Source organism: Buchnera aphidicola (Periphyllus testudinaceus) (assembly GCF_964059035.1).
Classification (GTDB): domain Bacteria; phylum Pseudomonadota; class Gammaproteobacteria; order Enterobacterales; family Enterobacteriaceae; genus Buchnera_J; species Buchnera_J aphidicola_BN.
The window spans coordinates 57672-173014 of record NZ_OZ060380.1 but is presented as its reverse complement, the minus strand read 5'-3'; the positions used below and the strand labels follow the sequence as shown (position 1 = coordinate 173014).

At 19.3% G+C, this 115343-nt stretch carries 97 protein-coding genes, 1 tRNA gene and 2 other RNA genes (2 of these 100 cut by a window edge); 38 read left to right on the top strand and 62 right to left on the bottom strand.

All coding sequences use genetic code 11. The features are described from left to right. The 3 genes from aceE to truA all read right to left on the bottom strand — a co-directional run. Positions 1–1227, bottom strand: the start of a protein-coding gene (gene aceE, locus AB4W45_RS00780) for a pyruvate dehydrogenase (acetyl-transferring), homodimeric type (protein WP_367671440.1). The gene continues 1437 nt to the left of window position 1, outside the view; the window shows 1227 of its 2664 coding nt (coding positions 1–1227); it begins with the start codon at positions 1225–1227; the stop codon falls past the left edge of the window. A 219-nt stretch (positions 1228–1446) separates the two neighbouring features. Continuing rightward, a complete protein-coding gene (gene secA / locus AB4W45_RS00775; RefSeq protein ID WP_367671439.1) occupies positions 1447–4161 on the bottom strand; it encodes a preprotein translocase subunit SecA in 2715 nt (904 codons plus the stop codon). A gap of 72 nt (positions 4162–4233) precedes the next feature. Beyond that, on the bottom strand, positions 4234–5013 hold the full coding sequence (gene truA / locus AB4W45_RS00770; RefSeq protein ID WP_367671437.1) for a tRNA pseudouridine(38-40) synthase TruA: 780 nt from the start codon (positions 5011–5013) through the stop codon (positions 4234–4236). Between the two features lie 273 nt (positions 5014–5286). Here truA and dksA point away from each other — a divergent pair, with 273 nt between their 5' ends. Together dksA and pcnB are read left to right on the top strand one after the other, a co-directional pair. Beyond that, positions 5287–5739, top strand: a complete 453-nt coding sequence (gene dksA / locus AB4W45_RS00765; RefSeq protein ID WP_367671436.1) for an RNA polymerase-binding protein DksA — start codon at positions 5287–5289, stop codon at positions 5737–5739. A 168-nt stretch (positions 5740–5907) separates the two neighbouring features. After that, positions 5908–7131 carry a polynucleotide adenylyltransferase PcnB gene (gene pcnB / locus AB4W45_RS00760; protein WP_367671434.1) on the top strand — a complete coding sequence of 408 codons (1224 nt, stop codon included), beginning with the start codon at positions 5908–5910 and terminating at the stop codon, positions 7129–7131. 384 nt (positions 7132–7515) lie between these two features. Here the strand turns inward: pcnB and hpt are convergent, their stop codons facing one another. Beyond that, the gene (gene hpt / locus AB4W45_RS00755) at positions 7516–8052 is read right to left on the bottom strand and encodes a hypoxanthine phosphoribosyltransferase (protein WP_367671433.1); all 537 of its coding nucleotides are present in this window, start codon (positions 8050–8052) and stop codon (positions 7516–7518) included. A gap of 345 nt (positions 8053–8397) precedes the next feature. Here hpt and thrA point away from each other — a divergent pair, with 345 nt between their 5' ends. The 3 genes from thrA to thrC are packed head-to-tail and all read left to right on the top strand — an operon-like array spanning position 8398 to position 13125. Continuing rightward, positions 8398–10863 carry a bifunctional aspartate kinase/homoserine dehydrogenase I gene (gene thrA / locus AB4W45_RS00750; RefSeq protein ID WP_367671432.1) on the top strand — a complete coding sequence of 822 codons (2466 nt, stop codon included), beginning with the start codon at positions 8398–8400 and terminating at the stop codon, positions 10861–10863. A gap of 25 nt (positions 10864–10888) precedes the next feature. Beyond that, positions 10889–11830 (top strand): homoserine kinase, encoded by a 942-nt coding sequence (gene thrB / locus AB4W45_RS00745; RefSeq protein WP_367671431.1) that lies wholly within the window; start codon positions 10889–10891, stop codon positions 11828–11830. Continuing rightward, entirely contained in the window at positions 11830–13125 is a 1296-nt protein-coding gene (thrC, locus tag AB4W45_RS00740) for a threonine synthase (protein WP_367671429.1), read from the top strand. The genes thrB and thrC overlap by 1 nt, the downstream gene beginning before the upstream one ends. Positions 13126–13199: 74 nt before the next feature. On the opposite strand, the gene ychF is transcribed toward thrC, so the two are convergent. The 3 genes from ychF to AB4W45_RS00725 form a co-directional block, all read right to left on the bottom strand. After that, complete coding sequence (gene ychF / locus AB4W45_RS00735) at positions 13200–14249, bottom strand: redox-regulated ATPase YchF (RefSeq protein ID WP_367671427.1); 1050 nt, start codon at positions 14247–14249, stop codon at positions 13200–13202. Between the two features lie 55 nt (positions 14250–14304). Further along, positions 14305–14856, bottom strand: a complete 552-nt coding sequence (gene pth / locus AB4W45_RS00730) for an aminoacyl-tRNA hydrolase (protein WP_367671425.1) — start codon at positions 14854–14856, stop codon at positions 14305–14307. Between the two features lie 123 nt (positions 14857–14979). Continuing rightward, the gene (locus AB4W45_RS00725; protein ID WP_367671423.1) at positions 14980–15606 is read right to left on the bottom strand and encodes a Fe-Mn family superoxide dismutase; all 627 of its coding nucleotides are present in this window, start codon (positions 15604–15606) and stop codon (positions 14980–14982) included. A 223-nt stretch (positions 15607–15829) separates the two neighbouring features. On the opposite strand from AB4W45_RS00725, the gene rnt reads away from it, so the two are divergent. After that, on the top strand, positions 15830–16480 hold the full coding sequence (rnt, locus tag AB4W45_RS00720; protein ID WP_367671422.1) for a ribonuclease T: 651 nt from the start codon (positions 15830–15832) through the stop codon (positions 16478–16480). A gap of 163 nt (positions 16481–16643) precedes the next feature. Here rnt and grxD read toward each other — a convergent pair whose 3' ends face one another. Beyond that, on the bottom strand, positions 16644–16973 hold the full coding sequence (grxD, locus tag AB4W45_RS00715; RefSeq protein WP_367671421.1) for a Grx4 family monothiol glutaredoxin: 330 nt from the start codon (positions 16971–16973) through the stop codon (positions 16644–16646). A 175-nt stretch (positions 16974–17148) separates the two neighbouring features. On the opposite strand from grxD, the gene ssrA reads away from it, so the two are divergent. The 3 genes from ssrA (at position 17149) to AB4W45_RS00700 (ending at position 19567) form a co-directional block, all read left to right on the top strand. After that, positions 17149–17538, top strand: a transfer-messenger RNA (tmRNA) gene (ssrA, locus tag AB4W45_RS00710). A gap of 136 nt (positions 17539–17674) precedes the next feature. Then, a complete protein-coding gene (gene grpE, locus AB4W45_RS00705; protein ID WP_367671420.1) occupies positions 17675–18097 on the top strand; it encodes a nucleotide exchange factor GrpE in 423 nt (140 codons plus the stop codon). An 867-nt stretch (positions 18098–18964) separates the two neighbouring features. Beyond that, a complete protein-coding gene (locus AB4W45_RS00700; RefSeq protein ID WP_367671419.1) occupies positions 18965–19567 on the top strand; it encodes a peroxiredoxin C in 603 nt (200 codons plus the stop codon). Positions 19568–19728: 161 nt separating this feature from the next. Here the strand turns inward: AB4W45_RS00700 and AB4W45_RS00695 are convergent, their stop codons facing one another. Then, positions 19729–20532, bottom strand: a complete 804-nt coding sequence (locus tag AB4W45_RS00695) for a DUF2076 domain-containing protein (protein WP_367671418.1) — start codon at positions 20530–20532, stop codon at positions 19729–19731. A 279-nt stretch (positions 20533–20811) separates the two neighbouring features. Here AB4W45_RS00695 and gyrA point away from each other — a divergent pair, with 279 nt between their 5' ends. From gyrA to yfaE, 4 genes are all read left to right on the top strand, one after another. Further along, positions 20812–23322, top strand: coding sequence for a DNA gyrase subunit A (gene gyrA, locus AB4W45_RS00690; protein WP_367671417.1), 2511 nt, complete (start codon positions 20812–20814; stop codon positions 23320–23322). A gap of 117 nt (positions 23323–23439) precedes the next feature. After that, positions 23440–25725, top strand: coding sequence for a class 1a ribonucleoside-diphosphate reductase subunit alpha (nrdA, locus tag AB4W45_RS00685; protein WP_367671416.1), 2286 nt, complete (start codon positions 23440–23442; stop codon positions 25723–25725). A gap of 19 nt (positions 25726–25744) precedes the next feature. Then, positions 25745–26872 carry a class Ia ribonucleoside-diphosphate reductase subunit beta gene (gene nrdB / locus AB4W45_RS00680; RefSeq protein WP_367671504.1) on the top strand — a complete coding sequence of 376 codons (1128 nt, stop codon included), beginning with the start codon at positions 25745–25747 and terminating at the stop codon, positions 26870–26872. Further along, complete coding sequence (gene yfaE, locus AB4W45_RS00675) at positions 26873–27133, top strand: class I ribonucleotide reductase maintenance protein YfaE (protein WP_367671415.1); 261 nt, start codon at positions 26873–26875, stop codon at positions 27131–27133. A gap of 37 nt (positions 27134–27170) precedes the next feature. On the opposite strand, the gene pta is transcribed toward yfaE, so the two are convergent. The 5 genes from pta to prfA all read right to left on the bottom strand — a co-directional run bounded on the left by pta (position 27171) and on the right by prfA (position 33470). Beyond that, on the bottom strand, positions 27171–29297 hold the full coding sequence (gene pta, locus AB4W45_RS00670; protein ID WP_367671414.1) for a phosphate acetyltransferase: 2127 nt from the start codon (positions 29295–29297) through the stop codon (positions 27171–27173). 42 nt (positions 29298–29339) lie between these two features. Continuing rightward, on the bottom strand, positions 29340–30551 hold the full coding sequence (locus AB4W45_RS00665; protein ID WP_367671412.1) for an acetate/propionate family kinase: 1212 nt from the start codon (positions 30549–30551) through the stop codon (positions 29340–29342). 105 nt (positions 30552–30656) lie between these two features. Beyond that, the gene (locus tag AB4W45_RS00660; RefSeq protein ID WP_367671410.1) at positions 30657–31466 is read right to left on the bottom strand and encodes a tetratricopeptide repeat protein; all 810 of its coding nucleotides are present in this window, start codon (positions 31464–31466) and stop codon (positions 30657–30659) included. 85 nt (positions 31467–31551) lie between these two features. Beyond that, complete coding sequence (prmC, locus tag AB4W45_RS00655) at positions 31552–32388, bottom strand: peptide chain release factor N(5)-glutamine methyltransferase (RefSeq protein ID WP_367671409.1); 837 nt, start codon at positions 32386–32388, stop codon at positions 31552–31554. After that, the gene (gene prfA, locus AB4W45_RS00650; protein WP_367671408.1) at positions 32385–33470 is read right to left on the bottom strand and encodes a peptide chain release factor 1; all 1086 of its coding nucleotides are present in this window, start codon (positions 33468–33470) and stop codon (positions 32385–32387) included. Before prfA ends, prmC begins: the two co-directional genes overlap by 4 nt. A 405-nt stretch (positions 33471–33875) precedes the next feature. On the opposite strand from prfA, the gene AB4W45_RS00645 reads away from it, so the two are divergent. Beyond that, positions 33876–34823: a ribose-phosphate pyrophosphokinase gene (locus AB4W45_RS00645; protein ID WP_367671406.1), complete on the top strand. Its 948-nt coding sequence runs from the start codon at positions 33876–33878 to the stop codon at positions 34821–34823. 46 nt (positions 34824–34869) lie between these two features. Here the strand turns inward: AB4W45_RS00645 and AB4W45_RS00640 are convergent, their stop codons facing one another. From AB4W45_RS00640 to ndhC, 15 genes are all read right to left on the bottom strand, one after another. Continuing rightward, positions 34870–35358: a TIGR00645 family protein gene (locus AB4W45_RS00640; protein WP_367671405.1), complete on the bottom strand. Its 489-nt coding sequence runs from the start codon at positions 35356–35358 to the stop codon at positions 34870–34872. Between the two features lie 75 nt (positions 35359–35433). Continuing rightward, positions 35434–35910 (bottom strand): CvpA family protein, encoded by a 477-nt coding sequence (locus AB4W45_RS00635; RefSeq protein ID WP_367671403.1) that lies wholly within the window; start codon positions 35908–35910, stop codon positions 35434–35436. Between the two features lie 641 nt (positions 35911–36551). After that, positions 36552–38003 (bottom strand): NADH-quinone oxidoreductase subunit N, encoded by a 1452-nt coding sequence (locus AB4W45_RS00630; RefSeq protein ID WP_367671401.1) that lies wholly within the window; start codon positions 38001–38003, stop codon positions 36552–36554. Between the two features lie 13 nt (positions 38004–38016). Continuing rightward, entirely contained in the window at positions 38017–39522 is a 1506-nt protein-coding gene (locus AB4W45_RS00625) for a NuoM family protein (protein ID WP_367671399.1), read from the bottom strand. A 70-nt stretch (positions 39523–39592) separates the two neighbouring features. Next, positions 39593–41425: an NADH-quinone oxidoreductase subunit L gene (locus tag AB4W45_RS00620; RefSeq protein ID WP_367671398.1), complete on the bottom strand. Its 1833-nt coding sequence runs from the start codon at positions 41423–41425 to the stop codon at positions 39593–39595. Then, complete coding sequence (gene nuoK, locus AB4W45_RS00615; RefSeq protein ID WP_367671396.1) at positions 41422–41724, bottom strand: NADH-quinone oxidoreductase subunit NuoK; 303 nt, start codon at positions 41722–41724, stop codon at positions 41422–41424. The genes AB4W45_RS00620 and nuoK overlap by 4 nt, the downstream gene beginning before the upstream one ends. Positions 41725–41743: 19 nt before the next feature. Continuing rightward, positions 41744–42250 carry an NADH-quinone oxidoreductase subunit J gene (locus tag AB4W45_RS00610; RefSeq protein WP_367671394.1) on the bottom strand — a complete coding sequence of 169 codons (507 nt, stop codon included), beginning with the start codon at positions 42248–42250 and terminating at the stop codon, positions 41744–41746. A gap of 9 nt (positions 42251–42259) precedes the next feature. Continuing rightward, positions 42260–42802, bottom strand: a complete 543-nt coding sequence (nuoI, locus tag AB4W45_RS00605; protein WP_367671392.1) for an NADH-quinone oxidoreductase subunit NuoI — start codon at positions 42800–42802, stop codon at positions 42260–42262. Positions 42803–42815: 13 nt separating this feature from the next. Beyond that, positions 42816–43793, bottom strand: coding sequence for an NADH-quinone oxidoreductase subunit NuoH (gene nuoH / locus AB4W45_RS00600; protein ID WP_367671390.1), 978 nt, complete (start codon positions 43791–43793; stop codon positions 42816–42818). A 1-nt stretch (position 43794) separates the two neighbouring features. Then, entirely contained in the window at positions 43795–46515 is a 2721-nt protein-coding gene (gene nuoG / locus AB4W45_RS00595) for an NADH-quinone oxidoreductase subunit NuoG (RefSeq protein WP_367671389.1), read from the bottom strand. A 120-nt stretch (positions 46516–46635) separates the two neighbouring features. Then, positions 46636–47949: an NADH-quinone oxidoreductase subunit NuoF gene (gene nuoF, locus AB4W45_RS00590; protein WP_367671387.1), complete on the bottom strand. Its 1314-nt coding sequence runs from the start codon at positions 47947–47949 to the stop codon at positions 46636–46638. Then, positions 47946–48440 carry an NADH-quinone oxidoreductase subunit NuoE gene (gene nuoE / locus AB4W45_RS00585; RefSeq protein WP_367671386.1) on the bottom strand — a complete coding sequence of 165 codons (495 nt, stop codon included), beginning with the start codon at positions 48438–48440 and terminating at the stop codon, positions 47946–47948. Before nuoE ends, nuoF begins: the two co-directional genes overlap by 4 nt. Positions 48441–48446: 6 nt before the next feature. Further along, the gene (gene nuoC, locus AB4W45_RS00580) at positions 48447–50246 is read right to left on the bottom strand and encodes an NADH-quinone oxidoreductase subunit C/D (protein ID WP_367671384.1); all 1800 of its coding nucleotides are present in this window, start codon (positions 50244–50246) and stop codon (positions 48447–48449) included. A gap of 83 nt (positions 50247–50329) precedes the next feature. Beyond that, on the bottom strand, positions 50330–51004 hold the full coding sequence (locus tag AB4W45_RS00575; protein WP_367671382.1) for an NADH-quinone oxidoreductase subunit B: 675 nt from the start codon (positions 51002–51004) through the stop codon (positions 50330–50332). A gap of 50 nt (positions 51005–51054) precedes the next feature. Further along, entirely contained in the window at positions 51055–51432 is a 378-nt protein-coding gene (gene ndhC, locus AB4W45_RS00570) for an NADH-quinone oxidoreductase subunit A (protein WP_367671381.1), read from the bottom strand. A 301-nt stretch (positions 51433–51733) separates the two neighbouring features. Here ndhC and dnaK point away from each other — a divergent pair, with 301 nt between their 5' ends. Continuing rightward, positions 51734–53650, top strand: a complete 1917-nt coding sequence (gene dnaK / locus AB4W45_RS00565) for a molecular chaperone DnaK (protein WP_367671380.1) — start codon at positions 51734–51736, stop codon at positions 53648–53650. Positions 53651–53747: 97 nt separating this feature from the next. After that, the gene (dnaJ, locus tag AB4W45_RS00560) at positions 53748–54881 is read left to right on the top strand and encodes a molecular chaperone DnaJ (RefSeq protein WP_367671379.1); all 1134 of its coding nucleotides are present in this window, start codon (positions 53748–53750) and stop codon (positions 54879–54881) included. Between the two features lie 85 nt (positions 54882–54966). Here the strand turns inward: dnaJ and rpsT are convergent, their stop codons facing one another. After that, a complete protein-coding gene (gene rpsT, locus AB4W45_RS00555) occupies positions 54967–55248 on the bottom strand; it encodes a 30S ribosomal protein S20 (protein ID WP_367671378.1) in 282 nt (93 codons plus the stop codon). A gap of 180 nt (positions 55249–55428) precedes the next feature. Between rpsT and ileS the strand changes: the two genes are divergently transcribed. The 5 genes from ileS (at position 55429) to carB (ending at position 64181) form a co-directional block, all read left to right on the top strand. Further along, positions 55429–58260: an isoleucine--tRNA ligase gene (ileS, locus tag AB4W45_RS00550; RefSeq protein ID WP_367671377.1), complete on the top strand. Its 2832-nt coding sequence runs from the start codon at positions 55429–55431 to the stop codon at positions 58258–58260. Then, on the top strand, positions 58261–58719 hold the full coding sequence (lspA, locus tag AB4W45_RS00545) for a signal peptidase II (protein ID WP_367671375.1): 459 nt from the start codon (positions 58261–58263) through the stop codon (positions 58717–58719). Positions 58720–58834: 115 nt separating this feature from the next. After that, a complete protein-coding gene (gene dapB / locus AB4W45_RS00540) occupies positions 58835–59641 on the top strand; it encodes a 4-hydroxy-tetrahydrodipicolinate reductase (RefSeq protein WP_367671374.1) in 807 nt (268 codons plus the stop codon). Between the two features lie 147 nt (positions 59642–59788). Beyond that, positions 59789–60928 (top strand): glutamine-hydrolyzing carbamoyl-phosphate synthase small subunit, encoded by a 1140-nt coding sequence (carA, locus tag AB4W45_RS00535; protein ID WP_367671372.1) that lies wholly within the window; start codon positions 59789–59791, stop codon positions 60926–60928. 22 nt (positions 60929–60950) lie between these two features. After that, positions 60951–64181, top strand: a complete 3231-nt coding sequence (gene carB / locus AB4W45_RS00530; protein WP_367671371.1) for a carbamoyl-phosphate synthase large subunit — start codon at positions 60951–60953, stop codon at positions 64179–64181. Positions 64182–64255: 74 nt separating this feature from the next. Here carB and AB4W45_RS00525 read toward each other — a convergent pair whose 3' ends face one another. Then, on the bottom strand, positions 64256–65074 hold the full coding sequence (locus AB4W45_RS00525) for a symmetrical bis(5'-nucleosyl)-tetraphosphatase (RefSeq protein ID WP_367671370.1): 819 nt from the start codon (positions 65072–65074) through the stop codon (positions 64256–64258). A gap of 91 nt (positions 65075–65165) precedes the next feature. Continuing rightward, complete coding sequence (rsmA, locus tag AB4W45_RS00520) at positions 65166–65978, bottom strand: 16S rRNA (adenine(1518)-N(6)/adenine(1519)-N(6))-dimethyltransferase RsmA (protein WP_367671368.1); 813 nt, start codon at positions 65976–65978, stop codon at positions 65166–65168. 795 nt (positions 65979–66773) lie between these two features. Here rsmA and AB4W45_RS00515 point away from each other — a divergent pair. After that, positions 66774–67535: a DedA family protein gene (locus AB4W45_RS00515; protein ID WP_367671366.1), complete on the top strand. Its 762-nt coding sequence runs from the start codon at positions 66774–66776 to the stop codon at positions 67533–67535. A 111-nt stretch (positions 67536–67646) separates the two neighbouring features. Here AB4W45_RS00515 and rplY read toward each other — a convergent pair whose 3' ends face one another. Beyond that, complete coding sequence (rplY, locus tag AB4W45_RS00510) at positions 67647–67928, bottom strand: 50S ribosomal protein L25 (RefSeq protein ID WP_367671365.1); 282 nt, start codon at positions 67926–67928, stop codon at positions 67647–67649. Between the two features lie 54 nt (positions 67929–67982). Beyond that, positions 67983–68825, bottom strand: a complete 843-nt coding sequence (nfo, locus tag AB4W45_RS00505) for a deoxyribonuclease IV (RefSeq protein ID WP_367671364.1) — start codon at positions 68823–68825, stop codon at positions 67983–67985. 213 nt (positions 68826–69038) lie between these two features. On the opposite strand from nfo, the gene glyQ reads away from it, so the two are divergent. Continuing rightward, positions 69039–69968, top strand: a complete 930-nt coding sequence (gene glyQ / locus AB4W45_RS00500) for a glycine--tRNA ligase subunit alpha (RefSeq protein ID WP_367671362.1) — start codon at positions 69039–69041, stop codon at positions 69966–69968. Beyond that, the gene (glyS, locus tag AB4W45_RS00495; RefSeq protein WP_367671361.1) at positions 69916–71982 is read left to right on the top strand and encodes a glycine--tRNA ligase subunit beta; all 2067 of its coding nucleotides are present in this window, start codon (positions 69916–69918) and stop codon (positions 71980–71982) included. The genes glyQ and glyS overlap by 53 nt, the downstream gene beginning before the upstream one ends. Before the next feature lie 92 nt (positions 71983–72074). On the opposite strand, the gene yajC is transcribed toward glyS, so the two are convergent. The 9 genes from yajC to ydiK all read right to left on the bottom strand — a co-directional run bounded on the left by yajC (position 72075) and on the right by ydiK (position 81765). Further along, positions 72075–72407, bottom strand: coding sequence for a preprotein translocase subunit YajC (gene yajC, locus AB4W45_RS00490; protein ID WP_367671360.1), 333 nt, complete (start codon positions 72405–72407; stop codon positions 72075–72077). Between the two features lie 190 nt (positions 72408–72597). Further along, entirely contained in the window at positions 72598–74985 is a 2388-nt protein-coding gene (gene pheT, locus AB4W45_RS00485) for a phenylalanine--tRNA ligase subunit beta (protein WP_367671359.1), read from the bottom strand. A 12-nt stretch (positions 74986–74997) separates the two neighbouring features. After that, the gene (gene pheS, locus AB4W45_RS00480) at positions 74998–75984 is read right to left on the bottom strand and encodes a phenylalanine--tRNA ligase subunit alpha (RefSeq protein ID WP_367671358.1); all 987 of its coding nucleotides are present in this window, start codon (positions 75982–75984) and stop codon (positions 74998–75000) included. Positions 75985–76141: 157 nt separating this feature from the next. Further along, the gene (gene rplT, locus AB4W45_RS00475) at positions 76142–76501 is read right to left on the bottom strand and encodes a 50S ribosomal protein L20 (protein WP_367671357.1); all 360 of its coding nucleotides are present in this window, start codon (positions 76499–76501) and stop codon (positions 76142–76144) included. 44 nt (positions 76502–76545) lie between these two features. After that, positions 76546–76743 (bottom strand): 50S ribosomal protein L35, encoded by a 198-nt coding sequence (gene rpmI / locus AB4W45_RS00470; RefSeq protein ID WP_367671355.1) that lies wholly within the window; start codon positions 76741–76743, stop codon positions 76546–76548. A gap of 52 nt (positions 76744–76795) precedes the next feature. Continuing rightward, positions 76796–77335, bottom strand: a complete 540-nt coding sequence (gene infC / locus AB4W45_RS00465; RefSeq protein ID WP_367671503.1) for a translation initiation factor IF-3 — start codon at positions 77333–77335, stop codon at positions 76796–76798. 36 nt (positions 77336–77371) lie between these two features. Next, positions 77372–79264, bottom strand: a complete 1893-nt coding sequence (gene thrS, locus AB4W45_RS00460) for a threonine--tRNA ligase (RefSeq protein WP_367671353.1) — start codon at positions 79262–79264, stop codon at positions 77372–77374. 98 nt (positions 79265–79362) lie between these two features. Next, positions 79363–80409 carry a 3-deoxy-7-phosphoheptulonate synthase gene (locus tag AB4W45_RS00455; protein WP_367671352.1) on the bottom strand — a complete coding sequence of 349 codons (1047 nt, stop codon included), beginning with the start codon at positions 80407–80409 and terminating at the stop codon, positions 79363–79365. Positions 80410–80661: 252 nt separating this feature from the next. Next, a complete protein-coding gene (gene ydiK / locus AB4W45_RS00450; RefSeq protein WP_367671351.1) occupies positions 80662–81765 on the bottom strand; it encodes an AI-2E family transporter YdiK in 1104 nt (367 codons plus the stop codon). A gap of 201 nt (positions 81766–81966) precedes the next feature. Here ydiK and AB4W45_RS00445 point away from each other — a divergent pair, with 201 nt between their 5' ends. Continuing rightward, positions 81967–82338: a HesB/IscA family protein gene (locus tag AB4W45_RS00445; RefSeq protein ID WP_367671349.1), complete on the top strand. Its 372-nt coding sequence runs from the start codon at positions 81967–81969 to the stop codon at positions 82336–82338. Between the two features lie 28 nt (positions 82339–82366). Here AB4W45_RS00445 and tyrS read toward each other — a convergent pair whose 3' ends face one another. The 3 genes from tyrS to AB4W45_RS00430 form a co-directional block, all read right to left on the bottom strand. After that, positions 82367–83644: a tyrosine--tRNA ligase gene (gene tyrS / locus AB4W45_RS00440; RefSeq protein ID WP_367671348.1), complete on the bottom strand. Its 1278-nt coding sequence runs from the start codon at positions 83642–83644 to the stop codon at positions 82367–82369. Positions 83645–83703: 59 nt separating this feature from the next. After that, complete coding sequence (nth, locus tag AB4W45_RS00435; protein ID WP_367671347.1) at positions 83704–84342, bottom strand: endonuclease III; 639 nt, start codon at positions 84340–84342, stop codon at positions 83704–83706. Between the two features lie 68 nt (positions 84343–84410). Continuing rightward, positions 84411–85043 carry a riboflavin synthase subunit alpha gene (locus AB4W45_RS00430; protein WP_367671345.1) on the bottom strand — a complete coding sequence of 211 codons (633 nt, stop codon included), beginning with the start codon at positions 85041–85043 and terminating at the stop codon, positions 84411–84413. Between the two features lie 127 nt (positions 85044–85170). Between AB4W45_RS00430 and AB4W45_RS00425 the strand changes: the two genes are divergently transcribed. Together AB4W45_RS00425 and tilS are read left to right on the top strand one after the other, a co-directional pair. Further along, a tRNA-Val gene (locus tag AB4W45_RS00425) sits at positions 85171–85243 on the top strand. A gap of 68 nt (positions 85244–85311) precedes the next feature. Further along, a complete protein-coding gene (gene tilS / locus AB4W45_RS00420; protein WP_367671343.1) occupies positions 85312–86607 on the top strand; it encodes a tRNA lysidine(34) synthetase TilS in 1296 nt (431 codons plus the stop codon). A 16-nt stretch (positions 86608–86623) separates the two neighbouring features. Here the strand turns inward: tilS and metG are convergent, their stop codons facing one another. Together metG and dcd are read right to left on the bottom strand one after the other, a co-directional pair. Beyond that, entirely contained in the window at positions 86624–88246 is a 1623-nt protein-coding gene (metG, locus tag AB4W45_RS00415) for a methionine--tRNA ligase (RefSeq protein ID WP_367671341.1), read from the bottom strand. 93 nt (positions 88247–88339) lie between these two features. After that, a complete protein-coding gene (gene dcd / locus AB4W45_RS00410; RefSeq protein WP_367671339.1) occupies positions 88340–88933 on the bottom strand; it encodes a dCTP deaminase in 594 nt (197 codons plus the stop codon). Positions 88934–89175: 242 nt separating this feature from the next. On the opposite strand from dcd, the gene leuB reads away from it, so the two are divergent. The 4 genes from leuB to leuA all read left to right on the top strand — a co-directional run bounded on the left by leuB (position 89176) and on the right by leuA (position 93952). After that, positions 89176–90267 (top strand): 3-isopropylmalate dehydrogenase, encoded by a 1092-nt coding sequence (leuB, locus tag AB4W45_RS00405; RefSeq protein ID WP_367671502.1) that lies wholly within the window; start codon positions 89176–89178, stop codon positions 90265–90267. A 3-nt stretch (positions 90268–90270) separates the two neighbouring features. After that, positions 90271–91686: a 3-isopropylmalate dehydratase large subunit gene (leuC, locus tag AB4W45_RS00400; protein ID WP_367671338.1), complete on the top strand. Its 1416-nt coding sequence runs from the start codon at positions 90271–90273 to the stop codon at positions 91684–91686. Beyond that, complete coding sequence (leuD, locus tag AB4W45_RS00395) at positions 91683–92306, top strand: 3-isopropylmalate dehydratase small subunit (protein ID WP_367671336.1); 624 nt, start codon at positions 91683–91685, stop codon at positions 92304–92306. Before leuC ends, leuD begins: the two co-directional genes overlap by 4 nt. Before the next feature lie 107 nt (positions 92307–92413). Further along, complete coding sequence (leuA, locus tag AB4W45_RS00390; RefSeq protein WP_367671334.1) at positions 92414–93952, top strand: 2-isopropylmalate synthase; 1539 nt, start codon at positions 92414–92416, stop codon at positions 93950–93952. Between the two features lie 111 nt (positions 93953–94063). Here the strand turns inward: leuA and gndA are convergent, their stop codons facing one another. From gndA to smrB, 4 genes are all read right to left on the bottom strand, one after another. After that, positions 94064–95476, bottom strand: coding sequence for an NADP-dependent phosphogluconate dehydrogenase (gndA, locus tag AB4W45_RS00385; protein WP_367671332.1), 1413 nt, complete (start codon positions 95474–95476; stop codon positions 94064–94066). 452 nt (positions 95477–95928) lie between these two features. Next, the gene (gene hisF / locus AB4W45_RS00380) at positions 95929–96705 is read right to left on the bottom strand and encodes an imidazole glycerol phosphate synthase subunit HisF (RefSeq protein WP_367671331.1); all 777 of its coding nucleotides are present in this window, start codon (positions 96703–96705) and stop codon (positions 95929–95931) included. A gap of 554 nt (positions 96706–97259) precedes the next feature. Then, on the bottom strand, positions 97260–97853 hold the full coding sequence (gene hisH, locus AB4W45_RS00375) for an imidazole glycerol phosphate synthase subunit HisH (RefSeq protein WP_367671330.1): 594 nt from the start codon (positions 97851–97853) through the stop codon (positions 97260–97262). 577 nt (positions 97854–98430) lie between these two features. Further along, positions 98431–98955, bottom strand: coding sequence for an endonuclease SmrB (smrB, locus tag AB4W45_RS00370; protein ID WP_367671329.1), 525 nt, complete (start codon positions 98953–98955; stop codon positions 98431–98433). A gap of 252 nt (positions 98956–99207) precedes the next feature. Between smrB and aroC the strand changes: the two genes are divergently transcribed. Continuing rightward, complete coding sequence (gene aroC / locus AB4W45_RS00365) at positions 99208–100272, top strand: chorismate synthase (protein ID WP_367671328.1); 1065 nt, start codon at positions 99208–99210, stop codon at positions 100270–100272. A 254-nt stretch (positions 100273–100526) separates the two neighbouring features. Next, positions 100527–101441 (top strand): 4-hydroxy-tetrahydrodipicolinate synthase, encoded by a 915-nt coding sequence (gene dapA, locus AB4W45_RS00360; RefSeq protein ID WP_367671327.1) that lies wholly within the window; start codon positions 100527–100529, stop codon positions 101439–101441. A gap of 133 nt (positions 101442–101574) precedes the next feature. On the opposite strand, the gene dapE is transcribed toward dapA, so the two are convergent. From dapE to AB4W45_RS00340, 4 genes are all read right to left on the bottom strand, one after another. Continuing rightward, entirely contained in the window at positions 101575–102705 is a 1131-nt protein-coding gene (dapE, locus tag AB4W45_RS00355) for a succinyl-diaminopimelate desuccinylase (protein WP_367671325.1), read from the bottom strand. A gap of 134 nt (positions 102706–102839) precedes the next feature. Then, positions 102840–104837: a transketolase gene (gene tkt, locus AB4W45_RS00350; RefSeq protein WP_367671324.1), complete on the bottom strand. Its 1998-nt coding sequence runs from the start codon at positions 104835–104837 to the stop codon at positions 102840–102842. Between the two features lie 53 nt (positions 104838–104890). After that, entirely contained in the window at positions 104891–105847 is a 957-nt protein-coding gene (tal, locus tag AB4W45_RS00345) for a transaldolase (RefSeq protein ID WP_367671322.1), read from the bottom strand. A gap of 82 nt (positions 105848–105929) precedes the next feature. Next, positions 105930–107168: a beta-ketoacyl synthase N-terminal-like domain-containing protein gene (locus tag AB4W45_RS00340; protein WP_367671321.1), complete on the bottom strand. Its 1239-nt coding sequence runs from the start codon at positions 107166–107168 to the stop codon at positions 105930–105932. A gap of 93 nt (positions 107169–107261) precedes the next feature. On the opposite strand from AB4W45_RS00340, the gene rsmI reads away from it, so the two are divergent. Further along, a complete protein-coding gene (gene rsmI, locus AB4W45_RS00335) occupies positions 107262–108116 on the top strand; it encodes a 16S rRNA (cytidine(1402)-2'-O)-methyltransferase (protein WP_367671320.1) in 855 nt (284 codons plus the stop codon). Positions 108117–108138: 22 nt separating this feature from the next. Continuing rightward, positions 108139–108506, top strand: an RNA gene (gene rnpB / locus AB4W45_RS00330) — RNase P RNA component class A. Between the two features lie 67 nt (positions 108507–108573). On the opposite strand, the gene pmbA is transcribed toward rnpB, so the two are convergent. Beyond that, entirely contained in the window at positions 108574–109923 is a 1350-nt protein-coding gene (pmbA, locus tag AB4W45_RS00325) for a metalloprotease PmbA (protein ID WP_367671319.1), read from the bottom strand. A 181-nt stretch (positions 109924–110104) separates the two neighbouring features. Here pmbA and ppa point away from each other — a divergent pair, with 181 nt between their 5' ends. The 3 genes from ppa to rpmG all read left to right on the top strand — a co-directional run bounded on the left by ppa (position 110105) and on the right by rpmG (position 111166). Next, positions 110105–110644, top strand: a complete 540-nt coding sequence (ppa, locus tag AB4W45_RS00320; RefSeq protein WP_367671317.1) for an inorganic diphosphatase — start codon at positions 110105–110107, stop codon at positions 110642–110644. 114 nt (positions 110645–110758) lie between these two features. Then, on the top strand, positions 110759–110989 hold the full coding sequence (gene rpmB, locus AB4W45_RS00315; RefSeq protein WP_367671315.1) for a 50S ribosomal protein L28: 231 nt from the start codon (positions 110759–110761) through the stop codon (positions 110987–110989). 9 nt (positions 110990–110998) lie between these two features. After that, positions 110999–111166, top strand: coding sequence for a 50S ribosomal protein L33 (gene rpmG, locus AB4W45_RS00310; RefSeq protein ID WP_367671313.1), 168 nt, complete (start codon positions 110999–111001; stop codon positions 111164–111166). 95 nt (positions 111167–111261) lie between these two features. On the opposite strand, the gene AB4W45_RS00305 is transcribed toward rpmG, so the two are convergent. The 5 genes from AB4W45_RS00305 to fliF all read right to left on the bottom strand — a co-directional run. After that, the gene (locus AB4W45_RS00305; protein WP_367671312.1) at positions 111262–112038 is read right to left on the bottom strand and encodes a flagellar biosynthetic protein FliR; all 777 of its coding nucleotides are present in this window, start codon (positions 112036–112038) and stop codon (positions 111262–111264) included. 10 nt (positions 112039–112048) lie between these two features. Beyond that, a complete protein-coding gene (fliQ, locus tag AB4W45_RS00300; protein ID WP_367671311.1) occupies positions 112049–112324 on the bottom strand; it encodes a flagellar biosynthesis protein FliQ in 276 nt (91 codons plus the stop codon). Between the two features lie 63 nt (positions 112325–112387). Further along, positions 112388–113125, bottom strand: a complete 738-nt coding sequence (gene fliP / locus AB4W45_RS00295) for a flagellar type III secretion system pore protein FliP (protein ID WP_367671310.1) — start codon at positions 113123–113125, stop codon at positions 112388–112390. A 61-nt stretch (positions 113126–113186) separates the two neighbouring features. Further along, complete coding sequence (locus AB4W45_RS00290) at positions 113187–113486, bottom strand: flagellar biosynthetic protein FliO (protein WP_367671308.1); 300 nt, start codon at positions 113484–113486, stop codon at positions 113187–113189. Between the two features lie 239 nt (positions 113487–113725). Continuing rightward, positions 113726–115343, bottom strand: partial view of a flagellar basal-body MS-ring/collar protein FliF gene (gene fliF, locus AB4W45_RS00285; protein WP_367671307.1) — the 3' portion only. The gene runs 50 nt beyond the window's last position; the window shows 1618 of its 1668 coding nt (coding positions 51–1668); its start codon lies beyond the right edge, outside the window; the stop codon is at positions 113726–113728.

Here is a 115343-nt window from a genome sequence, read left to right as displayed (position 1 = left end):
ATGAGCAATATTATTTCCTTCAATTTTGCTCCCCATTCCATAACCTTTAATTGTATGAAAAAATATTACTACAGGTCGCAATTTAATACTTTTTGCTTTTTTAAATGCAGCATAAACTTTTTTAAAATCATGACCTCCTCTATTTAAATCCCATATCTCATCATCTGTCATATTTTTTACTAAATTTAAAGTTTCTTGATATTTTCCAAAAAAATATTTTCTAACATAAGCCCCATTTTTTGATTTAAAAGTTTGATAATCTCCATCAACTGTTTCATTCATTAATTGAATTAATTTTCCAGTTTTATCTTTTTTTAATAATCTATCCCATTTATCTCCCCAAATAACTTTTATTGTTTTCCATCCAGCTCCATTAAAGAAACTTTCTAATTCATTAATAATTTTTCCATTTCCTACAACTGGACCATCTAATCTTTGTAAATTACAATTAATAATAAAAATTAAATTATCAAGTTTTTCACGAGCAGCAATATTTATAGCTCCTTTAGATTCCGGTTCATCCATTTCTCCATCACCTAAAAAAACATATACAGTTTTTTTTGAAGTATCTTTTAAATTTCTATTTTTTAAATACTTTAAAAATTTTGCTTGATAAATAGCACAAATTGGCCCAAGACCCATTGAAACTGTTGGAAATTGCCAAAAATTAGGCATTAATTTAGGATGCGGATAAGAAGATAAACCATTTCCATTTATTTCTTGTCTAAAATTATTAATTTGTTTTTTTGTAATCCTTCCTTCTAAATAAGCTCTAGAATAAATTCCAGGAGAAATATGACCTTGAAAATAAATTACATCACCAAGATCAAAATTATTATTTGCATGAAAAAAATGATTAAAACAAACTTCATAAATAACAGCTGAAGATTGAAAAGAAGATAAATGTCCTCCAAGATCTAATTTTTTTTGAGATGCCTTTAAAACCATCATTATTGCATTCCAACGAACTGCTGAACAAATTTTTTTTTCTAATTCTATATTTCCAGGATAAATTGGTTCATTTTTAACAGAAATTGTATTTATATAATCAGAAATATTTTTTTTAGTTTTAAAAATATTAATTTTTTTATATTTTTTTAATATTTTATTTATTAAAAAAATTCCTCTTTTATAGCCATCTTTCTGTATTATAGATTTCATTGAATCTAACCAATCTTTTGTTTCTATAGGATCTATATCAATGTCTGTATAATAATCTTTAGACATAGAGTGCTCCTTAATTTTTCATTTTAAAAAAATTTATAATATATTTTATAAAAAATTAACATATATATAAAATTTTTATTTAAAATAGATTAAATTTGAAATTATTATATATTTATCAAATTAAAAAAAATAAAATTAAAAAATTTTAATATTTTTATAAAAATAAAATTTTTATAAAATTTTAAAAAATTTTAAAAATTATATTTATTAAAAATTTTTTTATTTTACAGAACCATGACAATGTTTATATTTTTTTCCAGATTTACAAGAACATAATGAATTTCGAGAAAGTATAGTTGTACCAATATCTTCATCATCATATTTTCTAAATTCAATATTTGTGTTTTTTTTTAAAAAATTTCTAATTTGTTTAAAACGATCTGGGTGAATAGAAAACTTATAATTTATTTCTTTACTTCCATATGGATCAAAATGAGAAAGACAAATACCACTTAATTCTAATATTACTTCATATTTTAAAGACTCTAACATATTTGAAAAAATAATAAAAGATTCACGTTTATATTCTATTTTAGGGTCTTTTTGAGCATATCCCCTTAAATGTATTCCTTGTTTTAAATATTCCATTTCAGATAAATGCTCTTGCCAAAAAAAATCTAATTTTTTTAACATGACAGATTTTTCTATATTTCTCATGTTTTTTCGACCTATCAAATTTTCTTTAATCAAATAATTTATCTTAAATTTTTGTAATGTTTGATCTAAAATAAAATTTTTAAGATCTATATTTTTTATTTTTGAATAACCAAAAAAAGATATTTTCATATTAAATTTTTTAAAAAAATAACTCTCCAATTTTAATAAACTTTTTTTTATTTTAATAGAATTTTTTAAATTTAAAAAATTATTAATTACTTTTAAAAAAACATCTTTAGAAATACTTTTTATAATATTTTTAATTTCTTCTTTATTAATTAAAGCATTCCTTTGTTTATAAACAACTTTTCTTTGTTCATTAATAATATTATCATATTCTAAAAGTTGTTTACGAATATCAAAATTCATATTTTCTACTTTTTTTTGAGCATTAGAAATAGCTCTATTTACCCAATTATTTTCAATTGAATCTCCATATTTCATTCCTAAATTTCTCATTATATTAATTACTTTATCTGAAGTAAAAATCCTCATTAAAGAATCTTCCATAGATAAATAAAATCTAGAAGATCCAATATCTCCTTGACGACCTGATCGACCTCGTAACTGATTATCTATTCTTCGAGATTCATGCCTTTCAGTTCCAATAACATGCAATCCACCTACAGATAATACTAATTTATGATTTTTTTTCCAATTTTTATCTTTAAAATAAACATTTTTATGTTTTTTTTTAATTTTTTTAATATGTTTATCTTCAAAATATCCGCCTAAAATAATGTCTGTTCCTCGTCCAGCCATATTAGTAGCAATAGTTACTGCTCCTAATTTACCTGCTTGAGAAATAATTTCAGCTTCTTGTTTATTAAACTTTGCATTTAAAACATTATGTTTTATTTGAAATTTTTTCAAATAATTAGAAATTATTTCCGATTTTTCTATAGATACTGTTCCAACTAAAACAGGCTGTTTTTTTAAATAACATTTTTGAATATCTTTTATTATAGATTCAATTTTTTCTTTTTCTGTTAAATAAACTAAATCTGAATAATCTTTTCGTATCATTGGTTTATTAGTAGGTATTACAACAGTATCTAAATTATAAATTGAACGAAATTCAAAAGCTTCTGTATACGCAGTTCCAGTCATTCCTGACAATTTTTTATATAATCTAAAATAATTTTGAAAAGTAATAGAAGCTAATGTTTTATTTTCATTTTTAATTAATACATGCTCTTTAGCTTCAATTGCTTGATGTAAACCATCTGACCAGCGTCTACCTTTCATTATTCGACCAGTATGCTCATCTACTATAACAACTTCTTTATTCTTTACTAAATAATCAACATCTTTAGTAAATAATCGATGAGCTTTTAAAGAAGTAGTAACATGATGTAACAATTTAATATTTTTTGAAGAATATAAAGATTCTTTTTTTTTTATAATATTTTTTTTTACTAATATTTTTTCTATTTTAATTAAACCCCTTTCAGTTAAATAAACTTGTTTTGATTTTTCATCTAAAAAAAAATCTCCTGAACCAGTAAAAGATTCTGTATCTTCTTTATCTTGCTGATGTAAACAAGATACAATTGTATTAATATGAGCATATAACTTAGAACAATCATCTTCTTCTCCTGAAATTATTAAAGGAGTTCTAGCTTCATCAATTAAAATTGAATCTACTTCATCTATTAATACATAATTTAACTTTCTTTGTACTTGATTATTTTTAGACATAACCATATTATCTCTTAAATAATCAAATCCAAATTCATTATTTGTTCCATAAGTAATATCAGAATTATAAGCTTCTTTTTTTGAAGAAACAGATAATTCAGGTAAATTTAAACCAACTGTTAAACCTAAAAATTCAAATAAAAATTTATTTTTATTAGCATCTCTTTTAGATAAATAATCATTCATAGTAACAATATGAACTCCATCTCCTGTAAGCGCATTTAAATATGCAGGTAAAGTTGATGTTAATGTTTTTCCTTCACCAGTTTTCATTTCTGCAACGCATTGATTATTTAAAACTATTCCTCCTAATATTTGAGAATCAAAATGACGTAATCCAAAAACACGCTTACTTGCTTCTCTCACAATAGCATAAGATTCAATTAATAAATTATCTAACAATTCTTTTTTTTTAAGACGTTTTTTAAAAATTTTAGTTTGATTTTTTAATTTTTGATCAGTAAAATTTTTATAAAAATTTTCTAAATCATTAATTTGTTCAACTATTAAATTAAGTTTAATTAATATTTTATCATTTCTACTTCCAAAAATTTTTTTTAAAAAATTTAAAAACATATATTTTCTCTTTAATTAAAATGTAATATTATATAAATTAAAAAATTTTTTAATTTTTTAAAAAAATACATATTAAATAAAATTACAATTATTTTGAAATATTTCAAAACGCTTTGGATAATTTACAGACGATAAATATAATCCATTTGCCAAAGCTGTTGGCCCTGCAAAAATTCTATTTTTTAAATTAAGAACATTTAACAACCACAATATACTTTTTTTTTTTCGACCAATTTCAATTAAACATCCCACAATATTTCGAACCATTTTATATAAAAAAGAATTCGCAGTAATATCAATTATTATAAAAAAATTATTTTTTTTATATACTTTAATTTTTAATATATTTCTCCAAGAACTATAAGATTGACATCGAGCAGCACGAAAAGAAGAAAAATCATGCTCTCCAAGTAAAAATTTACTAGCTTTATTCATTTTACAAACATCTAAATTAAAAAAAATATTATTTACTCTATTTCTTAAAATAGAAGATCTAACAAAATTGTTGTAGATAATATATCGATAACTACGAGAAACAGCAGAATAGCGTGCATGAAAATCTTGTAAAACATTTTTCACCCATATTACAGAAATGTCTTTTGGTAAAAAACTATTTACTCCAATCATCCATGAAATCTTTTTTCTATAAGAAAAAGTTTTAAAATGAATAACTTGATTATACGCATGAACGCCAGAATCTGTTCTTCCTGCACAAAATATACATATTTTATGATTAGCTATTTTTGATATTGCATATTCTAATTTTTCTTTAATTGAATAACCTTCTATCTGACTTTCCCATCCATAATATAAACTTCCATCATATTCTATACCAAAAGCCAATTTAAACATTTTAATCTAACCTTTACTTAAAATAAATTTAAAAAAATTTGTATTAAAAATTGTTAAATATTAAAATTTTAATATATTATAAATCAAAAATATTTTTACTATAAAAATTAGTATTAATTTTATTTATTAAAAAATTTTAAAAAATATATATTTCTAAAAAATATTTAATTTCATATTATAAATATCTCATGTATATTATAAAATCTATATATTGTTATAGTGTTTTTTTTATTTTTTTTTTTTAAAAATAAAATTATATTAAGGAAAAATTTTATGAGAAATAATAAAAATTCAAAAAAAACTTCATTAAGTATTCTTACTATTGCTGGAGTATGTTCATATAAAAAAAAAAAAAATGAAAAATATATGAATATTAATCAAATTAATCATTTTAAAAAAATACTTGAAACTTGGAAAATGCAACTAAATAAAGAAAAAAAAGATTTATGTTATATATCAAAAAAATCTTCTAATTTTCCCGATCCAATTGATAGAGCAGTTCAAGAAGAAGAATTTAGTTTAGAATTAAGAAAACGAGATAGAGAAAATACATTAATAATAAAAATAAACAATACTTTAAAAAAAATACAAAATAAAGATTTCGGATACTGCTCTACATGTAATGTAGAAATAGGAATTAAAAGATTAGAAGCAAGACCAACTGCTCACTTATGCATTGACTGTCAAACATTAGAAGAAATTAGAAATAAGCAAATGCTAGGTTAAAAAATAATAGATAGTGAAAAAAGATTAATTCTATTTCACTATCTTAATAAAAAATATTTTTAAATAAAATATTAATATTAACAATTATTTATAATATTAAAAAAAAAAAAAAAAAAAAATATGAACATCTTTTTAATAACACAAATACTTTTACTATAAATGAATCATATGATAATAATTCCTAAAAGAAAACATAATATATCTCGAAATAAAATCAGCAAAAATGCTATTAAAATTTTATTTAGACTACATAAATCTGGTTATGAAGCATATCTTGTAGGAGGAGGAGTTAGAGATCTTATTCTTGGAAATAAACCAAAAGATTTTGATTTAACCACTAATGCTACTCCATCTGAAATACAAAAATTATTTAAAAATTGCAGATTAATTGGAAGAAGATTTCAAATTGCTCATATAATGTTTAAAAAAGAAACTATCGAAGTATCCACTTTTAGAGGTCATAATAATAAAAAAAATTCTCAAAAAATATTTAAAAAAAAAAAAAATTTAGGTATACTTTTGAGAGATAATATATTTGGTAAAATCGAAGAAGATGCCGAAAGAAGAGATCTTACTATTAATACTTTATATTTTAATATTATTGATTTAAGTATTAGAGATTATGTAGGAGGAATAAAAGATATAAAAAAAAAAATTATTCGATTAATTGGAGACCCTGAAACAAGATATAGAGAAGACCCAGTAAGAATATTAAGAGTTATTAGATTCTCAGCACAATTAAAGATGAAAATAGAAAAATATACAGCATTAGCTATTCCAAAATTGTCAAAATTAATATCACATGTTCCATCAGCAAGATTATATAATGAATTAAATAAATTATTACAAACAGGATTTGGATATAAAGCATATAAAAAATTAAACAAATTTAATTTATTAGAAACTATTTTTTCTTTTCCTTTTATACATTATAATAAAAAAATTAAATTATTAATTAGTTCTTTAATTGTAAAAGTATTAAAAAAAAATGATTTAAGATTTAAAAAAAAACAAAAAATTAATATAGAATTTTTATGGTCTGCTATTTTATGGTATCCATATTTTTTTCAAACAATACAAATAAAAAAAAAAAAAAAAATAAATTACAAAGACGCTTCTAACATATCTTTAAAAATAATTTTAAAAAAAGCATCTTTATTATTATCTATTCCTAAACAAATAATTGAATCTATTAAAGAAATTTGGAAAATAATAAATTTTATTACATATAACTCAAAAAAAATTTCGTTAACAACAAAAAAAAATATAAAATTTTTTGAAGCATATAATTTATATGTTATAAAAAAAAAAATAGAAAAAAATAAAAACATAAAACAAATAAAATTAAAAAAATATAATAATTTTAAAAAAAATAACTTTATAACAAAATAATATTTTTAAAATATTTTTTAAAAATTAAAAAATAAATAAAATAATTTTATATTAACTTAAAAATACAAAAAAAAAAATATTAAAAAATATTATAAATAAATATTACAAATTTTAAAAATAAAAAAATTTTATAAATTCTATAAAAAAAATATTACTTATTTATAAGTTTAAATAAATAATTTCTAATAATTTTTTATAAAAAATATAAGTTTAAAAAAAAATAATTTATTAAAAAATTTTGTAAAATTTTTTAAAAAAATTTTTATAAATTTATGAAAATTTTTATTAATATTAAAAAAAAAAAAAAATAAAAATAAAAAAATACATATTTTTTAAAAAATAAATATAAAAAATATTTTAAAAAATAATTTAATAAAAAATTTTTTAAGATTTTTTAAATACTATTTTTCCTATATATGGTAAATGACGATGACATTGTGCATAATCAATTCCATACCCTACAACAAAATCATTAGATATGGAAAAACCAACATAATCTATCATTAAATTTACTTCTCTACAATCTGGTTTATCTAAAAGAGTACATATAGAAATAGAACAAGGGTTTCTTAAACGCAATATCTCTAAAACTTTACTTACAGTTAAACCAGAATCAATAATATCTTCTACAAGAAGAACATTTTTTCCATTAATATCTTCATCTAAATCTTTTAATATTTTAACATCTCCACTTGAAAAATTATTTTTACCATAACTAGAAGTAGTCATAAAATCTACTTCATGTTTAATTTTTATAACTCTACATAAATCTGCAATAAAGATAAAAGAACCTCTTAATAAACCAATTAAAATTATTTTATTTATATTATTTTTATAATTTTTCGTAATTTGTTTACCTAATTCTTTTACTCTATTTTGAAGAGAAAAAACTGATATAATAGGTTCTATAATATATTTCATATATTTTTTAATTTTTAATAAATTTTAAATTATTTTTAAAAAATATAAAAAATTAATAATTTTTATTTTTTTATTAAAAATAAATTTTTAATAATATTTTAAAAATATTAATTTTTTAATAATAAAAAATTTTAAAAATTTTTAAAAAAATTTTTATTAATTTTAAATTTTAACATAAAAAAATAAATTTATACAAATTTCATTAAAATCTTATACATAAAAATAAAAAAAATTAATATTTTTTTTTATTTTTTTATATAATATATAATAATTTTATTTATATAAATATATAAAAAATATATCAATTTATTTATTTTATAAATAATTTAGGAGAATTTTTAAAAAATGATTAATATTTTAAAATTTGGAGGAACTTCATTAGCTGATGCAAAAAAAATCTTATTTGTATCAAAAATAATTGAAGAAAAATCAAGAAACAATCAAATTGCAGTTGTTTTATCTGCTCCAGCAAAAATAACAAATTATTTAGAAAAACTTATAAAATATTCAATAAAAAAAAATAACTTTAAAAAAATTATTTTAAAAATACAAAATAAATTTATTAAAATAATAAAAAAAATTTTTAAAAAAAAAAATAAAATTTTCTTTAAAAAAATATTAAAAATTATTAAAAAAGAAATAATATTTTTAGAGAAAACAGCAAAAAAAATATATAACTCAAATAAATGCTCAAAAATTATTTTTGCAAAAATAATTTCTAAAGGAGAAATACTATGTACTAATATTGTAAATAATTTATTAATTTCTAAAAATTTAAATACTTATTTAATAAATCCTATAAAAAAAATTATTTCTACAGGAAATATATTAGAATCATATGCTGATATTAGTTTATCAACAAAAAAATTAAAAAAAATTAATATTTCTTCTAAAAAAATAATATTAATGCCTGGATTTATTGCAGGAAATAAAAAAAATCAATTAGTTTTATTAGGAAGAAATGGATCTGATTATTCCGCTGCTATATTATCTGCTTGTTTTAAAGCTAATTCCTGTGAAATTTGGACTGATGTAAATGGAGTTTTAACATGTGATCCAAAAATTGTTTCTAATGCAAAAATATTAAAAAATCTTACATATGAAAATATTACAGAATTATCAAAACTAGGAGCAAAAGTTTTACATCCTAAATCTATATCACCTCTAAAAAAATTTAATATTCCTTGCTATATTAAAAATACTTTCAACAAAGAATATCCTGGAACAAAAATATTTAAAAAAAATAAAAATAAAAAAAATAAAAATTATCCGAGTGTAACATATATAGATAAAATATGTTTATTCAAAATTAAAATAAATAACTATAAACAAAAATATAAAATAGAAAAAAAATTACTAAAATCTATAAAAAAAAAATACATATCTATAATTTTATTTTCTAATTCAATAAATTCAAATTATATAAATTTTTATATAGAAAAAAAATACCTTAAAAAAACTAAAAAAATATTTCAAAAAATATTTAAAAATTTTATCAATAAATTTGAAAGAAAAATTAAAATAAAAAAAAAATTATCTATAATATCTATTGTTCAAGATAAAATTACAAAAAAAGATAAATTAATTAGAACAATATATAAAAAATTAAATAACTCAAATATTAAAATAATTTCCACAATAAAAAATGACTCAAAAAATTCTATTTCTTTTATTATAAAAACTAAAAATAAAATTACTGCAATTAAATTAATACATAAAATAATAATTAATAAAAAAAAAATTGTTGAATTATTTTTATTAGGAATTGGAGGAATAGGAAAAACTTTATTAAAACAAATTTCTCAAGAAAAAAATATTTTAAAGAAAAAAAATATCAGTATAAAAATTTGTTTAATATCAAATTCTCATAAATTATTATTTAAAGAAAATGGAATTAAAACTAAATTATGGAAGAAAAATTTTAAAAAAACAAAATATAATTTTACAAAAAAAAATAAATTAATTTTAAAAATTTATAAAATTATCAAAAAAAATTGTTATATTAATCCAATAATTATTGACTGCACTTCTAGCACAAAAATATCAAACCAATATATTAAATACATAAAAAAAGGATTTAATATCATTGCTGCAAACAAAAAATTTAATACTGGAAATATAAAAAAATATAAAAAAATAAGAAAAATAGCCTATAAAAAAAATAAACAATTTTTATATGAAACAAATGTTGGAGGAGGTCTTCCAATTATACAAACAATAAAAAATATTATTCAAACAGGAGATAAAATAGTATATTTTCAAGGTATACTATCTGGATCTTTATCATTTATTTTTGGAAAATTAGATGAAGGAATGCTATTTTCAAAAGCTGTTAAAAAAGCAAAAAAAATAGGATTTACTGAACCTGATCCAAGAGAAGATCTATCTGGTTTAGATGTTGCAAGAAAACTATTAATTATTGCTCGTGAATCTGGATATAATTTAGAATTAAAAGATATAAAAATTGATAAAATACTTCCTAAAACTTTAAACAAAAATATTAGCGTAAAAGAATTTTTAACTCAAATAAAAAAATTTGACAAATTTTTTTTAAAAAAAAATTTATTAGCTAAAAAAAATCTAAAAAGAATAAGATTTATTGGAACAATTGATAAAGTAGGAAATTGTAAAATTAAACTTTCTGAAATCGATAAAAAAAATCCATTATATGAAATAAAAAATGGAGAAAATGCATTTACATTTTACAGTAAATATTATCAACCAATACCACTAGTTATCAGAGGATACGGAGCTGGAAAACAAGTTACTGCATCTGGAGTTTTTTCTGATTTATTAAATTCTATTTTATAAAATTATGTACATTTAGGAAAAAAATATGATAAAAGTATATGCGCCAGCATCTATTGGAAACTTAGGAGTAGGATTTGATATACTAGGAGCATCAATAACTCCTATAAAAAATAAAGAATTGTTAGGAGACTACGTCTCAATTAAATTATCAAACTTATTTAAATTAACTAATAGTGGAAAATTTTCAAAAGAACTTCCAAAATCATATAAAAATAATATTGCTTGGAAAGCATGGCGTCTTTTTTCAAAAAAAATAAAAACAAAAAAAAATGTACATATTACATTAGAAAAAAATTTACCTATAAGCTCTGGACTAGGTTCAAGCGCATCATCTATTGTATCAACACTAGTAGCATTGAATATTCTTTTTAAAAATCCCTTAGATAAACACAAATTATTATATTTAATGGGAAAAATAGAAAAAGATGTTTCTGGTGGAATACATTATGACAATGTTGCACCTTCTTATCTTGGAGGGGTTAGATTAATTATAAATAATAAAAAAAATATTTCCCAAAAAATTCCATATTTTAAAGATTGGTTTTGGGTTATTTCATGGCCAGGTACTAAATTATCAACTCTTGAATCTAGATTAGTTCTTCCTAATACATATTCTAAAAAAACTTGTATACAACATAGTAAAAATATATCGTGTTTTATTCATGCGTCTTATACAAATCAATCTAATCTTGCTGCATCCTCTATAAAAGATATTATTGCTGAACCATTTAGAAAAAAACTAATAAGAAATTTTTCTCAACACAAAAAAAATATAAAAAAAATAGGATCTATAGCATACGGAATTTCAGGATCAGGTCCAACTATTTTCTCTATATGTGATAATAAAAAAACAGCAAAAAAAATTAAAAAATATTTTTTGAAAAATTACGTTGAAACAAAAAAAGGGTTTTCTTTCATTTGCAAAATAGACTCTATTGGAGCTAGAACTATAGGAATAAAAAATTAATGAAATTATATAATCTAAAAGATAAAAATGAAATAGTAAATTTTTCTAATGCAGTAAAATTAGGTTTAGGATCAAAACAAGGATTGTTTTTTCCCGAAAAATTACCAATTCTTTCTCAAGAAAAAATTACAAAACTTTTAAAAAAAAAATTTATTCCTAGAAGTCAAAAAATTTTATCGTTATTAATTGGTAATGAAATACAAAAAAAAAATATATATTCTAGCGTAAAATCAGCTTTTTCTTCTTATAAACCAAAAATTTATAATCTAAAAAAAAATATTTCATGTTTTGAATTATTTCATGGACCAACTTTAGCTTTTAAAGATTATGGAGCTAAATTCATGGCTCAAATACTTTCGTTGTTAAATAAAAAAAACAAAAAATCAACAACTATTTTAACAGCAACGTCTGGAGATACTGGAGCAGCAGTAGCACACGCATTTTATAAAATTAAAAATATAAAAGTAATTATATTATATCCCAAAGGAAAAATTAGTGATATTCAAAGAAAATTATTTTCTACTTTAGGAAAAAATATTACAACAATAGCTATTGATGGAAGTTTTGATGACTGTCAAGAATTAGTAAAAAAATCATTTAATGATCAAGAAATAAAAAAATATACACAATTAAATTCTGCAAATTCAATAAATATTAGTAGATTATTTGCTCAAATATGCTATTTTTTTGAAATATTTCATTTAATTCATAAAAATTCTGAAAAAAAAATAGTTATTTCTATACCATGTGGAAATTTTGGAAATTTAACTGCTGCTTTGCTAGCAAAATCTATGGGTTTAAAAATAAAAAAATTAATTTTATCAACAAACTCAAATGACACAATACCAAGATTTTTAAAAACTGGAATATGGAATCCTTTTCCAACTATTTCTACAATTTCTAATGCAATGGATATTAGCAAACCAAATAACTGGACTAGAGTACAAGAAATATTTAAAAGAAAAAAATGGAATATTAAAGATTTAGGTTATGGTAGTGTATCAGAAAAAGAAACAAGAAAAAAAATACAAGAACTATTTAAAAAATATAAATATATTTCTGAACCACATTCATCTATAGCTTATACTCTTCTTAAAAGAAAATTAAAAAAAGAAGAACACGGAATTTTTTTAGGTACTGCTCATCCAATTAAATTTAAAAACACTGTTGAAGAAGTATTAAAAATAAAATTAAAAAAACCAGATATAATTTCTAATTTATCTAATTTAAAAGAATTATGTCATAATATTAAACCTAATTTTAATACACTTAAAAAAATTTTAATTAATACATAAATATTATATCAGAGAGGAAATACATTTCCTCTCTAATAAAATTTTTAAAAATATTTTACTAATAAAATATTTTTTTATACATTGAACAAGAAATGAATAATATCCCCATCTTGAACAAAATAATTTTTTCCTTCCAATCTTAACTTTCCAGCTTTTTTTACAGATATTTCAGATTTATATTTTATAAAATCTTTATAACTAATAATTTTTGCACGAATAAATCCTTTTTTAAAATCGCTATGTATAATTTTAGATACATCTATACATTTTGAATTTTTTAAAAAAGGCCATGCTCTGATTTCTTCTTTACCAACAGTAAAAAAAGTTTTTAAATTTAAGATTTTGTAAATAGAATAAATAATTTTAGATAAGTTAACGGATCTATTATTAACATTTTTATATACTCCTGTTAAAATATTTGGACAAATAGTATTAATAATGTCTTTCTTTAAAAAATTTTTTAATTTTTTAAAATTAACATTATCTTCTTTATTTTTACTAATATTGATTAAAAAAATAGTTGGTTTTAATGTTAAAAAATTAAATTTTTTAATTAAAAAAATTTCTTTTGATGAAAAACTTAATTTTCTTAAAAAAATAAAATTTTTTAAATTCAATAAACATTTATTTAATAAATTTTTTTCTTCTATTAAAAAACTTTTATTATTATTTTTTAAATTTTTTAATAATAAAAGATTTTTTTCACAAATATCTATATCCGAAAAAATTAATTCTGTATTAATAATATCAATATCACCAATAGGATCAATTCTATTATGAACATGTGTAATTTTATTATCTTTAAAACAACGAACGACATGTATTAAAGCATCAACTCTTTTAATTTCATTTAAAAATTTGTTACCTAAACCTTCACCCTGAGAAGCTCCTTTTACTAAACCAGCAATATCTACTATTTTTATAACTGATGAAATAACTTTTTTTGGAGAAACAATTTTTTTTAATTCAATTAATCTTTTATCATTAACATAAGAAAATCCTATATTTGGATTAATAGTACAAAAAGGAAAATTTAAAGATGGAACATTCATTTTTGTTAAAATATTAAAAATAGTAGATTTTCCTACATTTGGTAAACCAATAAGTCCACATTGAACACTCATATTTCTCCTTTTTTATTTTTTTTTTTTTCTTTCTTTTAAAAAAATAAAAAAATTATTAAAATTTTTTTTTAAAAATTAAATCAATTGATTTATTAATAGATTTTAAAATAATTGTTTTTTCTTCAAAAGTTGGTTTAGATAACACAAAATTAGAAATATCTTTTCGAGAATTAGGCCGACCAATACCAATTGATAAACGTTGATAAAATGTATTTTTTTTGAACTTTCTCATAATACTTTTTAATCCATTATGACCATTACTTCCGTATCCATATTTTAATTTTATATTTCCAGGAAATAAATCTAACTCATCATGAATAATTAATATTTCATCTAAAGAAATATTATATAGTTGAGATATTTTATATATAAAATCACCATTTAAATTCATAAAAATATCTGGAAAAAGCAATAAAATTTTTTTTTCTAAAAAAAAAATTTCACTTTTATATCCATAGATTTTTTTTATTTTTTTAAATGTAACATTGAAATAATATGATAATGATTTAAGATACCAAATTCCAACATTATGACGTGTTTTATTATATTTTAAAATTGGATTTCCTAAACCAATTATTGCTCTTATTTTATTTAAATTGTTTTTCATAAAACCTAAAATTAAATTTTATTTTACTAAAAAAATTTTAAAACATGTAATTTTTTATAATTATACACTCTAATTAATAAAAATTTATAAAATATTTATATAACTAATTATAACAAAATTTATTTAAATATTACAAAGCAATGATTTTTCAAAATTTAAAGATGCTTGATCCCAATTAATAATATTAAAATATGATTTTATATAATCTAATTTATTATTTTGATATTTTAAATAATATGCATGTTCCCATAAATCTAATCCAATAATTGGAATTCCAGAATCTTTAACAAAATAATTACCCATTCTTGGATTATCTTGATTTATAGTAGTTGTTATTAACAATTTTTTTTTAGATTGTATTAACCATATCCATCCTGATCCAAAATGATTCATTGCAATATTAATAAAACATTTTTTAAAATTTTTAAAACTTAAAAAATTTTTCTTAATAGAAATTTTTAATTTCCCTTTTAAAAAAGTATTTTTTTTTAAAATTTTCCAAAAAAAACTATGATTAAAATGCCCACCTAAATTATTTCGAATATAATCTCTTTTTGTATCTGATATATACTCTAATTTAGATAATAACTTATTGACTTTATAACTAGAAAATTTTGTATTTAATAAACTATTATTTAGATTATTGATATACGCTTGATGATGTTTTGTATGATGTATTTCCATAGTTTTTGAATCAAAATATGGTTCTAAATAATCATATTTATAATTTAAAATAGGTAATGTATGCATTTAAAATCCTTATTTAAAAATATCTTAAAAATAATTTTTTAAAAAATTGATTGTTCTTAACATTATAAGATTAATATGTTAAATTTTAAATTAAAAAAAAATTTACACTAAAATTATTTTTTTATTATCACTAATACAAATAAAAAAATTAAATAAATTTATAAAATTTTAATAAAAAATAACTAATATTTCACTCATTATATATTTTAATTATGGAAAAATAATGTATAAAATAAAAAATCAAAGCCTTTTAAGTAAAAGATTTCGAACTTTTTATCCAGTAGTAATTGATGTTGAAACTGCAGGATTTAATCCAATAACAGATGCATTATTAGAAATTGCAGTAATTACATTAACTATGAATAATTACGGATGGTTAAATATCGAAAAAAAAATTCATTTTCATATAAAACCTTTTCAAGGTTCATTAATTAAAAAAGAAGCATTATCTTTCAATAAAATTGATCCATTTAATCCATTAAGAGGAGCAGTAAGTGAAAAACTTGCATTTAAAGAAATTTTTTCTGTAATTTATAATGGTATAAAAAAATACGGATGTAGTAAAGCAATAATTGTAGCTCATAATGCAAATTTTGACCATAGTTTTATTATGTCTGCATCAGAACGAATAAAAACAATAAAAAATCCATTTCATGCGTTTGCAACATTTGATACTGCTACTTTAAGTGGATTAGCAGTAGGACAAACTGTATTATCTAAAGCATGTCGTGCTATTGGTTTATCTTTTGACAACTCTCAAGCTCATTCTGCATTATATGATACTCTTCAAACCGCAAATTTATTTTGTAAAATAATAAACCGATGGAAAAAATTAGGAGGATGGCCTATTAAAAATAACACAAAAAAAATATAAAAAAGAAAAAAAAAAATTAAAAAAAATAATAAAATTTTTTATAAAAAATAAAGATATGATGCATTTTAATAAAAAAATAATATACATCATATCGAATTTTTATAACTTAAAATACTTTTAAAAAAAATAAAAATATAACATATAAATTTATTATAAATTTTTTTTAATTTTTTTTTATCTTTTTCAAAGTATTTTTAATTATTTTTTTTAATTTTCCATTTTTATAAAGTTCAGAAATAATATCACATCCACCAATTAATTCTCCTGAAACCCATAATTGAGGAAAAGTTGGCCAATTAGAAAAATTTGGAAGTTCTTTCCTAATATCTAAATTTTTAAGAATATCTACATATACAAATTTTATTTTTAAACTCAATAAAATTTGAACTACTCGAGAAGAAAAACCGCAACTTGGAAATTGAGGAGATCCTTTCATATAAAGTAAAATAGGATTTTTTGAAATTTGATCTTTTATTTTTGAAATTACATTCATCTAAAAATTTCCTTTTTTTTTAAAAATAATATAAATAATAAAAAAATATAAAAATGTATTATATATAAAATAATATTTGTAATATTACAACATATAATATTATACTATTCTAAAATAAATATTAATTTATTTAAAATTTAAATATTTTTAAAATTTATTTAATATAAATACAAAAGGGGTTGATTTTGGATTTGACAAATAATTCTCATACTAGTGTGCATGACGAGGTCGGTTTGCCTCGCTAAAAAACCGAAATATAAAATATCTGCAAAAAACAAACAGGAATATGCTTTAGCAGCTTAAAAAACTGTTATAAAGCCCATTTATAAATCTATTTGATTTTTTCTCTTTCAAAATTAGATTAATATTTAAAATAAATGGTTCAAAAAAATAAGAGATTATATGTAAATACTGTTTTGATACTTACATATTTAAAAAAATAAAAACTACGTTTCTTTAAATTGTCTTAAATAAAAAAGAAAAAGAGAAATCATATAAGACTAATCATGTAGTAACTCTAGTAAAAAAATTGTTTGGACGCGGGTTCGAATCCCGCCAACTCCAAAAAAAATTAAAAAAAAATCATTATTTATAAATTTTATTTATATTAAAAAAATTTTTAATATTAAAATATATAAAAATATTAATTAAAAATATTCTTGTAAAGATTCTATAAATAAAAATTTAATTCGGTGAATTTTATGAAAATTTCAAAAAATTGTAAAAAAAATTTTTCAGATGAAAATTTAAAAATAAAAAAAATAAATACTAAAAAAAAAAAATGTAAAAAAACCGAAAAAATAAAAAAAAATCTAAAACAATTACAAAAAATAAATATTTTAAAACAAAAAATCTCTTTAAAAAAAAAAAAAATAAAAGAATTACCATTAAGATATTTTGCAAAAATCGAAAATATTAAAAAAAATACAAAAAATCAATATTTTTTAATAAAAAAAAATAAAAAAAAAGATTTTTTCAAAAAAATTTGTATAATATTAAATGATTTAAAAAAAATAATATCTAAAATATCAAAATTTAAAAATAAAAATCATCCAAAATTTCAAGGAATTACTTTAATTAAAAACTCACTAAAAGACATAATAAAAAAAAATAAATTTGAATAAACAAAAATATAACTAAAATATTTATTTAAAAATAAAAAAATAAAAATAATAATAACTAAATATAAAAAATAAAATGGCTTTTTTATAATAAAGCCATTGATTAAAAAAACATAATATATTTCAATTAATAATATTTTTTCTTATTAATTAATAATTAATTTACTATAAAAAATTTATTAAAAAATTTTATATTACTAATATAAATAAAAAATTTAAAAAAAAATTTTTTAAAATAGTACAATTTTTTTTAATTATATATATTCTATAAAAAATATTACTCCAATATAAATTAATTAATAAATTAAATAATTTATAATTTTTTTTATACTAAATTTATATATAATTAAAATATGTCATACAATATTTTTTAAAAAAATAAAAATATTAATTTTAATTTAATTAAATTTATTTAAAATTTTAATCTAAATTTTATTTTTTTATTAATATTTAACTTAACTTATTTAATATATTTTTTTATAAAATAAATAAAAAATTAAATTATTAATTTTACTAAAATATTTTTTTGATTATTTAAAATATTAATTCTTATTATAAAATTACTAATTTATATCATGTATTTTATTTTAATAAAAAAATTAATAAATTTTTTTATTTTTTAATAAAAATTTTTTATATTATTTATTTTTAAAATATTTTAAAAAATATATATTATATTAAAATTTATAATTATATTTTTTATTATTTAATTTAAATTTTTTTACTTTTTTAAAATATCTTATGCAAAAAAAATAATAAAAGATTATAATAAAAATATATTTTTAATAAAAATATTTTTTTTATATCTTTATAAAAAATTTATAAAAATAAATTTTTATTATAAAAAACTTTCAATAAGAGATATTATAAATGTCATTAGTAACCCAAAAAGCACCAGATTTTACAACTTCAGCAGTTTTAAAAAATGGAAAAATAAACGAAAATTTTAATTTTAAAAAATATATTTCAAACAAAAAAGCTGTTTTATTTTTTTGGCCAATGGATTTTACTTTTGTATGTCCATCAGAAATTATTGCATTTAATAAACTTTATAACGAATTCAAAATTAGAAAAGTAAAATTAATCGGTATATCTTTTGATTCAGTTTTTGTTCATTTAGCATGGCAAAAAACTAAATATAAAAAAGGTGGAATTGGACCAATAAAATATGTAATGGCTTCAGATATTAAAAGAGAAATACAAAAATCGTATGGAATAGAACATCCTAAATTAGGAGTAGCTCTAAGAGCTTCTTTTTTAATTGATGAAGAAGGAATAATAAGACACGAAGTTATCAATGATCTTCCATATGGTAGAAATATACAAGATATGTTACGTATAATAGATGCATTAATATTTCATAAAAAATTTGGAGAAGTTTGCCCAGCAAATTGGAATATTAATAAAAAAGGAATACAACCTACTTATAATGGAATATCAGAATATTTATCTAAAAATATAAATAAAATTTAAAAATAAAAAAATATTCGATTAATTAAATTTAAATTTTTTACTATGAAAATTAATTAATCGAATAAATAAAATATTCAATCAAAAAATAAAAATATCCATAAAAAATTTATAAATAAATAATAAAAAATATAAATAAAATATATTTTTTTATAAAATATTTTTTAATAATTATTATCTTCGTCATCTTCTAATACATTATTAGAAAAATTTTCATCATCAAAATTATTATATTTATCATCTTCTAAAATATTTTTAATATCTGTATTTTCATTTTCATTATTTAAAAAATTTTCATTTTCAATAGAAACATTATTTTCTGGAAAATCATTTAAATCTCTTTCATAATCTAAATTTTCTGATAATAATTTATTTGAAATTAATGATTCTTCAAAATTATTATTGTTAACGTCTTGTATTTCTTCAACAATATAATTTTCATCAAAACTATTAAAATTATCTTGCTTATTTTTTTTAAACAAATTCATTAACATATTTCCAGCTATCATTCCTCCTGCAACCCCAGCAGCAGTTTGTAAAGCTTGACTAAAAAAACTACTTCCTCCATTATATGAACTTGTACTTTCATTTAAAATTCTATTTTTTGGAATATAATTATTATTAGAATTAGAAGTTAAACTTTCTTTAGAATTAAAAACATCTGAATTATCTTTTTTTGAAGACGGTATATATTTATCTAATAAACCAGATAAAAAACTTTTTTTACTTTTAATATTAGAAAATTTTTTATTTTTTTTTTGAAAACTTTTTATAGAATTATGTAATTTTTTAATAGCAACTTCCTGAATTAAAATAATTTGAATCATATAATACACAGAATTAGGTTGATTAAAAATACAATCTTTAATAAAAATTTCTGCTTTTTTATCTCTTTCTGATGAATCATTTTCAGCTTTTTTTAATCGTTTAAATAAATCAATGATTAAATTTTTTTCTTTATTATCCATATTTTCCTTTAATCAATTAATTTTTATTTAAGTAATAAATTTCAAATTTATCAATATATTAACAATTTTAAAAAAAAATAAAAATAAAATAAAAAAATAAATATTATAAATATTTTAAAATAAAATATAAAAATAGTAAAACTCTATTTTATAAAAATTATAAATTCTAATCTTATTTTTTCTAAATTATATCTAGCTAAGATTCACCGAATCACTTCAATATGTTATAATTATAACAAAAAATAAAGGTTTAAAATTATATATAAGAGAAGCAATTTAATGAACAAATTTGCAAAAGAAATAATAGAAGTAGAAATTGAAAAAGAACTTAAAAATTCTTATTTAGATTATGCTATGTCAGTAATTGTTGGAAGAGCTCTTCCCGATGCAAGAGATGGTTTAAAACCTGTTCATAGAAGAATACTTTTTGCTATGCATATACTAAATAATAAATGGAATAAACCATACAAAAAATCTGCTAGAATTGTTGGAGACGTTATTGGAAAATATCATCCTCATGGAGATACCGCTGTATATGATTCAATTGTAAGAATGGCTCAATTTTTTTCATTAAGATATATGTTAATAGATGGACAAGGAAATTTTGGATCAATAGATGGCGATTCCCCGGCCGCAATGCGATATACAGAAATAAGAATGTCAAAAATAGCACATACTCTATTAAATGATTTAGATAAAAATACAGTAAAATTTATAAAAAACTATGATGGATCTGAAAAAATACCAGAAATTCTTCCTGCAGAAATACCAAATCTATTAATAAATGGATCATCTGGAATTGCTGTTGGAATGGCTACAAATATCCCTCCACATAATTTAAATGAAACAATCAACGCTTGTTTAAAATATATAAAAAATCCACAAATTAATTTAGAAAGTTTAATGAAATATATACCTGGTCCAGATTTTCCTACATTTGGAATTATTAATGGAAAATCAGGAATAAAAAAAGCATATAAAACTGGAAAAGGAAAAATTTATATTAGAGCTCGAGTAAAAATTGAAAATAACATTAAAACACAAAAAAAATCTATAATAATATTTCAATTACCATACCAAATAAATAAATCACGATTAATAGAAAAAATTGCAAACTTAATTAAAGAAAAAAAAATAGAAGGAATTTCTGCTTTAAGAGATGAAAGTGATAAAGATGGAATGAGAATTGTAATTGAAATTAAAAAAGAATTTATTTCTGAAATTATTTTAAATAAATTATATAAATTAACATCTTTACAAATTTCTTTTGGAATTAATATGGTTGCATTATATCAAGGAAAACCAAAATTAATGAACTTAAAAGAAATACTACAATCTTTTATTTCACATAGAAAAGAAATAGTCACTAGAAGATGTATATTCAATTATAAAAAATATAAAAAAAAAATTGTCTTACTTGAAGGTTTAACAATTGCTTTAGAAAATATTGATAAAATTATATCTTGCATAAAAAAATCTAATAAAACAAAACAAGCAAGAACTTCTTTATTATCACAAAAATGGAATATAAGTAATTCTATAAAAAAATTAATTGTTAGAAAAAATAAAATTAAAAAAAATATTCAATACAAAAAATATATTTTTTCTATTATACAAGTTAATAAAATATTAAACACTAAATTAAATCGCTTAACAAATCTAGAACACAAAAAAATTATTTTACAATATTTAAAATTTAAACAAAAAATATCTAATTTAAAAAAAATATTAAAAGATGATAAAAAAATGATTCAAGTGATAAAAAAAGAACTCAAACTAATTAAAAAAAAATTTGGAGACAATAGAAAAACAGAAATAACAGATAAAACATCAAATATTACTATACAAGATATGATTACTTCAGAAGATGTCGTAGTTACTTTATCACATTCAGGTTATGTAAAATATCAACCAATTACAGAATATGAAGCACAAAAAAGAGGAGGAAAAGGAAAATATGCTGCTAAAGTAAAACCAAAAGATTATATAGAAAATTTATTAATAGCAAATACTCATGATACAATATTATGTTTTTCTAGTAAAGGAATCATATATTGGATGAAAGTATATCAATTACCAGAATCTAATAGAAATTCTCGAGGAAAACCTATAGTAAATTTATTACCTTTAAATAAAAAAGAACGTATAACTGCTATTTTAGCATTAAATAAAAATCAAAATAAAAAAAATATATTTATGGCAACTGCTTTAGGAATAGTTAAAAAAACTTCTTTAAAAAAATTTCAAAATCCTAGAAATAAAGGAATTATTGCGCTTAATTTAAAAAAAAATGATGAATTAATAGGAGTTTCATTAACTAGTGGAAATGATAATATTATGTTATTTACATCTAAAGGAAAAGTAGTTCAATTCTCAGAAAAATACGTAAGATCTATGGGAAGAACAGCTACCGGTGTAAAAGGAATTAAAATAGAGAAAAAAGATAAAGTAGTTTCTTTAATTATTCCGAAAAAAAAAGGAGAAATATTAGTTATTACAAAAAAAGGATACGGAAAAAGAACTCATATTAAAGAATTTCCTATAAAATCAAGAGCTACAAAAGGAGTAATTTCAATAAAAATTACAAAAAAAAATAAATCTGTTGTAAAAGCAATCCAAGTAAACGAAAAAAATCAAATAATTATTATTACAAACTCTGGAAAATTAGTGCGAACTCGAGTATCTGAAATAAATATTTTAAAAAGAAACACTCAAGGAGTAATATTAATACGAATGTTTAAAAAAGAAAAAGTAGTAGGATTACAAAAAATTCAAGAAGATCTTCTATAAAATAATAGAAATACAACAAAAAAATGTATTTTACGTAATATTTATTTATTAAAAATAAAATTTAAAAAATAATAAAATTTTAAAAATAAAAAAAATTTTTTAAATAGGTAGATTGACATGAAACAAAAATTATATGTCATAAAAAGAAACGGAAAAAAAGAAAAAATTAACTTAGAAAAAATTCATAAAGTATTAAACTGGGCATCTAAAGGACTAAAGAAAATTTCTATTTCTCAAATAGAATTAAAATCAAGAATACAATTTTATAATGGTATTACAACAATTAATATTCATGAAACTTTAATTAAATCAGCAGCCGACTTAATTTCAAAAAAAAATACAGATTATCAATATCTATCGGCTAGATTAGTTGTTTTTCATTTAAGAAAAAAAGCATATGGACAATTTTATCCTCCTACTTTATATAAACATATAAAAAAAATGATAAAAAAAAAAAAATATGATAAAAATTTATTAAAAATGTATTCAAAAAAAGAAATTAATATCATAAATAATTTTGTTGACCATAAAAGAGACATGAATTTTTCATATGCAGCAATTAAACAAATGGAAGGAAAATATCTAATAAAAAATAGAATTACAGGAAAAATATATGAAACTGCACAATTTTTATATATTTTAATTTCTGCATGTATATTTATAAAATATCCAAAAAAAAATAGATTAAAATATATTAAAAAATTTTATAATGCTATTTCTACATTTAAAATATCATTACCTACACCTATAATGGCTGGTGTAAGAACTCCAACTAAACAATTTAGTTCATGTGTATTAATTGAATGTGATGATAATTTAGATTCAATTAATGCTACATCTAACGCAATAATAAAATATGTTTCTAGAAGAGCGGGTATTGGAATTAATGCAGGAAAAATTAGAGCCATTGGAAGCTCTATTAGAAATGGAGAAGCTTTTCATACAGGATGTATACCATTTTATAAACATTTTCAAACAGCAGTAAAATCTTGTTCACAAGGAGGAGTTAGAGGAGGTTCAGCTACCTTATTTTATCCAATTTGGCATTTAGAAATTGAAAATTTAATTGTTCTAAAAAATAATAGAGGAATAGAAGAAAATAGAATTAGACATATGGATTATGCTGTACAAATTAATAAATTAATGTATAAAAGAATGATACTAAATAAAAAAATTACTTTATTTAGCCCATCTGAAGTTCCAAATTTATATAAATATTTTTTTTCTGATCAAAAAAAATTTAAAAAACTTTACATAAAATATGAAAATAATAAAAAAATCAGAAAAAAAATAATTAATGCATTAGATTTATTTACATTAATACTCAAAGAAAGAACTTCGACTGGTAGAATTTATATTCAAAACGTTGATCATTGTAATTCTCATAGCGCTTTTAATCCTAAAAAATCACCAATAAAACAATCTAATTTATGTTTAGAAATTACATTACCTACTAAACCAATTAACAATATTAACGATAAAAACGGAGAAATCGCTCTTTGTACATTATCCGCTATTAATTTAGGAACAATAAAATCACTAAAAGATATTTATAATATTTCTAATCTAATAGTTCGAGCTTTAGATGAAATATTAGATTATCAAGAATATCCAATAATATCTGCAGAAAAAAGCGCAAAAAATAGAAGATCATTAGGTATTGGTGTAATAAATTTTGCTTACTATTTAGCAAAAAATAAAGTTCGGTATTCTGATGGAAGCGCAAACAAATTAACTCATAGAACGTTTGAAGCTATACAATATTATCTTTTAAAAACCTCTTGCAAATTAGCAAAAGAAAAAGGTAAATGTAAATTTTTTAAAGATACAAATTACTCTAAAGGAATTTTACCAATTGACACATATAAAAAAGATATTGATTTAATATGTTCTGAACCCTTACATTATAATTGGGAAAAATTACGAAAAAAAATACTAAAATATGGATTAAGAAATTCTACTTTATCTGCACAAATGCCTTCAGAAACGTCTTCTCAAATATCTAATGCAACTAATGGAATTGAACCTCCAAGAGGTTTTGTAAGTATTAAAATTTCAAAAGATGGAATATTAAAACAAATTGTTCCTGAATACAACAAACTAAAATCATACTATGAATTACTATGGAATATTCCAAATAACACAGGATATTTACAATTATCTGGAATAATTCAAAAATTCATTGATCAATCTATTTCAACTAATACAAACTATGATCCAAAAAAATTTTTAAATGAAAAAATTCCAATGAAACAATTAATACATGATTTACTTACAGCATATAAATATGGAATTAAAACATTATATTACCAAAATACTAAAGATGAATCTAAAAATTTAACAAATGAATTATTTGATAAAAATAAAGATTCAAACTGTAATAGCGGAGCATGTTTTCTTTAAAAAAGAAAATTTAAAAAAAATGAAATTTAGCACTTTTTCTAAAAAAAAAAATAATCAATTAAAAGAACCAATGTTTTTTGGGCAATCAGTAAATATATCTAGATATGACCAACAAAAATATACTATTTTTGAAAAAATTACAGAAAAACAACTATCTTTTTTTTGGAGACCTGAAGAAATCGATTTATCAAAAGATAGAATAGATTTTCAAAAATTACCTGAACATGAAAAACATATCTTTACAAGTAATTTAAAATATCAAACTTTATTAGATTCTATACAAGGAAGAAGCCCAAACATATCTTTTTTGCCAATTGTATCATTACCTGAATTAGAAACATGGATAGAAACATGGTCTTTTTCAGAAACAATTCATTCAAGATCATATACACATATAATAAGAAATATTACTAATTCTCCTAATTTAATATTTGATAATATTATTAATAATAAAAATATTTCAAATAGAGCAAAAGACATTTCAAAATATTATGATAATTTAATTAAATCAATATATTATTGGAATTTATATGACGATAAAAAAAAAATAATTAATAAAAACAAGCAAAAAATTAATTTTAAAAAAATGCAAAAAAAATTATATTTATGTTTAATAAGTGTAAATGCTTTAGAAGCTATTCGATTTTATGTAAGTTTCGCTTGTTCATTTGCGTTTGCTGAAAGAGAAATAATGGAAGGAAATGCTAAAATAATTAAATTAATTGCAAGAGATGAAGCTTTACATCTAACTGGAACTCAACATATAATAAATATTTTTCATCAAAAAAAAAATGAAGGAATGTTAAAAACAAGTTTAAAATATAAAAATCAAGCATATAAAATATTTATTACAGTAGCAGAACAAGAAAAAAATTGGGCAAAATATCTTTTTAAAAATGGATCTATGCTAGGTTTAAATGAAGAAATATTATGTCAATATATAGAATATATTACAAATATTAGACTTAAAGCTATTGGTTTTAAACCATATTTTAAAATTTTTTCTAATCCTCTTCCTTGGATAAATTCTTGGTTAATTTCTGATAACGTTCAATTCGCTCCACAAGAAACCGAAACTACATCTTATCTTGTTGGGCAAATAGATTCTAACATATCAAAAAATTATTTCAAAAACTTTAAATTATAAATGACAAGAAAAATTATAATAAAAAATAAAAATTCTAAAATAATATATATAAAAAAAAAAAAAATTTTGTTAACAACATTATTAAAAAAAAATATTAAAATAGACTACCAATGCAAAGAAGGTTATTGTGGAACTTGTCGAATAATTCTTCTTAAAGGAAAAATATTGTATTTTAAAAAAAATACTTTAGCTTCTTTGCAAAAAAATGAAATTCTATCCTGTTGTTGTTCAGTAATTAGTAATATTATTATAAAAATATAAAAATATAAATTTTTATATTCTAAAAAAATAAATATAATTAATACTTAATAGATTGAACTGCAGTTAATGCTATTGTATATAAAATATCATCTACAGAAGCTCCTCTTGAAAGATCATTAACTGGTTTTTTTAAACCTTGAATCATAGGTCCTAAAGAAAATGTAAAACATGTTCTTTGAACAGCTTTATAAGTAATATTTCCACTATTTAAATCTGGAAAAATAAAAATATTAGCATCTCCTAAAATTTTAGAATTTTTAAATTTAATTTTAGATATATCAAAATTAGTAGCTGCATCATATTGTATTGGACCTTCTACAATTAAATCAGGACGTTTCTTACGAACTAATTCAGTTGCTATTTTTACTTTATCTACCATTTCTCCAGAACCAGAATCTTTAGTAGAATATGACAACATAGCTATTTTAGGAACTATTTTAAAAATTTTTGCAGACTCTGCAGATTGTATTGCTATTTCAGATAAATCTACTGCAGTAGGATTAATATTAATAGCACAATCACCGTATATAAGAACTTTATCTGGAAATAACATAAAAAATATAGAAGAAATTAAACGTGTATTATTTTTCATTTTTACTATTTTTAATGCAGGACGTATAACATTTGCAGTAGTATTTATAATTCCAGCAACTACACCATTATATTTTTTATCTGTTATTAACATTAACATTGATAAAATTATTGTATTTTTTGCTAAAATTTTTTTACATTCATTAATGGATAAACTATTATTTATATTTTTATAAATTTTTATATATTTTTTACTAATATCTTTAGGATCATAAATTTTTAATTTTTTTGGAACAGAAAGTCCTAATAATAAAAATTTTTTATAAATTTTTTTTAAATTTCCTAAAATAATGCAATTACACAATTTTAATTTATAACATAAATAAACAGCTTGAATAATTTTTTTATTTTCACCTTCAGGTAAAATAATTGTTTTTCTTTCTTGTTTTGATAATTTTTTTAATTGATATAAAAATTTGTACAAAGAAAAATTTTTTTTTGTAAATTTTTTTAAAAATATAGAATTTAAATTTGTAGATATACAAGACGTAGATATATTTTTTTTATAAATTTCTTTAATATTTTTCTTTTTATATACATCAATAACATGATTTAAATAAAATAATAAATTTATAATATTAATATTTTTAAAAAAAATTGAAACTTTATTTTTTTTAAATATTTTATAAATTTTACTATTTAAAATATAAGATTTGTTGTTTCCTATACATAATACAAAAAAATTTATTTTTATTTTTGTATTAATAAATATTTTTTCAAGATAATGTAAATCGTTTGAACAAATAATTAATAATGTATTTTTATTAAAACTATCAATTTTTTTTATATATTTAATTTCAAAAAAAATTATTAATTTAATAATATTTTCTTTTTTATTTAAAAAAAATAAAGGAGTAGCAAATAATAATTTCATAAATAAATCTAATTTAATAGAAAAATTGTTTTTATAAAAAGAACAAATTCCTAATATTGGAATATTTTTATAATTAAAAAAACTATTTAAAACATCTTTTTTTTCTTTAAACTTAAATTCTTTAGAATAAGGTAAAAAATTATTTTTCAGATTTGTTAAAATTTTTGATTCATGTGAATTAATAAAAACTCCTAAAATTTCAGAAGACGTATTTTGTAAAAAAAAACTATTTATAAAATGAAATTTATAACGAAAATCTTCAAAAAAATTATTTTCTGGAGTAATTACAAAAATTATAGACGCATTTAAAATTCTTGATATATCTAAATTTAACTGATTAAAAAAATTTGTTGAAATATTTTTAAAAAATGTAATACCTTCTATTAAAACAAATTTTTTAATATTATGAGAATTATAACGATCTAATAACTTTTCTAAATAAAAAGAATATTTTTTTTTTTTTAATAATATAGAATATTTTTTTAAAAAAATTGGTTTAATAAAATTAATAGATTTATCTATTTTTTTTAAATAATACGAAGAATTTTTTATAATATTATTTAAATTATTTGTTTCTACAAAAGGATTCCAAAAACTAAAATTTATATTATTTTTTATAAAAAAATTAGATACATTTAAAGAAACTGATGTTAAATCTATATTTTTTCCTATTGGAATTAAAATAACTTTACGTGTCATATAAAAACCCTTAAAAAATTATAAAAAAATATAAAATTATTTCTATTTTATCAATTTTATCAATTTATACGTCTCAAGAGCAATAAATAATTCTTCATTCGTTGGTATTACTAATATAGAACGAGAATTTTTTTTATTAATAAAATAATTATTTGTTGTTTTAATAGTATTATTTAAATTGTTATCTAAATAAAATCCTAATAAACTTAATTTTGAAATTACTATTTTTCTAATTAATTGAGAATTTTCTCCAATACCTCCAGTAAAAATAATTGCATCTAATCTATTATCCATTAAAATACTATAAGAACTAATATATTTTGCTAATCTATAACAAAATATTTCTATAGCTAATTTTTCTTTTTTATTTTTATTAAAATTTTTCTCTAAAAATCGACAATCACTACTTTTTTCACTAATTCCTAAAAAACCAGATTTTTTTGTTAAAATTTCTTCTATTTTATCTAAACTTATTCCAATTTTTTTATGCATAAAAAAAATTATAGCCGGATCTAAATCTCCACTTCTTGTTCCCATTACTAAACCTTCTAATGGAGTTAAACCCATAGAAGTATCAATAGATTTCCCATTTTTTATAGCTGTAACTGAGGATCCATTTCCTAAATGACAACTAATAATATTTAATGAACTTTTTTTCTTTTTTAAAATATAAGAAGATTGTTTCATTACATAATTATGACTAATTCCATGAGCTCCATAACGTTTAATTTTATATTTTTTATAAAATTTATAAGGTATAGCATATAAATATGCTATTTTAGGTAATGATGAATAAAAAGATGTATCAAAAACAGCTACATTTTTTTTTCTCAAATTTGGAAAAAATTTATAAGAAAGTTTAATTCCAATTAGATTAGCAGGATTATGTAAAGGAGCAAAAACTGAAGATTTTTCAATTTCTAAAATTATTTTATCATTAATTACTACAGATTGTGTAATATTTATTCCTCCATGAACAACTCTATGTCCAATTCCATGAATTCGTTTAAAATACTTTAAATACTTTTCTTTTAAAAAATTTAAAACAAAATCTAAAGCATCATTATGATTAGTATAATCATCTAAGAATTTTATGTATAATTTAGAAAAAATATTTAATTTTAATTTAGTTTTTTTTAAAAATAAACATTCAACTATTCCAAATATATATATCTTTTTAGATATCGGATCTAATATAGAAAATTTTAAAGAAGAACTTCCGCAATTTAAAACTAAAATCAATTTTTTTGACATTTTTAAATACCTAAATTTTAATAAATTTATAAAAAAATAAAATTAAAAAAATAAAAAAATATATTTTTTTAATAAAAAATTAATATTAAAAAATTGTTAAAAATCTTAATTTAAAACAAAATTTTTATTTTTTATAGACTCTATTTTTAATTTAATAATATCACTAATTGGATCGTCAGGGCATTTATTAACAAAATATAATAAATCTTTTTTTGCAACAGAAAAACATTCTAATTGAGCATATATTAATCCTCTGTCTCTAATCTCATAAGGATCTTTTGGATACATTTTTAATAATAAATTACTAATATTTAAAGCTAATTCAATTTTTTTTTCATCTATTAATACTGATTTTAATGTATTTAAAATTTTTTTTAAAATAATTTTTGATTTAGATATTTCTAAATATTGTGTATACATTATTGCAGTAGAACTAATATTTCCTTTTAACCACAATTCTAATATATTATATTTTACAAATTCTCCGTTAAAAGGATTAATAAACAATAATTTTTTATTAGGTAATTTTAATCTTAAAAGAAATTGAGTAGGAAAAATTACAGGATGTAAAGGAATTTTTAATTTATTTGAAAAATATAATAAAATAATTCCTAAAGATAATGCAGTACCTTGACGAGTTTTTAAAACTTTATCTAACCACAACACATCTGATAAATTATATCTTCCAGTTATTTCTCTAAAATTCCAATTTAAATAAAATAATTCTAATAATTTTTTCAACTTTCCTTTTGATGTTTTCTCGAACATAGTATATTTTTTTGCTTTATTAATTTTTTTTTTTAAATCAATAAATAAAAAATCTTTAGAAAAATTTTTTTTAATTTTTTTCAAAGAATATAAAAATACTTCTAAAATAGTAGTTTTAGAAAAATTAATATTAGAAAAAAGTTTCATATTAGTTACCAAAATAAAATTTATATAAAAAATAATAAAATTTTATTAAAAATTTTAAAAATATTTATTTAATTTAAAATTTAAACTAAAATTTTAAAATTTGACCTATAGTTACTCTATTTAATCCACTATAATCTTTATATGTTTTAACATTAATGTAATTATATTTTTTAAATAATATCTGTATTTCACGTTTTTGATTCCATCCATGTTCTAAAAGTAACCATCCTTTATTATTTAAATAATTTTTAGAATTCTTAATAATAATAATTATATCAGAAAATCCATTATTTTCTGAAACTAATGATAAAATAGGTTCATAAAAAATTTCATTTGTTAAATTACAAAATTCTTTTAAACTAATATATGGAGGATTGCTTACAATTATATCGTATTTATTTTTATGTATTAAAGAAAACCAATCACTAACAAAAAAATTTACATTTTTTATATTTAATTTTTTAGAATTATACAAAGCTACTTTAATAATTTCTATAGAATAATCTACTCCTGTAATTAGACAATTAGGTTTAGAAAATGCAATAGAAATAGCAATATTCCCACAACCAGTACCTAAATCTAAAATTTTAAATGGAGAATCTCCAATTATTTCCAAAGATCTTTCTACCAAAATTTCACTGTCTGGTCTTGGAATAATAGTACAACGTGATACAAAAAAACTTAAAGACCAAAATTCTTTTTTATAAGTTAAATAAGATAAAGGTTCGTTATAAAATCTACGCATTACTAATTTATTTAAAATAATAATTTCTTGTTCTTTTAAAACATAATCTTCAAAACAAATAACCCAACTACGAGATTTTTTTAAAACAAAACTCAATAAAACTTCTATATCTAATCTTGAATTATTAATATTTTTTAAACATTCTAATGATTTTTTTATCCATTCTTTAATTTTCATTCATTTATCTCAAATAAAGTAGAAAAAATTTTAGCTTGGTTTTCTTGCACAATTGGATCTATTAAAAAATCTAATTTTCCATCTAAAATTTCATCTAATTTATATAAAGTTAAATTAATTCTATGATCTGTTACCCGATTTTGAGAAAAATTATAAGTTCTATTTCGATCAGAACGCTCACCACTACCTAAAAGATTTTTTTTTTCTATAGAAGATTTTTTTTTTCTTTGTATACTTTTTTGATTTTGTATTCTTGCTTGAAGAACACTTAAAGCTTTAGCTTTATTTTTATGTTGGGACCTTTCATCTTGACATTCAACAGAAACTCCAGTTGGAATATGCGTAATTCTAATAGCAGAATCAGTAGTATTTACATGTTGCCCTCCTGCTCCAGATGATCTAAACGTATCAATTTTTAAATCTTTATTTTCAATTTTTATTTCATCTTCTTTTGGAAGTTCAGGTAATACAGCAATAATACACGTAGAAGTATGTACTCTTCCTTGTGTTTCAGTTTTAGGAACTCTTTGTACTCTATGTCCGCCAGATTCAAATTTTAATCTTCCAAAAGATCCTTTTCCTAAAATTTTTAATATAACCTCTTTAAATCCTCCATGTTCTCCATTATGACTATGAATTAAATCAACTTTCCAATTTCTTAATTCAGAATAACGAATATACATTTTATATAAATCTCCACAAAAAATTGAAGACTCATCCCCTCCTGATGCAGATCGAATTTCTATAAAACAATTCAGTAAATCTTTTGGATCTGATGATAATAAAGAATAATAAATTTTTTTTTTTATTTTATTTTTTTTTATTTTTAAAATTTTTATATCTTCCATAGCTAAAATATGCATTTCTTTATCTTTTAATAATTTTTTCGTATTTTTTATATTTAATTGATTATTTTTAAAATCTTTAAAAAGCAAAACAGTATTAGAAATTTTTAAATATTCACGAGATAAATTTAAAAAAAATTTTTTATTATTTATTGTTTCTTTTACAGATAAAATGCCTTCAATTTCATGAAATCTATTTTCTAAATATTCTAATTTTTTTAATATAGAACTTTTCATATTATCAAATAAACCTTTTTATTTAAAATTTATAATTTTTTTACATTTTTTTTTAAAAAAACATAACCTTTATGTTAATATGATTAAAAATTAATTATATCAAATTCTTTTCTATATTATATAATTTCAATAAAATTTTTTATATTATATAAATAAATTATATAAATTTTAAAAAATTATTTTTGTATTATTTTAAAATATAAAAAAAATTCTTTTAAATACATTTTTTATTTTTTTAATAAAATTTATAATATAAAATAATTATAAATATATTTATATTATTAAAATTTATAAAAAATAATAAATTAATAATTAACAAAAAAATTTTTTTATTTTTATAATTTTTATATATTTAATTTATTTTAAAAAATATTTAAAAATATTTAAACAAAAATAGGAATTAATATGGATGATTTAAAATTATTTGCTGGAAATTCTGTTCCTAAATTAGTAAATTTTATTGTAAAAATTCTTAATTCTAATTTAGGAAAATCTATAGTAAACCGATTTAGTGATGGAGAAATTAATGTAGAAATTAACGAAAACGTAAGAGGAGGAGACGTTTTTATAATACAATCAATTTGTTCTCCTTCAAATGATAATTTAATGGAACTAATTGTAATTATAGATGCTTTAAGAAGAGCTTCTGCTGGAAGAATTACAGCAGTAATACCATATTTTGGATATTCTAGACAAGATAAAAGAGTTAGATCAGCTAGAGTCCCAATAACAGCTAAAGTAATTGCAGATTTTTTATCAAATGTTGGAATAGATAGAGTATTAACCGTTGATCTTCATGCAGAACAAATTCAAGGATTTTTTGATGTACCAGTAGATAACGTTTTTGGAAGTTTAATTTTTTTAGAAGATATGTTAAAAAAAAATTTTTACAAACCTGTAGTCGTATCTCCAGATATTGGGGGTGTTATTCGAGCAAGAGCAATAGCTAAACTTTTAAATGATACAGATATAGCAATTATCGATAAAAGAAGACCAAATACAAATATTTCTCAAGTAATGAACATTATTGGCGATGTTAAAAATAGAGATTGTATATTAGTAGATGATATAATAGATACTGGAGGAACTTTATGTAATGCTTCCAATGCTCTTAAAAAAAGAGGAGCAAATCGAATATTTGCATACGCTACTCATCCTGTATTTTCAGGAAATATATTACAAAATATTAAAAAATCTGAAATCAATGAAATTATTGTATGTGATACAATTCCATTATCCAAAAATATAAAAAAATTATCTAATGTTCGAACATTAACTCTAGCTCATATGCTTGCTGAAGCAATAAAAAGAATAAGCAATGAAGAATCTATTTCAGCTATGTTTGAACATTAATTTTATTAAATTTTTCATAAAAAAATTAATTTTAAAGAAATAATTTTTATTTTTTTATTTTTTTACTCATTTTATCAATATACGCCATTCCAAAAGCAGAAAGGACAAAAGTTAAATGAATAACTACACATAAAATTATTTTATTATCTAAAACTTTTTCAGCTTCCATAAATAATCTTAATAAATGAACAGAAGAAATAGCAACAATAGAAGAAGCAACTTTATTTTTAATGGAATTTACATCCATAGTTCCCATCCAACCTAATCTTTTTTGATTATCTTTAATATCCATTTTAGATATAAAATTTTCATATCCAGAAAACATTACCATAACTAATAATCCACCTACTAAAGCAATATCAATTAAAGATAATACAACTAAAACTAAACCAGATTCTGAAATAATAAGTATTTCTGGAAGAATATATAAAACTTCTTGGAAAAATTTTAAAGTTAGTAAAATAAATCCAAAAGACAAACCAAAATATACTGGAAACATAAACCATCGAGAGGCATATATAATTTTTTCAATCATTTATTTTTTCTCCCATAATTATTTTTTTATTATGAAATAATTATAATAAGATAACATAAATAAAAATAATTTTTTTTATACAACATGATTTTTATTAAAAAAATTAAAAAAATACATAAACTTAAAAAAAAATGGAATTAAAAATGAATCTTTTAAATAAAAATAATTATTTATATGAAAAATATTATTAAATACATAAATACATAAAAAAATTAAACTAAAACCTCTAAAAAAACCAAAAAAAAACCCTAAAACTAAATTATTAAAATAAAAATTTCCAATAAATTTAAAAAAATCTTTAAAAAAATAAAAAACAAAACATTCACATAATAAAACTATCAATCCAAAAAATATAAAAATACAAATTAATTTAGTAAAAAATTGATCAACAAAAGATAACTCGTCTAAAATATAAAAATAAAATATATAAAATATAAAAATACCTAAAAAAAACATTAATAGAGAAAAAGTTTCTCTCACAAATCCTCGAATTAAACCTATCATAGAAGATAAAAAAACGATAAAAACAATATAATAATCATATTTATTCATACTTTTTCCAAATTTTTTATTAATCTATACCTTATTAAAAAAATAACTTTTTTAAAAAAAAAGTTATTTTTCATATTTTTTCTTTACATGTATTAAAAATATTAAAAATAATTATTTTAATAATTTAAAATAAAACATAATTTTTTAAAAATTATAAAAAAATATCTAATAAAATACAAAAATTAATAAAATTTATTTTATATAATTAAAATATTATATAAAAACACAATAAAAATTTTAAAAATAATCTTAAAAAATTTTAATTTTTTTATAATTTAAATAATTATTAAAAATAATTTGAATAAAAAATATTTAAAAAATAAAAAATAAAAAAAAAAAAATAATACAACATATATTTATAAAATAAATCTATAAAAAATAAAATAGTAAAATTTTTTAAAAAACAAAAATATTAAAAAAATTTATTTTCTTAAATAATAAATTTTAATATAATTTTATATTTTTTTTTAAAACTATAAAACATAATTATTAATTTAAAATATTAAATTAAAAATCTTGAAAAATTTTTTAATATATTTAAATTTAAATTTCATTTTTCCAACAAAAAATTAATTTAATCTGTCTTTTATAAGTAAAAAATAATAAAAAATTTACTCCTATAATTTAACTAATAATATATTTTAAACAGAATAATTTAAAAATTTTAAAAAATTTGGAAAAAATCCTATTAAAATTATTAATAAAGATAAACAAAAAATAACAATTTTAAAAAATTTATATAAATTAGTTTCAATAGGTAATTTATTTATAAAATATTTTTTCTTTTTATAAAAAAATATTTTTATAAAATTTATATAATAATACAAACTAATAACACTTTCAAAAAGAATGCTTATTCCAAAAAGAGTATTATGATTTTCAACAACTAATCTTAAAAGATAAAACTTACTAAAAAAACCTATTGTTAAAGGAAAACCAATCATAGAAAATAAAGATATTATAATTGATATAGATAAAATATAACTTTTCCAAAAACAACCCTTATAATTTTTAAAAGAATGAGAATTTTTATCTTTAAAAAATGCTGAAATAAGAGTCATTGAACTAAATAAAACAATACTGTTTAAAAAATATCCTAATAAATAAATTCTTGCTGCCTCATTAAATAAATTATCATTATATAAAAAAATTAAAATAATTAATAAATACCCAGAACTAACAATAGAAGAATAACCAATTAATCTTTTTATATTTTTTTGAAATAAAGCTAAAATACTTCCTATTAAAATAGAAAAAAAAACTATATATTTTAAAATTTTTAAAACAGATAAAAAATCTATATAAGGAAATAAAAAAAATAATTTTGATAAAATTACAAAAAAAATTATTTTTATTGAATTAGAAAAATAAATTAATACAGGAAAAGAAGTTACTTCATAAATATCAGGAATCCAAAAATAAAACGGAAAAACTGTAATTTTTATAAAAAAAGAAACTAAAATAAACATTAATCCAAAAAAAAATGAAACATAAAAATTTATCATTGAAAAAGAAACTAAAGACTTTAATATAAAAAAATTTAAAGTACCAGAAGAAAGATATATAAGAGAAATTCCTAATAATAAAAAAATAGATGAAATACTAGATAAAATAAAATATTTAAAAGCAGATTCTAAAGTTTTAAAATTTTTTGATGAATCATAACTTATCATTCCAAATAAAGGTAAAGATAATAATTCTATTCCAATAAATAAAGAAAAAATATTATTACATAAAAATAATAAACAACCACCTATATTAGATATTAAAAGTAATAAATAAAATTCTTCTTTATTAAATGATTTACTTCGTAACCATATATAAGAAATTATGCAAGTTATTATACTTCCTAAAAAAAATAATAGAACATAAAAAATACTTAACTGAAAAAATAAAAAATATTTTAAATTTATATTAGAATTATTTATTAATAAAATAAAAAAAAATAAAGAAAAAATTAAACCAAACAAAGTTGTTAAAAAAGATAAAAAAAAATTTCTTTTATGAATAATTATAAATAAATTTAATACAATTGAAATCGATAAAATTAACAAAGGAGATATAAAAAAAAACTGTTTAAACATAGAAATCATTATATATTTCACCTTAATTTAAAATAATATGAGGCATTCTTTCACTAATATGAAGCATAGAAGAATTAACAAATTGTAATATTATATTAGGATATAATCCAATAAAAATAATAAAAAAAGATAATATTAATAAAATAAAAAACTCTAATTTAGAAATTTGACATGAAATAAAAGATACATTACACGGCCCATAAAATATCTTATGAAATATATTTAAAAAACAAATTAATAAAAAAATTAATCCAATCATAGAAAAACTAATAATTATAGGAAAAAATTTAAAACTTCCTAATAACATCAAAAATTCACCAACAAAATTCCCTGTTCCAGGAATTCCTAAATTAGACATAACAAAAAATAAAAAAAATCCAGGAACAAAATTCATTATTTTCCACAAACCTGACATTTTTTTAAAATTATCAGTTTTAAAATTTTTATATAATATTTTTGTTAAAATAATTAAAGCAGAAGTTGAAATACTATAAGAAACTATTTGCAAAATAATTCCTTGATAAGAAATAAAACTTCCAGAATAAATTGAAATTAAAATAAAACTCATATGAGAAATAGACGTATATGCTATAATTTTTTTAATACTATTTTGAGAAAATGCTAAAAATATACTATAAAATATACTTAATAAAAAAAAGAGACAAAAATAATTAGAAAAATATAAAGATGATTTTGGAAATAAAAAAATATTAAAACGTAAAATACTATATATAGCAACTTTTATTATAATACCAATTAAATCAAACGATCCAGTTACTGAAGTATTTCTATGAAAATTTGGAAACCAACTATGAAAAGGAATTAAAGGTACTTTAATAATAAAAGAAATAAAAAAACCAAACATTAAAAAAAATTCTGTTTTTCTATCTAAAATAAGATTTTTTAAAAGATTATAATCAAAAGTCCAAATATGATACTGAAAATAATAATTTGTAACTAAACCAAGAATCGAACATAATAATATTATTCCAGATATCTGTGAATATATTAAATACTCATTTGAAGAATTTAATTGTTTTAAAGAAAAAATTTTTTTTCTACCATAAAAAATAGATAAAAAATACGTTGGAATAATTATAATTTCCCAAAAAATAAAAAATAAAAAAAGATCTAAAGACAAAAAAATTCCCATTATACTAGAAATTATCAACATAATACAAAAATAAAAAAATCCAATTTTTTTAATATTTTCGTTCCATGTCAATAAAATAGAAATAAAAGATAAAAAAATTGTTAGCATAATCATTAAAAATGAAATTCTATCAATTCCTAAATGAAAACTTACTCCCAAATTTTTTATCCATGGTATGCAATATTCTAAATCCCATAAATTAATTGAATAATCTGTAAATAAATAATTTTTAAAAAATATATCTAATACTACTATGAACATTAAAAATATAAAAAATAAAGAAATCCAAAAAGGTATTTTTTTATTTATTTTTTCTGAAATCCAAGAAAAAATACCTCCTAAACAAGGTAATAAAATTAATAAATAAAGACACATAATTCAATAGTCCTATTTTTAAGAAAGAAATAAAAAAAATTTCTTATCTAAATATTATAAATATTAAAAACTATATAAAAAAATTAAAAAAAATTAATATAGTTCCAGTAAAAATAGATAAAATATATAAATTTAAATGTCCATTTTCAAAAATTGTTAAACAATAATTTAATAATTTTAAAATAAATTTAATTAAATTAATTATTTTTTTAATATAATCTATAAAAAATATTTTTTTTAACAAATAAAACGGTTTAATAAAAATATATTTATATAAATAATCTAATCCAAAATTTTTATCTAAAAATCTAAAATAAAAAAAATATTTTTTTTTATTTATTGATTTAAAAATTGTATTATATTTAATAATAAAAAAATAATATGAAATAAAAATTCCAAAAAAAGATACCAATGAAACAAAAAATTCAAAAATCATTTTTTTTAAATTTAAAATATCTTGTAAAATTGATATATTTAAAAATGGAAAAAATAAAATTAATGATAAAACCGTTGATAAAGAACAAAATATTAATAAAGAAAAATAATGTAAAAAACTTTTTACCAATTTAATTTTTATAATAGAATTTCTATAAAAAATTAAAAAAAACATACGTGAAGAATATATAGAAGTTAAAAATGATCCAATTAAACCAACTAAAAAGAAAAAATAATATTTCTGATTAAAAGATTCCCAAATAATAGAACCTTTTGTATAAAAACTAGATGTAATAATCGGAAATCCAATTAATGAAAATAATCCAAAAATAAAACAAATATGTAAAAAAGGTAAAAAATTCTTTAATCCACCCATTTTAAGAATATTTTGTTCTTTAGAACAAGAAAAAATTAACGAACCAGAAGAAAGAAATAATAAAGCTTTAAAAAAAGAATGCGAAACTAAATGTGCTAAAACAGGAATCCACAATTTCATTCCTAGACCTAAAAACATATAACCAACTTGACTCATTGTAGAATACGCTAAAATTCTTTTCAAATCTTTTTCAAATATAGCAGAAAAACTAGATATTAAAATAGTGCACGCACCTAAAAAAGATACCAAAAACAAAATTTTATTCGACAATAAAAATAAATTATGCAACCTTAAAATTAAATATACCCCAGCAGTAATCATTGTTGCCGAATGTATTAAAGCAGATACTGGAGTTGGTCCAACCATAGCTTTAGTTAACCAAGTTTGCAAAGGAAATTGAGCAGATTTTGCAATAGATCCAACTAAAATTAAAAAACTAATTAAATTAAAAAAATTATTATCAATTAATTTTATTGAATGAAAAATATTATTTAATTCATAAAAATTTAACGTTTTAAATTTAAAAAATAACAAAAAAATAGCTAATAAAATAAAAAAATCACCTATTCTAGTAATAACTAATGCTTTCATAGAAGATTTAATATTAGACAAATTTTTATAATAAAAACCAATCAACGCATACGAACAAAAACCTACTATTTCCCATGCTAAATACATTAATAAAAAATTATCTGATAAAACTAATAAAATCATTCCAAAAATAAATAAATTTATATAAGAAAAAAATCTACTTACATCTTTTTTATAACTCATATACCAACAAGAAAAAATTTGTATTAAAAAACCAACTCCTGTAATAACTTGTAACATTGTTAAAGATAATTTATCTATTAAAAAACTAAAATTAATATAAACAGAATCAACAATAATCCAATTCCAAAAAACTTTAAAAGAATGAAAATTAATAGAATTAAAATAATTTATACAAATATAATTTATTAATAAAAAACAAATAAAAGTTGGTAAAGTTCCAATAATGTTATAAAAAGAAATTGAAAATTTGTTTTTAGATAAAACAGTTAATAAAAAACTTATTAAAGGAAAAAAAATTATCGGAAATAATAAATTCATTTTTTTCTCTCTCTGAAAGTGTCCATATCTAAAGTATTTTTGTATTTATAAATATTTATTAAAAAAGCTAAACCAATACCTGCTTCTGCAGCCGCTATAGTAATTATAAAAATATACATTATTTGACCATCTATTTGATTCCAATAATTTCCTATAAATACTAAAAAAAAAGCTACAGAATTAATCATAATTTCTAATCCTAAAAGAACATAAAACAAATTTCTTCTCATCACTAAACACAAAAACCCTAAACAAAACAAAATTGTTGATAAAATTAAACCATTCGAAATAGTTATCAAAATTTTCTCCAATAAAATATTATTTATTTTTAATATATTTTTTATTACTAAATAAATGAAAAACAATTATTAATGCTGATAACAATAATACAGAAGAAAATTCTACAAACCATATATATTTATGAAATAAAATTACACCAATCATTTTAATATCAAAAAAATTTATATCTATATTTTGATCATCTATTTCATAAAATATATTAAAAATTATAAAAAATAAAAATAATGATAAAAAAACAGAAAAAGCAAATATCTTTTTAGAAAAAAATTTTCTTTTTTTATTCATATTTTTAACTTTTAAATTTAATATCATAATTACAAATATAAACAGAACCATTATAGCTCCAGCATAAATAATTGTTTCTAAAGATCCTATAAATAGCGCCCCAATAGAAAAATATATTCCTGAAAAAGATAAAAATGAAACTATTAAATATAATAAAGAGTAAATAGGATTTTTTTGAAAAATTAAAAATATAATAGATATAATTGAAATCAAACTAAAAATATAAAAAAAAATATTCATAAATTTTTCCTAAGGTAAAAGACTTTTTAAATCTACTGTGTTCGTTTTTTTATTCTTATTAATATTTTTTGGTTCTTTTATAGATACTCCAGAATATTTATAAAAATCATAATCAGGATATTTACCAGGTCCAGAAATTAATAAATCTTCTTTTTCATATATTAAATCTTGTCTTTTATACTCAGATAATTCAAAATCAGGAATTAATTGAATAGCTGCAGTAGGACAAGATTCTTCACATAAACCACAAAATATACATCTAGAAAAATTTATTCTAAAAAACTTAGCATGCCAACGATTATTCTTTAAATTTTCTTTTTGTAAAGAAATACAACTAACAGGACAAACTACAGCGCATAAATTACAAGCAACACAACGCTCTGTCTTATTTTTATTTCTAGTTAAAACAATTCTACCTCTATATCTAGGAGACAATTTTACCGATTCTTCTGGATATAATTTTGTTTCTCTTTTAGAAAATGAATTCATAAATATTAAAAAAATACTACTTATTTGAGACATAATGCTTCTAAAAATTTTTTTCAAAAACATAATATTCTCCATTTTATAATTTATAATATAGAGTAAAAAAACTCACTAAAAGTAAATTAATTAATGTCATTGGAAAACATATTATCCAACCAAAAATCATTACTTGATCATACCTAGGACGCGGTAAAGAAGCGCGTATTAAAATAAAAAGAAAAAGAAAAAATAAAGATTTTAAAAAAAACCAAAAAAAAGATGCAAAGAAAAATCCATAAAATCCACCAAAAAATAAAGTTGTAATTAAAAACGACATAATTATCATAGATATATATTCTCCAATAAAAAACATTCCAAATTTCATTCCAGAATATTCAATATGATAACCATCAGCCAACTCTTGTTCTGATTCAGGTTGATCAAAAGGATGTCTATGACAAATCGCTAAAGAACAAATAAAAAAAGATAAAAATCCAAGAAACTGAGGAAAAAAATTCCATAAATGTTCTTGACTTTTTACTATATCTAATAAGTTAAAAGAACCAGCTCTCACTACAGTTCCCATAACTGATAAACCAAGAAAAACTTCATAACTTAAAGTTTGCGCAGAAGCTCTTATAGCTCCTAAATAAGAATATTTATTATTACTTGACCATCCAGCTAATAATATTGAATAAATAGATAAACTAGCCATCATTAAAAAAAATAATATGCCAATTTTTAAATTTAAAATACATTCAGAAACAGAAAATGGAATTATAATAGATACTAAAAGCATTATACTAAAAGCTAAAATAGGAGATAAAATAAAAATAATTTTATTACTAAAATTAGGAGTCCAATCTTCCTTAAAAAAAATCTTAATCATATCCGCAAATAATTGCAGAGAACCAAATATACCAACTCTGTTCGGTCCATATCTATTTTGAAAAAGAGCCAACAATCGCCTTTCAATAACAGTTAACATTGCTCCAAAAATCACTATTGAAAAAAAAATAATAAAAGACATAAAAACATTCAAAATTAAAAATTTATTTTTTAAAAATAAATAATACATTTTACACTTCCTTTAAGTCTTGTATTGGTTTTCCAATAAGAGAAACAGGTATTTTTAGTCGACCTATTGGTAAAGATATTTGACCTAGTTCTAAAGAATTCGAATATATAACAATAAAATTATAAACATCATTTAAACAAGTAAAACTTACTTTTTTTTTGTTAGAAATATTAAAACGTTTTGCATCTAACGGATTAATAAAAACATACGGTATAGAAATTTTTTGTTTAATAATATCTGAATATTGACTAAGTTCTTCACTTCCAAATAATAAATAATATGGAGCTACTATAAGACATTTATTATTAATAAAAGAATTTTTATATTTTTTTAAATAATCTAAAGAACTTTTAATATTTACAGATAATAAAAATTTTTTTTTATCTTTATTTAAAAAACTTCCAGAAGATTCTTTTTTAAATTTATGTAATCCTTGAGACGAATTCCATTGAGGAGACCAAATAAAAGGAGAAAAAGATGTATATTTTCTATATATTGAACTTCCTTCCATTGAAAATGAAAACATAGAATCATGATCATCCATTTGTTTAATTTCATGTACATCAATATCTGCTCTTAAAGAAGTTCTTCCACTAGACCGATTAGTTAATCGAGGAATTTTTTGTCCAAATATCTTAAATAATGAATTTGGAGCTGCTTTTTTAATATTTTTTAAAAAAGGAATTTTTTTAATACAAAAATCAATAAGATCATCTAAATTTTTTATTATTTTAATATGTTTATTTAATTTAAAATTAATGATATTTAAAATTCTCCAAGAAGATCTGATAGAAATTTTTTTATCATAAAAATTTGCATTATATACCTTAAAAAATCTCTGAGCTCTTAACTCATAATTAATAACCGTTCCTATACTTTCAAAAAAATTTGCTACAGGAAAAGTAATATTAGCTTTTTTAAAAATTTTAGTTTTTTGATGATCCATAACAATAATATTTTTAAATCGTTTTAATTTTTTTTTTAAATAAAAATTAGAAAGAAAACAAAATAAATCATTTTCTATAACAATTAATGTAGAATTTTTATTTTTCTTAACTCTTTTTAAAGAAACATCTAAAGATTTTCCTTTAATTATTGACACTCCTAAAGAATTTGAATAAGGAGTTAACAAAATTAAACCAGTTTTAATACCTAAATTTTTTAATGTTAATGAAATATTATATGCATATTTAATCAAAGATATATTTCTAGAATGAGATCCAGAAACAATTAATACTTTTTTTGATTTTAAAAGTACATCTGTTATATAAGTTATTTTCTCTTTTATATTTTCTTCTAAGATAAAAAATTCATCAAATTCTTTGTTTAAATTTTTTAAAATATAATTAGAAAAATAAACCTGATTTTTAATGTTAGATACATATGTATAAGATGAAATATCTTCTAATTTGGTTTTATTTGTATTAGTTAAAAACAAAAATTTTTTATTATTTTTTTGAATATTATTTATGGCAGAAGCATGCCAATCATCAATTTTATTATTTTTTAAAAATTTTTTAGATCTCTTTTTAAGAGCTTGTCTAATCGATAAAGCTAATCTAGAAGATGTTTGTGTAATATCTTCCCCTAAAACTAATATAGAATCATATTCCTCTACTTCTTTTAAAGAAGGAATTTTAATATTATTACTTTTTACTATTTTTAAAATTAATTTTATACATTTATGATCTATATCAATAAGCCCTGTAGAAAAATTTTCTTGTCCAACTAATTCTTTTAAAGAAAAATTTGTTTCAATACTAGCTCTTGGAGAACCAATTCCTAATATTTGTTCAGAATTTTTAAGAATTTTTACTACTTTTTTAATATTTTTTTTAAAATCAATTTTTTTATTTTTATTTTTTTGTTTTATAAAACAATATTTAGGTCTATTCACAGAATTAGAATGTCCATATCCAAAACGCCCTAAATCACATAAAAAATAATTATTAATATCTTTATGATATCTATTTTCTATTTTTATAATTTTATTATATCTTTCTCCTACAATAATATTACATCCAATACTGCAATGTGAACAAATACTAGGAGCATTTTGAAGATCCCATTTTCTAGAATAATGTTCTGAATAAGTTTTATCTGTAAAAACTCCTGTAGGACAAACTTCTATTAAATTTCCAGAATATTCGCTTTCTAATTCTCCACTTTTAAATCTACCAAAATAAATATTACTATTTGCTCCATATACATTAAAATCTTTTCCATCTGCATAATCTTTATAATATCTTACACATCTATAACATGTAATGCATCTATTCATTTCATGTGAAATAAAAAAACCTAAATACTGACTTTTATAAACTTTTTTATTAAATCTATAACGACGAGAATAATGCTGATTCATGACAGTCATATCTTGTAAATGACAATTTCCTCCTTCTTCACATACAGGACAATCATGTGGATGATTTAACATTAATAATTCAATAATATTTTTTCTATAAGAAATAGATTCTTTATCATTAATTGAAATAATTGTGTTTTTTTCAACTGGAGTCATACATGACATTACAATTCTTCCAATAGAATCATTTTTATCTTGATATTTTTTTATTGCGCACTGTCTACATACTCCTACACTTCCTAATTTTGGATGCCAACAAAAATAAGGAACATTAAATCCTAAATTTAAACATACTTCAAGTAAATTTTTTGATAAACTAGAACAATACTTTTCTCCATCTATATAAATTTTAGTCATAATAAATTCTTCCAAATTTTTTAAAAAAATTTAATTTGTAAAAAAATAAAAAAAAAAACAAAAAAATATTTGTTTATAGAAATTAAATTTATAAAAATTTTTATAAATTTTTAAAAAAAATTATATTCCAGAAATTTCTTTTATAAAATTATTTTTATTTTTTACAATTCCATACTCAAATTCTGAATAAAAATATTTCAGAGCACTTTTTAAAGGAGAAACCGCTCCAGGAGCATGAGCACAAAATGTTTTTCCAGGACCCATTTGTTCACATAAATTTTTTAATAATTTTAAATCTCCTATATTCCCTTTTTTCTTCTTTATAGATTTTAAAATATTTACTATCCATGGAAGACCATTTCTACAAGGAGTACATAATCCACATGATTCTCTAGAAAAAAATTTTTCTAAGTTTAATACAAAAGATACAATATTTATTTTATTATCTATAGCTACTGCTAATCCAGTACCTAATCGACTACCTATATTTTGTATACTTAAAAAACCCATTTTTACATCAATATGTTTTTCAATTAAAAAATTAGTTCCTGCGCCACCAGGTAACCATGCTTTTAATTTTAAATTATCTTTCACTCCATGAGCATAATCTTCTAATATTTCCCTAGCTGTTGTTCCAAAAGGAAGCTCCCATATTCCTGGATTTTTTACAGAACCAGAAAAACCCATTAATTTTGTTCCAGAATCTTCATTTTTAGATAATTTTTTATACCAATTTGTAGAATTAGAAATAATAGCAGGAATATTTGATAAAGTTTCTACATTATTTACACATGTTGGATAACCCCATAAACCTAAATTTGAAGGAAAAGGAGGTTTTAACCTTGGATTAGCTCTTTTTCCTTCCAAAGAATTTATTAAAGCTGTTTCTTCTCCACAAATATATCTCCCTGCTCCAGTATGCAAATGTAAATCAAAAGAAAAATTAGTATTTAAAATATTCTTACCTAAAAAATTATTTTCATATGCTTCATTTATAGCTCTAATTAATATTTTTTCCGGTACAATATATTCTCCTCTAAGAAATATATACCCACAAGAAACATTTAAAGCAAAAGCACTAATTATAATCCCTTCAATTAATAAATGCGGGCAATTTTCAATTATCCATCTATCTTTATATGTTCCAGGTTCCATTTCATCAGCATTACATATTAAATATTTTTTTTTTAAATGCTCATCTTTTGGCATTAAATTCCATTTTAATCCTGTTTGAAAACCTGCTCCACCTCTACCTTTTAATCCAGATTTTAAAACTTTATTAATAATTTTTTTAGAATTCATTTCAATAAGAGATTTTCTTAAAGAAAAATAGCCATTTTTTTTAATATATTCTTTAATCCATACTGTTTTTTGATCTTTTCTAAATCTCCAAGTCAAAGGATGTGTTTCTTCTGATAAATTTTTAAATTTCATTTTATAGAATCCAATAATTTTAAAATAAATTTCTTTTTTACACAGAAATATGTTTTATTATTTATCATAACTACCGGGCTTTTATAACAAGCACCTAAACAACAAATTGGAAGAAAAGTAAAATTTTTATCTATAGTCGTTTCTCCAAATTTAATTTTTAAATGTTTTTGAATTACTTTTTTAATTTTTTTATATCCTGTAATATAACAAACCATACTATCACAAATTTTTATAACATAACGACCTACAGGTTTTCTGAAAATTTGACTATAAAAAGTAGCAACACTATCTATATTACTTGTAGATAAATTTAATATTTTAGAAAGAAACTCAATAGAACTATCAGATACCCATCCATAATACTTTTGTACAATTTTTAAAGATTCAATCAAAATTGATTGATTATTTTTAAAATTATTTTGTATTTTATTAATTTCGTTTTTAATTAAAGAATTAATATAAATTTTATCTTTACTATTATTTTTCATCATTGTATTTTACCTATCTACATCAGACATCACAAAATCAATACTTCCCAAATATGTAATTAAATCTGATATTACATGATTTTTAATAACTGAAGGAATTTGTTGTAAATGAGGAAAACTAGGTGTTCGTATTCTAGTTCTATAACTCATTGTGCCGCCATCACTAATTATATAATAACTATTTATCCCTTTTGTTGCTTCAATCATTTGAAAACTTTCTCCACAAGGAATTACAGTTCCCCAAGAAACTTGCAAAAAATGAGTAATTAAAGTTTCTATATTTTGAAGAGTATGTTTTTTATTAGGAGGAGTAGTTAAAGGATGATTAGATTTATATTCTCCTTCAGGCATATTTTTTAAACATTGCTCTAAAATTTTTAAACTTTGATATATTTCTTCAACTTTTAACATAACTCTACTATAACAATCACTAACCCCATTTCCTAAAGGAACCTCAAAATCAAAATTTTGATATCCTGAATAAGGTCTTAATTTTCTTACATCAAAATTTACACCAGTAGCTCTTAATCCTGCTCCAGTAACTCCCCAATCTAATGCTTCTTTTGAAGAATATTCTGCTACTCCTTTAGAACGAGAAATTAAAATACTATTTTTTAAAGCTACATTAATATATAAATTTAATCTTTTTGGTATCCATTTTAATAACTTTTTTAAAGAATCATTCCATCCCTTAGGTAAATCTCTAGCTACCCCTCCAATTCGAAACCATGCTGGATGCATTCTAAATCCTGTAATCAATTCTATAACATCATAAATTTTTTGACGATCTGTAAAAGCTAAAAAAACAGTACTCATTGCACCCACATCTTGAATAAAAGTAGAAACATATAACAAATGACTATTAATACGAAATAATTCAGATAACATAATTCGAATAAATTCAACTCTTGTAGAAACTTTTATTCCAGCTAATTTTTCAATAGATAATACATAAGGCATTTCATTAATACAACCACCTAAATATTCTATTCTATCTGTATAAGGAATATAACTATGCCAAGACTGCCTTTCACTCATTTTTTCTGCTCCTCGATGATGATATCCAATATCAGGAACACAATTAATAATTTTTTCTCCTTTTAGTTGTAATATAATTCGAAATGCACCATGAGCAGATGGATGATTAGGACCTAAATTTAAAAACATATAATCTTCATTTTTATCTTTTTTTTTCATTCCCCATTCTTTAGGATGAAATTTTAAAGCACTCATTTCCAATTTTTCTATTTCTTTAGTTAAACTATAAGGAGAAAATTCAGTTGCTCGAGCAGGATAATCTTTTCTTAAAGGATGGCCTATCCATTTTTTAGGCATAATAATTCGAGTTAAATTTGGATGCCCTAAAAAAGAAATTCCAAACATATCCCATACTTCTCTTTCATACCAATTTGAATTTAAACAAATATTCGTAATAGTACTAATTTCTAAATTCTTTTCAAATAAAGGAACTTTTAATATAATATCTGAATTATTAGATACTGATAAAAAATGATAAAAAACAGAGAAATCACATTTAGGAAAACTTTCTTTATGAATTCTTACTCTTTCATCTATTGCATGTAAATCAAATAACATGTCATAAAATTTATTTTTTTTAAATAAAAAAATAATTACCTTTAATAAATTTTCACGTTCTATCCATACAATAGGACAATTAATTGAAGTAGATTGAATAAAAAATGTCTTTGAACCAAAAAAATTATATAACTTTTTAAGAATCGATAAGCTATAATTTTTTTTATCTATATTATTCTTTAAAGAAAAATTATTTTTATTGGAATTTATCATAAATTTCCAAACACCCTATTTTAAAATAATATAATAATATGTTATAAAAATTAATAAAAGAAATAAAATTTCATAAAAGTAAATTAAATTTCATTTGGATTTTTAAAATCATACATAGATTGAACTTTTAATTTATTTCTATATTTTTCAGATTTTAAATCAGCTTTATAAATTCCTTGATCACCAATAATCCATGATAAAGGTCTTCTTTCTTTTGCAATAGATTTTTGTAAAAGCATTAATCCTTGAATATAAGCTTCAGGTCGAGGAGGACAACCAGGTATATAAACATCCACTGGAAGAATTTTATCAATTCCCTGAACAACTGAATAAATATCATACATTCCACCAGAATTTGCACAAGAGCCCATTGAAATAACCCATTTTGGTTCTAACATTTGATCGTATAAACGCTTTATTATAGGAGCCATTTTAATAAATGGAGTTCCAGCAATAACCATAACGTCTGCTTGTCTTGGAGAAGCTCTTAATACTTCCGATCCAAAACGAGAAACATCATGAACAGAAGTAAAAGATGTAACCATTTCTACATAACAACAAGACAAACCAAAATTATAAGGCCATAAAGAATTTTTTCTACCCCAATTCACAATATTATGAAGAATTTTTTTTAAATTACCAAAAAAAACATTATTCTTTATTGAATTTTTTATAGGATCATTATAAATTTTTTTTTTTTTTGAATTACTATTCGAATTACTATTATTAAAATTTATTTTTGTTAAAGTATATTTCATATATTCTCTTTTTAGATGAAAAATAATTATTAATTTTTTTATAATTTTTTTTAATCTTTATCTATCCAATTCAATGCCCTTACACGAAATAAATATAATAAAGACAATAATATCATAAAAATAAAAAAAGATACTTCTGCAAAACCAATCCAACCGTTCTCACGAACACATGTTGACCATGCATATAAATACATAGACTCTATATCAAATATTACAAAAAATATAGCAATTAAATAAAATTTTATAGTAAATTTCAAATTCACATTTCCAGTTGAAGGAGCTCCTGATTCAAATGGAATATTTTTAGAACTAGAATCAGATTTTCCCCCTAAAATAAAACTCATAAACAAAGAAATAAAACAGAAAAAAAAAGTAAATAATATAAAAGAAAAAACTCCTATATATTCAATAATATTTTGATTAAACATAAATTTTCCTATTTCTTTTAAAAATAAAAAATAAAAAAAAAATTAAATTAAATTTTTTAATCTATTTATCTTATGTAAAATAATTGTTTTTAAAGTATAATAACACTATTAATTTTTTTTAAAAAAAAACTCATAAAAATAAAATATTAAAAAAAAACATTTTAATAAAAAAATAATATTTTTCATAAAAGACTTGTAGTCTTATAAAAAGCCCACATTTTATTATTATTGATAATAATTTAAAATTTTAAAATTTTTTTAAAAAAATAATATTTAATAAAATATCATAGGAAAATAAAATATGAGTAAAATAATTGGAATCGACTTAGGAACTACTAATTCTTGTGTTGCTATTATGGATGGAAATAAAGCTAAAGTTTTAGAAAATTCTGAAGGAGAAAGAACCACACCTTCTGTTATTGCATATACAGAAAATGGAGAAATTTTAGTTGGCCAACCAGCTAAAAGACAATCTGTAACTAATCCAAAAAATACTTTATTTGCTATAAAAAGATTAATTGGAAGAAAATTTACAGATGAAGAAGTTCAGCGTGATATAGAAATAATGCCATATAAAATAATAAAATCACAAAATAATGACGCATGGATCGATATTAAAAATAAAAAAATGGCACCTCCTCAAATATCTGCTGAAATTTTAAAAAAAATGAAAAAAACAGCAGAAGATTATTTAGGTGAAAAAATATCTGAAGCAGTTATTACTGTTCCAGCGTACTTTAATGATGCTCAAAGACAAGCTACAAAAGATGCAGGTAAAATAGCAGGATTAACAGTAAAAAGAATTATTAATGAACCAACTGCAGCAGCTCTTGCATATGGATTAGATAAAAATAAAGGAAATAAAATTATTGCTGTTTATGATTTAGGTGGAGGAACTTTCGATATTTCTATTATAGAAATAGATGAAGTAGATAAAGAAAAAACTTTTGAAGTCTTAGCAACAAACGGAGATACACATCTTGGAGGAGAAGATTTTGATAGTAAATTAATAAATTATTTAGTAGACGAATTTAAAAAAGAACAAAAATTTAATTTAAAAAATGATTCTTTAGCTATGCAAAGATTAAAAGAAGCAGCTGAAAAAGCTAAAATTGAATTATCTTCTTCACAAGAAACAAATGTTAATCTTCCTTACATTACAGCAGATTCAAATGGTCCAAAACACCTTAATATAAAAGTTACAAGATCTAAATTAGAATCTCTAGTAGAAGATCTAATAAAAAGATCTATTAAAACTTTAAAAGTTGCTTTAAATGATGCAAAACTATCTATTAAAGATATAAATGATATAATTTTAGTAGGTGGGCAAACAAGAATGCCAATGGTTCAAAACGCAGTATCAAAATTTTTTGGAAAAAAACCAAGAAAAGATGTTAACCCAGATGAAGCAGTAGCAATAGGAGCTGCAGTACAAGGTGGAGTTTTATCAGGAGATGTAAAAGATGTTCTTTTATTAGACGTAACTCCATTATCTCTTGGAATTGAAACTATGGGAGGAATAATGACTCCTGTAATTAATAAAAATACTACAATTCCAACAAAACATAGTCAAATATTTTCAACCGCAGAAGATAATCAATCTGCTGTTACAATTCATGTTTTACAAGGTGAAAGAAAAAGATCTATTGATAATAAATCATTAGGGCAATTTAATTTAGATGGTATACAACCAGCTCCTAGAGGAATGGCTCAAATAGAAGTTACTTTTGATATTGATTCTGATGGCATACTTCATGTTTCAGCAAAAGATAAAAAAACAGGAAAAAAACAAAAAATTATTATAAAAGCATCATCTGGATTAAAAGAAGAAGAAATTAAAAAAATGATTTCAGAAGCTGAAGAAAATTCAGAAGAAGATAGAAAATTTGAAGAACTAGTTCAAATTAGAAATCAAGGAGATCAAATTTCTCATAGTACAAAAAAACAACTTAATGAATGTAGAAATAAATTAAAAGATGAAGATATAAAATCTATCGAATTAGCATTAAAAAATTTAGACGAAGCATTAAAAAAAGAAAACAAACAAGATATCGAATCTAAAATACAAGAATTATTAAAAGAATCATCTAAATTAATAGAAGCAACAAAAAAAGATCCCGAAATTTCAAAAGATAAAAACAACAATAACTCAAATTCAAAAAAAGAATCTAACGTAGTAGATGCAGAATTTGAAGAAGTTAAAGATCCAAAAAAATAAAATCAATAATTTATAAATTTACTAATTAAAAAATTTAAACGAGCTTAAAAAAATTAAGTTCGTTTAAAAATTTTTTTTCAAAAAGGTATATATATACATGACAAAAAAAGATTATTATGATGTTTTAAATATTTCCAGATCATCAAACGATAGAGAAATTAAAAGAGCATATAAACGATTAGCAGTAAAATACCATCCTGATAGAAATAAAAATAGTAAAATCTCTGAAAAAAAATTTAAAGAAATTAAAGAAGCTTATGAAATATTAATTAATAAAGATAAAAGAGAAGCATATGATAAATATGGACATTCTGCTTTTGATCAAAATTCTTCTGGAAATGAGTTTCATGAAAATTTTACAAATTCAACAGATTTTGGAGATATATTTGGAGATGTTTTTGGAGATATATTTGGAAACAATAGAGAAAGAAATTCTCAAGGAGCAGATTTACAATATAATTTAGATTTAGATTTAGAAGAAGCTGTAAATGGTACAGTAAAAGAAATCTATATTCCATCTTTAAAAATATGTGATACATGTTATGGAAATAAATCAAAACCTGGAACTCAACCAGAAAACTGTAAAAACTGCAATGGAAATGGAAATATACATATGAGAAAAGGATTTTTTACAGTACAACAAACATGTCCACACTGTCATGGAAAAGGAAAATTTATAAAATATCCATGTAAAAAATGTTACGGAAATGGAAAAATAAAAATATCAAAAAAACTTTCAATAAAAATTCCTTCTGGAATAGATAATAATGATAAAATACGATTAAACAATGAAGGAGAATCTGGAGAAAATGGAGCACCTTCAGGTGATTTATATATAAAAATAAATGTCAAAAAACATCCAATATTTAAACGAGATAAAAATAATTTATTTTGCGAAATTCCTATTGGCTTTACAATCGCAGCTTTAGGTGGAATAGTTGAAGTTCCTACATTATATGGAAAAATTAAATTAAAAATTCCTCCTGAAACACAATCTAATGAATTATTTCGAATACCTAGAAAAGGAGTTAAATCAATTAAAAACAACTATATAGGAGATTTATTATGTAAAGTCGTAATAGAAACACCAGTAAATTTAAACTATACTCAAAAAAAATTATTAAAAGAACTAAGAAATAGTTTAGAAGGTAATAAAGGAGAAAAAAATAATCCTAAATCAAAAAAATTTTTTGATGGAGTAAAAAAATTTTTTGATTCTTTAACAAAATGATAATTTCTAAAATCAGTATAATGTTCTAAAATTTTTAAAAAATTAGAAAAATACTGATTTTAAAAAATAAAAAAATTCTAATACTTTATTTAGAATTTTTTAAATTATTCATATTACGAATTTTAATAAATAAATTAGATTTATATCGTGCTGCTTTATTTTTATGTATTATTCCTTTTAAAGAATACTTATCTACAATAGACTGCACTTTATTAAAAAAAAATATAGATTTATCAACATCATTAGATGAAATAAAAAATAATACTTTTTTTATATATGTTTTAATAATAGATCGTTTCCGATTGTTACTATTTTTTTTTTTTTCAGATGTAATTACATTTTTTTTAGATGCTTTAAGATTTGCCAAAATAAATTCCTTTAATTTAAAAATGAACTATACGAATTATTTATTATACTAATAAAATAATTAGATCAAAACATATTTTTTATAAAATTTAAATAATAAAATAAAAAAATATATATTTTAATTTTTAACTTTAAAAATTAAAATAAATAATTATTTTAATTTTTTTTTAAAAAGGCAATTATGAAAAATTATAGAAATACTTTACAACTACCCAAAACAAAATTTTCAATGAAAGCAAATTTACCTCAAAAAGAAATTGAAATATTAAAAGAATGGAAAAAAAAAAAAATATATCAATTAATAATGGATTCAAAAAAAAATTTAAAAACGTTTATTATAAATGATGGACCACCATATGCAAATGGAAAAATTCACATTGGTCATGCTTTAAATAAAATTTTAAAAGATATCATTATAAAATTTAAAAATTTATCTGGATATAAAGTTCCATTTTTTCCATGTTGGGATTGTCATGGATTACCCATTGAACATAGCATTGAAAAAAAATATAAAAAAATATTTAAAAAATTTAAAAAAAATGAAATTCGAAAAAAATGTAGAGAATATGCTAAAAAACAAGTAAAACATCAAAAAAAAGATTTTAAAAGATTAGGAGTTTTAGCGAATTGGAAAAATTCATTGTTAACAATGGACTATAAAAATCAATCAAATATCATTAAAATACTTTCAAAAATTCTTAAAAAAAAACATTTATATCAAGGATCAAAACCGATTCATTGGTGTATTAAATGCCAATCTTCATTAGCAGAAGCAGAAGTAGAATATCAAGAAAAAAAATCAGATTCTATTTATTTTTCTTTAAAATCAGTTAATACAAATAAAATATTAAAGATATTTAAAATAAAAAAAGATAAAAATAATAAAAAAAAAATATATTTAATAATTTGGACTACTACACCATGGACCTTACCTTCAAGTCAAGCAATTTCTATTAATCCAAAATTTATATATAATTTAATAGAAACAAAAAATAAAATGTTTATAATTTCTAAAGAAAGAACAAATGATATAATAAAAATTATTACTAAAAAAAAATATAAAATTATAAACAATATTAAAGGAAAAAAACTAAAAAATTTATACTTTTTTCATGCATTTTTTAAAACTAAATTACAAATAATACTTAGTACTCATGTTGTATTAGATGTTGGAACAGGTATTGTACATACTGCTCCGGCTCATGGACAAGAAGATTATATTGCATGTAAAAAATATAATATTATTCCAAAAAATTTAATTGATTCATTTGGAAATTATAAAAAAAATATACATAAAAAATTAGATCAAAAAAACATATTTAATATTAACAAAACAATTATTTCTCTTTTAAAAAAAAATAAATCTTTAATAAAAAAAACAATAATTAATCATTCTTATCCTTATTGTTGGAGACATAAATCACCTGTAATCTTTCGATCTACTAAACAATGGTTTATTGACCTTCATAAAAATAATTTTAAAAAAAATGCAATAAAAAAAATTAAAAAAATATCTTGGATTCCAAGTTGGACTAAAAAAAATATGATTTCATTAGTTCAAAAAAGACCAGATTGGTGCGTTTCTAGACAAAGATCTTGGGGAGTTCCAATACCTTTTTTTATACATAAAAAAACAGGAAAATTACATAAAAATACACATAAATTTTTAAAAAAAATTATTTTACTTGTTAAAAAAAATGGAATAGAAGCATGGTGGAAAATTAAAAAAAATGAATTTTTAAAAGAAAAATCTAAATATTATAAAAAATCTAAAGATATTTTAGACGTTTGGTTTGAATCAGGATGTATGTATACTTCATCAACATATCCATATTTAAATAATAAATTAAAAATTTCAGATTTATACATAGAAGGATCAGATCAACATAGAGGATGGTTTATGTCATCTTTAATGATATCTTTAATTTTACAAAAAAAAGCACCGTATAAAAAAGTTATTACACATGGTTTTACAATAGATGAAAATGGAAAAAAAATGTCAAAATCAATTGGTAATACCATTAGCCCTAATAGTGTAATAAAAAAATATGGAGCAGATATATTACGTTTATGGGTAGCTTCAAGTAATTATTCTAAAGATATTTCTATATCAGAAAAAATATTACAACAAACTATTGATTCTTATAGAAAAATAAGAAATACAGCACGTTTTTTTTTAGGAAACCTGCACGATTTTAATCCTAAAAAAAATTTTATTAAAAAAGAAAATATGTTAAAAATAGATATTTGGGCAATTCAAGAAACTTTAAAAATTCAAAAAAAAATTATTAAATTTTATAAAAAATATCAATTTCATAAAGTTATTAAGTTAATATTAAATTTTTGTTTTATAAAAATGAGCGCAATATATTTAGACATTGCAAAAGATCGATTATACACATCTTCTAAAAAAAGTAAAAATAGAAAAAGTTGTCAAACTTCAATTTTTTTAATTTTAAAAGCATTTACTATTTGGATTTTTCCTATTTTACCCTTTACTTCTTATGAAATATGGAAACATATACCTTTTTATGAAGAATCAAAAAATTTATTTATAAAAACATGGTATAAAAAAATTTTTTTATTTTCTAAAGAAAAGTGCATTAAAAATTCCATTTGGAAAAAAATATTTCAAATTAAAAATGAAATTAACAAACTAATAGAACAAAAAAAAGAACAAAAAATAATTAAAAATTCTCTAGAAACATCAATCACATTATATATTGATAAAAATACTAAAAAAGAAATTCAAATTTTTAAAAAAGAACTAAAATTTATATTTTTAATTTCAAAATGTTCTTTAAAAAAATTTTCAGATGCACCAAAAAATATAAAAAAAAACAATCTATTAGACAAAATAAAAATAAAATTAACATTATTAAAAGAAAGAAAAAAATGTAATAGATGTTGGCATTATTTTAAAAAAAAAGAAACAAATGACAAATTTAATAATATTTGTAATCGATGCTCATTAAACATTTCTGGTAAAGAAAAAGATAGAATTTTTGCGTAAATGAATAATTTTTTTAAAAAAAAATATATAAATTATTTTTTAATCAATTTAATAATTTTATTAGATTTTTATACTAAAAAATTGATTTTAAAAAAAATAAAAATTAATCATATTAAAAAAATTTTATCAATATTAAATTTTTTTTATATAAAAAATTATGGTTTAATATTTGGAATATTCTCTAAAAAAATACTTCAATATCATTATTTATATAAAATAAATATATTTATTATTTTTATAATAATTTTTTTAATATATTATTTTTTTAAAAAAAAAAAAATTCAAAATTTTGCATTTATATTTCTTATTGGAGGATCTATAGGAAATCTTATAGATAGAATAAAAAATGGATTTATAATAGATTTTATTGACTTACATTATAAAAATTTTCATTTTCCTACTTTTAATATTTCTGATATCAGTATTTCATTAGGATTAATAGCATTATTACTTAAATAAAACATGTTATATAAAAAATATCTATAAATATATAAAAAAATTTATTTATATAAAAACACTTAATTAAAAATAATATAAAAATACCATTTTTAAAATAATTTATTAAGAGAAAAAAATGAAAAAAACTATAAAAATTGCTATTTCAGGTGCATTAGGAAAAATGGGAACAAGTTTAATAAAAGAATCAAAAAACTTTAAAAATATTAAATTAAATTTATTAATTTTGAAAAAAATAAATAAAAAAAATCAAAAAAAATTAAAAAAATTAATAAAAATAAAAAAAAACAATATCTTAATTGAAGATAATATAAAGAAAAATAAAAATTTTGATATATTAATTGATTTTACTAATCCTAAAAATACAATGAAAAATTTAAAATTTTGTTATAATAATAATAAAAAAATTATTATTGGAACTACAGGATTAACAGAAAAACATTATATAGATATGAAAAAAAAATCAAAAAAAATAAGTATATTATATTCATCAAATTTTAGTGTAGGAATAAATTTACTATTAAAACTGTTAGAAATTACAACAAAAAATATAGGATTAGAATCCGATATAGAAATTTCTGAATCTCATCATCGATATAAAATAGATTCTCCTTCTGGAACAGCTTTAACTTTAGGAAAAAAAATTGCTAAAACACTAAAAAAAGATTTTAATAATATTTCAAATTTTGAGAAAAATACAAAAAAATATAAAAGAAAAAAAAATGAAATTGGATTTAATGTTATTAGAGCAGGAGAAATTATTGGAAATCATTCTATATTATTTATTAATAAAGAAGAAAAAATAGAAATAAAACATCAAGCTTTTAGTAGAAAAACTTTTTCTAAAGGAGCAATAAAAGCTGCAATTTGGATAAATAATAAAAAAAATGGATTATTTACTATGGAAAACGTATTAAAAAAATAATTTTTTATAAAAATATATTTTCTAAAAAAAATATTATAAATTAATATAATAAAATTAATTGTTATATATTAAAAAATAAAATTTTATTAATTTAAAAACTTATAAAATATATAATATTTTTTCAATAAAAAAAATATTGGAGAAACTTTGAAAAATACTGCCGTTTTAATTTTAGAAGATGGAAGTAAATTTTATGGAAAATCTATTGGAATATATGGAATAAGTAGTGGAGAAATAGTTTTTAATACTTCTATGACTGGATATCAAGAAATAATTACAGATCCATCTTATAAAAATCAAATTATTACTTTTACTTGTCCTCATATAGGAAATATAGGAATTAATAAAAATGATGAAGAATCATCTTCAATTCATTTAAAAGGAATAATTCTTAAAAACTTATCTCCTATTTCTAGTAACTATAGAAGTGAAAAAACATTATTAGAATATCTACAAGAAAAAAATATAATAACTATTACAAACATCGATACACGAAAACTTACAAAAAAAATAAGAAAACATGGTTCTCAAAAAGGATGTATTGTATGTTTAAAAAATATCCCAAAATTTAAAAATTATAAAGAAATTTTAAAGTATAAAAAATTAAAATTTTCAAATATTATCCCAATAAAAAAACTCAAAGAAAACATATTAAATCAAAAAAATATTAATTTTCATAAAAAATATAATAAAAAAATTAATGAAAAATTTTTAAAAATTAAAAAAAAACATATAGTTGTATATGATTTTGGAATTAAAAAAAATATTATTAACATATTAATACAAAAAAAATGTAAATTAACTATTGTTTCAAAAAATATAAAATATAAAGAAATACTAAAATTGTCACCAGATGGAATTTTTCTTTCAAATGGACCAGGCGATCCAAGAAATTTTAAAAACTCTATAAAATCTGTAAAAAAATTACTTCCTTATAATATTCCTACTTTTGGAATTTGTTTAGGTCATCAAATTTTAGCTCTAGCAAATAAAGCCAAAATTATAAAAATGAAATTTGGCCATCATGGAGGAAATCATCCAGTTCAAAATACCAAAACAAAAAAGATAATTATTACTTCTCAAAATCATAACTTTGTTATAGATAAAAAAACTCTTCCAAAAAATATTAAAATTACTTATTCATCTCTTTTTGATAATACAATACAAGGAATAAAAATTAAAAATAAACCTATGTTTAGTTTTCAAGGTCATCCAGAAGCGAGTCCTGGCCCACACGATGCATCATTTTTATTTAACTATTTTATAAAATTAATTATAAAAAAATAAAAAAATTTAAAATGAGATTACTATGCCAAAAATAAATACAATAAAATCAATATTAGTATTAGGAGCAGGACCAATAATAATTGGTCAAGCTTGTGAATTTGATTATTCTGGTGCTCAAGCTTGCAAAGCTTTAAAAGAAGAAGGATATAAGGTAATTCTAATTAATTCAAATCCAGCAACAATAATGACAGACCCAAAAATAGCTCATAAAACTTATGTTGAACCAATTCATTGGAAAATAGTTAAAAAAATTATAAAAAAAGAAAAACCAGATGCATTACTTCCTACTATGGGAGGACAAACAGCTTTAAATTGCGCTTTAAAATTACATAAAAAAAATATCTTATCAAAATTTAAAGTAAAAATGATCGGAGCCACTGTAAGTTCTATAAAAAAAGCTGAAAATAGAAGTTTGTTCAGAAAATCTATGAAAAAAATTCATATAAAAATGCCAAAATCTGGAATTGCGCATTCTTTAAAAGAAGCTTTTAAAATAGCAAAAAAAATTGGTTTTCCATGTATAATTAGACCATCTTTTACAATGGGAGGGACTGGAGGAGGAATTGCTTATAATATAAAAGAATTTAAAAAAATTTGTGAAAAAGGATTAATATTATCTCCTACAAAAGAATTATTAATTGATGAATCTATGATCGGTTGGAAAGAATATGAAATGGAAGTAATAAGAGATAAAAACAATAATTGTATTATAGTTTGTTCTATAGAAAATATAGATCCTATGGGAATACATACAGGAGATTCAATAACAGTTTCACCAGCACAAACATTAAGTGATAAAGAATATCAAATTATGAGAAATTCTTCTATAAAAATTCTAGAAGAAATAGGAATTGAAACAGGTGGATCAAATGTTCAATTTGCAATTAATCCTAAAAACGGAGATATAGTTGTTATTGAAATGAACCCAAGAGTCTCTCGTTCTTCAGCATTAGCATCAAAAGCAACTGGATTTCCGATAGCAAAAATTGCAGCAAAATTATCAATTGGATATACATTAGACGAATTAAATAATACAATTTCAGGAATTAATATACCAGCATCTTTTGAACCATCTATAGATTATGTAGTAACAAAAATTCCTAGATTTAACTTTGATAAATTCCCTTCTAGTAATAAAAAATTAACTACACAAATGAAATCTGTAGGAGAAGTAATGGCTATTGGGAGAACTTTTCAAGAATCTCTTCAAAAAGCTATAAGAAGTTTAGAAATAAATTCTTTTGGATTTGATTTAAAAAACTTTAAAAATAAATCTATAAAAAATATTAAAAAAATAAAAAAAGAACTTAAATATCCTGGATCAGATAGATTATGGTATATTGGAGAAGCTTTTAGAAATAATATTTCTATAAAAAAAATACATAAAATAACACAAATTGATATGTGGTTTTTAATACAAATCCAAGAATTAATTTTAATTGAAGAAAAAATAAAAAAAAATACTAATATAATAAATAAATCTAAATTTTTAAAAAAAATAAAACAAAAAGGATTTTCAGATAAAAGAATAGCAAATTTAATTAATAAAAAAGAAAATTATATAAGAAAACTTCGATATAAAAAAAATATACATCCTGTTTATAAAAGAGTAGATTCTTGTTCAGCTGAATTTAAAACATCAATTTCTTATATGTATTCTACTTGGGAAGACGAATGTGAATCTAAACCTACTAAAAATATAAATAAAATTATTATTCTAGGAAGCGGTCCTAATAGAATAGGACAAGGAATAGAATTTGATTACTGTTGTGTACATGCTGCACAAGCTCTAAAAAAAAATAAATTCGAAACAATTATTATAAATTGTAATCCCGAAACTGTTTCTACAGATTATGATACTTCAGATAAATTATATTTTGAACCAATAAATTTAGAAAATGTATTAGAAATTATAAGAATAGAAAAACCCAAAGGAGTAATTATTCAATTTGGAGGACAAACTCCTCTTAAATTAGCAAAAAAATTATATAAAGAAGGAATTAAAATTATCGGAACAAGCGCAAAATCTATTGATAAATCTGAAGATAGAAAAAAATTTCAAAAAATTATAAAAAAATTAAAATTAAAACAACCAAAAAATAAAACAGTAAAAAACTTATTAGAAGCAAAAGAAGCAATAAAAAAAATTAAATATCCTATTATGATTCGACCTTCATATGTTTTAGGAGGACAATCTATGGAAATTTTATATAATTCAAAAAGTTTAAAAAAATATTTTAAAAATAAAATTAAAAATAAAAAAGAACCAATATTTATAGATCATTATTTAGAAAATGCAAAAGAAATAGATGTTGATGCAGTTTTTGATGGAGAACAAATATTTATTGGAGGAATTATAGAACATATTGAACCAGCAGGAATTCATTCTGGTGATTCAGCTTGTTCTCTTCCATCATATTCTTTAAATAAAAAAATTATATCTAAAATTAAAAAACAAGTAAAAAAAATATCTTTAGAACTAAAAATAAAAGGTCTTATAAATATTCAATTTGCATTAAAAAATAATAAACTATATATTATTGAAGTTAATCCAAGAGCTGCAAGAACTATTCCTTTTATTTCTAAATCTACAGGAATACAATTAGCAAAAGTAGCTACAAAAGTTATGATTGGAATTAACTTAAAAAAACAAAACTTTGTTAAAGAAGAAATTAAATTGAAGTATTATTCAGTAAAAGAATCTGTTTTCCCATTCAACAAGTTTTCTCATTCAGATCCTATTCTTGGACCAGAAATGAAATCTACTGGAGAAGTTATGGGAATAGGAAAAAGTTTTGAAGAAGCTTTTGGAAAAGCTATTTTAGGTACTCAAAATAAAATAAGTAATAAAAAAAGAACTTTATTAATAATTAATGAAGAAAAAAAAAAATTAATTATAAAACTAGCAAAAAAATTAAAAAAATTTAATTTCAAAATAGATACAACAAAAAAAATTTATGATCTTTTAAAAAAAAATAATATTCATACAAGAAATATTCAAAAAATATATGATAATAAATTAAAAATATGTAAAAAAATAAAAAATGGAAAATATTCATATATTATTAGTACAGCGATTTCAAAAAATGAAATAAAAACAACAAAATTTATTCGAGAACAAGCTATTCAATATAAAATATATTATAATACTACAATAAATGGAGCAATAGCATCTATTAATTCATTAAAAAAAGATCCATTTAAAAAAATTTTATATTTACAAAAAATTCATAAAAAAATAAAAATAAAATAAAAAAAATAATTTTAAAATTTAATGTTATTTAAAATAATAAAAAATATATTTTTTTAAAAATTTTACATAAATAATTATTTTATTAAATTACATTTTTTTTTAAAAATTTTTTTATCTTCCCATCTAAAAATAGTTAAATATCTACCCCAACAACAACCAGCATCTAAAGGAAATATATTTTCTGGTGTTGTTGTATCTTTTAATGAAGACCAATGTCCAAAAAAAATAAAATATTTCTTTCCTAATTTATTTTTTATAGTAAACCATGGAACAATATTTTTATTAAAATGAGGAGGAGTATCTTTATAACTAAAATCTAATTCTCCATTAAAATAACAATATCGCATTCTAGTAAAAACATTAATTGTAAAACGAAAAATATCATATTTATTTAAATTATTTAACCAAAAATTAGGAAAATCTCCATTCATATATTTTAAATATTTTAAAAAATTATTTCCTGATAAAATTTTATGAGCTTGATTTGAAAATTTTAAAATATCATTTAAACCCCATTTAGGAAAAATTCCAGCATGTGTCATAATTAATTTTCTTTTTTTATCATATTGAATTAAAGGAACATTTCTTAATTTATTCATAATATCGTGCATATTATTGTTATTTAATAAATCTGAAATCTCTTTTTCTATAGATCTTTTTTGAACTTCATAATATATTGAAATTAAATTTAAATCATGATTTCCTAATACTAATTTTACATTTTTTTCTAAAGAAAAAATATACTCTAAAACTTTAAAAGAATCTGGACCACGACCAACTAAATCACCTGTTATCCATAATTGATCTTTAACAATATTAAAATTAACTTTTTTTAAAAGAGATTTAAATTGATTATAACATCCATGAATATCACCTATAAAATAAGTACTCATAAATAATTTCCTATTTTTTCAAATATAATATAAACAACATTTATAAAAATTTTAAATACTATCTAAATTTTTTTATAAAATTTATATATAACTAAATATATTTTTTTATTAAAAAATCTGTCAACAAACAATATTTTTTCAAAGATAAATTTTCAGGACGTAAGCTAGAATCAATATCTAAAGAAATTAATTCTTTTTCTGTAAATAATTTATATAAACTATTTTTTAATACTTTTCGTCTACTATTAAAAGCTATTTTTGTAATTTTACTTAATACATTAACATCAAAAAGTAATTCAGAAAATAATTTATGTGGAGATAACTTTAAAAAAGTAGAACTAATTTTTGGAATAGGAGAAAAACAATCTGGAGATATATCAAATAATTTTTCAGTTTTAAAAAAATACTGTATTAAAATACTTAATCTCCCATAAAATTTATTATTAGGTTGAGCTAAAATTCTATTTGCAAATTCTTTCTGAAACATAAAATGTAAATCTTTAAAAATAAAATTATATTTTGTTAAATTAATTAATAATTTTGTAGAAATATTATACGGTAAATTTCCAAAAAGTCGTATTTTTTTTTTATCTTTATCTAAATAAAAATTTAAAAAATCAAAACTTAATACATCTTTTAAATAAAAATCTATTTTGTAAAATATTTTTTTTTTTTTAAAAAATTTTAAAATATCAGAATCAATTTCAACAACCGATAAATTATCAATTAAATTACACAAAGGAATAGTTAAAGCTCCTAAACCAGGACCAATTTCAAATAACAAATCATTTTTTTTTGGATCTATAGAATTTATAATTTTATCAATAATACAAACATCTTTTAAAAAAATTTGACTAAAATATTTTTTTTTAAAAAATTTATATATTTTTTTTTTTTTTTTCATAATTTAACAAATTTCTCAACGTATAAAATTTAAAATTTATCATAAAAAATTTTTTATTTATTTAAAATATTTATAAATAAAAATTATAAAAAATATAATGATTATTTTTCTAAAAAAATTTTTAAAATTTTTAAAAATAATTTTTGTCTATTATATAAATAAAATTATTTTATAAAAATACTAATTTTTACTTTAAAATAAAAATTTTTAAAAATTAATACTTATTATACTATATTTTAAAAAAATAAATATATTTGAAATATATTTTTTAGATAAATAATTTAATAAAAAAATTTTATATAATTTTTATCAAAAATTTATACTAAAAATAACAAATTTATAAATAAATTTTTATATTTTATAATCTATTTTAAAAATTTTAAATATGTTAAAAATTAATTTTTTACAATGTCTATTATTATTCTTTAATAATTCTATAAAATAAAAAATTTTAAAAAATAAATATAAAATTAAAAAATAAATTTTATAAAATTTTTTTAACATATTACTTTTTTAAAAATTAAAATAAAAAATATAAATAGATATTTATATCATTATTAAATTTTATTTAATTTATATAAAAACAATAATATTTAAATAATTTTCTAAAAAAAATAACATAAAATTTTAAAATTTATATATTTTTTTATGTTTTAAACATCTAAAATAAAAAAAAATAATTAAACTTAAAAATTTACTATTAAAAAAATTTTTTGTGATTTTAATATTTCTCTTATTTTAAAAATTCATATAAAATATTTAAATAATTTATATTTTTAATATGGAATAAAAAATATGGAACTATTATTTAATTATCTTTCTAATCAAACATTAATTTATTTTTGTTTAATAGTTGCAATTATTTCTTTTATAGAATCCTTAGCTTTAATTGGATTATTTATACCTGGAATGATGATCATGTCAGCAATAGGAGCAATTATTGCAAATTCTCATGAAAAATTTTATCCATCATGGATTTCTTCAACAATTGGATGTTTATTAGGAGATTGGATTTCATATTTTATTGGATTTAAATTTAAAAATTGGGTAAAAAAATTAAGAATATTTAAAAAATATTATGTAATTATAAAAAAAATGATAAAAATATTAAATGAACATAGTATATCTTCAATTTTTTTTGGAAAATTTATTGGACCCGCAAGACCAATTATTCCTATTTTATCTGGAATGCTAGAAATATCTTTTATAAAAAAATTTTTTTTACCAAATTTTTTAAGCTGTATTATATGGCCTTTAATATATTTAATACCTGGAATGTTAACAGTATTATTAATACATCTTCCAAAAAATCACGAAAATAATATTTTTAAAAAATTTTTAATTTTTAATATAATAATTATTTTTTTAAGCATATGGACTATTTGGAAAAATATTCAAAATAAAAAAAATATAATTATTAATTTTTTAAATAAAAGAAAAATATCATGGCTTCCAAAAATAATTTTAATAATAGGTATTATAAATATTATTATATTACAATTTAACCAAAATATGATTATTTTAAGATCTTCAATAGTAAAAATATTTTATTTCTAAACAAATTTTTTAAAAAATATTATATATTAAAATGGCACGGGTAAAAACCTAAATAATAACAATAAATATCGAAATAAAAACGAAATTAATTAATATTACGTGCCTTTAAAATTATATTCTTAAAAAATCAATATGTAAAAATTTATGTTTATATGGATGTCTTTGAACTTCTTTTAAAATAACTTTAATTTTTTTTTTATTAATAACTAATAATATATTACTTTGAAGTTTATTTTTATTAAAAAAATTTATAATATCATTTTGTTTTAATTTAATTAATAAATTTTTTTTTTTTTTTCCGTATACTATTGATGGTAAACTATTTTCACATCTTAATTGTCTACTATAACTAGTCCCAGATTTTAGTCTTTCTGTTCCATAAATAGTTATCATAATTAATCTCTCACAAATTATTAAACAAATTAATTTAAAAAAATTTAATTTACTTTAAAATGCTTGTTTTTTTAACCAAGAAATTTCTTTTTTCCATAATTTATTATTTATTGTTTCTAAAATTATAGGTTTTTTATTAAATCTTTTATCTTTCATAAAAATTTTAAAAAAATTTTTTCCAATATATCCTAAACCTAAATTTTCATGTCGATCTTTACGACTTCCTAAATTATTCTTTGAATCATTTAAATGTATCCCTTTTAAATAATTAAATCCAATATATTTATCAAAATCACTAAAAGTTTTATAATAATTATCTAAATCACGTATATCATATCCTGAAGCAAACAAATGACATGTATCAATACAAATACCAATTCGATTTTTATTATTTACTTTATCTAAAATATCAGATAAATGCTCAAATCGATATCCTAAATTTGTTCCTTGACCTGCAGTATTTTCAAGAACTAAAATAACATTTTTTGTTTGTTCTAAAATAATATTTATAGACTCTGAAATTCGATTTAAACACATTTTTTTAGAAAATTTATTTAAATGACTACCTGGATGAACATTTAAAAAATTAAGACCTAATTTATCACATAATAAAACTTCATCTATTAAAGATTTGATAGATTTATTTAAAAAAAATTTATTAGGATGCCCTAAATTTACTAAAAATCCACTATGAGGTAAAATTTGTTTCATAGAATAATTATATTTTTTACATTTTTTTTTAAAATTTTTTATTACTTTTTTAGAAATTTTAGAAATTTTCCATCTTAATGGATTTTTTATAAAAAAACCTATTGCAGTTGATTTTAACTTATAAGAGTTTTCTAAAGATTGAACTATACCTTTAGAAATACTAACATGAGGTCCAATATATTTCATTATTTATTTCCTATTTAAAAAAAATACAATTTTTTAAAAACATATATATATAAATTTTTTAAAATACTTAATAAAATTAATAATATATAATATTTAAAATTTATAAAAATTTTTAAAAATTTATTATTTTAAAAAAATATATTTAATTTAATAAAAATTTTTTACCCTAAAAATTTTTATAAAACATATTATAAAATATTTCTTAAGGAAATTATGAACAATAAAAAAATAAAAAGTTTTTATGAAATTATTATAAATTTAAAAACTTTTTGGAATAAACAAGGTTGTACAATATTAGAACCATTAGATATTCCTATTGGAGCAGGAACATTTCATCATAAAACATTTTTTTCATGTATAGAAAAAAAACCCATTTCATATGCTTATACTCAAGCATCAAGAAGACCAACAGATGGAAGAAGCGGAAAAAACAAAAATAGACTACAACAATATTATCAATTTCAAGTAATTATAAAACCAGTAAAAAAAAATATTCAAGAAATTTATATTCAATCTTTATCTAATCTTAAAATAGATATTAATAATAATGATTTAAAATTTATAGAAGATAATTGGAAAAATCCAACATTAGGTGCTTCTGGAATAGGATGGGAAGTATGGCTAAACGGAATAGAAATTACACAATTTACATATTTTCAACAAATTGGAGCAATAAATTGTAATCCAGTAGCAATTGAAATAACCTATGGATTAGAAAGATTAGCTATGCATATTCAAAACATTAAAAATATATATGAAATAATATGGTCTGAAAATAAATTTGAAAAAATCACTTATAAAGATCTATTTTATAAAAATGAAATTGAACAATCTAAATACAATTTAGAAATTTCAGGAAAAAATTTTTTATTTAAAAATTTTAAATTATATTATTTTGAATCAAAACGATTATTATCACTTAAAAAAATTCTTCTCATACCTGCTTACGAATGTATATTACAAGCTATTCATTGTTTTAACTTATTAGATTCTAGAAGACTAATATCATCTATAGAAAGACAAAATTATATTTTTAAAATTCGAAAAATTACTAAAAAAATTGCACAAACATATAACAAAAGAGTAAATTATGAAACAAAAAACATTTCTAGTAGAAATAAGAATAGAATACATTCCTGCTAATATATTAAAAAAAATATCATTATCTTTTTATAATAAATTTATTAAAATATTAAATATAAAAAATATAAATTATAAAAAAATAAATTGGTTTGCTACACATAAAAAAATAGCAATACAAATAATAAATGTGAAAAATAATAATAAAAAAAAAATTATTATTAAAAAAGGCCCTCCAACGTCAATTTCATATGACAAATTCGGAAATTTACAAAAACCAGCTATATTATGGATGAAAAAACTTAAAATTGATATAAATAAAATTAAAAAATATAAGAAAAATAATTCAGAATGGTTAATTTATAAAAAAAAAAAAAAAATTAAAAAATTAAAAGAAACACTTCCTAAAATAACAAAAAAAGTTATTTATAAATTATCTCATCCTCATTTTATGAGATGGAATAAAAAAAATTATAAATTTATTAGACCTGTCAGAAATATTATTATGTTATTAAATAAAAAAATTATTCCTTTTAAAATTTTCAATTTACAAACAAATAATAATTCTCAAGGACTTGAATTAAATAAAAAAAATACAATAAAAATTTTACATGCAAAAAATTATGAATCAATTTTATTAAAAAAAGGAAACATAATTGTAAATTATAAAAAAAGAAAAAAAAAGATTTTAAAAGATATTAGAAATTTAACAAAAAATAGCAATAGTTATATAAAAATTAACAAAAACTTATTAAATGAAGTAAATTCTTTAGTTGAACAACCAACTGCTTTAATTTCTAATTTTAATAAAAAATATTTATCTATTCCAAAAGAAATAATTATTTATGTTATAGAAAAAATTTTAAAATCTTTTCCATTATTTAAAAAAAATGGAGATTTAAAATCTTATTTTATTTTTATAATAAATTTACAAACAAAAAATTATAAAAATATAATATTAGGATATAAATCTGTAATATCTTCTAAATTACAAGATATTATTTTTTTTCTTAAAAAAGATATAAAAACTCCTCTAAAAAAAAATAAAAAATTACTAAAAAATGTTTTATTTTATAATAATTTAGGAAGTTTATACAAAAAACAAAAAAGACTTCAAAAAATAATATTATTTTTTTCAAAAATAATAAATTTTAATATTAAAAATGCTTTTAGAGCTGCTTCTTTATCAAAATATGACATTGTTAGTAATATGGTTTCAGAATTTCCAGATATGCAAGGAATAGTAGGATCTTATTATGCAAAATATAATAATGAAAAAAAAGAAATATATAAAGCAATTAAAGAACAATATCTTCCAAAATATGAAAATGATAAATTACCTCAAACAAAAATAGGAAAAATATTATCAATATCAGATAAATTTGATAATTTAATTGGATTATTTCTTATAGGAAAGCAACCTAAATCAGATAAAGATCCTTTTGCTTTAAGAAGAACCGTAATAGGAATATTAAAAATAATTATAACAAATAAAATTTCATTTAATCTAAATATTTTAATTGAAAAAATTGTAAAAATATATAATATAAAAAAACCAAAATTATTTTATAAAAATATATTAAATTTTATAATCAATAGATTTAATAACTTTTATAAAAATGAAAAAAATATAAAAAAAATTATAAAATCTGTAACTAATTTTAATAAAATTAATTTATTTAAAATAAATAAAAAAATCAAAACATTAATAAATTTTATAAAGTCTATTAATTCAAAAAAAATATTAATTTTAAATAAAAGAATTGATAATATCCTAAAAAAAAATCATAAAAACTATATAACAAAAATTAATAAATCATTATTAAGTAATAATTTAGAAAAAAAAATAGTTTATAAAATAAAAAAAATATCTAAAAAAATAAAAAAATATAACAAACAAAAAAAATATAAAAATTCTATACAAGAAATAATAAATATCCATTCAATAATAGAAAAATTTTTTAATGAAATAAAAATAAATCATGAAATAAAAGAAATTAAAATTAATAGATTAAGCATTTTAAAAAAATTAAAAAATATATTTTCTAAAATAGCAAATTTTTCTTATTTATACTAAAAATATATTAGATATATTGACTAAAAAAATACTTAAAAAGAAATTTAAATTTTTTTAGTCAAATAAACTATTTTTTTAAAATATTAAAAAAATTACATTAATTTCAAAGTTCCTTTAGGAAGAATAGCTAATATAAAATCACGTTTTATTAATACTTTAATATTTTTATTTAATTCTATTTTTAGATAACTGTTTTTGTAAATTTTACAAACTTTTCCAATAAAACCACTTTTTGTCATTACTTCATCATTCACAACAATAGAATTTATTAATTTTAATTGTGTATTTAATTTTTCTTTTTGAGGTTTAAATATAAAAAAATAAAAAAATAATAAACATATTAATAAAAAAAAAACTATAGAAAACATATTTTTTGAAATAGAATTTATTGAAAATAAATATACTGAATTCATTAAACAATTCATTTTTTGTGCCTTAAATAAAAATTTATATTTTAAAATTTTTTTTAAAAGAAATTTATTAAAAACAAAATAATAAAATTCATCAAAAATTTTATTTATAGATATTTAAAAATATTAAAATAACTAATTATAATAAAAAATTTTTTAAAAAATATAAAAAATGAAATAAAAATTTGTATTATAAAATAAAAAATTATTTACTTCTTAATTCAGCTTGAAATTTATTCTTTAGTGTTTTTAAACATTGTTTTAATAAAGATTCGATTTCAATATTAGTTAAACTTTTTTTATTACTTTTAAAAAAAATTCTAATAGATAAACTTTTTTTATCTTTTGGAATATTTTTTCCTTGATAAACATCAAATATATATACATTAAAAATATATTTTAAAGAAACCTGATAACATATATAAACAATTTCCGAAGAAGAAATTTTATTTGATATAATAATAGATATATCTCTTGAACTATAAGGATATAAAAAAAATTCATTAATTTTTTTTTCAATAAATAATAAATTTTTAATAAAAATCTCAAATGCAAATACATCATCTTTAAATTGAAAAAATTTTTTAACAGAATTATCTAACATTCCAATAGATCCTATTAAAGTATTTTTATAATAAATTTTTGAACACAAATTTTTATCAAATCCTAAAATGCTATCTTTTTTAAATAAAATTTCATTATAATTAAAAAAATAAGATAAAAAAAATTCTACATCATATTTTAAATCATAATAATTAAATTTTCTATCCTTATATAACCAATTTTTTTTTTGTTTAAAACCACTTTTTATTCCAGAAAAAACAAAAAATTGATTGATATCAAATTCTTTATTCATTTTTTTTTTAAAACATAAACCACTTTCAAATATAGAACAAGAATCTTGTTGACGATTTTTATTATATAACATAACTTTAATTAACCCAGGAAACAAAGATGCTCTCATATAAGATAAATCTTTAGAAATAGGATTAATAATTTTTAATAATTTATGTTTTTTAGAAAAAATTTTTTGAGATAAAAAGTCTGAAAAACTATAATTTATTACTTCAGAATAACCTTTGTTTAATAAAAAATTATTTATTTTTTTTATTTTTTTTAAATTAGTATTTACCTTATTAGAATTAAAAAAAAATTTTAAAGGAATAGAAGGTATTTTATTATATCCATAAAATCTTGCTATATCAGATATAACATCTTCTATACATAAAATATCTGAACGAAAAAATGGTGGAAAAACTTTTATTTTAGATAAATTTTCAAAAACACAATATTTTAATTTTTTTAAAATATCAATAATAACAAATTTATTAATTTTAAATCCTAAAATTTTATTTATTTTTTTATATGATAAAGTAATTTTTTTATTATTTTTTATATGAAATTTTGAAAAAAAATTAACAGAACTTATTTTTCCTCCACATAATTTTAATAATATTTTTGTAATTTTTTTTAAAGAAAAATAAGATAAATATTTTTCACATTTTCTAAAATGACTATCATATGATAAATAATAATTTTTATAATTACTTTTAATTCGATCAATATAACTATGATTAAAAACTCCTGATCCTAAAAATATATTTTTAGTATTTTTATTTATATAAAAATCTTTTGAATTTATAAAACCACCTAAAGATATTATTTTTTCATTATTTAAAAGAACAATAGTATCTTTTACTGTTTTAATATAAAAATTTTTTTTTAAAAAAAATTTCTCATTTTTTTTTGATAATCTAATTTTCAAAAAATTATTATTAATTTTATCAAAATCAAAAATATGAATTGATTGACCTAACTCTAATGAAACATAATTTACTACATCTTGAACTATATTAATAGATTCTATATGAGATTTTCTTAAAAATTCTCTAATCCAAAATGGAGTTTTTATAGATAAATCAATATTTTTTATAATTTTTAAAAAATAATTTGAACAAATATTATTTTCTTGAACTAAAATATTAAATTTTTTTGTACTTTTTTTTTTTATATCTTTCTGAATATGATATTTATTTTTTAAATTAATATTATTTAAAACTGAAAGATCTCTTGCAATTCCTAATATTCCTAAACAATCATTTCTATTTGGAGTAATATTGATCAAAATAGTATCTTCAGGATTTTTTTTAAAATACTCTTTAACAAAAATTCCAATTTTAACATTATAAGGAAATTCTACTACATAATTTTTATTTCCAAAAATATTAAAATCAGAATATTTATATATTTTCCATTTTAATTCTTTTATTATATTTTTTTTTAAAAAAACTTCATTTATATTAAAATTTTTGTATTCTTTTATACCTATAGCTAATTTCATTCCTTTATAACAATTTATTTTTTTTGACAATAATTTTATAAACACATTTTTATTAATATAAATTTTAAATATATAACACTTATTTAATTTTTTTATAGATATAACTTTACCAATAATAGAATTTTTAAAATTATATTTTTTTTTTACATAATCTTCTACTTCTAACCCAATTTCAGTCAATTGATTACAAATTACAGAATCTTTAATATTTTTGTTTAAAAAATATTTTAAACATGAAAGACTAAATTTCATTTTTTCTCACTATTATTTAAATTGTTTTAAAAATCTTAAATCATTTTTAAAAAATGAACGAATATTTGATAAATTATATTTTAACATAATCAATCGTTCAATTCCGATTCCAAAAGCACATCCAGAATATATTTTTGAATTAATTTTTACATTTTTTAAAACAGTTGGATGAACCATACCACATCCTAATACTTCTAACCATTTTTGTGACTTATTATTAAAAATATCTATTTCTGCTGATGGAGTAGTAAAAGGAAAATATGAATTCCTAAATCTAATTTTATATACTTTTTTAAAAAAATCATATAAAAAATTTTCCATTATCCACTTCAAATTTGAAAAACTAATACCTTTTTCTACAATTAATCCTTCAATTTGATGAAACATTGGGCTATGTGTTAAACTTGAATCATTTCTATATACTTTTCCTGGAACTACTATTCTAATAGGAGGTTTTTTAACTTCCATTGATCTAATTTGAACACTAGAAGTTTGAGTTCTTAATAAAAAATTTTTATTAAACCAAAAAGTATCGTGACTATCTCTTGATGGATGATCTTTTTTAATATTTAAAGCATCAAAATTATAATAATCACTTTCTATTTCTGGACCAGAAATAACTTCACAACCCAATTTTGAAAAAAAATTCTGTATTTTATATATTGATTTAGTAATAATATGCAATGAACCCGAACAAATTTCTTTAGATGATAAAGTAATATCAATATTACTTTTATTTAAAGTAATATTAGAAAATTTCTCTATTAATTCGTTTTTTTTATTTAAAATTAATTTTATTATTTTTTTTTTAATTTTATTAATAAATATACTAAATTCTTTTCTTTTATTTAAATCCATTTCTTTTAAAAATTTCATTTTTTTTGTAATAAATCCTTTTTTTCCTAAATTTTTAGACTTTATTTCATTTAATTCATATATATTTTTACATTTATTAATTTGTAATAATACATTTTTAATATATTTTTTAGTTAGTTTCATATTAAATTATCATTTTTAAGAAAAAATTAATACTAAAAAGCTTCCTTTAAGGAAGCTGATCAGTTTTATTGTAATTTAAAAAAATATTATTTTTTTATTTATAAAAAAATAAATTAACGTCTAAAACTATAAAAAAATATTTATTGATAACATTTTTTTATTTACTTAAATGTAAACGAGATTCTTTTACTAATTTTGAAAAAGAAATTTGATCATAAATAGAAATTTCAGAAAGAATTTTTCGATTAATATGAATATTCGCTTTTTTTAAACCATGCATAAAACAACTATAAGATAAATCATTTTTCCTAACTGCAGCATTAATACGCGTAATCCATAAATTTCTAAAATTTCTTTTTTTTTGACGTCTATCTCTATATGCATATTGACCTGCTTTTAACACAGCTTGAATAGCAACTCGATATACTCTCGATCTCGCTCCATAATATCCCTTTGCTTTCTTTAAAATTTTTTTATGACGAGCACGAGAACAAACTCCTCTTTTTACTCGAGCCATTTTTAATCCTCATTTAATTTTAAAAACTGAATAAAAATACTATTTTAAATATATGGAAAAAAAGATCTTACTTCTTTTATATTTGAATGAGAAACAATTTTTTTTGATCTTAAATGTCTCTTTCTAGAACTTGTTTTTTTAGTAAGAATATGTCTTAAATTTGCTTGCTTTCTTTTAAATTTTCCAGATGCTGTTTTTTTAAAACGCTTAGAAGCACTTTTTAAAGTTTTTAATTTATTCATTATATATTCCAAAAAATTCTAACATTTTAAAAAATAGATTGTATTTTTTAAATTATATTTTTTTAGGAGATAAAATCATAACCATTTGCCTTCCTTCAATTCTTGAAGGAAAAAATTCAACTAAAGAAATATTACTTAGATCTTTTTTTACCCTATTTAAAACATTTACTCCTATTTTTTGATGAGCCATTTCTCTTCCTCTATAACGAAGAGTAATTTTAACTTTATTACCATCTTTTAAAAAACGAATTAAATTTCTTAATTTTACTTGATAATCGCCTTCATCTGTACTAGGTCTAAATTTAATTTCTTTAATTTGTACTACTTTTTGTTTCTTTTTTTGTTCTTTTAATTCCTTTGTTTTATTGTAAATAAATTTTCCATAATTCATTATTTTACATACTGGAGGTTCTGCATTAGGACTAATTTCTACTAAATCTGCTCCTACCATTTCTGATTGAATTAAAGCATCTGAAAGGCTTACAATTCCTAATTTTTCATTTTTTAAGCCAGTTAAACGTACTTTTAAAGCTCGAATTTCATTATTTATTCTATGAATTCTATTCATTTGCGCTCTTTTCCAGCCTTTAATATTTATTTCCTCCATATAAAAAATAAATAAATAATTTTATTTAAAAATTTTCTCTAAAAATTCTAATAAATTTACATTATTAAAAACTTTTCCAGAAAAATGTCTAATAGAAACAGTATTATTTTGAAATTCTTTATCTCCACAAATTAATATATAAGGAATTTTTGATAAAATACTTTCTCTAATTTTCAAACTCAAACTTTTATTACGTAAATCCATTTCAGTTCTTATATTTTTATTTTTTAAAAAATTCTCAACAGATTGACAATATTTAATATTTTTTTCAGATACATTAATAATTTTTACTTGAACAGGAATTAACCAAATAGGAAGATAACCTTTATATTCCTCAATAAGAATTCCAATAAATCGTTCAATAGAACCTAAAATCGCTCTGTGAATTAATACTGGAAATTTTTTTTTATTATTTTTATTAATATAAAAAGATCCTAATCTTTCTGATAAATAAAAATCTAATTGAATCGTTCCACATTGCCAATTTCTATTAAAACAATCTCTTAATACAAATTCTATTTTTGGTCCATAAAATGCACCTTCTCCTTTTTGAATTATGAATTTTATATCGTTTTTTTGTAAAACATGTAATAAAACTGATTCAGTATAATCCCATACTAAATTATTACCAATTCTTTTCTTTGGGCGAGTAGATAATTTTACAGAAATTTTTTTAAATGAAAAATTATTATATATTTCATAAATCATTTTTATACAATTTTCAATTTCATTTTCTAATTGTGATTTTGTACAAAAAATATGAGCATCATCTTGTGTAAAGTGCCTTAATCTCATTAAACCATGCAAAGAACCTGAAGATTCATTTCTATGACAACTTCCAAATTCAGATAATCGAATCGGTAAATCACGATAAGATTTTAAAGAATTATTAAAAATTTGTATATGTCCAGGACAATTCATTGGTTTAATACAATATTCTTTATTTTCAGAAAATGTAGAAAACATAAAATTTTTATAATTTTCTAAATGACCACTTTTTTTCCATATTAATTTATTCATTAAAGATGGAGTTTTAACTTCTTGATATTTATATTTTATTAACTTTTTTCTAATAAACTCTTTTAATTTTTTAAATATAAACCATCCATTATAATGCCAAAACACCATTCCTGGAACATCTTTCTGTAAATGAAATAAATTTAATTGTTTATTAACTTTTCTATGATCAATTTCTTTTTTATCTTTTAAAATCTTTAAAAAATTTTCTAATTGAAACTTATTTTCCCAAGCAGTACCTGAAATTCTTTGTATCATAATATTATTTTTATTTGATTTCCAATATACTCCAGATAATTTTTGTAATTTAAAATATTTACAAAAATTAACTTTAGGTGCTTGTATACCAGTCAAAAAATCAATATTATCTTCATGAGAATAAAAATAAATATTACTATCACATGAAAAATTTGATTTTAAAATTTTAATTTTATATGTTTCTTTTAAATTTATTAAAATTTTTTTAAAATTTTTATAATCCATTTTTTTTCTAAATATATAATAATTTCTTTTAACTAAAGAACGCATTTTTTTTTCAATTAAACATATTTCTTTCTTAGTTATAGGATTTTTTTTATAAAATTCATAATAAAATTGAGATTTATTTACAAAAGATTTACATAATTTAATTTTTGGCCATAAAGATTTAAGAGTATAACCTAACAAATGAAGACATGTATTTCTAATTATTCTTAACGCAGACTCATCTGTTTTTTTAATAAAAAATAAATTTGAATCTTTTTCAATTAATGTATTCCAATCTACTATTTTTTTATTTAAAAATCCTGCAATATAAGAATTTTTATAAATATTTTTAAAATCTTTAGCAACTTTTCTGATAGAAATAGATTTTTTATATTGTTTTTTGCTACCATCAGAAAATGTAATAACAGGCATCTAATATCCTTAACCTAGAAATAAGAAAAAATATAAAAATAATTTTTATATACTAAAAAATAAAAAAATATTAAAAAAATAATTTATTTTTTAAAAAATTAATTCCTATGACAAATAGCTTCAGATAAATTTTTAATCATTAAAACACTATCTTCCCAATTTAAACAAGAATCAGTAATAGATTGCCCATATTTCATTTTATATTTTTTAGAAATTTGTTGAGAACCTTCTTCTAAAAAACTTTCTATCATCACACCAAAAATATTATTTGATCCATTAACTATTTTCTTACAAACAGATTTACATACATTAAATTGTAATTTATGCTGTTTTAAAGAATTTCCATGACTAAAATCAACCATTAATTTTTCTGGTAAATTAAATTTTTTTAAATTTAAAATAGCTTTATCAATATCTTTTTTATGATAATTTGGTTTAGATCCACCTCTCATAATTATATGAGATAAAGAATTTCCGCTTGTATGATTTATAGTCATTTTACCATTTTTATCAGGTGCTAAAAAAACATGTTGTACTCTTGAAGCTCTTATTGCATCTATTGCAATTGATGTATTTCCATCTGTACCATTTTTAAAACCCACAGGGCAAGATAAAGCTGATGCCATTTCACGATGAATTTGGCTTTCTGTAGTCCTTGCTCCAATAGCTCCCCAACTAATTAAATCATTTATAAATTGTCCAATTACCATATCTAAAAATTCAGTTGCAGCAGGTAATCCTATTTTATTAATATCTAATAAAAATTTCCTTGCAATCGACAATCCTTTATTTACTTGAAAAGTATTATCAATATCAGGATCAGATATTAAACCTTTCCACCCAATAACTGTTCTAGGTTTTTCAAAATATGTTCTCATTATAATTTCTAGAGAAGATTTATATTTTTTTCTTAAATAATTTAAACGATTTGCATAATCTAAAGCTGCAATTGGATCATGTATAGAACATGGGCCAATAATTACTAATAATCGTGAATCTTTTCCTGACATAATATTTGAAATTCTTTTTCTAGTATTAATTACATTATCAATAATTTCAGAAGTAACAGGAAAACATTCTGATAACTTTGCTGGAGTAATTAAAGGATCTATTCTTAATGTTCTCAATTCATCTGTTTTTTTCATATATTTCTCTATAAAATTATAATATTAAAAGAACTAATAACATTTTTTTTTAAATTTATATTCAATTTTTTATAATCTATTTCTAAAATTTAGAACTTTTTTATCAAAAATTTTTTTATAAAATAATAAAAAATTACTAATATTATAATTTATTAAAATATAAAAAATTTATATTTATAAAAAAATTTCATATTTTTTATAAAAATATTTTATTTAAAATTTTTAATAAAATTAAAAATTTAAAAAAATTTGTTATTTATTTTTTATAATTAATTTTTTAATTTTTTTTATATTATATACGTTTTTTTCCGATTTTTCTTTCATCCAAGATAAAATAATTCTATAAGTAATATCTAAAATAACAGGGCCAATAAATAATCCTATCATTCCAAATGATATAAAACCACCTATAACACCTGATATAATTAAAAAAGAAGGTAAATTAATTCCAATTTTAATAAATAAACATCTTAAAACATTATCTAATATAGAAAGAAAAAAACTCCACAATAAAAGAAATGTTGCATAAAAGAAATATTTCTTCCAAAATAACCAAAAAACAATTGGAATTAAAATAGGAAGAGATCCTATTTGAATCAATGACAAAAATATTATTAAAATAATTAAAAAAATAGAATATGGAAGGCCTATTATAAATAAACCTAAACCAGCTAAAATTCCTTGAAAAAAAGCAGTAACAACTACACCTAAAGCAACTGAACGAATAGCTTTTCCTATAATTAATAATATTTCATGAATAGATTTTGAATTCAAACGATAAGACACATCATAAATAATAGAATTTATACTTTCACCTTTCCAATATAATAAATAACTAAAGAAAAAAACAAAAAACAAATCAATCAAAGATTTAGTTAAAACTTTTATTTGAAAAATTAAAAATTTAATAAATTGATAAATATAAGGTTGAAAATAATGAAATATATTATTTTTTTTGATATTTAACAAATTATTGTATCCAGATTCAAATCTTGAACCAAAAATAGGTATAGAATTTAAATAATTTAAATTAAAAATTTTATGATCTTCAGTTGCAATCCAATTAATAAATAAAATACTATTTTCAATTAAACTATTTATAAAAAGAAATACTGGAATAAAAAATAACAATAATAAAAATATCATTATAAAAAAAACAGATAAATGCCTTCTTCCTCCTAAAAAATGTTCTAATTTTAACATTAAAGGCCAAGTAGAAATAACTATCATGCTAGCCCAAAATAAACTTTTAAAAAAAGGACATATAATATAAAAACTTGCTAAAATAATAGATGAAATCGAAATTGTTAAAACAATAATCTGTGATAAATCCATACTATCTTTTGGATTTTTCATAAAATTATACCTTAATTATTTTTTATACTTTTAAAAAAACTAAATTTTATTTAAAAAATATTATAATATAGTATAATATATAAGTAAAAAAATTCTATTAATCATAAAATTTTATAACTATAATAAAATTTTGTAAAAAAAATTTTTTTTATTTTCTAAAAAAATTATAATAAATATTATAAATTAGAGAAAAATGTTATTATGAAAAATTATCTATTTAAATCAAATATAAAAAAATTAAAAGGTATATATATCACAAAAAATGCACTTAAAAAAATTAATTCAGAATTTAATTCAAATAAAAAAATTAATATTAAAATAAATATAAAAAAAACAGGATGCGCAGGATTTAAATATTTTTTAAAAAAATATAACAAAATTAAAGAAAAAGACATAATTTTTTTTAAAAAAAATATAAATATTATAGTTTCAAAAAATGAAATAAAATTTATTGATGGAATAAAAATAGATTTTATTCAAGAAAAATTCAAAAATATTTTTAAATTTTTTCATAAAAATATAAAAAATACATGCGGTTGTGGAGAAAGTTTTCAAATTAAAAATATTTTTTAATAAATTTTTTATAAATTTTAAAAACATTTTATTTCCATATTATAAGAAAAAATGTTTTTTTTCCTTTTTTAAGTAATGTATATTTTTTAAATAATTTATCCAAATCTGAAAAAATGTAATTTATATTTTTCTCTTTTTTATAATTAATGGAAATTGAATTTGAACTAATTAAATCTCTTGCATGTCTATATGAAGTCGCTAAATTAGTTAAATATAAAACTTCCTTCAAATTATATATTTTATTTTTTAAACAAATATGAGGAGCATTATATTTTTTTAATTTTTTTAAATTTTTTAATTTTAACATATTTAATTTTTTAGAAAAAAAAATATTAGAAATTTTTTTAGAAATTTTATATTTTTTTTTTCCATGTATTAAACAAGTAACATTTTTTGCAAGAATTTTTTTTGATTTAATATAAGTATTTTCTTTTTTATCTTTTTTTTTCATTTTCTGAATTTTATCTATACTTAAAAAAGTAAAATATTTTAAATAATTATATATATTTTTATCTGTAGTATTTAACCAAAATTGATAAAATTCATATGGAGTAGTTTTCTTTGAATCTAACCATATTGTTTTTAATCCACTTTTTCCAAATTTTTCACCTGTAGAAGTTGTTAAAAGAGGCAAAGTTAACCCAAAAACTTCAGAATTGTACAAAGAATGAGTTAAATGAATACCAGAAGTAATATTACCCCATTGATCAGATCCACCTATTTGAAGCATAGTATTATAATTTTTATATAAAATAGAAAAATCATAAGCTTGTAATAAACTATAAGAAAATTCAGTAAACGAAATACCTTTATTATCCCTATCAATTCTTTGTTTAACGGATTCTTTATTAATCATTTGTTTAACGGAAAAATTTTTTCCGATTTTTCTTAAAAAACTAATTATATTTAATTTTTTAAACCAATCGTAATTATTTAAAATAATTGCTTTATTTGATATATCTGAAAAATCTAAAAACAATGAAATTTGACTTTTAATATTCTCAATCCAAGAAGATGTATCAACAAAATTACATAATTTTCTTTCTTCTAATTTAAAACTAGGATCTCCAATTAAACTAGTTGCTCCGCCAATCAATACAATAGGAGTATGTCCTTTTAATTGAAATCTTTTTAAAAATAATAAAGGAAGAATATGACCAACATGTAAACTATCTGCAGTAGGATCAAAACCACAATATATAGAAATATTTTTTTTTTCTAATAAAACATTAACTTTAATATCATTAGTAATTTGAGATATTAATTTACGTTTTTTTAACTGATCAAGAAATTTTATTTTTAACATATAAATCCTATTTTCTATAAAAAATAAATATAAAATATACTATAATACAAAAAATTTTTTTAAAATTTTAATTTATTATTATACTTACATAATTTATATAATATACAAATATTACATTGAATATTTTTTGCTTGGCAAACATTTCTCCCATGAAATAACAACCAACTATGAATATATAATTTCATATTATTAGGTATAATTTTTAATAAAATTGATTCAACTTTTATTGGAGTATTTCCAATTGCTAAACCTAATCTATTACATATTCTAAATACATGAGTATCTACTGCAATAGTTTTCTTATTAAAAATAAGATTTAACACTACATTAGAAGTTTTTCTTCCTACACCAGGCAACTTTTCTAATTCTTTTCTAGATGAAGGAACTAAACCTTTATATGTATTCAAAAGAAGAATACAAGTTTGAAAAATATTTTTTGCTTTTTTTTTATATAATCCTATATTTTTTATATAATATCGTATTTTTTTTTCTCCTAATAAAATCATTTTTTTCGGGTTATTAGCAACTAAAAATAAATTTTTAGTAGATTTATTTACAATAATATCCTGTGATTGAGCAGATAAAATAACAGATATTAAACATTCAAAAGCAGAAGAATATAATAACGTCGTTCTTTTTTTTTTTTTATATTTTTTTTTCAATAAAAATAAAATTTTTTGTATATTTGTTCTATTCATTTTTATATTACTAAAATTTTTTTTATACTATATATTATAAATATAAAAATTTTTAAGTTAAATAATTATTAATTATGAAAATTTAAAAAATTATGTTTTTTTTTAAAAAAACTTTTACAAGTATCAACTATAATTTGAGTCATAGAATCAATTTCAATATTTATAAAATCGTTCACTTTTCTAAACATAAAATTAGTTCTTAAAAATGTTTCAGGAATGATACGAACATAAAAACAATTTTTTACAATCTTTCCGACAGTTAAACTTACACCATCCAAACAAATAAAACCTTTGTAAAAAATATATTTTATAAATTTATTATTTAATTTTAATAAAAATTTTAAATATTTTTTAGATTTAAAAATTTTAATAATTTTAGCAGTAGTAATAATGTGGCCAGAAACAATATGACCTCCAATTTCATCATTAAATCTAGCAGCTCTTTCAACGTTTACTAAATCATTTTTTTTTAAAAATTTTAAATTAGTTTTTTTATAAGTTTCATTAATAATATGAAATTTAGCTATATTTTTAAAAATTTTTATTATAGTTAAACAACAACCATTATTAGATATTGAATCTCCTATATGAATTCCTTTTAAAAAAAAATTAGGCATAAAAAAATAACATTTATAATATTTAGAACTTTTTTTATTAATAGATAAAACAGTAGCTACTCCTTTTATAATACCTGTAAACATTATTTAACCTCGTATTTTTTTAAAAAAATAATAAAAAATAATTAATATATAAAAAAAAAATATATAAAAAGTTTTGTATTTACAAATAAAAATTTTTTATTTAAAATAAAAAGAAAAATTATAAAAAACGTTCGTAGCTCAGTTGGTAGAGCGCTACTATGACATGGTAGAAGTCAGTGGTTCAAGTCCACTCGAACGTATTATTTATTTTTTAATAACAAAAAAATATATTTTAATTTAAATAAAAATATAAAATAATTAATATAATATGATAAACTTTAAAAAAAAAATATCAAAATATAAAAAATTTTTAGTTGCATATAGTGGAGGAATTGATTCTACAGTACTTTTATATAAATTATTAGAAATTAAAAAAAAAAAAAATATAAAAATCAGAGCAATACATATAAATCATCAAATATATAAAGAATCAAAAAAATGGAGCAAACATTGTAAAAAAATTTGTATAAAAAATAAAATTAAATTTATCGAAGAAAAAATTTTTTTAAAAAAAAAAAATATAGAGTCTCAAGCACGAAAAAAAAGATATCAAATATTTAAAAAAAATTTATTATCAGAAGAAATTTTGTTAACAGGACATAATTTAGATGATCAATGCGAAACTTTAATACTATCTATAAAAAGAGGAAGCGGACCAAAAGGGTTATCTAGCATTTCTTATAAAAAAAAATTTTTTAAAAATATTTTGATAAGACCATTATTAGAATTTTCTAGATCAAAAATTGAAAAATGGGCAAAAAAAAAAAAATTAAAATGGATAAATGATCATAGCAACAACAACTTATCTTATGATAGAAATTTTATTCGACATAAAATAATGCCTATTATTAAAAAAAGATGGAAATTTTTTCCAAAAAATTGTTTAAGAACAACTCAATTAATTCATAATGAACACAAACTTTTAAACAATTTTATACATCCAATTATAAAAAAAAATTTATATAAAAAAAAAGCATTATATTTAAAAAATATAAAAAAATTAAATATAAAAATGCAATATTTTATAATTAGAAAATGGATAAATATACAAAAAAAAAAATTACCATCATTAATTTTTTTAAAAAATATTATAAAAAATGTAATTAATAATAAAAAAAAAAAAAATCCTAAAATTGTTTTAAAAAAATATGAAATTTGGAAATATCAAAATCATTTATTTTGGATAAAAAAAAAACCAACAATAAAAAATTATATTATATTTTGGCATCCTCCATTTAAAAAATTAATCCTTCCAAAAAATTTTGGATATTTAAAAATGATAAAAAAAAAATATTCAAAAAATAAACTATATATAAAAAAACCAAAAAAAAATCAATTAATAATAATTAAATTTCAAACTAATAAAAAAATTCAAACTCATCAAAATAAAACTAAAAAAAAAATTAAAAAAATCTTTAATGAATTTAAAATACCTCCTTGGAAAAGAAAAAAAATTCCACTTTTATTTTATAATAATAAATTAATATCTATAATTGGAATTATAGTTACAAAAAAAAAATATAATATTAAAGAAAAAAAAATTTCTGTCATATGGAATAAATAAAAATATACTAAAAATTCTAAAAAGCATGAATTAAAGAACTTGAAATTCTTTTATATAAATGAACAAATATAGAAATTTTATGATTTAATAAAGGTGTTTTGCATACTTTAAAAGATATTTTACTCATTAAAAAAGATTCAACTCTACAAATTAAATCTGGCATAATAGGTTTCAACCATGTAATCAAAAAACGAAATAAATTAATACCCATTGTACAAATTAATTGTATTTTTTTATTATATTTATCTTTTTTAGAAATTTTCCAAGGATGTTTTTTAGTAATATAATTATTTGCTATATCAGAATATTTTGTAACAATTCGAATAATAGAAGAAAACTCTCTTTTTTCAAATAAAAACATAATTTTTTTTGTTTTATATAAAAATAAATTATATAATTTTTTTTCTAATATAAATTTACTTAATTTTCCATTAAAATTAATATTAATAAAACTTGCACATCTAGAAGCAAGATTTACAATTTTGTTTACTATATTTGAATTAATAAGATTAATAAATTCTATTATATTAAATTCAATATCATCTATTGATGACGACGATTTAGATGCAAAATAATACCTTAAACTATCAGAATCAAAATATTTTAAAAAAGTTTTTGCTTTTATTAATTTATTTTTTGATTTAGACATTTTTTTATTATTTAAAGTAACATATCCATGTGTAAAAATTTTTGTTGGTTTTCTAAAATTTATACCTTCTAATATCGCAGGCCAAAATATACTATGAAAATAAATTATATCTTTTCCTATAAAATGATATAAATCTGTATCATTACTATTTTTCCAAAATTCATTAAAAACAATATTTTTATTTTTTTTACACAAATTTTTAAAAGTACTAATATAGCATATAGGAGCATCTAACCAAACATAAAAATATTTTTCTTTATAACCAGGTATTTTAAAACCAAAATAAGGAGCATCTCTTGAGATATCCCATTTTTTTAATCCTTTTACAAACCATTCTTTAATTTTATTTTTAACTTTTTTTTGTAATACTCCACAATTTAACCAACGTCGTATTTTTTTTTCAAATACAGGTAAATCAAAAAATAAATGAATTGATTTTTTTAAAACAGGAATACTTCCAGATATTTCTGATCTAGGATGTAACAAATCTGAAGCATCATAAACACATCCACAATTTTCGCAATGATCACCATATTGATTTTTTTTATTACATTTTGGACAATTTCCTTTTACTAGTCTATCAGGAAGAAACATTTTTTTTTTTAAATCATATAACTGTAAAATTTTTTTTTCAGAAATATATTTTTTTTTTTTTAAAAACAAAAATATTTTATTAGAAAAATAAAAATTTTCTTTACTATCTGTACTACCATAATTATCATAAGAAATATTAAAATTTAAAAAATCTGAAATATGCTTTTTAAAAATATTTTTTATTAATATTTTTGGATTAATTTTCATTTCTTTAGATTTTAACATAATTGGAGTTCCATGAGCATCATCTGCACAAATAAAAAATACTTCTCTTTTCCTCATTTTGTGATATCTAACCCATATATCAGCTTGAATATGTTCTAATAAATGACCTATATGTATAGGACCATTTGCATACGGTAAAGCACAAGTAACTAACATTTTTTTTTTTATCATATATTATTTTCATTTTAATTAATTTTAATTTATTAAATATATGTCTAATTCTTTAAAAATATGCATTTAAAAAAAACATATTACTTAAAAAAATTATTTAGATACTTCATCTTTATATATTAAACTAGATAAAATACTTGATTGATTGAAATATTTTGAGTTATTTTTAAAATTATATGGTCTTTTAGAAGTTCCAGATAACTTTTCAAAACTTAAAGCAGCTATAGCCATTCCTGGACTTAAAGCTAAAATTGATTTTCCTGCATTAAAAATTTCTAATACAATATTTCCATTCCATCCTGGATCAATTCTATGTGAAGTCATATGTATCATTAATCCTAATCTTGCTAAAGAAGATCGACCATCTAACCATCCAACTAAATTATTTGGAATAGAAATTTTTTCTAAAGTCATTGATAAAATAAAATCTTTAGGTTTTAAAATAAATGATTTTTCTTTACTTATAATTAATTCATCACTAATATTTTTTTTTAATCCTAATTTAATAACTTTTGATGATTTTCTTAAATCAATAACATTATTTTGAAAATTCTTAAATACTCTAAATTTATTACTTAAATGTATATCTATAGTTAATCCATTAATTTTTTTAATATTAGGTATCGGTTTTATTATTATTTTTTTTTCTAAAATATATTTTTCAATATCACTATCACATAGTCTCATATATTTTGTCTCATAAATTATTTAAATAATTTTTATTAAATTATTTTAAAAATAATTTTTTATAAAAAATTCCTTATTATTATAACATTTTATCTATTTTTTTAAAATAAATTTAATTGTTTTTTTTATTTTTTTTTTAATTATATATATATATTTTAAAAAAAACTAGTACTTTTGAAAAGTTTAAAACTCTTTATTTATGTGGTATGATCAATCATATTTTAATAAAAAAACTTAAAAAAATGAAAAAAAGATATAAAATAGCTATTTTACCGGGTGATGGAATTGGTCCAGAAGTTATGAATGAAGCTTGCAAAATAATTAAAATTTTAAAAAAAAAATTTAATTTAATGATTGAAACTCAAGAATATGATATCGGAGGAATTGCAATTGATAAACATGGAACAGCGCTACCAAAAAAAACACTAAAAGGATGTAAAAAATCTGATGCAATTTTATTAGGATCCATAGGTGGTCCAAAATGGAATTCTTTATCTCCAAAAAATAGACCAGAAGTTTCTTCTTTATTATACATAAGAAAATATTTTAATTTTTTTGTCAATTTAAGACCCTCTTTATTATTAAACAAACTAAATTATCTATCTCCTTTAAAAAAAAAAATAGTAAAAAAAGGATTTGATATTTTATGTGTACGCGAATTAACAGGAGGAATATATTTTGGAAAACCTTCTAAAGAAATAAAAAAAAAAAATCAACATTATGCAATAGACACAACAATTTATAATAAATATGAAATAAAAAGAATAGCTAAAATTGCATTTCAAGAAGCAAGTAATAGAAATTTTAAAGTAACATCTATAGATAAATCTAATGTTCTCCAAACATCTAAATTATGGAGAAAAACTGTTGATAAAATTTCAAAAAAATACCCTAAAGTAAAATTATCTCATTTATATTTTGACAATGCAGTAATGCAGATTATAAAAAATCCAAGTAAATTTGATGTAATTCTATGTCCAAATCTTATAGGAGATATTATATCAGATGAATGTGGAATCTTAACGGGATCTATTGGAATGTTACCTTCTGCAAGTTTAAATGAAAAAGGTTTTGGATTATATGAACCTGCTGGAGGATCTGCTCCTGATATTCAAGGAAAAAATATTGCTAATCCTATTGCTCAAATACTATCTTTATCCATGCTATTAAAACATAGTTTTAATATGAACAATTTATCAAATTTAATAAATTATTCAGTACAAAAAACTTTGTTAAAAGGTTTTCAAACATATGACATTTCTGATAAAAAAAAATTTATAACAACTGAACAAATGGGGAATGAAATTATTAAATCGATAATTCAGGATTATTAAAAAATGCAAAAAACTTTATATCAAAAAATATACGATCTTCATCTAATAAATTCTACTGAAAATAACCCTATTATATATATTGATTTACATCTTATTCACGAAGTTACTTCTCCGCAAGCATTTCATGAAATAAAAATAAAAAATCGAACTATTAGAAGACCCGACAAAACATTTGCTACAATGGATCATAATGTTTCAACTATAAAAAGAAAAATTTCAGATTCTGGAAAAATGGCTAAAATTCAAATGCAGAAATTAATTAAAAACTGCAAAAATGAAAATATTCCATTATATGATATTTCACATGTGAAACAAGGAATTATTCATGTAGTAGCTCCAGAACAAGGAATGATTTTACCTGGAATGACTGTTGTATGTGGCGATTCTCATACATCTACTAATGGAGCTTTTGGAGCATTATCTTTTGGAATTGGTACTTCAGAAGTAGAACACGTATTTGCTACTCAAACAATTCCACAAAAAAAATTTAAAAATATGAATATTAATATTAACGGAAATATTAAAAAAGGAATCTCTGCAAAAGACATTATACTTTACATAATTAAAAAAATAGGATCTTCTGGAGGATCAGGATATGTTATTGAATTTACAGGAGATGTAATAAAAAAATGTAGCATGGAAGAAAGAATGACAATATGCAATATGGCAATAGAAATGGGAGCAAAATCTGGAATTATAGCTCCAGATCAAACTACTTTTAATTATTTAAAAAAAACTACATTTTCTCCTAAAAAAAAAGATTGGAAAGAATCTATAAAATTATGGAAAAAATTAAAATCTGATAAAAATGCTTATTTTGATAAAAAAATTTCTCTTAATATTACTCACTTAACTCCTCAAATAACTTGGGGAACAAATTTAGATCAAATTATCTCTATAAATAAAAAAACACCAAAAATAACAGATTTTAAAAATAAAAACAAAAAAATATCTGCTAAAAAATCTTTTTCATATATGGGAATAAAACCTAATACTTATTTAAAAAAACTTATAATAAATAAAGTATTTATAGGATCATGCACTAATTCAAGAATAGAAGATCTAAGAGAAGTATCAAAAATAATTAATGGTAAAAAAGTTCATAAAAATGTTCAAGCCATAATTGTTCCAGGTTCAAATTCAGTAAAAATACAAGCCGAAAAAGAAGGATTAAATAAAATATTTATAAAATCAGGATTTGAATGGAGATATTCTGGATGCTCTATGTGTTTAGGTATGAATAATGATCGATTAAAAAATAAAGAAAGATGCGCTTCTACAAGTAATAGAAACTTTGAAGGAAGACAAGGAAGAGGCGGAAGAACACATTTAGTTAGTCCAATAATGGCTGCTGCAGCTGCTATATATGGTTATTTTATAGACGTCAGAAAATTATACAAAGAGAATTTAATTAAATGAAAAAATTTAAAATACATTTAGGAAAAATAGTTCCTATTAATATTATTAATATTGATACTGATATTATCATACCTAAACAATTTTTAAAAAATACTACTAAAATTGGATACGGAAAACACTTATTTCATAATTGGAGATTTTTAAATAAAAAAGAACTTATAATTAATAAAAATTTTATTTTAAATCATAAAGAATATAAAAATTCAAGTATATTAATTACAGGAAAAAATTTTGGATGCGGATCATCTAGAGAACATGCAGTATGGGCATTAATGGATTATGGATTTAAAGTAATTATTTCATCTAAATTTTCAGATATTTTTTATAATAATAGTGTAAATAATAATCTTTTATTAATAAAATTAAAAGAAAAAAATATACAAAAAATAATATCTTATATTCAAAAAAATAAAAATAAAAAATGTATTATCAATTTAATTAAACAAAAAATTATATTCAAAAATAAAATATATAAATTTTCGATTAATAAATCTTATAAAAAAAAATTATTAAATGGATTAGATGCTATTGATTTAACATTAAATTATATAAAAAAAATTATTTATCATGAAAAAAAAAACATTCCAAAATTTTTAGAAAATAGAAAATTATTTTCTTAATTTTATTTAAAAAATTATAATTATTAATTTTTAAAAAAATAATTTTAAAAAAATTGAAAATTTTCTTTTTAATATTACAAAAATATAAAACTTATATAAGATAATCTATGAAAGAAAAAATTATTATATTTGATACTACTCTCCGAGATGGAGAACAATCATTACAATCTAGTTTACAAATAAAAGACAAAATAAAAATTGCATTAGCTTTAGATGCAATGAAAATAGATATTATTGAAGCTGGTTTTCCTATTTCTTCTCCTGGAGATTTTAAATCAGTTCAAGAAATTTGCAAAAATATTAAATACAGTACAATATGCAGTTTAGCTCGATGTGTTAAAAAAGATATTCAAGTAGCAGCAAAAGCAATGTCAAAATTAGAACACTTCAGAATTCATTTATTTGTAGGAACTTCAAAACTACATATAGAATCTAAATTAAAAAAAAATTTTGAAGAAATTCAAGATATGGCTATAAAATCTATTAAAATTGCTAAAAAATATACAGACGATATAGAATTTTCATGTGAAGATGCTGGAAGAACTAATATTGATGAATTATGTAAAATTGTAGAAATACTAATTAAAAATGGAGTAAAAACTATTAATATTCCAGATACTGTAGGATATACACTTCCAAATGAATTTTCACAAATAATTTCAAATCTTTATAACAGAGTTCCAAACATTGATCAAGCTATTATTTCGGTTCATTGTCACAACGATTTAGGAATGGCAGTGGGAAATTCTATTTCTGCAATACAATCTGGAGCTCGTCAAATTGAAGGAACAATTACAGGAATAGGTGAAAGAGCAGGAAATGCAGCTCTTGAAGAAATTATAATGATTATAAAAACTAGAAAAAAATTATTAAATTGTTTTACTAATATAAAACATAAAAAAATTTATCATACTAGTAAAATAATCAGTAAAATTTGTAATATTTCTATACCACTCAATAAATCCATAATAGGAAAAAATTCTTTTTCTCATTCATCTGGAATTCATCAAGATGGAGTTATAAAAAATAGAAAAAACTATGAAATAATGTCTCCACAAGATATCGGTTTAAAAAAAATTCAATTAAATTTAACTTCACGTTCTGGAAGAGCAGCAGTAAAACAAAGAATGAAAGAAATTGGATATTCAGAAAAAAATTATAATCTTAAAAAATTATATAAAAAATTTTTAAAATTAGCTGACAAAAAAGGACAAATTTTTGATTATGATTTAGAAGAATTAGCATTTATTAAAAAAAATAATAAAAAAAATAAATATTTTAAATTAAAAAATTTAAAAATCTCTTCTACTGTTTCCAAAAAAACAAAAATTTTTATAAAACTTTATTTTGGAAAAAAAATAAAAAAAATAAAAATAAAAACAAAAAATGGACAAATTAATGGAATTTATAAAGCTCTAAAAAAAATTACTAAAATTAATGTCTTATTAAAAAACTTTCAAATAAATTCTGTAAGAAAAGGAAAAAATTATTTCACAAAAATAAAAATTTTAATGAAATACAAAAATAAAAAATTTTATGAAACAAATCTCAATAAAGATTTAACAAAAGCATTTGTTCAAGCAATAATAAAAATTTTCAACAATATTTGGAAATCTAAACAAATAAAAAAATTATATAAAAAATAAAAAATTAATTTTTAATATATTTTAAAGAACCTTCTTAGATAAAATAAAATATAAATTTTTCTAAGAAAGTTTTTTAGTTTTATAAAAAAATTAAAAAATATAAAAAATTATTTATTTTTTTAACCAATCTGTATGAAAAACACCTTCTTTATCTTTTCTTAAATAAGTATGAGCTCCAAAATAATCTCTTTGAGCTTGTATTAAATTAGATGGAAGAAAAGATGATCTATATGTATCATAATAAGATATAGAAGCAGAAAAAGCCGGAGTCGGTATACCATTTAATACAGAATAAGAAACAATCTTTCTTAAAGATTTCTGATATTTATTAGAAATATTTATAAAATATGGAGTTAATAATAAATTTACTAAATTATTATTTTTTTTATATGAATTAATAATTTCTGTTAAAAAATTAGCTCTAATAATACAACCTGCTCTAAAAATTTTTGCAATATTAGAATAATTTAAATCCCAATTATAAACTCTAGAAGCAGTATTTAATTGTGAAAAACCTTGAGCATAAGAAATAATTTTTCCTAAATATAAAGATCTACGAACATTTTCAATAAATTTTTCTTTATTAGAATTTACATTATTAATTTTAGGACCTTTTAAAAAAGTAGAAGCTAACACTCTTTGATCTTTTAAAAAAGATAAATATCTAAAAAAAACAGATTGTGTAATTAAAGATAATGGTTCATTTAATTCTAATGCACTTTGACTTGTCCATGTTCCTGTTCCCTTATTACTTGCTTTATCTAAAATCACATCAATTAAATAATTTCCATAAGAATCTTTTTTTAAAAAAATATTTTTTGTAATTTCTATTAAATAACTTTTTAGTTCTCCTTTATTCCATTCTGAAAAAATACAAGATAATTCTTTATTACTTAAATTTAATGTTTTTTTTAATATAAAATAAGCTTCAGAAATTAATTGCATATCTCCATATTCAATTCCATTATGAACCATTTTTACATAATGTCCTGACCCATCAGTTCCAATATAATGAACACATGATTTATTATTTTTTGTTTTAGCAGATATTTTATTTAATAAAGAAGACACTTTTTTATATGCAATTTTTTGCCCACCAGGCATAATAGCGGGACCATTTAAAGCGCCTTCTTCACCACCTGATATACCAGCTCCAATAAAATTAATTTTTTTTTTAAATAATTTCAAACTTCTTTTTATAGTATCCTTAAAAAAACTATTTCCCCCATCTATAATAATATCTTCTTTATCTAAATAAGGAATAATTGAATTAATCATTTGATCGGTAGGATTTCCAGATTTAACCATTAATAAAATAACTCTAGGTTTTTTTAAAGATAAAATAAAATCTTTTAATTTAAAAAATGGAAACAATTTTTTTTTTGGATTATTTAATATTACTTCTTTTGTTTTTTCTGAAGATCGATTAAAAATTGATACAGTATAATTTTTACTTTCTATATTTAATGCCAAATTTCTTCCCATTACAGCCATTCCAACTACACCAATTTTATTTAATATCACTAAATTTCTCCTTTATTTTCTAAATAATATTTTTTTAAAAATAAAAAAATATAAAAAATACCATTTAAAAACTTTAATTTTTTATTTAAAATAAATAATCTATATCATTTATTTTACAATATTAAAATATAATTATTAATAATATTTAATCTAAAATTTATATATAAAATTTTGTTATTTAAAAAATATTTAACATTTTAAAAAATAAAAAAATCTTAAAAAAATATTATCTTTATAAATGTTGTACGTTAATAAATTATTTAAAAAATAATAAAATAAATAATTTTCTTATATTTTTTAACAAAAAATATAAAATAATTATTTATTTTAAAATTTAAAAAAAAATATTTTATAAAAAATATATAAAGAATGTTTTATAAAATATATAAAAAACATAAAAAATTTAAATATTTTTTTATAATATTAAAAATTTATAAACAATCTTATAATTTCTACCTTCGAACATCTATATTTTTTATGAATAAAAAATCTTTTAAATTTTTAATACTCACAATATTTTCATGAAAAATAGAAGAAATTATCACTCCATCTATATCAGAAAATCTAAAAACATCATAAAAATTATTAATACTATTTGGGTTTCCAAACGTTATTAATGGAATTTTACAAATTTTTCTAATACTTCTTAATTGTTTAATATCATATTCATTATTTAATTTATTATTTTTATTAATAGAATTTAAAATAATCTCTCCTGCTCCTAATTTTTGAATATATTCTATCCATTTATAAGTTTCGATATTTTTTTTTTTAAAAAAATTTTTATTTTTATTATATTGATATATAAAATATTTTTTTTTTTTTATACTGTAATAAGAATTAATACTAACTACTACAGATTGAATACCAAATTTATCTGCAATATCACTAATTAAATAAGGATTTTCTATCGAATTAAAATTAATAGATATTTTATGTGCTCCATTATTTAATACATCCTTTACTTCTTTAAAATTTTTTATTCTTCCTGAAAAGCATAAAGGAATATTAATTATTTCAGAAATTCTAGAAATCCAATATGTATTAATATTTTTTTTTTGAATTAAAGACAAATAATCATAAAAAAATAATTCATCAGAGCCATCTTGAATATATTTTTTAACTAAAGATAATATATTTCCAACTATTTTATAATCTTCGAATGTTATTCCATTAATTACAAAACCATTTTTTACATCTAAACACGTAATTATTCTTTTTGATAACATTTAAAAACCTTTAATATAATAAATACATTTTTTATAATATTTTTTTTAAAATAATTTTATATTTCTTTCATAATATTATATGTAATAAATTTATTTGTTTAAAAAAAATTTTATATTTTTATATACTATTAAAAATATTTTTTAATTTTATTTATAAAATAATGTTTTTTTTAAAATTTTATATGTATTATTTTATTTTTTATTAAAAATTAATAAAATTATATTTAATAAATATCTAAAATATATTTTTTAAAAATTTTTATAAAATATAATGTTATTTTATATAATAAATATAATTAGTATATAAAACATTTTTTTAAAAAAAATAAAATATAATTTTATATTTTTTATTATAAATTAATATCATATTTTTTAAAATTAATTATAAAAATTTATGTATTTTTTATTAAAAAATTTTTAAAAATTTTTTATAAAAATTTAAAAATAAAATTAAAAATTTTAAATAATTTCTTTATATTATTAAATTTTTTTATTTTTTTATGTTTTTTATTCATTTCAAAAATTTTAATTTTTTAAAAAATAAATAAGTAATATTATATTTCTAAAAAATTTTTTAATACTATCATTCCAGAATTTCCAGATAGCTCCGGATGAAATTGTACACCAAAAAAATTTTTTTTCTGAACTGCTGAACTAAAAAAAGATTCATAACATGTTTTAGCAATTGTTACTGAACTTATTAAAGCAATATAACTATGAATAAAATAAAACCAATCTCCATTATTAATATTTTTAAATAAAAGATTTTTTTGTTTGAAATATACTTTATTCCATCCAGTATGAAAAATAGGAAACTTTTTTGCTTTAATCTTATATAAATATTCCTTATGAAAAATGTCTAACATTGAAATATTTTTATTTTCTTCTCTAGAATTAAAAAATACATGCATTCCTGAACAAATTCCTAAAATTGGTTTTTTATAATTTTTTATTATTTTAACTAAATTCATTTTATATAAATATTTCATAACTGAATATGAATTCCCAAAAGCAGGAAAAATTAATTTTGTAGAATTTTTTATTATATTTTTATCAAAACTTACAATAGGATTATATCCTAATCTTTTTACAGAAAAATAAATAGATGATAAATTAAAAAAACCAGAATCTATAATTACCACACTCATTTAAAAATACCTTTTATATTAAATATATAAAATTTTTATAAATATATTATTTTTATTTTTTAAATATAAATAATAAAAAAATTATTTAATTTTTTAAAAAAAATTATATTTTATAATAAATTAATGTAATTTTTTTTAACAATTTATTTTAAATTTTAAAAATATGCCAAATTAATTTTCTATCTATAAAAATATAAAAAATACTATATAAATTATTTTATTTTTTATAAAAAATTTATAAAAAAATAATAAAAAATATATTATTTAAAAAATAAATATAAAAATAATTTTTTTATTTTTTTATTATATATTTTAAAAAATAATTATTTTTAAGAAAATTATACCCTTCAAAAAATATATTTTTTAAATTATTACTTTAAAAGTAAATATATGAAAAATTTTAAAAAAAAATTAAAAATAATATATTATATATACTTTAATTTAAATATTTAAAATATATTTCCTTTAAAATTATAAGATTTATAATTTTAAAAAACTTAAATAAATAAATTTACATTAAAAATATTGAAAATTTAATAAAAATTTAAAAAATTTATATTACTTTAATTAAAATATTTTAAAAATCTATTAATACTAAAATAGAAGCATTATCTCCAAAAGATTTAGGAGATCTATTAAAAGCAACAACATTTGGATGTCTTGATAACCATACTGGAATTTGTTGTCTTAATATATTTTTTCCATACCCATGCATAATATTTAAACAATTAATTTTTTTTTTTATACAAAAATACATTAATTTTCCTAACTCTATTTTAGTTTGATATTGAGTAAAACCATGAACATCTAAAAAAACTTTAGGACTATAATATCCTTTTTTTAATTTTTTTAATCTATTAATTTCACTATCATATCTAATATAATATAATGAATTATTATTAAATTGAGATTTTATATTAGAATATGAAAAATAATAACTATGTAAATTTTCTTGATATATTTTTTTTTTATTACAAGAAAAAAAATATGAGTTATTATTCTTCATATGATAAACAGTATCTTGAACAATTTTTTTTGTTCCATTTAACCATTTTTTAAAAATTAATTTGTTTTTTTCATTTATTTTTTTTTTTATATTCATTATTTATTACCAAAAATAAAATTAATTTATATAATTGAAAAAAATCTTAAAAAATTATTAATTTTATTAAAAATTTAAAAAATTTTTTAAAAATTAACTTTTTATAATTAAATAAAAAAAATTTTTAATTTTTTTTTAAAATAATTAATAATTTTTTAAATTTTTAAAAATTATTTTATATAATATTAACGTATAGAATATATATTTTCAAATTTTCTTAAAAATATAAAAATATATAAAAGGAGAAATATAATGTCAGGAAATTCAATAGGAAAAATCTTTACAGTAACAACATTTGGTGAATCTCACGGAAGTTTTATAGGATGTATTATAGATGGAACGCCTCCTGGATTAAAGATTCATACATCAGATATACAAAAAGAATTAGATAGAAGAAGACCTGGAAAATCTAAATATACAACACAACGTCGAGAACTTGATAAAGTTAAAATTCTTTCTGGAGTATTTAAAAATAAAACCACTGGAACAAGTATTGGGTTAATCATAAAAAATACAGATCAAAGATCAGAAGATTATAAAAATATTAAAAATATATTTAGACCAGGTCATGCAGACTATACTTACCAAAAAAAATATGGGATTAGAGATTATAGAGGAGGCGGAAGAGCATCTGCACGAGAAACAGCTATGAGAGTTGCTGCAGGAGCAATAGCTAAGAAATATTTAAAAGAAAATTATGGTATCCTTATACAAGGATATCTCTCTCAAATTGGAAATATCAAATGTAAATTAAAATCTTTTAAAGAAATAGAAAAAAATGATTTTTTTTGTCCAGATCCAAAAAAAATTAAAAAAATAGATAAATTAATTAGACAAATAAAAAAAAATGGAGATTCTATAGGAGCAGAAGTTACAACAATAATAAAAAATGTTCCAATAGGATTAGGAGAACCTGTATTTGATAAATTAGATGCAGAAATAGCACATGCCATAATGGGTATAAATGCAGTTAAAGGAGTAGAAATAGGAGATGGATTTTCTGTTGTTAAAAAACTTGGAAGCAAACATAGAGATGAAATGCATCCAAAAGGTTATTTAAGCAATAGAGATGGAGGAATTATTGGAGGAATAAGTAATGGACAAAATATAATAATTAAAAGTGCTTTTAAACCTACTTCAAGTATACGAATACCAGCTCAAGGAATAAATAAAAAAAATGAACCTGTTACAATAATTACTAAAGGAAGACATGATCCATGCGTAGGTCTAAGAGCTATCCCAATTACTGAATCTATGATTGCGATAGTAATAATGGATCATATTCTTAGATTTAAAGCTCAATGTTTAAAAAAATAAATATTTTTATAAATTATCTCTAAAATCTAAAGATTTTTATAAAATATTTCATACAATCTTTATTATATAAAATTTCATACAAAAAATTTTAAAAATAAAAAAAAATACAATAATTTTTTAATGAAATTAATAATTAATAGTAAAATTATATTCTTTATAAAATAAAAAATTTTTTTATTAAATTACAAATATTTTTTATAAATTTTCTATATTAAAATATACATCAAAAAAACTTATTATGGAAAAATAAAAAAATGTTTAAAGGAAATATGGTTGCCTTAATTACTCCTATGGATGAAACAGGAAAAATTTGCTTAGATAGCTTAAAAAACCTTATTAATTATCATATTAATAATAAAACAAAAGCTATTGTTTCTGTTGGAACTACTGGAGAATCTTCTACATTAACAAAAAAAGAACACGTAAAACTTGTTTTATTAACTGTTAAAATTTCAAAAAAAAGAATACCAATTATCGCTGGAACTGGAGCAAATTCCACAGAAGAAGCAATTTTATTAACAAAAAAATTTGAAAAAAGTGGAGTTTCCGCATGTTTAAGCGTTACTCCATACTATAACAAACCTTCACAAGAAGGATTATATCAACACTTTAAAAAAATTTCTAAAAGTACTTCTTTACCTCAAATTCTATATAATGTTCCTTCTAGAACAGGATGTGATTTACTTCCAAAAACTATTTATAGATTGTCTAAATTTAAAAACATTATTGGAATAAAAGAAGCAAGTGGAGACTTATCTCGAGTAAATAAAATTAGAAATTTAGTTAAAAAAAAATTTTTTATAATTAGCGGAGATGATTCAACAGCATTAGATTTTATGCAATTAGGAGGAGATGGAATTATCTCAGTAACTTCAAATATAGCCGCAAAAGAAATATCTAAAATATGTGCATTTGTATCTAAAAAAAAATTCTCAAAAGCAAGAAAAATAAATAAAAAATTAATAAAACTTCATAATATTTTATTTTTAGAATCTAATCCAATTCCTATTAAATGGGCGGCAAAAAAAATAGGCCTAATAAAATTTAATACATTAAGACTTCCTATGACTCAACCATCTCAAAAATTAAAAAAAATTATAAAAAATGAATTAAATAAAAAAAATATAGAAATAACAAAAAAAAATATAAAAAAATATAATTTATTTTAAAAATTTAATTATTTTAATTATTTATATACTAAAAAAATAAAAAAAAATATTGAAATATATTTCGAAAGAAATATATTTCAATTAAAAAAATATAAAAGATAATTTATGTGTAAAAAATTAATTATATAACATATTAAATAAAAATATTTTTTAAAATATCTTTATATATTTTTGCTAATATATATAAATCTTTTATTTTTGCACACTCATTAACTTTATGAATAGTTTTATTTATTAATCCTAATTCTATAATTTCTGAATTAATGCAAGAAAAAAATCGACCATCAGAAGTTCCTCCAGAAGTAGATAAAGTTGGAATAAATTTTTGAATATTAAAAATAGAATTTTTAACTGTATTTAATAATAATCCCGATTGAGTAATAAATGGATATCCTGAAAAAATCCAATTAATGTTATATTTTAAATTATTTTTCAACAAAAGTTTTTCAATTTTAAATACTATTTCTTCTTTAGTAATTTCAGTATTATATCTAATATTTAATCCAATATGAATTGAATTTGGAATAATATTAGTAATATTTTTTTGTCCTGAAGATAAATTAAAAATTTGCAAATTACTTGATTGAAAATGTCTATTTCCAGAATCTAATTCAAGTGAAATCAATTTTTTAAGAAAATAAATAGACTTATGTATAGGATTATCTGCTAAATTAGGATAAGCAATATGTCCTTGAGTGCCATAAATAATTAATTCAGCACTTAACGAACCTCTTCTTCCATTTTTTATTACATCTCCTAAAAAAATATCACTAGTAGGTTCTCCAACTAAACAATACTCAATATTTTCTTTTCTTTTTTTTAAAATTTTTATAACTTTTTTAATACCATCATTTCCAGAAGATTCTTCATCAGAAGTTATTAAAAAAGAAATTCGTCCTTTATGAAATGGATTTTTTTTAATAAAATATTCAGTAGCAACAATCATTGAAGATAAAGATCCTTTCATATCTGATATACCTCTTCCAAACAAAAAATTATTTATAATTTTTGGTTTAAAAGGATCAGTATTCCATTCATTTAAATCTCCTGGAGGAACAACATCTGTATGACCAAGAAAAGTCAAAGTTTTTCCTGTTCCTCTATAAGCCCATAAATTATTTGTTTGATTAATATTAATTTCTTCAACTGAAAAACCAATTTTTTTTAATCTTTTTGAAATAATTTTTTGACATCCTAAATCTAATGGACTTATTGACGGAATTTTAATTAATTGTTGACTTAATAAAACAATATCTTCTAACATGTATTTCCTTTTTTATAAATTTTAAAAAATATCTAATTATTAAAAATTTATCCATTAAATATAAAATTTTTTTATTTATTATATAAAAAAATTAAAAAAAATTTTAAAAAATTAAAAAAAAATTAAGAAAATTTTTAATTATTTATTAATCTAATTGATTTTTTTACAATATTTTTTACTGTAAAACCAAACTTTTTAAATAAATCATCTGAAGGAGCTGATTCACCAAAAGTCTTCATTCCTATAATTTTACCATTTAAACCAGAATATTTATACCAATAATCTTTCATACTTGCTTCTACTATTAATCGATTTTTAATTTTAGGAGGTAATACAAAATTCTTATAATCTAAATCCTGACTATCAAAAACATCTGTAGAAGGCATAGAAACTACCCGAATAGAATAACCTAATTTTTTTAATTCTTTATAAGCTAATAAAACTAATTTTAACTCTGATCCAGTAGATATAAGAATAATATTTAATTTTTTTTCACTATCTCTAAGTATATAACCTCCTTTATTAATATTTTTAATTTGATCATTTGTTCGATTAATAAAACTTAAATTTTGTCGAGATAAAACAAGAGCCGTAGGACCATTTTTTCTTTCTATAGAAAATTTCCAAGATATTGCAGTTTCTAATGTATCAGCAGGTCTCCATACACTCATATTTGGGGTTAAACGCAAACTTGATAATTGTTCAATAGGTTGATGAGTAGGCCCATCTTCTCCTAAACCAATTGAATCATGTGTATATATTAAAATTTGTCTAGTTTTCATTAATGCTGCCATTCTAACTGCATTACGAGCATATTCTGAAAAAATAAGAAAAGTAGAAGTATATGGAATAAAACCACCATATTGAGAAATTCCATTAGCAATAGACGTCATCCCAAATTCTCTTACACCATAATTAATATAATTTCCTAAAACATATTTATTAATAGATTTTGAACCTGACCATTTTGTTAAATTACTTGGTGAAAGATCTGCCGAGCCACCTATTAATTCTAATACAACAGGACCAAAATACTCAATAATATTTTTAGAAGCTTGTCTTGTGGAAATAGATTGTTTAGATTTATTTAAAATTTTTATTAAATTTTTATTAATATCTATCCAATTTTCTGGTAATTTATTTTGCATTCGACGTATATATTCAGATGCTAATTTTGGATATTTTTTTTGATATTTTTTAAAAATATTATTCCAAGAATCTTCTAATAATTTTCCTTTTTTTGTAGCATCCCATTCTGAATAAATAAAATCTGGAATTTCAAATGGAGGATATTTCCAATTTAATTTCTTTTTAGATAAAATAACTTCTTTTTCTCCTAAAGGAGCTCCATGAGCTGAAGATGTACCAGATTTATTAGGAGATCCAAAACCAATTATTGTATTAAAAATTATTATTACTGGTTTTTTTTTAATTTTTTTAGCTTGTTTTATAGCATTAAAAATAGATTCTGAATCATGACCATTAATATTATCGATTACATGCCAATGATACGATTCAAATCTTTTCTTTACATCTTCAGAAAACCAATTATCTGTATTTCCATCTATAGAAATATTATTTTTATCATATAATAAAATTAATTTTTCTAAACATAAAGTCCCTGCTAAAGAACAAACTTCATGAGAAACTCCTTCCATTAAACATCCATCTCCAGCAAATACCCATGTATAATGATCTACAATTTTGTATTTATCTCTATTAAAATATAATCCTAATGTTCTCTCTGCTATTGCCATACCTACAGCAATTGATATTCCTTGCCCTAATGGACCAGTAGTTGTTTCAACACCTGGTGTATATCCAATTTCTGGATGCCCTGGAGTTTTTGAATTTAATTGTCTAAAATTTTTTAAATCTGAAATATTTAAATTATACCCAGTCAAATGTAATAAACTATATAAAAGTATTGAACTATGACCATTAGATAAAATAAATCTATCTCGATTATGCCATAACGGATTTTTTGGATTATGATTCAAAAAAAAACGCCATAAAATTTCTGCAATATCTGCCATTCCCATAGGAGCTCCTGGATGACCAGAATTTGCTAACTGTACAGAATCTATACTAATAGCACGAATAGCATTAGCTAAATATTTTTTTGAAAACATTTTATTTCCTAATTTTTAGATAAAAATTTTTTATTTAAAAAAAATAAAAAATATTACATGTTTTTTTTAATAATTTTTTCAAGAGTATTTTGATCTAAACTGAACTGTTTAATTCCTTCAGATAATTTTTCAACAGCCATCAAATCTTTATTATGAAGAAATTTAAATTCAGATTTAGATAATTTTTCATCAGGTTTTTTAAAAGTAACTTTTGGTAAAAATAATTCTTTATTTAAAATTTCATCACTAGATTTTAAATCTTCTAATAATTCAGGAGAAATAGTTAAACAATCACAACCTGATAAAGCTAATATTTGTTCTTTATTTCGAAAACTAGCACCCATAATTATAGTTTTATATAAATATTTTTTATAATATTCATATATATTTTTAACAGATCTTACACCTTTATCTTGTAAAACATGATATTTAGAAGTAGGATAATTTAATTTATACCAATCATATATTCTTCCTACAAAAGGAGAAATTAAAAAAACATTAGATTCAGCACACGCACGTGCTTGAGCAAAAGAAAATAAAAGAGTTAAATTACAATGAATATTATTTTTTTCTAAATATTCTGCTGCCTTTATTCCTTCCCATGTAGCAGCTAATTTAATTAATACTCTATTACGATTAATTCCATGATCATTTTCATACATAGAAATAATCTTTTTAGCTTTTAATATACTTTTTTCTATATTAAAAGATAGACGCGCATCAACTTCACTTGAAACTACTCCTGGAATTTTATTTAAAATTTCAGAACCTAAACTCACAATAATTTTATCAACAGCTCGAGTAATTTTTTTTTTATTATTTCCTCCTTTTTTTTTAGAATATTCAATCGAATTCTTAATTAAATAAAAATATTCTTTCATCTTTATTGCTTTTAATATTAAAGAAGGATTCGTAGTTGCATCAAAAGGTTTATATTTTTTAATATGAGAAATATCTCCACTATCTATAACAACTTTTGTATATTTTTTTAATTGTTCTAATTGATTCATAAAAAAAATTACCTTTTTTTTATTTAAAAAATTTATAATATATTTAAATTATTTTTAAAAAAACTAAACATATAAAAACAAATTAATAAAAAAACTTTTTAAAAATTAATACTGTATTCACTCCTCCAAAACCAAAACTATTAGACATTACTGTATTTAAAAAAATTTCTTTAAAAGAAGTAATAATTTTTATATTCTTTACCTTTGGATCCATTATTTCTATATTAATACTTGGAGCAATAAAATTGTTTTCTAACATTAATAATAAAAAAATTGCTTCATGAACACCTGAAGCACCTAATGAATGCCCAGTCATAGATTTAGTCGAAGAAATTAAAGGAAAATGTTTTTTTTTAAAAACTTTTTTTATTGCATTTAATTCTTTAATATCTCCAATTTTAGTTGAAGTAGCGTGAACATTAATACAATCAATATTCGTTGGAATATTTTTCACTGCAGATTTCATACATCTATACATTCCTTTTTCAGAAGGAATAAACATACTAAAACCATCAGAATTAGAATTATACGATATAATTTCTCCATATATATGAGCTTTTCTAAATAATGCTGAATCTAATTCTTCTAATACTAACACACCGCTTCCTTCTGAAAGAACAAAACCATCACGATTTAAATCATATGGACGAGAAGATTTTTCTGGAGTAGAATTATATTTTTTAGATAATGCTTTAATTATATCAAAATAAAAAGCAGTATTTGTTGTTAAAGAATCAGATCCTCCAGAAAAAACTATTTTTTGTTGTCCTGACTTAATTAATTCATAAGAATGACCTATACAATTTGATGAAGTAGCGCATGCTGAACTAATAGAATAACTAATACCATTAATATTAAAAATAGTAGATAAACAAGCAGAAATACTAGAATTCATAACTTGAAATACAGTATATATATTAACACTCTTATAATTTTTATAAAAATTATTATTTTTTTTATTTACAATATTTAAATCTCTTAAATTATTTCTTGAAGAACAAAAACCTGTTCCTAAAATTAATCCTACATCTTTATTACTTTTATAATGATAATCTTTTAAACATGAATCAGAAATTGCTTCTTTCATAGCTAAATAAGCATAAAGTGTTTCTAAATTCATATATTTAAAAAATTTTTTTTTAAAAAATTTTTTATAATTAAAATTAATTTTTCCCCAAACATTACTTTTCATTCCGCATTTTTTCATTTTTTCAGAAAAAATAATTCCAGATTTTCCTTTTTTTAAAGATTTTAAAACCTCTGTTTTATTTTGTCCAATACTAGATAAAATTCCAATTCCAGTAATAACAACTCTTTTCATATTTTCCTTGAAATTTCAATAAAAATAAATAATATGTTTTAAATATGATATAATTTTTTCTTCGAAAAATTTTTTACGATATTAACAATTATAATGAAAAAAAAATACGGTAATCTTTTTATAGTAGCAACACCAATAGGAAATATGGATGATATTACATATCGCGCTCTTAATACACTAAAAAAAATAGATTACATAGCTGCAGAAAATTATAAACATACATTAAAATTACTTAATAAATATAATATTAACAAATCTATAACTTCTTTTCATCAACATAACGAATTAAAAAATACAAAAAAAATTATCAAAAAACTAAAAAAAGGAAAAAATATCGCATTAGTATCAGATGCTGGAACTCCTACAATAAATGATCCAGGATTTTATTTAATTAGAGAATGCCATCTAAATAAAATAAAAGTAATTCCTTTACCTGGAGCTTGTGCAGCAATTTCAGCTTTAAGCGCATCTGGAATTCCATCAAATAAATTTTGTTTTGAAGGATTTCTTCCATCAAAAAAAATTAAAAGATGTAAAACTTTAAAAAAATTAAAATTTGAAAAACGAACAATAATTTTTTATGAAACTTCTCATAGAATACAAAAAAGTCTAAAAAATATTCTAAAAGAATTTGGACCAAATAGAAAAATAACAATAGCTAGAGAAATCACAAAATATTGGGAATCAATAAAATATAATACAGTCTATAATTTTTTTAATAAATATAAAAATAATTCATTAATTTGTAAAGGAGAAATAGTTTTAATAATTTCAGGTTATAAGAAAAATAAAAAAAGTATACCAATAAAAATAAAAAAAACATTGTCTATATTAAAATCTATATTATCTTTAAAAAAAACAGCTCTAATAACATCTAAAATACATAATATTAAAAAAAATATTTTATATAAATACTTGATTAAAAAAAAAAATAATGATAAAATTTAAAAATTATTTAAAAAATTTTTATAAAGTTGACCAGACAATCGCTTTTTAAAATATTATAAAAAGAGGAAAGTCCGGGCTCCATAAGGACAAAGTACCAGATAACATCTGGGAGATGTGAATCTACGAATAGTGCCACAGAAAATAACCGCCTTTTTTAAAAAATCTGCTTTTTTTAAAAGGTAAGGGTGAAAAGGTGTGGTAAAAGCACACCGTATATTCTGGTAACAGTATATAGTCAAGGTAAACTCTACTTGGAGCAAGGCCAAATATAGGTAAATATAGTATTAGTCCGTACTCAAACCTGGGTAGGCTGCTTGAACTAAAAAGCGATTTTTAGTCTAGATAAATGATTGTTAAATACAGAATCCGGCTTATAGGTCAACTTCATTAAAATAAAAATTCATATAAAAAATAACTTAATTTATTTTAAAAAATAAAAAAATATATAATATAAAAATTATTTACCAGAAACATTCATTTCTGAAATAAAAATTGATCCACATTGAATATTATTTTTATAATTATAATCATTACTCATATAAAGAATATTTTTAAATATATTTTTTAAATTTCCAGATAAAGTAATTTCACTTACTGAATGTTTAAAACAATTATTTTTTATAAAATATCCTGAAGCGCCTTTTGAGTAATCTCCATTTACAATATTAACACCATCACCCATTAATTCTGTTATAACCAATCCAGTATTCATATTTTTTAATAATTTATTAAATGAAATATTATCTTTTTGAATAAAAATCCAATTATAGATTCCTCCAGAATGTCCAGTATTTTTTAATCCTAATTTTTTTGATGTATAAGAATTTAACAACCAAGTTTTTAAAAATCCATTTTTTATAATAAAACACGGAGAAGTTAAAGTTCCTTCATCATCAAATGGAGCAGATCCAATACCTTCTATAACATGAGGATTATCTAAAATATTTAACCATTTTGGAAAAATTAATTTTTCTAAACTATTTAATAAAAAAGTAGATTTTTTACAAACCGAATATCCATTTATAGCTTGTGATAAATATTTAAAAATGCTATAAGAAACTCTTGAAGACAAAATAACTGGGCATTTTTGAGTAACTATTTTTTTTGCATTTAATCTTAATAACACACGTTTTGAACATTTTTTTCCAACAATTTCTGGAGATTCTAAATTATCTATTTTTCTAGATTCAGAATAATAATAATCTCTTTCAATATTATTAGAATTTTTATTTTTTGCTAATACACATGTAGATAATAAATATCTACTTGATTTATACGATTCCAACACTCCTTTTGTATTTCCAAAAGAAATAATACTATTATTAATACTAAAACATCCACCTTCACTATTAATAATTCTTGGATCATAATTTAAAGCAAATTTTTCTGCTAAATATGCTAATTTAATACTTTTTTTTAAATTAAATGAAATAGGATGAAATAAATCTAAATCTAGAATCTTATTCTTTGACAAATTAAAATTCTGTAATCCAGAATATTTATCTACAGATGTATATTTTGAAATATTTATAGCAGAAAAAATTGCTTTTTTTATAGAACTCATACTAAAATCTGTAGATATTGAAGTTCCTCTTTTATTATTAGAATAAACAGAAACAAAAAACTCAAAATCATTATGAAACTCTATATATTCTGTTTTACCATTCCTAACAATTATTTCTATATTATTTGTTTTTTCAACACGTATATAAGCTTCATCTATAATTTTTTTAATTATATTAAGTGATTTTAAAATAATATTTTTAATACTATTTTCTTGTTTTAAAAAATTCTTTATTTCATTCATTTTTACCTCTTTTTAAAAAAATTAAATTATTATTTTTTTTTAATTAAAAATTTAAATTTGAAAGTTAAAAAATATTGTTTAACAAAATTTTTACTGAAATTAAAAAATTTTGTTATAATTACACTATCTTATTATAATTATTATAAAATTTTAATAATTAAATCAATAAAAAATTATAAAAATGAACATAAAAAAAATAATATCTGAAAAAAAATATCTATTTAATATAAACGTTATTATTGAAATATCAGCACATTCTACGCCTGTAAAATATGAAATTGATAAAAAAAATAAATTCTTACGCGTAGATAGAATTATTCCAACATCTATGTTTTATCCATGCAACTATGGTTTTATTAATAAAACAAAATCTTTAGATAAAGATCCTTTAGATGCTTTAGTTATAAGTCCATATCCTTTAATTCCATATTCTATTATTCGATGTAAACCAATTGGAATGTTAAACATGGAAGATGAATCAGGAATAGATTATAAAATACTATGCGTTCCTATTACAAAAGTTTGTACAGAATATTCTAATATTAATAATATTAGTGATATATCTCTAGAACTATTAAAAAAAATTTCACATTTTTTTAAATATTATAAAAAATTAGAAAAAGATAAATGGACAAAAATTTTAGGATGGAAAAATTCAAAACATGCAAAAAAAGAAATTCAATTATCTATACAAAGATATAAAAAATTTAAAAAAAAATAATTATTTTTTTTATAAATATGTATTTTATGTAAAAACTATTTAAAAATATAAAAAATATAAATTTTTTATTACTCTTATTAATAAATATAAAAAATATATTTATAAGGATTTAATATGTCTGGAATATGCAATATCACAAAAAAAAAAACAATCTTCGGAAATAAAAGATCTCATGCTTTAAATGCAACTAAAAGAAAATTTAAAATAAACTTAAAAAATCATAAATTTTGGATAAAAAGTAAAAAAAAATTTATAAAATTAAAATTATCTACAAAAGCTATGAGAATAATAAATAAAAAAAGTATAGAAACAGTATTAAAAAAAACAAAAATTAATAATAAATAGGAAAAAAAAATGGCTAAAAGTTCTAGAGAACAAATTAAATTAATATCTTCTTTAAAAACAGGTCATTATTATACAACTAGTAAAAATAAAAGAAACACAACTACAAAATTAGAATTAAAAAAATATGATCCAATAGCAAGAAAAAGAGCTATTTACAAAGAATATAAAATAAAATAACAAATATTTAAAAATATTATATTTATTAAAATATTTTTTAAAATTAAATAGTATAAAAATACTTTAATATTTCTATACTATTTAATATAAAAAAATTAAATTTTAAAAAAAATATTTAATAAATTTAAATAAATTTCAGATAAATAATTATTTAGAAAAAAGAAAATAAAAAATAAAAAATAAAAAAAAGACATAATTCCACAAAAATTTATTATAGAAAATCCAATAGAAAAAATAGACAATTGAGGAATAAATTTGTTTAAAAACAATAAAGATATATTCAAAAAAAATAAAAAAATTATAATAGGAAAAATAACATGAATTCCATTTATTAAAATTAAACTAAAAAATTGCACAATATAAAAAAAAATATGAAAATCAAAAACACAAAAATCAATTGGAAAAATATAAAAACTCTGAACAATAGTAAAAATAATCCATAAATGACCATCTAAAGATAAAAACAAAAGAAAAATAATAGAATTTAAAAAAACAGACATTATAGAAGATCTTGATAACATATTTTCATCAAAAAAATTTGAAAAAGATAAACCTGTTTGAAAACTAAAAATTTCTCCAGAAATATTTGTAATAAATAAAACTAAATTTATAGAAAAACCTATCAAAATTCCTATTAAAATCTGTTTTAATAAAATTATTATGCTATCTAAAGACAAAAAATGAAAACTTAATAAAGAAAAATATGGAAAAATTATTAAACTTATCATTAAAGATAAAAAAATTTTTATCTGAATACTAAAATAATTACTATTAAAAATAGGAGCTGTATAAAATAAAAAAAAAATTCTTACTGAAGGGTATAAAATATTATTAAAAATTAAAAAAATATCTTGAACATTAAAATTTGTCATATTAATTATTTTAATTTAAAAAAGAAATTAATGGTATTTTCAAAAATAATTGATTTATATATTGAACTATTAATTCTAACATCCAAGAACCTAAAATAAAAAGAACTAAAAAAATAGAAATTATCTTAGGTATAAAAGATAAAGTTTGTTCATTTATTTGAGTCACTGCTTGAAAAATACTAACTATTAAACCACTAAATAAAATAGATAAAAGTATAGGAGAAGATAAAAATAATAAAATTTTACCTGCATCAAAAAAAATTATTTTTAAATATTCAGAAATCATTAATTTAATAACCTTAAATTATAGTTTTTTAAAAAAACTACATTTTTTAAAAAACTATTATTTTTAAATATAAAAACTATTTGATAAAGAACTAATTAATAATTTCCATCCATCTGCTAAAACAAAAATTATTAATTTTAAAGGTAAAGAAATTATAGATGGAGGAACCATCATCATTCCCAAAGACATTAAAATACTAGAAATTAATAAATCAATAATTACAAAAGGAACAAAAATAACAAACCCAATTTTAAAAGATGTAGTTAATTCACTTGTAATAAAAGAAGGAATTAAAACACTTGTTGGAACATTATCTTTATTATTTAAATATTTAACATGTGCTAATTTAGAAAAAAATAATAAATCTTTATTTCGAGTTTGATGAAGCATAAAATCTCTAAAAGGATCTAAACTTTTTTTAAATGCTGTTTCTACATTAATTTTATTTTCATTAAACGGAACATAAGCATTCTTATAAATTTTATGAAAAGAAGGCTGCATTATAAAAAAAGTTAAAAATAAAGACAATCCAAGTAAGATTTGATTTGAAGGAATATAAGGAGTACCAAGAGCATTTCTTAAAAAACTAAAAACAATAATAATTCTTGTAAAACAAGTCATCATTAATATAACAGCTGGAATAAAAGCTAAAAACGTTATAAAAAATAATATTTGTATAGAAGAAGACCATTCAATGGTATTATTTGTACTTAATAAAAAATCATTTAATGTATCAATATTATTTGCATAAGAATCACAAGAAAAAAATAATAAAAAAATTAAAAAAAAATGATATATCATTATATTATTCCAATAAATTTAAATTAATTTAAAAAAAAATAAAAAAATCTAATTTTATTATTTATTTTTTATTAATTTTATTCTTTATTTTAGAAAAAGTATATAAATTTACTATTTTTCTTGGAGTTACACCTAAAATTAATCTTACATTTTTTACATCTATAACAATTATTTTTTTATTAGATTCAAGATAAGTTGTAGAAAGTATTTTAACAAAAGAATTATTTTGATTTTTTTTTAAATAAAAATATCTATTAATGAAAAAAATTGCAAACAAAGTAATAATAATATAAAAGCAACAATCTATACTTATAAAATCAAAAAAAGAAAGATTATCAACTTGAAAAACTGGAGTTTTCATATATTTTTTTTTATTTTTATTAAAATTTAAATTAAATTAGAAAAAATTAATTATATTATTAATTTTATTTTTTCTAACTTTACATGTTTATAAATTAATATATTTTTATATATATAAAAAATGTTTATTTTATATAAAATATAACATATTTTTTTAAAAATTTATACTAAACAAAAAAATTTTTAATTAAAATAAATTTTTATATTTTCATAAAAAATTTACATAATATAAAAAAATTATTATTTATCATTTTTCAGATTATTTTTTGTATTTTTTAATTGATCTTTAAAAAATATAGACTCATTTTTAGATATTTGTCTTTCATAAGCATCATTATTATTTTTTTTAATATTTTTTTTAATTAATTGTTTTTGTTCATTTTTTTCAAGATATTGATTTAGCACTGATAATATACTTAAACTATTATTTTGAAATTTTTTTGTTAATTTTTTAAATGAATAAAAAGAAGTTATAAAAAATATAGAAAAGAAAAATAATAAAAACCAAGGAGCTAAAAAAAGCATTCTATTTATTGTTTCTTTTTTTTTTATTGGAATATATTTAACTATAGGTGGTTCTATATCCATAAATTTAACATTAAAAACATTAACCGAACTTCTTCTTAATTCAGAAAAATTAATAACTTCATTTGTTAATTTTTTAACATATGAAATTTCATTAGAATTTAATGGAAAATATTCTCCCTTTGAATTTTTTTTATAATTTATTATAATTGAAACAGATAAATTTTTTATATCTTTAAAATTCAATTTGTTATTATAAAAATCAGGATAAAATTTATCATAAACATTTTTATTTATTTTAAATTTTTTATCTTTATAAGATAATATATTATTTTTAATAATATTTTTTTTTTTTAATATAAAATTAATTTTATTATTATAAAATTTATTATTTAATAAATTTTTTGAATTTTTATTATAAAAAACATTACCAACATTTTTTTCTGGAAAATTTTTAAATAAATTTATTAAATTCTTATTTTTAATTTTCGAATTAAAATTTAAAGATGTATTTTTTATTTTTGTATTTGGATTATATAATACATGTGATTTTTTTTTTGAATTCGAATTAAATTGAGCTGTTACTTGAACAATAACATTATTAATTCCAAAAATAGGAGATAAAACATCCTCTATTTTTTTTTTATATCTATATTCAATATTATTAATATAATTTAAATTATTTAATTGAATTTGATTTTTAAAATTTTGAGTGGATCCACTTAATAACTCTCCAAATTGATTAATTATCGTAATATTTTTTTTTGGTAAATTTGAAACACTAGTTGATAAAAGACTGATAATAGAATTATAAATTTCAAAATTTAACGAATTATTTGAATTAACATTTAAAAAAACTGATGCAGATGTGTAATTTTTTTCATTTAAAAAAAAAGAATCATTTGGAAAAGCAATATGAACTCTAGCGCTATTTATAAAATTTAATTTTTCTATAGTTCGAGATAATTCTCCTTCTAATGCTCTCTGATAATTTATTTTTTCATTAAAAGAACTTATTCCAAATTTTTCTTCATCTAATAACTCAAATCCTGGAAGAGAATTTTTGAAATTAATATTATAATTATTTGATTTCAATAAACATTTATCATCTTTTTTATCTACAATAAATTTTTTATTCTTAAAATTTCTATATAATTCTTTTGAACTAGTTATTTTTTTAAAATTTATATTATTATATACAGGTAAAATTTTACAAAAATTTTTATAATTTGGATAATATAACCACATTAATAAAGAAGAAAAAATAATAAATAATAAAAATAAAAATAAAATAAAAAATTTTTTATTTTTTGTAAACATAAAAAAAATTTTA

Bases quoted from the DNA above. Each gene is read 5' to 3' on its own strand.
- AB4W45_RS00305 (WP_367671312.1), bottom strand. From the start codon at position 112,038: ATGACAAATTTTAATGTTCAAGATATTTTTTTAATTTTTAATAATATT.
- grxD (WP_367671421.1), bottom strand. From the start codon at position 16,973: ATGAATGTAATTTCAAAAATAAAAGATCAAATTTCAAAAAATCCTATT.
- pcnB (WP_367671434.1), top strand. From the start codon at position 5,908: ATGATAATAATTCCTAAAAGAAAACATAATATATCTCGAAATAAAATC.
- pheS (WP_367671358.1), bottom strand. From the start codon at position 75,984: ATGAAACTAACTAAAAAATATATTAAAAATGTATTATTACAAATTAAT.
- leuA (WP_367671334.1), top strand. From the start codon at position 92,414: ATGAAAGAAAAAATTATTATATTTGATACTACTCTCCGAGATGGAGAA.
- secA (WP_367671439.1), bottom strand. From the start codon at position 4,161: ATGTTTTTAAATTTTTTAAAAAAAATTTTTGGAAGTAGAAATGATAAA.
- dapB (WP_367671374.1), top strand. From the start codon at position 58,835: ATGAAAAAAACTATAAAAATTGCTATTTCAGGTGCATTAGGAAAAATG.
- AB4W45_RS00645 (WP_367671406.1), top strand. From the start codon at position 33,876: ATGGATGATTTAAAATTATTTGCTGGAAATTCTGTTCCTAAATTAGTA.
- dnaJ (WP_367671379.1), top strand. From the start codon at position 53,748: ATGACAAAAAAAGATTATTATGATGTTTTAAATATTTCCAGATCATCA.
- carB (WP_367671371.1), top strand. From the start codon at position 60,951: ATGCCAAAAATAAATACAATAAAATCAATATTAGTATTAGGAGCAGGA.
- AB4W45_RS00525 (WP_367671370.1), bottom strand. From the start codon at position 65,074: ATGAGTACTTATTTTATAGGTGATATTCATGGATGTTATAATCAATTT.
- nuoF (WP_367671387.1), bottom strand. From the start codon at position 47,949: ATGAAATTTAAAAATTTATCAGAAGAAACACATCCTTTGACTTGGAGA.
- AB4W45_RS00340 (WP_367671321.1), bottom strand. From the start codon at position 107,168: ATGAAAAGAGTTGTTATTACTGGAATTGGAATTTTATCTAGTATTGGA.
- thrC (WP_367671429.1), top strand. From the start codon at position 11,830: ATGAAATTATATAATCTAAAAGATAAAAATGAAATAGTAAATTTTTCT.
- rpmG (WP_367671313.1), top strand. From the start codon at position 110,999: ATGGCTAAAAGTTCTAGAGAACAAATTAAATTAATATCTTCTTTAAAA.
- AB4W45_RS00725 (WP_367671423.1), bottom strand. From the start codon at position 15,606: ATGCATACATTACCTATTTTAAATTATAAATATGATTATTTAGAACCA.
- AB4W45_RS00665 (WP_367671412.1), bottom strand. From the start codon at position 30,551: ATGTCAAAAAAATTGATTTTAGTTTTAAATTGCGGAAGTTCTTCTTTA.
- AB4W45_RS00640 (WP_367671405.1), bottom strand. From the start codon at position 35,358: ATGATTGAAAAAATTATATATGCCTCTCGATGGTTTATGTTTCCAGTA.
- nuoG (WP_367671389.1), bottom strand. From the start codon at position 46,515: ATGACTAAAATTTATATAGATGGAGAAAAGTATTGTTCTAGTTTATCA.
- rnt (WP_367671422.1), top strand. From the start codon at position 15,830: ATGTATAAAATAAAAAATCAAAGCCTTTTAAGTAAAAGATTTCGAACT.
- yajC (WP_367671360.1), bottom strand. From the start codon at position 72,407: ATGAATTGTTTAATGAATTCAGTATATTTATTTTCAATAAATTCTATT.
- aroC (WP_367671328.1), top strand. From the start codon at position 99,208: ATGTCAGGAAATTCAATAGGAAAAATCTTTACAGTAACAACATTTGGT.
- lspA (WP_367671375.1), top strand. From the start codon at position 58,261: ATGAATAATTTTTTTAAAAAAAAATATATAAATTATTTTTTAATCAAT.
- AB4W45_RS00635 (WP_367671403.1), bottom strand. From the start codon at position 35,910: ATGAATAAATATGATTATTATATTGTTTTTATCGTTTTTTTATCTTCT.
- rsmI (WP_367671320.1), top strand. From the start codon at position 107,262: ATGAAAAAAAAATACGGTAATCTTTTTATAGTAGCAACACCAATAGGA.
- tal (WP_367671322.1), bottom strand. From the start codon at position 105,847: ATGAATCAATTAGAACAATTAAAAAAATATACAAAAGTTGTTATAGAT.
- thrS (WP_367671353.1), bottom strand. From the start codon at position 79,264: ATGCCTGTTATTACATTTTCTGATGGTAGCAAAAAACAATATAAAAAA.
- nth (WP_367671347.1), bottom strand. From the start codon at position 84,342: ATGAATAGAACAAATATACAAAAAATTTTATTTTTATTGAAAAAAAAA.
- prfA (WP_367671408.1), bottom strand. From the start codon at position 33,470: ATGAAAAGTTCTATATTAAAAAAATTAGAATATTTAGAAAATAGATTT.
- thrB (WP_367671431.1), top strand. From the start codon at position 10,889: ATGATAAAAGTATATGCGCCAGCATCTATTGGAAACTTAGGAGTAGGA.
- hisF (WP_367671331.1), bottom strand. From the start codon at position 96,705: ATGTTATCAAAAAGAATAATTACGTGTTTAGATGTAAAAAATGGTTTT.
- leuB (WP_367671502.1), top strand. From the start codon at position 89,176: ATGAAAAAAAGATATAAAATAGCTATTTTACCGGGTGATGGAATTGGT.
- tkt (WP_367671324.1), bottom strand. From the start codon at position 104,837: ATGTTTTCAAAAAAATATTTAGCTAATGCTATTCGTGCTATTAGTATA.
- leuD (WP_367671336.1), top strand. From the start codon at position 91,683: ATGAAAAAATTTAAAATACATTTAGGAAAAATAGTTCCTATTAATATT.
- dapE (WP_367671325.1), bottom strand. From the start codon at position 102,705: ATGTTAGAAGATATTGTTTTATTAAGTCAACAATTAATTAAAATTCCG.
- glyQ (WP_367671362.1), top strand. From the start codon at position 69,039: ATGAACAATAAAAAAATAAAAAGTTTTTATGAAATTATTATAAATTTA.
- thrA (WP_367671432.1), top strand. From the start codon at position 8,398: ATGATTAATATTTTAAAATTTGGAGGAACTTCATTAGCTGATGCAAAA.
- hisH (WP_367671330.1), bottom strand. From the start codon at position 97,853: ATGAGTGTGGTAATTATAGATTCTGGTTTTTTTAATTTATCATCTATT.
- yfaE (WP_367671415.1), top strand. From the start codon at position 26,873: ATGACAAGAAAAATTATAATAAAAAATAAAAATTCTAAAATAATATAT.
- fliQ (WP_367671311.1), bottom strand. From the start codon at position 112,324: ATGATTTCTGAATATTTAAAAATAATTTTTTTTGATGCAGGTAAAATT.
- ppa (WP_367671317.1), top strand. From the start codon at position 110,105: ATGAACATAAAAAAAATAATATCTGAAAAAAAATATCTATTTAATATA.
- hpt (WP_367671433.1), bottom strand. From the start codon at position 8,052: ATGAAATATATTATAGAACCTATTATATCAGTTTTTTCTCTTCAAAAT.
- AB4W45_RS00695 (WP_367671418.1), bottom strand. From the start codon at position 20,532: ATGGATAATAAAGAAAAAAATTTAATCATTGATTTATTTAAACGATTA.
- tilS (WP_367671343.1), top strand. From the start codon at position 85,312: ATGATAAACTTTAAAAAAAAAATATCAAAATATAAAAAATTTTTAGTT.
- pth (WP_367671425.1), bottom strand. From the start codon at position 14,856: ATGAAAAACAATTTAAATAAAATAAGAGCAATAATTGGTTTAGGAAAT.
- AB4W45_RS00575 (WP_367671382.1), bottom strand. From the start codon at position 51,004: ATGAAATATACTTTAACAAAAATAAATTTTAATAATAGTAATTCGAAT.
- pta (WP_367671414.1), bottom strand. From the start codon at position 29,297: ATGACACGTAAAGTTATTTTAATTCCAATAGGAAAAAATATAGATTTA.
- tyrS (WP_367671348.1), bottom strand. From the start codon at position 83,644: ATGTTAAAAATAAAATTTCTTGATCAGTTAAAAAAACGTAAATTAATA.
- prmC (WP_367671409.1), bottom strand. From the start codon at position 32,388: ATGAAAATTAAAGAATGGATAAAAAAATCATTAGAATGTTTAAAAAAT.
- metG (WP_367671341.1), bottom strand. From the start codon at position 88,246: ATGATAAAAAAAAAAATGTTAGTTACTTGTGCTTTACCGTATGCAAAT.
- nfo (WP_367671364.1), bottom strand. From the start codon at position 68,825: ATGAAATATATTGGACCTCATGTTAGTATTTCTAAAGGTATAGTTCAA.
- pheT (WP_367671359.1), bottom strand. From the start codon at position 74,985: ATGAAATTTAGTCTTTCATGTTTAAAATATTTTTTAAACAAAAATATT.
- rpmI (WP_367671355.1), bottom strand. From the start codon at position 76,743: ATGAATAAATTAAAAACTTTAAAAAGTGCTTCTAAGCGTTTTAAAAAA.
- rpmB (WP_367671315.1), top strand. From the start codon at position 110,759: ATGTCTGGAATATGCAATATCACAAAAAAAAAAACAATCTTCGGAAAT.
- AB4W45_RS00610 (WP_367671394.1), bottom strand. From the start codon at position 42,250: ATGAATATTTTTTTTTATATTTTTAGTTTGATTTCAATTATATCTATT.
- rplY (WP_367671365.1), bottom strand. From the start codon at position 67,928: ATGATAACTATTTATGGAACAGAAAGACTAAAATCTGGGACTAGTTAT.
- nrdA (WP_367671416.1), top strand. From the start codon at position 23,440: ATGAAACAAAAATTATATGTCATAAAAAGAAACGGAAAAAAAGAAAAA.
- gyrA (WP_367671417.1), top strand. From the start codon at position 20,812: ATGAACAAATTTGCAAAAGAAATAATAGAAGTAGAAATTGAAAAAGAA.
- AB4W45_RS00515 (WP_367671366.1), top strand. From the start codon at position 66,774: ATGGAACTATTATTTAATTATCTTTCTAATCAAACATTAATTTATTTT.
- ileS (WP_367671377.1), top strand. From the start codon at position 55,429: ATGAAAAATTATAGAAATACTTTACAACTACCCAAAACAAAATTTTCA.
- rsmA (WP_367671368.1), bottom strand. From the start codon at position 65,978: ATGAAAAAAAAAAAAAAAATATATAAATTTTTTAAAAAAAAATATTTT.
- smrB (WP_367671329.1), bottom strand. From the start codon at position 98,955: ATGAATATAAAAAAAAAAATAAATGAAAAAAACAAATTAATTTTTAAA.
- AB4W45_RS00700 (WP_367671419.1), top strand. From the start codon at position 18,965: ATGTCATTAGTAACCCAAAAAGCACCAGATTTTACAACTTCAGCAGTT.
- nuoC (WP_367671384.1), bottom strand. From the start codon at position 50,246: ATGATAAATTCCAATAAAAATAATTTTTCTTTAAAGAATAATATAGAT.
- AB4W45_RS00445 (WP_367671349.1), top strand. From the start codon at position 81,967: ATGAAAAATTATCTATTTAAATCAAATATAAAAAAATTAAAAGGTATA.
- grpE (WP_367671420.1), top strand. From the start codon at position 17,675: ATGAAAATTTCAAAAAATTGTAAAAAAAATTTTTCAGATGAAAATTTA.
- nrdB (WP_367671504.1), top strand. From the start codon at position 25,745: ATGAAATTTAGCACTTTTTCTAAAAAAAAAAATAATCAATTAAAAGAA.
- dcd (WP_367671339.1), bottom strand. From the start codon at position 88,933: ATGAGACTATGTGATAGTGATATTGAAAAATATATTTTAGAAAAAAAA.
- dksA (WP_367671436.1), top strand. From the start codon at position 5,287: ATGAGAAATAATAAAAATTCAAAAAAAACTTCATTAAGTATTCTTACT.
- ydiK (WP_367671351.1), bottom strand. From the start codon at position 81,765: ATGAAAAATCCAAAAGATAGTATGGATTTATCACAGATTATTGTTTTA.
- fliP (WP_367671310.1), bottom strand. From the start codon at position 113,125: ATGATATATCATTTTTTTTTAATTTTTTTATTATTTTTTTCTTGTGAT.
- AB4W45_RS00660 (WP_367671410.1), bottom strand. From the start codon at position 31,466: ATGAAACTTTTTTCTAATATTAATTTTTCTAAAACTACTATTTTAGAA.
- leuC (WP_367671338.1), top strand. From the start codon at position 90,271: ATGCAAAAAACTTTATATCAAAAAATATACGATCTTCATCTAATAAAT.
- AB4W45_RS00630 (WP_367671401.1), bottom strand. From the start codon at position 38,003: ATGATTTCTATGTTTAAACAGTTTTTTTTTATATCTCCTTTGTTAATT.
- dapA (WP_367671327.1), top strand. From the start codon at position 100,527: ATGTTTAAAGGAAATATGGTTGCCTTAATTACTCCTATGGATGAAACA.
- dnaK (WP_367671380.1), top strand. From the start codon at position 51,734: ATGAGTAAAATAATTGGAATCGACTTAGGAACTACTAATTCTTGTGTT.
- AB4W45_RS00625 (WP_367671399.1), bottom strand. From the start codon at position 39,522: ATGTGTCTTTATTTATTAATTTTATTACCTTGTTTAGGAGGTATTTTT.
- AB4W45_RS00620 (WP_367671398.1), bottom strand. From the start codon at position 41,425: ATGAATTTATTATTTCCGATAATTTTTTTTCCTTTAATAAGTTTTTTA.
- AB4W45_RS00455 (WP_367671352.1), bottom strand. From the start codon at position 80,409: ATGAAAAAAACAGATGAATTGAGAACATTAAGAATAGATCCTTTAATT.
- nuoE (WP_367671386.1), bottom strand. From the start codon at position 48,440: ATGATGAAAAATAATAGTAAAGATAAAATTTATATTAATTCTTTAATT.
- truA (WP_367671437.1), bottom strand. From the start codon at position 5,013: ATGTTTAAATTGGCTTTTGGTATAGAATATGATGGAAGTTTATATTAT.
- AB4W45_RS00430 (WP_367671345.1), bottom strand. From the start codon at position 85,043: ATGTTTACAGGTATTATAAAAGGAGTAGCTACTGTTTTATCTATTAAT.
- AB4W45_RS00290 (WP_367671308.1), bottom strand. From the start codon at position 113,486: ATGAAAACTCCAGTTTTTCAAGTTGATAATCTTTCTTTTTTTGATTTT.
- nuoI (WP_367671392.1), bottom strand. From the start codon at position 42,802: ATGTTTTTGAAAAAAATTTTTAGAAGCATTATGTCTCAAATAAGTAGT.
- rplT (WP_367671357.1), bottom strand. From the start codon at position 76,501: ATGGCTCGAGTAAAAAGAGGAGTTTGTTCTCGTGCTCGTCATAAAAAA.
- glyS (WP_367671361.1), top strand. From the start codon at position 69,916: ATGAAACAAAAAACATTTCTAGTAGAAATAAGAATAGAATACATTCCT.
- ndhC (WP_367671381.1), bottom strand. From the start codon at position 51,432: ATGTTTAATCAAAATATTATTGAATATATAGGAGTTTTTTCTTTTATA.
- nuoH (WP_367671390.1), bottom strand. From the start codon at position 43,793: ATGTATTATTTATTTTTAAAAAATAAATTTTTAATTTTGAATGTTTTT.
- ychF (WP_367671427.1), bottom strand. From the start codon at position 14,249: ATGAGTGTTCAATGTGGACTTATTGGTTTACCAAATGTAGGAAAATCT.
- pmbA (WP_367671319.1), bottom strand. From the start codon at position 109,923: ATGAATGAAATAAAGAATTTTTTAAAACAAGAAAATAGTATTAAAAAT.